The sequence below is a fragment of the Paenibacillus provencensis genome (genome assembly GCF_042678545.1).
GTDB classification, from domain to species: Bacteria; Bacillota; Bacilli; order Paenibacillales; family Paenibacillaceae; genus Paenibacillus; species Paenibacillus provencensis.
Map to the genome: position 1 here is coordinate 922,344 of NZ_JBHTKX010000001.1, position 115,343 is coordinate 1,037,686.

The 115,343-nt window shown below is 43.9% G+C and carries 115 protein-coding genes and 1 pseudogene (2 of these 116 cut by a window edge); 91 read left to right on the forward strand and 25 right to left on the reverse strand.

Annotated elements, in window-relative coordinates:
• The 4 genes from ACFQ3J_RS04325 to ACFQ3J_RS04340 form a co-directional block, all read left to right on the forward strand.
• Positions 1 to 277, forward strand: partial view of a DUF1648 domain-containing protein gene (locus ACFQ3J_RS04325; protein ID WP_251581349.1) — the 3' end only. It extends 824 nt beyond the left edge of the window; the window shows 277 of its 1,101 coding nt (coding positions 825-1,101); the start codon falls outside the window, past its left edge; the stop codon is at positions 275 to 277.
• A 200-nt stretch (positions 278 to 477) separates the two neighbouring features.
• Complete coding sequence (locus ACFQ3J_RS04330) at positions 478 to 858, forward strand: GntR family transcriptional regulator (protein ID WP_091157226.1); 381 nt, start codon at positions 478 to 480, stop codon at positions 856 to 858.
• On the forward strand, positions 855 to 1,724 hold the full coding sequence (locus ACFQ3J_RS04335; protein ID WP_251581351.1) for an ATP-binding cassette domain-containing protein: 870 nt from the start codon (positions 855 to 857) through the stop codon (positions 1,722 to 1,724). Before ACFQ3J_RS04330 ends, ACFQ3J_RS04335 begins: the two co-directional genes overlap by 4 nt.
• Positions 1,721 to 2,470: a hypothetical protein gene (locus tag ACFQ3J_RS04340; RefSeq protein ID WP_091157221.1), complete on the forward strand. Its 750-nt coding sequence runs from the start codon at positions 1,721 to 1,723 to the stop codon at positions 2,468 to 2,470. The genes ACFQ3J_RS04335 and ACFQ3J_RS04340 overlap by 4 nt, the downstream gene beginning before the upstream one ends.
• A gap of 94 nt (positions 2,471 to 2,564) precedes the next feature.
• Here ACFQ3J_RS04340 and ACFQ3J_RS04345 read toward each other — a convergent pair whose 3' ends face one another.
• Positions 2,565 to 3,341, reverse strand: a complete 777-nt coding sequence (locus tag ACFQ3J_RS04345; RefSeq protein ID WP_251581352.1) for a sporulation protein — start codon at positions 3,339 to 3,341, stop codon at positions 2,565 to 2,567.
• A 233-nt stretch (positions 3,342 to 3,574) separates the two neighbouring features.
• Here ACFQ3J_RS04345 and ACFQ3J_RS04350 point away from each other — a divergent pair, with 233 nt between their 5' ends.
• The 3 genes from ACFQ3J_RS04350 (at position 3,575) to ACFQ3J_RS04360 (ending at position 5,940) form a co-directional block, all read left to right on the forward strand.
• Positions 3,575 to 3,919, forward strand: a complete 345-nt coding sequence (locus ACFQ3J_RS04350) for a YojF family protein (RefSeq protein WP_091157216.1) — start codon at positions 3,575 to 3,577, stop codon at positions 3,917 to 3,919.
• A gap of 15 nt (positions 3,920 to 3,934) precedes the next feature.
• Positions 3,935 to 4,585: a bacillithiol biosynthesis deacetylase BshB2 gene (gene bshB2, locus ACFQ3J_RS04355; RefSeq protein WP_091157214.1), complete on the forward strand. Its 651-nt coding sequence runs from the start codon at positions 3,935 to 3,937 to the stop codon at positions 4,583 to 4,585.
• 185 nt (positions 4,586 to 4,770) lie between these two features.
• Positions 4,771 to 5,940, forward strand: a complete 1,170-nt coding sequence (locus tag ACFQ3J_RS04360; RefSeq protein ID WP_251581353.1) for an oxalate decarboxylase family bicupin — start codon at positions 4,771 to 4,773, stop codon at positions 5,938 to 5,940.
• An 80-nt stretch (positions 5,941 to 6,020) separates the two neighbouring features.
• On the opposite strand, the gene hflX is transcribed toward ACFQ3J_RS04360, so the two are convergent.
• Complete coding sequence (hflX, locus tag ACFQ3J_RS04365) at positions 6,021 to 7,292, reverse strand: GTPase HflX (RefSeq protein ID WP_091157210.1); 1,272 nt, start codon at positions 7,290 to 7,292, stop codon at positions 6,021 to 6,023.
• Positions 7,293 to 7,904: 612 nt separating this feature from the next.
• Here hflX and ACFQ3J_RS04370 point away from each other — a divergent pair.
• The 5 genes from ACFQ3J_RS04370 (at position 7,905) to ACFQ3J_RS04390 (ending at position 11,153) form a co-directional block, all read left to right on the forward strand.
• Positions 7,905 to 8,252, forward strand: coding sequence for a hypothetical protein (locus ACFQ3J_RS04370; RefSeq protein WP_251581354.1), 348 nt, complete (start codon positions 7,905 to 7,907; stop codon positions 8,250 to 8,252).
• Between the two features lie 146 nt (positions 8,253 to 8,398).
• Complete coding sequence (locus tag ACFQ3J_RS04375) at positions 8,399 to 8,989, forward strand: DUF1273 domain-containing protein (RefSeq protein ID WP_251581686.1); 591 nt, start codon at positions 8,399 to 8,401, stop codon at positions 8,987 to 8,989.
• A 98-nt stretch (positions 8,990 to 9,087) separates the two neighbouring features.
• A complete protein-coding gene (locus tag ACFQ3J_RS04380; RefSeq protein ID WP_091157205.1) occupies positions 9,088 to 9,414 on the forward strand; it encodes an antibiotic biosynthesis monooxygenase family protein in 327 nt (108 codons plus the stop codon).
• 153 nt (positions 9,415 to 9,567) lie between these two features.
• On the forward strand, positions 9,568 to 10,587 hold the full coding sequence (locus ACFQ3J_RS04385) for a pectinesterase family protein (RefSeq protein WP_251581355.1): 1,020 nt from the start codon (positions 9,568 to 9,570) through the stop codon (positions 10,585 to 10,587).
• A gap of 110 nt (positions 10,588 to 10,697) precedes the next feature.
• Positions 10,698 to 11,153, forward strand: coding sequence for a GNAT family N-acetyltransferase (locus tag ACFQ3J_RS04390; protein WP_251581356.1), 456 nt, complete (start codon positions 10,698 to 10,700; stop codon positions 11,151 to 11,153).
• A gap of 107 nt (positions 11,154 to 11,260) precedes the next feature.
• Here the strand turns inward: ACFQ3J_RS04390 and psiE are convergent, their stop codons facing one another.
• A complete protein-coding gene (psiE, locus tag ACFQ3J_RS04395) occupies positions 11,261 to 11,668 on the reverse strand; it encodes a phosphate-starvation-inducible protein PsiE (protein ID WP_280142854.1) in 408 nt (135 codons plus the stop codon).
• A 174-nt stretch (positions 11,669 to 11,842) separates the two neighbouring features.
• On the opposite strand from psiE, the gene ACFQ3J_RS04400 reads away from it, so the two are divergent.
• The 7 genes from ACFQ3J_RS04400 to ACFQ3J_RS04430 all read left to right on the forward strand — a co-directional run bounded on the left by ACFQ3J_RS04400 (position 11,843) and on the right by ACFQ3J_RS04430 (position 23,257).
• Positions 11,843 to 12,532 (forward strand): N-acetylmuramoyl-L-alanine amidase, encoded by a 690-nt coding sequence (locus ACFQ3J_RS04400; RefSeq protein WP_251581687.1) that lies wholly within the window; start codon positions 11,843 to 11,845, stop codon positions 12,530 to 12,532.
• 439 nt (positions 12,533 to 12,971) lie between these two features.
• Positions 12,972 to 15,842 carry a family 10 glycosylhydrolase gene (locus ACFQ3J_RS04405; RefSeq protein ID WP_251581688.1) on the forward strand — a complete coding sequence of 957 codons (2,871 nt, stop codon included), beginning with the start codon at positions 12,972 to 12,974 and terminating at the stop codon, positions 15,840 to 15,842.
• 374 nt (positions 15,843 to 16,216) lie between these two features.
• Positions 16,217 to 18,016: a sensor histidine kinase gene (locus ACFQ3J_RS04410; protein ID WP_251581357.1), complete on the forward strand. Its 1,800-nt coding sequence runs from the start codon at positions 16,217 to 16,219 to the stop codon at positions 18,014 to 18,016.
• Positions 17,991 to 19,589, forward strand: a complete 1,599-nt coding sequence (locus ACFQ3J_RS04415) for a response regulator transcription factor (protein ID WP_251581359.1) — start codon at positions 17,991 to 17,993, stop codon at positions 19,587 to 19,589. Before ACFQ3J_RS04410 ends, ACFQ3J_RS04415 begins: the two co-directional genes overlap by 26 nt.
• 199 nt (positions 19,590 to 19,788) lie before the next feature.
• Positions 19,789 to 20,727: an ABC transporter permease gene (locus tag ACFQ3J_RS04420; RefSeq protein ID WP_251581361.1), complete on the forward strand. Its 939-nt coding sequence runs from the start codon at positions 19,789 to 19,791 to the stop codon at positions 20,725 to 20,727.
• 21 nt (positions 20,728 to 20,748) lie between these two features.
• Positions 20,749 to 21,657 carry a carbohydrate ABC transporter permease gene (locus ACFQ3J_RS04425; RefSeq protein WP_251581363.1) on the forward strand — a complete coding sequence of 303 codons (909 nt, stop codon included), beginning with the start codon at positions 20,749 to 20,751 and terminating at the stop codon, positions 21,655 to 21,657.
• Positions 21,658 to 21,697: 40 nt separating this feature from the next.
• Positions 21,698 to 23,257: an ABC transporter substrate-binding protein gene (locus ACFQ3J_RS04430; RefSeq protein WP_251581365.1), complete on the forward strand. Its 1,560-nt coding sequence runs from the start codon at positions 21,698 to 21,700 to the stop codon at positions 23,255 to 23,257.
• Between the two features lie 13 nt (positions 23,258 to 23,270).
• Here the strand turns inward: ACFQ3J_RS04430 and ACFQ3J_RS04435 are convergent, their stop codons facing one another.
• The gene (locus tag ACFQ3J_RS04435; RefSeq protein WP_251581366.1) at positions 23,271 to 23,624 is read right to left on the reverse strand and encodes a hypothetical protein; all 354 of its coding nucleotides are present in this window, start codon (positions 23,622 to 23,624) and stop codon (positions 23,271 to 23,273) included.
• A 107-nt stretch (positions 23,625 to 23,731) separates the two neighbouring features.
• Between ACFQ3J_RS04435 and ACFQ3J_RS04440 the strand changes: the two genes are divergently transcribed.
• Positions 23,732 to 26,248 carry a beta-mannosidase gene (locus ACFQ3J_RS04440; RefSeq protein ID WP_251581367.1) on the forward strand — a complete coding sequence of 839 codons (2,517 nt, stop codon included), beginning with the start codon at positions 23,732 to 23,734 and terminating at the stop codon, positions 26,246 to 26,248.
• Positions 26,249 to 26,442: 194 nt separating this feature from the next.
• Here the strand turns inward: ACFQ3J_RS04440 and ACFQ3J_RS04445 are convergent, their stop codons facing one another.
• Both ACFQ3J_RS04445 and ACFQ3J_RS04450 read right to left on the reverse strand, forming a co-directional pair.
• On the reverse strand, positions 26,443 to 27,504 hold the full coding sequence (locus ACFQ3J_RS04445; protein ID WP_251581368.1) for an anthranilate phosphoribosyltransferase: 1,062 nt from the start codon (positions 27,502 to 27,504) through the stop codon (positions 26,443 to 26,445).
• 21 nt (positions 27,505 to 27,525) lie between these two features.
• On the reverse strand, positions 27,526 to 28,113 hold the full coding sequence (locus ACFQ3J_RS04450; protein ID WP_091157179.1) for an ANTAR domain-containing response regulator: 588 nt from the start codon (positions 28,111 to 28,113) through the stop codon (positions 27,526 to 27,528).
• A gap of 424 nt (positions 28,114 to 28,537) precedes the next feature.
• Here ACFQ3J_RS04450 and nirB (ACFQ3J_RS04455) point away from each other — a divergent pair, with 424 nt between their 5' ends.
• The 6 genes from nirB (ACFQ3J_RS04455) (at position 28,538) to ACFQ3J_RS04480 (ending at position 35,192) form a co-directional block, all read left to right on the forward strand.
• Entirely contained in the window at positions 28,538 to 30,964 is a 2,427-nt protein-coding gene (nirB, locus tag ACFQ3J_RS04455; RefSeq protein ID WP_379292283.1) for a nitrite reductase large subunit NirB, read from the forward strand.
• A 24-nt stretch (positions 30,965 to 30,988) separates the two neighbouring features.
• Positions 30,989 to 31,303: a Rieske 2Fe-2S domain-containing protein gene (locus ACFQ3J_RS04460; protein WP_251581370.1), complete on the forward strand. Its 315-nt coding sequence runs from the start codon at positions 30,989 to 30,991 to the stop codon at positions 31,301 to 31,303.
• On the forward strand, positions 31,300 to 32,082 hold the full coding sequence (gene cobA, locus ACFQ3J_RS04465; protein WP_251581371.1) for a uroporphyrinogen-III C-methyltransferase: 783 nt from the start codon (positions 31,300 to 31,302) through the stop codon (positions 32,080 to 32,082). The genes ACFQ3J_RS04460 and cobA overlap by 4 nt, the downstream gene beginning before the upstream one ends.
• A 519-nt stretch (positions 32,083 to 32,601) precedes the next feature.
• Positions 32,602 to 33,180 (forward strand): serine hydrolase domain-containing protein, encoded by a 579-nt coding sequence (locus ACFQ3J_RS04470; RefSeq protein WP_251581689.1) that lies wholly within the window; start codon positions 32,602 to 32,604, stop codon positions 33,178 to 33,180.
• A 39-nt stretch (positions 33,181 to 33,219) separates the two neighbouring features.
• The gene (locus ACFQ3J_RS04475) at positions 33,220 to 33,678 is read left to right on the forward strand and encodes an NUDIX domain-containing protein (protein WP_091157171.1); all 459 of its coding nucleotides are present in this window, start codon (positions 33,220 to 33,222) and stop codon (positions 33,676 to 33,678) included.
• 644 nt (positions 33,679 to 34,322) lie between these two features.
• Positions 34,323 to 35,192: a serine/threonine protein kinase gene (locus tag ACFQ3J_RS04480; RefSeq protein WP_251581372.1), complete on the forward strand. Its 870-nt coding sequence runs from the start codon at positions 34,323 to 34,325 to the stop codon at positions 35,190 to 35,192.
• 89 nt (positions 35,193 to 35,281) lie between these two features.
• On the opposite strand, the gene ACFQ3J_RS04485 is transcribed toward ACFQ3J_RS04480, so the two are convergent.
• Positions 35,282 to 35,794, reverse strand: a complete 513-nt coding sequence (locus ACFQ3J_RS04485; RefSeq protein WP_251581374.1) for a hypothetical protein — start codon at positions 35,792 to 35,794, stop codon at positions 35,282 to 35,284.
• Positions 35,795 to 36,055: 261 nt separating this feature from the next.
• Here ACFQ3J_RS04485 and ACFQ3J_RS04490 point away from each other — a divergent pair, with 261 nt between their 5' ends.
• The 20 genes from ACFQ3J_RS04490 (at position 36,056) to ACFQ3J_RS04585 (ending at position 49,341) form a co-directional block, all read left to right on the forward strand.
• Positions 36,056 to 36,157 (forward strand): DUF3977 family protein, encoded by a 102-nt coding sequence (locus ACFQ3J_RS04490; protein ID WP_211753665.1) that lies wholly within the window; start codon positions 36,056 to 36,058, stop codon positions 36,155 to 36,157.
• 286 nt (positions 36,158 to 36,443) lie between these two features.
• Positions 36,444 to 37,262 (forward strand): phosphotransferase, encoded by an 819-nt coding sequence (locus ACFQ3J_RS04495; RefSeq protein ID WP_251581376.1) that lies wholly within the window; start codon positions 36,444 to 36,446, stop codon positions 37,260 to 37,262.
• Positions 37,263 to 37,432: 170 nt separating this feature from the next.
• Complete coding sequence (locus ACFQ3J_RS04500; protein WP_251581378.1) at positions 37,433 to 38,281, forward strand: MBL fold metallo-hydrolase; 849 nt, start codon at positions 37,433 to 37,435, stop codon at positions 38,279 to 38,281.
• 294 nt (positions 38,282 to 38,575) lie between these two features.
• Positions 38,576 to 39,061, forward strand: coding sequence for a hypothetical protein (locus ACFQ3J_RS04505; RefSeq protein ID WP_251581380.1), 486 nt, complete (start codon positions 38,576 to 38,578; stop codon positions 39,059 to 39,061).
• A gap of 131 nt (positions 39,062 to 39,192) precedes the next feature.
• Positions 39,193 to 39,399 (forward strand): DUF6508 domain-containing protein, encoded by a 207-nt coding sequence (locus ACFQ3J_RS04510; RefSeq protein ID WP_379293248.1) that lies wholly within the window; start codon positions 39,193 to 39,195, stop codon positions 39,397 to 39,399.
• 101 nt (positions 39,400 to 39,500) lie between these two features.
• A complete protein-coding gene (locus ACFQ3J_RS04515) occupies positions 39,501 to 39,938 on the forward strand; it encodes a hypothetical protein (RefSeq protein ID WP_379292284.1) in 438 nt (145 codons plus the stop codon).
• Positions 39,939 to 40,112: 174 nt separating this feature from the next.
• Positions 40,113 to 40,850, forward strand: coding sequence for a response regulator transcription factor (locus tag ACFQ3J_RS04520; RefSeq protein ID WP_251581381.1), 738 nt, complete (start codon positions 40,113 to 40,115; stop codon positions 40,848 to 40,850).
• Positions 40,847 to 41,524, forward strand: a complete 678-nt coding sequence (locus ACFQ3J_RS04525; RefSeq protein ID WP_251581382.1) for a hypothetical protein — start codon at positions 40,847 to 40,849, stop codon at positions 41,522 to 41,524. The genes ACFQ3J_RS04520 and ACFQ3J_RS04525 overlap by 4 nt, the downstream gene beginning before the upstream one ends.
• Positions 41,525 to 41,581: 57 nt before the next feature.
• The gene (locus ACFQ3J_RS04530; RefSeq protein WP_251581383.1) at positions 41,582 to 42,331 is read left to right on the forward strand and encodes a sensor histidine kinase; all 750 of its coding nucleotides are present in this window, start codon (positions 41,582 to 41,584) and stop codon (positions 42,329 to 42,331) included.
• Positions 42,331 to 42,999, forward strand: a complete 669-nt coding sequence (locus ACFQ3J_RS04535) for a LolA family protein (RefSeq protein ID WP_251581384.1) — start codon at positions 42,331 to 42,333, stop codon at positions 42,997 to 42,999. Before ACFQ3J_RS04530 ends, ACFQ3J_RS04535 begins: the two co-directional genes overlap by 1 nt.
• The gene (locus ACFQ3J_RS04540; protein ID WP_251581385.1) at positions 42,960 to 43,310 is read left to right on the forward strand and encodes a hypothetical protein; all 351 of its coding nucleotides are present in this window, start codon (positions 42,960 to 42,962) and stop codon (positions 43,308 to 43,310) included. Before ACFQ3J_RS04535 ends, ACFQ3J_RS04540 begins: the two co-directional genes overlap by 40 nt.
• Before the next feature lie 208 nt (positions 43,311 to 43,518).
• Entirely contained in the window at positions 43,519 to 43,770 is a 252-nt protein-coding gene (locus ACFQ3J_RS04545; RefSeq protein ID WP_251581386.1) for a hypothetical protein, read from the forward strand.
• 86 nt (positions 43,771 to 43,856) lie between these two features.
• On the forward strand, positions 43,857 to 44,438 hold the full coding sequence (locus tag ACFQ3J_RS04550) for an AAA family ATPase (protein WP_251581387.1): 582 nt from the start codon (positions 43,857 to 43,859) through the stop codon (positions 44,436 to 44,438).
• 91 nt (positions 44,439 to 44,529) lie between these two features.
• Complete coding sequence (locus ACFQ3J_RS04555) at positions 44,530 to 45,396, forward strand: arylamine N-acetyltransferase (RefSeq protein WP_251581389.1); 867 nt, start codon at positions 44,530 to 44,532, stop codon at positions 45,394 to 45,396.
• Positions 45,393 to 45,977 (forward strand): GNAT family N-acetyltransferase, encoded by a 585-nt coding sequence (locus tag ACFQ3J_RS04560; RefSeq protein ID WP_251581391.1) that lies wholly within the window; start codon positions 45,393 to 45,395, stop codon positions 45,975 to 45,977. The genes ACFQ3J_RS04555 and ACFQ3J_RS04560 overlap by 4 nt, the downstream gene beginning before the upstream one ends.
• A gap of 39 nt (positions 45,978 to 46,016) precedes the next feature.
• Complete coding sequence (locus ACFQ3J_RS04565; RefSeq protein WP_091157147.1) at positions 46,017 to 46,550, forward strand: AAA family ATPase; 534 nt, start codon at positions 46,017 to 46,019, stop codon at positions 46,548 to 46,550.
• Positions 46,551 to 46,562: 12 nt separating this feature from the next.
• Positions 46,563 to 47,021, forward strand: a complete 459-nt coding sequence (locus ACFQ3J_RS04570; RefSeq protein ID WP_091157144.1) for a DUF402 domain-containing protein — start codon at positions 46,563 to 46,565, stop codon at positions 47,019 to 47,021.
• Between the two features lie 2 nt (positions 47,022 to 47,023).
• Positions 47,024 to 48,049, forward strand: coding sequence for a phosphotransferase (locus tag ACFQ3J_RS04575; RefSeq protein WP_251581393.1), 1,026 nt, complete (start codon positions 47,024 to 47,026; stop codon positions 48,047 to 48,049).
• Between the two features lie 21 nt (positions 48,050 to 48,070).
• A complete protein-coding gene (locus ACFQ3J_RS04580) occupies positions 48,071 to 48,739 on the forward strand; it encodes an HAD family hydrolase (RefSeq protein WP_251581395.1) in 669 nt (222 codons plus the stop codon).
• 74 nt (positions 48,740 to 48,813) lie between these two features.
• Positions 48,814 to 49,341 carry a GNAT family N-acetyltransferase gene (locus ACFQ3J_RS04585; protein ID WP_251581396.1) on the forward strand — a complete coding sequence of 176 codons (528 nt, stop codon included), beginning with the start codon at positions 48,814 to 48,816 and terminating at the stop codon, positions 49,339 to 49,341.
• A 193-nt stretch (positions 49,342 to 49,534) separates the two neighbouring features.
• On the opposite strand, the gene ACFQ3J_RS04590 is transcribed toward ACFQ3J_RS04585, so the two are convergent.
• Complete coding sequence (locus ACFQ3J_RS04590; protein WP_091157137.1) at positions 49,535 to 49,930, reverse strand: hypothetical protein; 396 nt, start codon at positions 49,928 to 49,930, stop codon at positions 49,535 to 49,537.
• A 261-nt stretch (positions 49,931 to 50,191) separates the two neighbouring features.
• On the opposite strand from ACFQ3J_RS04590, the gene ACFQ3J_RS04595 reads away from it, so the two are divergent.
• The 4 genes from ACFQ3J_RS04595 to ACFQ3J_RS04610 all read left to right on the forward strand — a co-directional run bounded on the left by ACFQ3J_RS04595 (position 50,192) and on the right by ACFQ3J_RS04610 (position 52,424).
• Positions 50,192 to 50,545 carry a Type 1 glutamine amidotransferase-like domain-containing protein gene (locus ACFQ3J_RS04595; protein ID WP_311286010.1) on the forward strand — a complete coding sequence of 118 codons (354 nt, stop codon included), beginning with the start codon at positions 50,192 to 50,194 and terminating at the stop codon, positions 50,543 to 50,545.
• A 138-nt stretch (positions 50,546 to 50,683) separates the two neighbouring features.
• Positions 50,684 to 51,538, forward strand: a complete 855-nt coding sequence (locus tag ACFQ3J_RS04600) for an SPFH domain-containing protein (RefSeq protein ID WP_251581398.1) — start codon at positions 50,684 to 50,686, stop codon at positions 51,536 to 51,538.
• Between the two features lie 18 nt (positions 51,539 to 51,556).
• Positions 51,557 to 51,742, forward strand: a complete 186-nt coding sequence (locus tag ACFQ3J_RS04605; protein ID WP_091157130.1) for a toxin-antitoxin system HicB family antitoxin — start codon at positions 51,557 to 51,559, stop codon at positions 51,740 to 51,742.
• 259 nt (positions 51,743 to 52,001) lie between these two features.
• Positions 52,002 to 52,424 carry a cupredoxin domain-containing protein gene (locus ACFQ3J_RS04610; protein ID WP_091157127.1) on the forward strand — a complete coding sequence of 141 codons (423 nt, stop codon included), beginning with the start codon at positions 52,002 to 52,004 and terminating at the stop codon, positions 52,422 to 52,424.
• A 138-nt stretch (positions 52,425 to 52,562) separates the two neighbouring features.
• On the opposite strand, the gene ACFQ3J_RS04615 is transcribed toward ACFQ3J_RS04610, so the two are convergent.
• A complete protein-coding gene (locus ACFQ3J_RS04615) occupies positions 52,563 to 53,795 on the reverse strand; it encodes a nitrate/nitrite transporter (RefSeq protein ID WP_251581399.1) in 1,233 nt (410 codons plus the stop codon).
• A 670-nt stretch (positions 53,796 to 54,465) separates the two neighbouring features.
• Here ACFQ3J_RS04615 and nirB (ACFQ3J_RS04620) point away from each other — a divergent pair.
• Together nirB (ACFQ3J_RS04620) and nasC are read left to right on the forward strand one after the other, a co-directional pair.
• Complete coding sequence (gene nirB, locus ACFQ3J_RS04620; protein WP_251581400.1) at positions 54,466 to 56,487, forward strand: nitrite reductase large subunit NirB; 2,022 nt, start codon at positions 54,466 to 54,468, stop codon at positions 56,485 to 56,487.
• 44 nt (positions 56,488 to 56,531) lie between these two features.
• Positions 56,532 to 58,691 carry an assimilatory nitrate reductase catalytic subunit NasC gene (gene nasC, locus ACFQ3J_RS04625; RefSeq protein ID WP_251581401.1) on the forward strand — a complete coding sequence of 720 codons (2,160 nt, stop codon included), beginning with the start codon at positions 56,532 to 56,534 and terminating at the stop codon, positions 58,689 to 58,691.
• Between the two features lie 83 nt (positions 58,692 to 58,774).
• On the opposite strand, the gene ACFQ3J_RS04630 is transcribed toward nasC, so the two are convergent.
• The gene (locus ACFQ3J_RS04630) at positions 58,775 to 59,041 is read right to left on the reverse strand and encodes a hypothetical protein (RefSeq protein WP_251581402.1); all 267 of its coding nucleotides are present in this window, start codon (positions 59,039 to 59,041) and stop codon (positions 58,775 to 58,777) included.
• A gap of 84 nt (positions 59,042 to 59,125) precedes the next feature.
• Entirely contained in the window at positions 59,126 to 60,154 is a 1,029-nt protein-coding gene (locus ACFQ3J_RS04635) for a hypothetical protein (protein WP_251581404.1), read from the reverse strand.
• A 155-nt stretch (positions 60,155 to 60,309) separates the two neighbouring features.
• On the opposite strand from ACFQ3J_RS04635, the gene ACFQ3J_RS04640 reads away from it, so the two are divergent.
• Genes ACFQ3J_RS04640 through rbsB form a run of 6 tightly spaced genes read left to right on the forward strand, consistent with a single transcriptional unit; the run spans position 60,310 to position 65,996 of the window.
• Positions 60,310 to 61,296: a LacI family DNA-binding transcriptional regulator gene (locus tag ACFQ3J_RS04640; protein ID WP_251581406.1), complete on the forward strand. Its 987-nt coding sequence runs from the start codon at positions 60,310 to 60,312 to the stop codon at positions 61,294 to 61,296.
• Positions 61,296 to 62,183, forward strand: coding sequence for a ribokinase (gene rbsK / locus ACFQ3J_RS04645; RefSeq protein WP_251581409.1), 888 nt, complete (start codon positions 61,296 to 61,298; stop codon positions 62,181 to 62,183). The genes ACFQ3J_RS04640 and rbsK overlap by 1 nt, the downstream gene beginning before the upstream one ends.
• The gene (gene rbsD / locus ACFQ3J_RS04650; RefSeq protein WP_091157109.1) at positions 62,184 to 62,579 is read left to right on the forward strand and encodes a D-ribose pyranase; all 396 of its coding nucleotides are present in this window, start codon (positions 62,184 to 62,186) and stop codon (positions 62,577 to 62,579) included.
• Positions 62,580 to 62,607: 28 nt separating this feature from the next.
• Positions 62,608 to 64,092 carry a sugar ABC transporter ATP-binding protein gene (locus tag ACFQ3J_RS04655; RefSeq protein WP_251581411.1) on the forward strand — a complete coding sequence of 495 codons (1,485 nt, stop codon included), beginning with the start codon at positions 62,608 to 62,610 and terminating at the stop codon, positions 64,090 to 64,092.
• A 1-nt stretch (position 64,093) separates the two neighbouring features.
• Complete coding sequence (locus tag ACFQ3J_RS04660; protein WP_091157105.1) at positions 64,094 to 65,062, forward strand: ABC transporter permease subunit; 969 nt, start codon at positions 64,094 to 64,096, stop codon at positions 65,060 to 65,062.
• A gap of 16 nt (positions 65,063 to 65,078) precedes the next feature.
• A complete protein-coding gene (rbsB, locus tag ACFQ3J_RS04665; RefSeq protein WP_251581693.1) occupies positions 65,079 to 65,996 on the forward strand; it encodes a ribose ABC transporter substrate-binding protein RbsB in 918 nt (305 codons plus the stop codon).
• A gap of 500 nt (positions 65,997 to 66,496) precedes the next feature.
• Here rbsB and ACFQ3J_RS04670 read toward each other — a convergent pair whose 3' ends face one another.
• Entirely contained in the window at positions 66,497 to 66,775 is a 279-nt protein-coding gene (locus tag ACFQ3J_RS04670) for a hypothetical protein (protein ID WP_251581413.1), read from the reverse strand.
• Between the two features lie 170 nt (positions 66,776 to 66,945).
• On the reverse strand, positions 66,946 to 67,233 hold the full coding sequence (locus ACFQ3J_RS04675) for a hypothetical protein (RefSeq protein WP_251581415.1): 288 nt from the start codon (positions 67,231 to 67,233) through the stop codon (positions 66,946 to 66,948).
• A 95-nt stretch (positions 67,234 to 67,328) separates the two neighbouring features.
• Here ACFQ3J_RS04675 and ACFQ3J_RS04680 point away from each other — a divergent pair, with 95 nt between their 5' ends.
• Together ACFQ3J_RS04680 and ACFQ3J_RS04685 are read left to right on the forward strand one after the other, a co-directional pair.
• Positions 67,329 to 67,859, forward strand: coding sequence for a DinB family protein (locus ACFQ3J_RS04680; protein ID WP_251581417.1), 531 nt, complete (start codon positions 67,329 to 67,331; stop codon positions 67,857 to 67,859).
• A gap of 47 nt (positions 67,860 to 67,906) precedes the next feature.
• Entirely contained in the window at positions 67,907 to 68,455 is a 549-nt protein-coding gene (locus tag ACFQ3J_RS04685) for a hypothetical protein (RefSeq protein WP_251581419.1), read from the forward strand.
• Positions 68,456 to 68,557: 102 nt separating this feature from the next.
• Here the strand turns inward: ACFQ3J_RS04685 and ACFQ3J_RS04690 are convergent, their stop codons facing one another.
• On the reverse strand, positions 68,558 to 69,409 hold the full coding sequence (locus tag ACFQ3J_RS04690; protein WP_251581422.1) for an AraC family transcriptional regulator: 852 nt from the start codon (positions 69,407 to 69,409) through the stop codon (positions 68,558 to 68,560).
• A gap of 260 nt (positions 69,410 to 69,669) precedes the next feature.
• On the opposite strand from ACFQ3J_RS04690, the gene ACFQ3J_RS04695 reads away from it, so the two are divergent.
• The 4 genes from ACFQ3J_RS04695 (at position 69,670) to ACFQ3J_RS04710 (ending at position 74,313) form a co-directional block, all read left to right on the forward strand.
• A complete protein-coding gene (locus ACFQ3J_RS04695) occupies positions 69,670 to 71,961 on the forward strand; it encodes a beta-L-arabinofuranosidase domain-containing protein (protein WP_251581423.1) in 2,292 nt (763 codons plus the stop codon).
• A 69-nt stretch (positions 71,962 to 72,030) separates the two neighbouring features.
• The gene (locus ACFQ3J_RS04700; protein WP_251581424.1) at positions 72,031 to 73,002 is read left to right on the forward strand and encodes a glycoside hydrolase family 43 protein; all 972 of its coding nucleotides are present in this window, start codon (positions 72,031 to 72,033) and stop codon (positions 73,000 to 73,002) included.
• A gap of 225 nt (positions 73,003 to 73,227) precedes the next feature.
• Positions 73,228 to 73,413 carry a hypothetical protein gene (locus ACFQ3J_RS04705; RefSeq protein ID WP_251581425.1) on the forward strand — a complete coding sequence of 62 codons (186 nt, stop codon included), beginning with the start codon at positions 73,228 to 73,230 and terminating at the stop codon, positions 73,411 to 73,413.
• A 150-nt stretch (positions 73,414 to 73,563) separates the two neighbouring features.
• On the forward strand, positions 73,564 to 74,313 hold the full coding sequence (locus ACFQ3J_RS04710) for a glycerophosphodiester phosphodiesterase (protein WP_251581426.1): 750 nt from the start codon (positions 73,564 to 73,566) through the stop codon (positions 74,311 to 74,313).
• Between the two features lie 151 nt (positions 74,314 to 74,464).
• Here the strand turns inward: ACFQ3J_RS04710 and ACFQ3J_RS04715 are convergent, their stop codons facing one another.
• On the reverse strand, positions 74,465 to 75,319 hold the full coding sequence (locus tag ACFQ3J_RS04715) for an AraC family transcriptional regulator (RefSeq protein WP_251581427.1): 855 nt from the start codon (positions 75,317 to 75,319) through the stop codon (positions 74,465 to 74,467).
• 156 nt (positions 75,320 to 75,475) lie between these two features.
• Here ACFQ3J_RS04715 and ACFQ3J_RS04720 point away from each other — a divergent pair, with 156 nt between their 5' ends.
• Positions 75,476 to 78,184 carry an alpha-L-rhamnosidase gene (locus tag ACFQ3J_RS04720; protein WP_251581429.1) on the forward strand — a complete coding sequence of 903 codons (2,709 nt, stop codon included), beginning with the start codon at positions 75,476 to 75,478 and terminating at the stop codon, positions 78,182 to 78,184.
• 120 nt (positions 78,185 to 78,304) lie between these two features.
• Here the strand turns inward: ACFQ3J_RS04720 and ACFQ3J_RS04725 are convergent, their stop codons facing one another.
• Positions 78,305 to 78,475 (reverse strand): hypothetical protein, encoded by a 171-nt coding sequence (locus tag ACFQ3J_RS04725; RefSeq protein WP_170862413.1) that lies wholly within the window; start codon positions 78,473 to 78,475, stop codon positions 78,305 to 78,307.
• A 165-nt stretch (positions 78,476 to 78,640) separates the two neighbouring features.
• Positions 78,641 to 79,213, reverse strand: coding sequence for a TetR/AcrR family transcriptional regulator (locus ACFQ3J_RS04730; RefSeq protein ID WP_091157081.1), 573 nt, complete (start codon positions 79,211 to 79,213; stop codon positions 78,641 to 78,643).
• Positions 79,214 to 79,412: 199 nt separating this feature from the next.
• Here ACFQ3J_RS04730 and ACFQ3J_RS04735 point away from each other — a divergent pair, with 199 nt between their 5' ends.
• The 6 genes from ACFQ3J_RS04735 to ACFQ3J_RS04760 all read left to right on the forward strand — a co-directional run bounded on the left by ACFQ3J_RS04735 (position 79,413) and on the right by ACFQ3J_RS04760 (position 84,346).
• Positions 79,413 to 80,171 carry an SDR family oxidoreductase gene (locus ACFQ3J_RS04735; protein ID WP_251581430.1) on the forward strand — a complete coding sequence of 253 codons (759 nt, stop codon included), beginning with the start codon at positions 79,413 to 79,415 and terminating at the stop codon, positions 80,169 to 80,171.
• Positions 80,172 to 80,608: 437 nt separating this feature from the next.
• Entirely contained in the window at positions 80,609 to 81,145 is a 537-nt protein-coding gene (locus ACFQ3J_RS04740; protein ID WP_251581431.1) for a hypothetical protein, read from the forward strand.
• A 335-nt stretch (positions 81,146 to 81,480) separates the two neighbouring features.
• On the forward strand, positions 81,481 to 81,957 hold the full coding sequence (locus ACFQ3J_RS04745) for a DUF2975 domain-containing protein (RefSeq protein ID WP_091157073.1): 477 nt from the start codon (positions 81,481 to 81,483) through the stop codon (positions 81,955 to 81,957).
• 11 nt (positions 81,958 to 81,968) lie between these two features.
• The gene (locus tag ACFQ3J_RS04750; protein WP_091157070.1) at positions 81,969 to 82,199 is read left to right on the forward strand and encodes a helix-turn-helix domain-containing protein; all 231 of its coding nucleotides are present in this window, start codon (positions 81,969 to 81,971) and stop codon (positions 82,197 to 82,199) included.
• Positions 82,200 to 82,567: 368 nt separating this feature from the next.
• Positions 82,568 to 83,632 (forward strand): stalk domain-containing protein, encoded by a 1,065-nt coding sequence (locus ACFQ3J_RS04755; protein WP_251581432.1) that lies wholly within the window; start codon positions 82,568 to 82,570, stop codon positions 83,630 to 83,632.
• A gap of 204 nt (positions 83,633 to 83,836) precedes the next feature.
• Positions 83,837 to 84,346, forward strand: coding sequence for a PTS sugar transporter subunit IIA (locus tag ACFQ3J_RS04760; RefSeq protein ID WP_091157066.1), 510 nt, complete (start codon positions 83,837 to 83,839; stop codon positions 84,344 to 84,346).
• Positions 84,347 to 84,440: 94 nt separating this feature from the next.
• Here ACFQ3J_RS04760 and ACFQ3J_RS04765 read toward each other — a convergent pair whose 3' ends face one another.
• A complete protein-coding gene (locus tag ACFQ3J_RS04765) occupies positions 84,441 to 85,178 on the reverse strand; it encodes a class I SAM-dependent methyltransferase (protein ID WP_251581433.1) in 738 nt (245 codons plus the stop codon).
• Positions 85,179 to 85,383: 205 nt separating this feature from the next.
• The gene (locus ACFQ3J_RS04770) at positions 85,384 to 86,127 is read right to left on the reverse strand and encodes a cupin domain-containing protein (RefSeq protein WP_251581434.1); all 744 of its coding nucleotides are present in this window, start codon (positions 86,125 to 86,127) and stop codon (positions 85,384 to 85,386) included.
• Between the two features lie 186 nt (positions 86,128 to 86,313).
• Between ACFQ3J_RS04770 and ACFQ3J_RS04775 the strand changes: the two genes are divergently transcribed.
• Positions 86,314 to 88,554, forward strand: a complete 2,241-nt coding sequence (locus ACFQ3J_RS04775) for an AraC family transcriptional regulator (protein ID WP_251581435.1) — start codon at positions 86,314 to 86,316, stop codon at positions 88,552 to 88,554.
• Positions 88,555 to 88,644: 90 nt separating this feature from the next.
• Here the strand turns inward: ACFQ3J_RS04775 and ACFQ3J_RS04780 are convergent, their stop codons facing one another.
• The gene (locus ACFQ3J_RS04780) at positions 88,645 to 89,541 is read right to left on the reverse strand and encodes a carbohydrate ABC transporter permease (RefSeq protein ID WP_091157050.1); all 897 of its coding nucleotides are present in this window, start codon (positions 89,539 to 89,541) and stop codon (positions 88,645 to 88,647) included.
• A gap of 373 nt (positions 89,542 to 89,914) precedes the next feature.
• Between ACFQ3J_RS04780 and ACFQ3J_RS04785 the strand changes: the two genes are divergently transcribed.
• From ACFQ3J_RS04785 to ACFQ3J_RS04810, 6 genes are all read left to right on the forward strand, one after another.
• Positions 89,915 to 90,820 (forward strand): ABC transporter permease, encoded by a 906-nt coding sequence (locus tag ACFQ3J_RS04785; protein WP_251581695.1) that lies wholly within the window; start codon positions 89,915 to 89,917, stop codon positions 90,818 to 90,820.
• Positions 90,821 to 90,855: 35 nt separating this feature from the next.
• Complete coding sequence (locus ACFQ3J_RS04790) at positions 90,856 to 92,370, forward strand: extracellular solute-binding protein (RefSeq protein WP_091157048.1); 1,515 nt, start codon at positions 90,856 to 90,858, stop codon at positions 92,368 to 92,370.
• Positions 92,371 to 92,556: 186 nt separating this feature from the next.
• Positions 92,557 to 93,714: a glycoside hydrolase family 88/105 protein gene (locus ACFQ3J_RS04795; RefSeq protein ID WP_251581436.1), complete on the forward strand. Its 1,158-nt coding sequence runs from the start codon at positions 92,557 to 92,559 to the stop codon at positions 93,712 to 93,714.
• Positions 93,711 to 95,069 carry a glycoside hydrolase family 28 protein gene (locus ACFQ3J_RS04800; RefSeq protein ID WP_251581438.1) on the forward strand — a complete coding sequence of 453 codons (1,359 nt, stop codon included), beginning with the start codon at positions 93,711 to 93,713 and terminating at the stop codon, positions 95,067 to 95,069. The genes ACFQ3J_RS04795 and ACFQ3J_RS04800 overlap by 4 nt, the downstream gene beginning before the upstream one ends.
• Positions 95,070 to 95,080: 11 nt before the next feature.
• The gene (locus ACFQ3J_RS04805; RefSeq protein ID WP_251581696.1) at positions 95,081 to 95,965 is read left to right on the forward strand and encodes an alpha/beta hydrolase family protein; all 885 of its coding nucleotides are present in this window, start codon (positions 95,081 to 95,083) and stop codon (positions 95,963 to 95,965) included.
• Between the two features lie 57 nt (positions 95,966 to 96,022).
• Positions 96,023 to 97,588 (forward strand): glycoside hydrolase family 43 protein, encoded by a 1,566-nt coding sequence (locus ACFQ3J_RS04810; RefSeq protein ID WP_251581697.1) that lies wholly within the window; start codon positions 96,023 to 96,025, stop codon positions 97,586 to 97,588.
• A 119-nt stretch (positions 97,589 to 97,707) separates the two neighbouring features.
• Here ACFQ3J_RS04810 and ACFQ3J_RS04815 read toward each other — a convergent pair whose 3' ends face one another.
• Positions 97,708 to 99,228: a phytoene desaturase family protein gene (locus ACFQ3J_RS04815; protein WP_251581440.1), complete on the reverse strand. Its 1,521-nt coding sequence runs from the start codon at positions 99,226 to 99,228 to the stop codon at positions 97,708 to 97,710.
• Positions 99,229 to 99,396: 168 nt separating this feature from the next.
• Between ACFQ3J_RS04815 and ACFQ3J_RS04820 the strand changes: the two genes are divergently transcribed.
• A complete protein-coding gene (locus tag ACFQ3J_RS04820; protein WP_251581441.1) occupies positions 99,397 to 99,564 on the forward strand; it encodes a hypothetical protein in 168 nt (55 codons plus the stop codon).
• Positions 99,564 to 99,917: a glycosyltransferase gene (locus ACFQ3J_RS04825; protein ID WP_251581442.1), complete on the forward strand. Its 354-nt coding sequence runs from the start codon at positions 99,564 to 99,566 to the stop codon at positions 99,915 to 99,917. Before ACFQ3J_RS04820 ends, ACFQ3J_RS04825 begins: the two co-directional genes overlap by 1 nt.
• Positions 99,918 to 99,936: 19 nt before the next feature.
• Here the strand turns inward: ACFQ3J_RS04825 and ACFQ3J_RS04830 are convergent.
• From ACFQ3J_RS04830 to ACFQ3J_RS04840, 3 genes and pseudogenes are all read right to left on the reverse strand, one after another.
• A pseudogene (locus ACFQ3J_RS04830) lies at positions 99,937 to 100,357 on the reverse strand (DapH/DapD/GlmU-related protein); the annotation flags it as partial.
• 21 nt (positions 100,358 to 100,378) lie between these two features.
• Positions 100,379 to 101,323, reverse strand: a complete 945-nt coding sequence (locus ACFQ3J_RS04835) for an aldo/keto reductase (RefSeq protein ID WP_091157038.1) — start codon at positions 101,321 to 101,323, stop codon at positions 100,379 to 100,381.
• A gap of 65 nt (positions 101,324 to 101,388) precedes the next feature.
• Complete coding sequence (locus ACFQ3J_RS04840; RefSeq protein ID WP_251581443.1) at positions 101,389 to 102,387, reverse strand: Gfo/Idh/MocA family protein; 999 nt, start codon at positions 102,385 to 102,387, stop codon at positions 101,389 to 101,391.
• A 127-nt stretch (positions 102,388 to 102,514) separates the two neighbouring features.
• On the opposite strand from ACFQ3J_RS04840, the gene ACFQ3J_RS04845 reads away from it, so the two are divergent.
• Positions 102,515 to 103,363: an AraC family transcriptional regulator gene (locus ACFQ3J_RS04845; RefSeq protein ID WP_251581444.1), complete on the forward strand. Its 849-nt coding sequence runs from the start codon at positions 102,515 to 102,517 to the stop codon at positions 103,361 to 103,363.
• 37 nt (positions 103,364 to 103,400) lie between these two features.
• Complete coding sequence (locus ACFQ3J_RS04850) at positions 103,401 to 103,814, forward strand: EamA family transporter (protein WP_251581445.1); 414 nt, start codon at positions 103,401 to 103,403, stop codon at positions 103,812 to 103,814.
• Positions 103,815 to 103,816: 2 nt separating this feature from the next.
• Here the strand turns inward: ACFQ3J_RS04850 and ACFQ3J_RS04855 are convergent, their stop codons facing one another.
• Positions 103,817 to 105,529 carry an ABC transporter substrate-binding protein gene (locus ACFQ3J_RS04855; RefSeq protein WP_251581446.1) on the reverse strand — a complete coding sequence of 571 codons (1,713 nt, stop codon included), beginning with the start codon at positions 105,527 to 105,529 and terminating at the stop codon, positions 103,817 to 103,819.
• A 116-nt stretch (positions 105,530 to 105,645) separates the two neighbouring features.
• Here ACFQ3J_RS04855 and ACFQ3J_RS04860 point away from each other — a divergent pair, with 116 nt between their 5' ends.
• The 9 genes from ACFQ3J_RS04860 to ACFQ3J_RS04900 all read left to right on the forward strand — a co-directional run.
• On the forward strand, positions 105,646 to 107,253 hold the full coding sequence (locus ACFQ3J_RS04860) for a DUF4153 domain-containing protein (protein ID WP_251581447.1): 1,608 nt from the start codon (positions 105,646 to 105,648) through the stop codon (positions 107,251 to 107,253).
• Between the two features lie 47 nt (positions 107,254 to 107,300).
• Positions 107,301 to 107,963: an HD domain-containing protein gene (locus ACFQ3J_RS04865; protein ID WP_311285844.1), complete on the forward strand. Its 663-nt coding sequence runs from the start codon at positions 107,301 to 107,303 to the stop codon at positions 107,961 to 107,963.
• A gap of 67 nt (positions 107,964 to 108,030) precedes the next feature.
• Positions 108,031 to 108,531 carry a CYTH domain-containing protein gene (locus tag ACFQ3J_RS04870; RefSeq protein WP_251581449.1) on the forward strand — a complete coding sequence of 167 codons (501 nt, stop codon included), beginning with the start codon at positions 108,031 to 108,033 and terminating at the stop codon, positions 108,529 to 108,531.
• A gap of 196 nt (positions 108,532 to 108,727) precedes the next feature.
• Positions 108,728 to 108,916, forward strand: coding sequence for a hypothetical protein (locus ACFQ3J_RS04875; RefSeq protein ID WP_251581451.1), 189 nt, complete (start codon positions 108,728 to 108,730; stop codon positions 108,914 to 108,916).
• 473 nt (positions 108,917 to 109,389) lie between these two features.
• On the forward strand, positions 109,390 to 110,235 hold the full coding sequence (gene yidC, locus ACFQ3J_RS04880; protein ID WP_251581453.1) for a membrane protein insertase YidC: 846 nt from the start codon (positions 109,390 to 109,392) through the stop codon (positions 110,233 to 110,235).
• A 187-nt stretch (positions 110,236 to 110,422) separates the two neighbouring features.
• The gene (locus ACFQ3J_RS04885; protein ID WP_251581454.1) at positions 110,423 to 112,468 is read left to right on the forward strand and encodes a bifunctional diguanylate cyclase/phosphodiesterase; all 2,046 of its coding nucleotides are present in this window, start codon (positions 110,423 to 110,425) and stop codon (positions 112,466 to 112,468) included.
• 879 nt (positions 112,469 to 113,347) lie between these two features.
• The gene (locus tag ACFQ3J_RS04890; RefSeq protein ID WP_251581455.1) at positions 113,348 to 113,893 is read left to right on the forward strand and encodes a 2'-5' RNA ligase family protein; all 546 of its coding nucleotides are present in this window, start codon (positions 113,348 to 113,350) and stop codon (positions 113,891 to 113,893) included.
• Between the two features lie 215 nt (positions 113,894 to 114,108).
• Positions 114,109 to 114,423 carry a hypothetical protein gene (locus tag ACFQ3J_RS04895; RefSeq protein ID WP_379292285.1) on the forward strand — a complete coding sequence of 105 codons (315 nt, stop codon included), beginning with the start codon at positions 114,109 to 114,111 and terminating at the stop codon, positions 114,421 to 114,423.
• 213 nt (positions 114,424 to 114,636) lie between these two features.
• Positions 114,637 to 115,343 carry the 5' portion of a class I SAM-dependent methyltransferase gene (locus tag ACFQ3J_RS04900; protein WP_251581457.1) on the forward strand. Its footprint extends 25 nt past the window's final position, so only the first 707 of its 732 coding nucleotides appear in the window; its start codon is at positions 114,637 to 114,639; its stop codon lies off the right edge, out of view.

Genomic DNA, 115,343 nt, shown 5'->3' on the forward strand with positions numbered 1-115,343 from the left:
ATTCCTAGTACTTCTCGGTGTGGCGATTCTTTACTTCACAACAGGCCAAGGCGGAAGCCGAGTGAAACTTCAAGCAGAGCCTTCCTCCGTAGAGCCCTATGGAAACGATGAGAGCTGGAAGCTGGGTATGTTTTATTTTGACCCGAAGGACCCTGCAATTTTCGTGGAAAAAAGAATGGGGTATGGCTGGACGATCAATCATGCTAGACCGATGGCATGGTTCTTACTGATCAGCATCATCGGAACCATTGTAGCGGTAAGCTTTCTTATTAGCTGATGATCGGAGAAGCCCCTCACAAAAAATAAAATATATGTAGGCTGGATGAAGAGTCATGGGCTCTTTTCCAGTCTTTTTTACATACAGGCAGATGAATGGTACATTCCAGCTTGACTTGACATAAAAATGTGATATGGTTATATACATGACTATATAACCATATATCGAAGGAGAGATGGTTAACAGGTGGTGAGAGTAAATTGAGCAGAGGCTTAGCGGATAATAAACCAATTTTTCAGCAAATCAAGGAAAAGATTGAGGACCAGATCGTGAACGGCGAGATTAAAGAACACGAGCAAATTCCATCAACCAACCAACTCGTGCAGTTCTATAAGATTAACCATCTTACGGTATCAAAAGGGATCAATCTTATGGTGGACGATGGGATCATTTATAAAAAGAGAGGTGTAGGCATGTTTGTTGCGGAAGGAGCAAGAGCCAAGCTGCTTGAAGGACGAAAGGGTGCCTTTGCAGATCAATACATTTTGCCGATGCTGCAGGAAGCAGAGAAGCTCGGGATGTCAGATGAGGAACTAATCAATCTAATTGAACAGCGAAGAGGAAGGGGGATGAACTCATGAATATTGAGATGAATCAGCTCGGTTTGAAATACCGTAAGCATATGGCGCTTGAGAACTTAACCATGAGTTTGGACAGCGACAAAATATATGGACTGCTAGGAAGAAATGGTGCGGGCAAGACAACCTTATTAACGATACTCGCATCGTTTAGACGCCAGACACAAGGCACTCTTCGTATTCATGGAGAGAACCCCTATGAGAACGCCAAAATTATGCGTCATGTGGCTTTTGTGTATGAGGTGGATTACTCCTCTGAAACGGAGAAGGTAAAAGGAATGCTGGAAGCAGCTAAACGCTATAGGCCATTCTTCGATATGGACTATGCCTTGTATTTGGCAGAACGTTTCAAGCTTCCACTGGGTAAGGCGATGAGCAGCCTGTCCAAGGGTATGCAGTCCGCAGTTAACGTAACCATTGGACTCGCGGCTAGAGCTCCAGTTACTCTGTTTGATGAAGCCTATTTAGGAATGGACGCACCGACTAGAGAGCTGTTCTATAAAGAGCTGTTGGAAGATCATGCGAAGCATCCCCGGACCATTATTATGTCTACCCATCTTGTATCTGAAATGGATTATTTGTTTGAAGAAGTTATTATCATCAACAAAGGACAGCTTGTTCTCAAGGAGACTTCAGAGGATCTTTTGTCTAGAGGGGCTACCGTTACAGGGGCAGCTTCCACTGTTGATGCATTTACGAATGAGATGAAAGTGCTGAATGTACAGCAATTAGGCGGTACGAAATCAGCAGTCATCTATGGCGAGTTGTCTCGGGAGCAGCGGTTGGCTGCTCAGCAATTGGGGCTTGAACTTGGTAATGTGCCGCTTCAGGATCTATTCATTCAATTAACGGAGGAGGAGCAATCATGAAAATGAAGCCTTTTGAGAACAGCAAGAAGATCACATTTGATATGTTTTATGTCCAGCTGGTTTGGACCCTGTGGTTTGTTTCATTCTTGTTTCTGGCCCAGTTTATGCTGCTGCTGCTTCCAGATTTCATTAAGCTGAACGTATCTGAGTCGGAATCCCCAGCTTCCATGTATTTTATGAATTTTGGATTCACCCCATCCAAGACCTATATGCTGGTAATCGGGATTATCTCTTCCTATGTATTCTTGAAGCATTATATTCATCAAGGGGTAACAAGGAAGGATTATTTTGTAGGCTCTACAATGGCTGTGATTCTTCTATCCATCGTTCTCCCTATCCTCATGTGGATACTTTCAGGTGTTCAGTACTTGATATTGGGATGGGCTGGAATCCCACATCAAGAATCTGTTGTTATTGGATATGAGATGTTCAGCTTGATGCCGTTTATTATGTTTACAATGCAGTTACTAGTCTACTATTCAGTAGGAAGGATGGTCTCCATGAGCTTTTACCGCCTCGGCTTCTTCGGCGGGATGCTATCGATCCCCGTAGGACTCAGTGGTCTAATACTGCTTGATATGGTGTGGGGCGGCGGTGATGCTGAGGAGCTGCTGTCTGACTGGCTTCCAATCTATCCTGTAGAGCTGACGACGACAACGGCGATGCTCACCTCCGTGGTCCTTGCTGCTCTGTTCATCATCCTCCATCGAATAATTTCCCGAAACATCGTTATCAAAATAAAGTGATTCTTGTAACAAGAGTACTTCAATCATCATAGAGATAAAAAGAACGCTGGTTATCTCACTCGAAGTGAGAATAAACCAGCGTTCTTGGTTTATATTATCTGGATTGATCATGAATAACGCGTTCCAGCTGACGTGCAATATGCTCTGTGCCTTGGGCAATGTCTGCTCGGTCAAAGTACAGTCTCACATGACGCTCATCCATATCAAATGCCTGTTCAAAAAATCCGCCAAGCCCACGTGCTCTGCGGTCAACCTCTACTAGTACATATATACCATCCTGATCGAGATTCATCATGAGCTCGAGCTCTTTCACTCGTCCGGAGAAGGAGCTGCTTGGATAGTATTCAAACTCTTGTACAAAAGGAACACCGCGTCCGAGTTTGGAAGCATGCTCACAGGAGGAAGTTTTGTAACGGAATCCGAGATATTCTACTGCTTCGAAGATAGCAGACATATAATGATGCGGCTCGACTTGAATGGAATCGTGGTCTTTCGGATCAATGGCCATCTCAATATCAAGACCAGTGCTCAGCCATACCGGCTGACGATTGTAAGTAACAGGTGTCTCGAGTGGAAGCGGGAAGGAAAATGGAATTTCCAGTTGCTCGTTACTATCAATTCGAAGATTCTTGGATACGTTGAATTTGGCGAGTGTATAGTTATAATCCACTTTGCGATCGTCCTGCTCACGAATGTAGCGGGTCATCAGCTGAATATAAATTTTCTCAATTTCCTGCTCTACGCTGCCACCTTTTATGCGAACAACACCTTTGACCGTCTCACCCGGCACGTAAGATGTTTTTTCCAATAGCGTATCAATTTCTGCAGCCCCAATTCCCACTTTGGCCAGCATTTTATTAAAGAACGACATAGAATAAGCAGCCTCCTCATAAATTCATACATTCCTCTTCCATATACGCAGCATAAGTCAGACTAGTTTCGTTTAGATGGAATAAATTTATAATCAATAATTTATTTTCGCTTTTTTTTGAGCTATACTGCTATAAGAGCCTATTACGAACCTGAAGAATCGTGAAGGCCAGGAGAAGTCATATTTGTGATCTGTAGATGTTCATAGATGGCAGGAGTAACGGAGGAATTGTTATGCAGCTAATAAATATAGCAATGGTGCAGGAGCAGCTTGACCGGTACGCGAATGAAGATTTGTATCTTCATATGGAAATGACGATGGGTGCCTATGCAGCCCATAATGATAGCTCGAAGCATCCAGCCGCGAATTTTATCAAGAATGTGCCGGTAAGATACAGCAAAGGAACCATTGTTGGCGATACCTACTATAGAGTTGGCTTGAAGATGAAGGATGGTTGGGTTTATACGGAAGGCTTGACTCATTGGGAAGAAAATGAAGAAGGACGCATACTGCTGGCAGGTCATGACAAAGAAGGCCGCTTGATCGTATCTTTGTTACTCAGCAGAACGTTGTTTTAAGGAAGTGGGGTTCTTATGACGCAAAATATATTAGTTGTACTTCCGCATCCGGATGATGAATCATTTGGTTTGTCGGGAACGTTAGCCAAATTTGCAAATGAAGGTGCACATGTTACATATGCTTGTCTCACACTGGGAGAAATGGCACGTAATATGGGTAATCCTCCAATTGCTAACCGGGTCACGCTGCCGGAGATCCGTAAGGAAGAGCTGAAGCAGTCCTGTAGAGTCATCGGGATTCAAGATTTACGTATGCTGGGCTTTCATGACAAAACGATTGAGTTCGAAGACCGTAATCTATTGGACGGAGCGATCTCTGCACTGATTGAAGAATTAAATCCTTCTATTGTATTTACATTTTATCCAGGTTATAGTGTACATCCAGACCATGATGCAACGGGCGAAGCGGTTGTCAGAGTGGTTGAAGCGATGGATCAGGATCGAAGACCCGTCGTACAATGTCTTGCGTTCTCCAATGGTCATAAGAAAGCGATCGGTGAACCGGATGTGTTCTACGACATTCAGGATTACAAGCTGAACAAGGTACAGTCCATTGCAGCGCACAGTTCACAGTTCCGCATTCTATCAGGCGAGTCGCTTCTTAAGGACAAGCAATTTGCAGATCGACTGAAGACTGAATATTTCTGGACTTACCCATTAAAATAGGGCTGAAAATATAACGAATACGTATGCCTAATCGATAAAAAGATCAATAGCCAATCCCTTAATGAACAAGGGGTTGGCTATTTTTAATTATGGACATTTGATGTCTGAAATAAGCTGATGAATATAATCGATTTGGTAATTCATATAATCTTCTTATTAAAATCCCTTATAAGAGGAGCTTAGTGATGGACAAACGCACTAATAAAGGAGAAAATGTACCACAGCCCATCCGCAGTGATGGGGCCGGAGCGATTGACAAGGGACCGCGAAATATAATGCGAGATCTTCAAAATCCCGATATGCTCGTCCCACCGATTACAGATGCAGGACTGGTTCCTAATCTGAAATTCTCCTTCTCAGATACTTCAATGAAGCTAAATCATGGGGGATGGTCTCGCGAGATCACTGTGCGGGAGCTTCCGATCGCGACCACCCTTGCTGGAGTAAATATGAGCTTAACGGCTGGGGGAGTACGTGAGCTTCACTGGCATAAACAAGCAGAGTGGTCTTATATGCTGTTAGGAAGAGCACGTATAACGGCTGTTGATCAGCAAGGAAGGAATTTTATTGCTGACGTTGGTCCAGGTGATCTGTGGTACTTTCCTCCAGGTATCCCGCATTCGATTCAGGGGTTGGAGCATTGTGAATTTCTGCTCGTCTTCGATGACGGAAATTTCTCTGATCTATCCACCTTGTCGATCTCCGATTGGTTTGCCCATACTCCAAAAGAGGTGCTCTCCGCTAATTTCGGAGTGCCAGAGAGTGCCTTCGACTCGGTACCTGCTGAACAGGTGTATATCTATCAGGGAGAAGTACCGGGTTCTATAACAAGTCAAGAAGTCCAGTCCCCCTACGGAGAAGTTCCCTTAACCTTCAAGCACGGGCTGATGGAACAAGAACCCATTAAAACCCCTGGTGGTAGTGTACGAATTGTAGATTCCTCTAACTTTCCAATATCAAGAACAATCGCAGCAGCACTCGTTGAGATTGAACCGGGTGCAATGAGAGAGCTTCACTGGCATCCGAATAACGATGAGTGGCAGTATTACCTTACCGGACAGGGAAGAATGACCGTATTTACTGGAGACGGTGCAGCTCGTACATTTGATTATAGAGCAGGCGATGTTGGATATGTCCCCTTCGTGACGGGACATTATATTCAGAATACGGGTACTGACACATTGTGGTTCTTAGAGATGTTCAAAAGTGACCGCTTTGAAGACGTTTCTCTAAATCAGTGGATGGCACTAACGCCTAAAGAACTTGTTCACAGCAACTTGAATGTGGGTCCTGAATTACTGGGTGCGCTGCGCAAAGAGAAGTGGCCCGTAGTGAAGTATCCCGGATTTTTTTAGACAATCGGACTCAAGCAAAAGAGGGTGTCCACAATCATCTTCGATGACGGGCGGACACCCTCTATTAATTATTTAATCCTCTATTCTGCTTGCAGATGGCTCCATTTCTTCACTTCAACCGGGGAGGCCTCAATAGTCAGCTTGGTTCCATCCTCTTCATATTGAATGGTTTCAACATTCGCATGCTCATGGAAATAGGAGAGAAGATGTCCTTGATCATATGGAATGTTAAGCGCAACTCGTTCATAATGTCCGAACAGCTGTGCCTTGATGGCAGTTTCCAACGAGTCTAATCCTTGCCCCGTCTTGGCTGATACGAATATGGCCGGTTTACGAACCTGCATCTCATTCAATAATGCACTGCGCAGATCGATTTTGTTATAAACATAGATGACTGGAATTTTATCGGCACCCAGGTCCTTTAACGTTTGATTCGTCACTTCAATGAGCTGCTCAGCATCAGGGTTACTTGCATCTACAACGTGCAGAAGCAGATCGGATTCAAGCACCTCTTCCAGCGTAGAACGAAAAGCCTTCACGAGATGATGCGGAAGCTTGCTTACAAATCCGACGGTATCGGTTAGAAGAAATTTCTTACGATCTGGGAGTGAGATTTGTCTTACCGAGGTCTGCAGGGTGGCAAAGAGCATATCCTTGGCCAGTACAGCTTTCTCGCTTGCCGCATCGTATTTATCAAGCATAGCATTCATGAGACTGGATTTGCCTGTATTCGTATAGCCGACGAGACTCACTACCGGCATCTCAGTCTTCTGGCGACGTCTGCGCTGCGTTTGGCGCTGGGATACGAGCAGCTCCAGTTCTCGGTTCAGTTCTGTAATTTTCTCTTCAATCCGTCTTTGGCTTAATTCCAGCTTGGTTTCTCCTGAGCCCCTGTTCTTGGTACCGACCCCGCCGCGCTGTCTGCCCGAGGAAGAGCTGATCCCGGACAATCTTGGGAGCACATATTGAAGCCTTGCCAGCTCTACCTGGAGCTGAGATTCTCTAGATCTCGCACGCTCGGCAAATATATTCAGGATCAGTGTTGTCCGGTCCAGGACAGCGGCATCCAGTCTTTTCTCAAGATTACGAACCTGAGAAGGGGAGAGCTCATCATTGAAGATCACAATGGTGGTCTCCAGCATCTTCAGTAAATCGGTGAGCTCCTCAATCTTACCAGTGCCTATATAGTGCGCGGGATGTACACGTTCTGCCTTCTGCGTCAGCACTGCGGCAACCTCGATGTCGCAAGCATTGGCCAGATTGCCAAGCTCCTCCATAGAGTGTTCGAAATCCTCTTGGTTGTTCAGCTGTAGTCCTACAATAACTGCTTTATCTATAAATGGTTGTGTCATACCATTGTCCTCCTTCTGTTTACACCTGAAAATTAAAAAAACACAGGCTAAACCTTCTGCCTGTGTACAGGTTCAAGAGAACTCGGAGTAACTACGGGGTACAGCCAGGTAGGGGACTTAGATCTGTGAACATGCAGCGGTACAACTGAAATAACCAGTGTTCAGCTGCATATTCTACAGGCATCTTATACCGTAAGGGTCCTATACTCACACTGCACAATAGGCATGATTTAATACATAATTTATGCGGCAGGTTAAGGACACACCCGTTTAAGTGTATAAGAAAAGAGGCCAGGGATCTCACTCCTGTCCTCTTCGTCTATCTTCTGTGAAATACCAGCATATGGATAGATCGAATCCGAGTTCTCTGCCTTACACATAAGAGCAGAGTCTTTGCCTATTTAGTTAAGGGCAAAAGAAAATCTAACTCGAATCCAATTAATCATAGCGGTATCCCTCCGTTCCTAAAGTTAACGCTATCTTAGCATAGCTCTATACATAATTCAATGGGCATGCGTTGACTATAACTGTTTTCTACCAGCTGAGCTGTTGATCTGTCCTTGAACCTGGCCTTACTGCATACACTTAAATGGAGAGGAGCGTGACGATGAGATGATAGGTCAAATGGAGCGTTATTATGAGCTTAAGAAGTTGAAGAAAGAAATAGAAGACGAGCTGTCAAGTCTGCGTCAAGAGATGATTGAGCATCTTATTGCACAGAATACGGACAGCATGGTGCATGGAGAATATGAAGCCAAAATTGTAGTTCAAAGCAGGAAAGAATATGATGATGAGCTGCTATATCAAGCATTACCAGATCCAGAGGTGTGGAAACTCATGTCTAAGGCGGATACTGGGAAAATAGCCAGCTTGATTAAACTCGGAATCCTGTCAGAAGAAGGTATATCTCATACCTATGAGACACGAAGAACAGAACTGCTTATTGTGAACAAAAAATAAAAATGTGAATCAATTTCATAAATCATGAATAAGGTGAATTCGAAATTATATACCTTTGATTTAAGCAGCGAAAGGCATTATGAAATTGATTCATATATGTTACGATATAAAGATGAACTAGAAGGGCGGTATTACAAAGATAGATGATGAAAAACCTGTTAGTTACTGGATACCGGGCCAATGAGCTCGGCATCTTCAATCAGAAGCACCCCGGTATTCCTTATATTAAGCAAGCGATCCGATCCAAGCTGTTGACTCTCATAGAGGAGGGAACAGAGTGGGTCATCACCCCGGGTCAATATGGTGTAGATCTGTGGGCATGTGAAGTTGTCATTGAATTGAAGCAGCAATATCCGGAGCTGAAGCTGTCCATTATTTCTGCATTTATGAATCCGGAAGAGAAATGGTCGGACGATAAGAAGGAATATTTCGAAGAAATCATGCGGAATGTGGATTACTACGGAGTGGTCAGCAAGCAGCCATATGCCGGTCCGTGGCAGTTTCAGGCAAGAGACGAGCTTCTCTTTCGCAAGACAGAGCATATATTACTAGTCTACGATGAAGAAAATGGCCCCGGAAGTCCGCGTTATATAAAAGAAAAAGCGCTTAAAAAGCACCAAGAGGATGGATATGGTATAACACTTATCTATTCGGAGGATATTCAAAATATTGCTGACGAGATAAGCGCTTCAATCATCCCTGAAGATGGGAATGGCGAGGAGATCGACTGGATTTGAATATCTTGAATAATGTGTAGAACACTCCTTTATTGACACTGATAATCATTATCGTTTAGTATATTTTTATACTTTTCTATGATATGGAGGATGTTCACATGTTGATTCAAATGAGAGTAATTACAGTTAAAGAAGGCTTCAGCGATGCTGTTGTTGAGCGTTTCGGTCAGCCTGGCGGTCCTATGACGGAAATTCCAGGATTTATTGATCGTACTGTGATGGTGAAGAAGAATCGCAAGAAGGATGAAGAAGTAGAAGAGGTTGTCGTCATGATCCGCTGGGAATCGGAAGATGCCTGGAAGGCTTGGGAGAAGAGCCCTGCTCATATTGCCGGACATCGGAACAGCCGGAATCAAGAGAAGCCTGATTACTTGCTGGAGACTAAAGTTTCCATGTATGACGTGAAGGCTGCTGTTACTGAATAATACATATCGGCAATCAGCTCTGTTAGCACTATTGATAGGAATTGTATTATATTTAGTTCGTTCGCGTAAACGCAAATCGTAATCAGTTAATAACAGTTTGTTAGAAGAACTCTTTCAGTCTTAGGATTGTTTGCTAATAGGAGGGGGATTAATGTGATTGAAATTACCGTAGCTCAAGACGGGACGGCTGACTTTAATTCAATTCAAGAAGCGATTGATCAGATCCTGAGTCTTAGAGCCGGAAGCTCTGAGTCCTGCACAATTTTCATCAAATCAGGCATATATCAAGAAAAAATTCATCTGAACCAGCCGGGTGTCCGGTTGATCGGCGAGAACGCAGAAGACACGATCATTACATATGGAGACTATGCTCATAAGTTATTTCCGGACGGCAGTCCTTATCACACTTTTAATACCTATACAGTGCTTATTTCCAGTGATGACGTATCGGTCAGTCATTTGACGATAGAGAACAGCGCAGGCTATGGAAAGGAGATCGGACAAGCCATTGCGGCCTATGTAGACGGAGATCGGGTATCCTTCTACCATTGTCGATTGCTCGGACATCAGGATACCTTGTTCACGGGGCCGCTTCCAGAGGCGCCGATCAACCGTGGGAGATTCGGTGGTCCGCGTGACATGTTCCCTAGGCGCCCTGTGCGTCAATATTATGAATGCTGTTACATCGAGGGAGATGTTGATTTTATTTTTGGTTCGGCGACGGCAGTATTTGTAGATTGTGAGCTGTTCTCCAAGCGCAGACATGTCAATGAAAACGGAAGCGCAGACGGTACAGCCTCCCCTGGGTATATAACTGCTGCATCTACCGCCGAAGAGGTGACTTTCGGATATGTATTCTGGGACTGCTCCTTAACGGGGAATGCGGATTCGGGGAGCGTATACTTGGGCAGACCTTGGCGAGAATATGCCAAAACCGTATTTGTCAATTGTGATCTCGGGAAGCATATTCACCCTGCGGGCTGGCATAATTGGGGGAAGCGGGAACGAGAGCAGACGGTCGAATATGCTGAGTATGGCAGCCACGGTCCAGGTGCAGAGGGAGAGAGAGTAGAGTGGACGAAGAGAATTGAGCCAGAGATGCTTCATACCTATTCACCGGCTGAGGTTCTAAAGGGGAATGACAGCTGGAATCCTATCCGGGATAAGAGCTAAAACTATCTATGTACTAGCAAAAGTCCACCTTTTTTACACCGTCAAATCCTGTTAAGATGTATACAGATCATGAGAAAAATGCGAGCTAAACGGGAGAGTGACGGTTACGGATGGAGATTAGAATTGATGATTTAAGCGGTGTGGAGATTCAACATTTAATTAGACAGCATATTGCAAGCATGCTGGATCAATCTCCTCCTGAAAGCGTTCATGCACTGGATGTGAATGGGTTGAAGCAGCCGGGGGTCACATTCTGGAGTGTCTGGGAAGACGGGGAGCTGCTTGGGTGCGGGGCTCTTAAGGAACTGGATACTGAGCATGGTGAAGTGAAGTCGATGCGTACCGCGAGTGGTCACCTGAGAAAAGGTGTGGCAAGGCTGATGCTGAATCACATTATGACAGAAGCTAGGAACCGTGGATACCGCAGACTGTCCCTGGAAACAGGATCGACGGACGATTTCATTCCGGCAAGGATCTTGTATGAAAAATGTGGCTTCGAGCATTGTTCTCCTTTTGCGGATTACATAGAAGATCCATATAGCGTCTTCATGACGAAACTGCTGTAAAGTATCGGGTTGGGAGTTCTAAGGAAGAATATGGAATCCTTGCTTTTTTGACTATATAAATTCCTGCCAAGAGATTAGGATCCCCTTTGGCATGGATTCCATATTTATTAATTCGCATCTAAATTCCTCGTATTCGTAATAAAGAGGGCAATCACAAGAACGAGAATGGCTAGACAATACGTAAATGTATCGATAGGATCTTCATGATTTATTATGATGAGCCGAATGATGGCGGTGATTCCGATATAGATGAAGTAACGCAGCGGGAAGTGATAATTATGCGTAAAGTATTTAACAATAAGAGATAGAAACTCGAAATATAGAAAATAAACCAATATTCCTTCGGTAAGATAGTAGTAGGAGGTTGGCTCGCTTTGAATCAATAAGCTGTCAAGGATGACCATCGTTTTACGGACAAGAAACATAGACAGGATGATAGCAAGCAGTAAGAGCATGACGTTTAACAGCTGTTGTAAATACTTGGCGATGAAGGATTCCTTTTTGGCTTCTTTCACATGAGTCACTCCTAACCTCAGACAAGGCATATAGCTTGTATAGCTTCATATGAATCAATAAATAGCATATGCGAATCAGTCCAATTACAGAAGTAACTTTTCTCTATGAATCGATTCGAAATGTCCAAGCATATCGGAGCACAAATTCATAGAATGCGAGTGGAGGTGATCAATATGGTCAAAATATTTATTGATCCAGGCCATGGAGGAACAGATAGCGGAGCTGTGGGAAACGGACTTCAAGAAAAAGCACTGACCCTTACGATCGCAACCAAGGTACGCTCTATTCTGCTGGCTGAATATCAGAACGTCTCTGTGCTGATGAGCCGAACAGGCGATGAGACAGTAACATTGACTCAAAGAACAGATGCTGCGAACGCTTGGGGAGCGGATTACTTCTTGTCTATTCACATTAATGCTGGCGGGGGCACAGGCTACGAGGATTTCATCTATCCCGGCTCGGCAGCTCCGACGACAACCTATCAGACAAACATTCATACAGAGGTTATGAAGATGAACTCGATGATCGATCGAGGGCGGAAGCAAGCCAATTTCCACGTCTTGAGAGAATCTGATATGCCTGCGATCTTAACGGAGAATGGTTTCATAGATACAGCTGCAGATGCAGCACTGCTCGCATCAAGTGTCCACCTAGATGCGGTTGCTCGTGGTCACGTCAATGGACTTGTCAAAAATTTTAGCTTGGTCAAGAAAACGAATGTTATCTATCATACTGTCGTGAGCGGAGATACGGTGTATGCGTTGAGCCGTCGATATGGCAGTACTATAGCAGATATTAAGACATGGAATGATCTCGATGCGAATTACACCATTTATGTAGGGCAAGTTCTGAGAGTGAAGTAAGTCAGCAATGTCTTCATTTACCATATTGTGGTATAGTAATTAGAATTGTACCCAATAAGGGAGGCACAACCATGGCATCGTTCCCTTTATTCGATTCTGTTCCTGGTTTATGTATGAGCGACATCTGAACTAGGATTATATATATTAATTATTGTTGACGAGTCGGCCCGAGTATGGCCGATTTTTTTGTGCTGAGGAGTTTGCCCGAATTATGCAACATCCTGATGCAGCATATGCCGTTCTTCGCTATTAAAATTAAAAATGGTACTTAGGCTAGGGGAGAACATACTCTTTATCGAATATAATATATTAATAGATTGAAGAACATATGAATAGTATTGAAGAGAGGAGCGTACAAGATTCACCCTCTACAAGAGCCCCGATCGTGACGTAGGTACAATAATCAACCTTTACGAAGGAGTGATCAGTAATCGTGTCAATGTACAACAAGGGTTCCTTGAAGCAGCTGCTGTCATGCATACTCATTATCTCTTTATTTCTAATGCTGGGAAGTTCCAGCCTAAGGGCAACAACGATGACAGCTTACGCTGAGGAAATTCATACAGAGCCACGTATGCAAACGATTGAAGAATTCGAATCACTCAGCCTGCTATCCAGCTTCTATGCTGGAGCCAATTCCGCCTCCTTATCCCTCGTAGACAGACCTCAAACGATATATTATGGACATCACGCCGTTAATCTTACCTATGATTTCACAGGGAAAACAGGAACCTCTGCTGCTTATTTGCAGTTTAAGAATGATCAGGGAGGTATCGGAAGACCTCTGCCAGGAACGCCATCCAAACTCGGTGTATGGGTATATGGAGATGGTGGAAATCACTGGCTCAGAGCACAAATAGAAGACTCACTCGGAATCAAGACCGCTGCAGATTTCACTTCAGCTTCAGGATTAAGCTGGACAGGCTGGAAATACATTACCCTCCAGATCCCGGCTGCTCTTACTCCCCCGCTCAAACTTAATCATATTTATGTGGCAGAAACAAAAGACACCAACAAGAACAGAGGCGCTCTTTATTTCGATCGACTGAGTGCTTTTTATACAGAGGACGACATCTATGGGCTTGATATTACCGGAGGTCAGCCGATCAAAGCAGGAAATTCAGCTAAACTGACTACGTATGCTACCTACGAAGGAGGGACTCACCCGATTCTGCTCGAAGAGGGGGTCACTTACACAAGCAGTGACTCATCTATTGCTATAGTTACTGGTGATACCTATGGAACGATGACCGCAATATCACCAGGCAGAGTACTGATTACGGCTGAACATAGCGGCGTGTCAGAAGAGATTGAGGTCGAAGTAACGGAAGGAGAAGTTCTTCCTATATCTATTGAAATGTCAGGACCTTCTCAACTGGAAATAGGCGCTTCCGAAGCCGTTCGGTTGTATGCCGACTATCCGAATTATGCTTCACCCTATCTGATCGCAGAAGGGGCTGACCTTATTAGTGATCATCCGGAAGTGCTCACGGTAGACGAACAAGGAAGGGTACAAGCCCATGCAGCTGGGACTGCGACGATTAGGGCCGAGTATGGCGGATTAAGTGCTGAGCTTGCCGTTACCGTATCCGAACCTGTACCTGTGCTGCAAAGCTTGGAACTTATCGGACCCACGGCTCTTACCATCGGTAATTCAGATGAATTCCAGGTGAATGGGATTTATTCTATGCTTCCAGAGGCGGTGCCAATTACAGAAGGGCTTAGCTATACCAGCAGCCGGCCGGAGATTGTCTCGGTGTCCGAGGATGGTGAATTAACAGCTCATGCTGTTGGTGGTTCTCGAATCATGGTAACTTACAATGGAATGAGTGCTTCAACCTATATCGTTGCAAATCTTCCGCAGGAGGCGCCAAAGCGCGAAGTTCGTGCGGCATGGATTGCAACCGTGGAGAATATTGATTGGCCGGTGAAAGGGACAACCGATCCGGTAGAGCAGCAGAAACAGTTCCGTGAGCTTCTCAATCGTCTTGAAGACACAGGTATAAATACATTGATTGTCCAAGTGAAGCCGACAGCGGATGCATTCTATCCGTCCGAATATGCACCATGGTCTGAATGGCTGACAGGAGTGCAAGGTCAGGACCCTGGATATGATCCTTTGGAATTTATGCTGGAGGAGGCACATCAGCGGGGAATGGAATTTCACGCCTGGTTTAATCCTTACCGAGTGAGCATGCACAACGATGTAACGAAGCTGACAGAGGATCATCCGGCCAGACTGCATCCTGAATGGGTGGAGTCCTACGGCGGCAAGCTGTATTTCAATCCGGGTGTTCCCGAAGCGAAGGATTACATCATCAACAGTATTATGGAGGTTGTAAGAAATTACGATATTGATGGTGTCCATTTCGACGACTACTTTTATCCATATCCTGCGGCAAGCGGGGAATTTCCAGATCGTGATACGTATATGGAATACAGTGGCGAGTTCACGAACATCGCAGATTGGCGCAGAGATAATGTCAACCGTTTTGTTCAGGAAGTTGGTGCAGCGATCAAGGAAGAGAAGGGTGAACTGAAGTATGGCATAAGTCCGTTTGGTATTTGGAAAAATAAGTCCACTGATCCTTCTGGCTCGGATACGAATGGACTCAGTAGTTATGATGCGATCTATGCGGATTCCAAGCGATGGGTCGAAGAAGAATGGATCGATTATATAATGCCGCAAATCTACTGGTACATGGGTTACAGTCCAGCAGCATACGACAAACTGATTGATTGGTGGCAAGGTATCGTCACAGATAAGAATGTACACCTGTATATCGGGCAGGCGCTATATCGTAATGGTACCGTAGATGGATGGCTGAATCCTGAGGAAATTCCGAATCAGATTGCATATAACCGGAACTACGAGCAGGTGAAGGGGGGAGCCTTCTTTAGTGCAAAGTGGTTTGAGAATAACGCACTGGGAATTACAGACCGACTCCAAAATGACATCTATCGTACTCCGGCACTGATCCCAGAGATGCCATGGCTTGATAATCAGGCACCGATGGCTCCGGTAAAAGTAAAAGCCAATTCCACCAATAAAGCAGTAAAGCTGGAGTGGAATTCGGGAGGCGGTGATGAAGCCTATTACGTCATCTATCGTTTCGAGGGAAGTATAGCAGGTGACTTGGAACAAGCGGGAAATATACGAATAATGGTACAGCGCACGGATCAGAAGAAGCAGATATTTGAGGATAAGGACGTAACGCCGGGAACTTACACCTATGTAATTACGGCTGCAGATCGGCTTCATAATGAGAGCACGGGGAGCAGAGCGGTGACGCTTACCCAGAAAAAGTAAAAATAGTAATGGCTCTGTGGAAGATCCGCAGAGCCATTTTTTTCGCACGCTAAATCAATTGTTGCAGGATGCATCTGCGTCTATTGATACATGCCTATGAACGGCATCTGCATTTTCCTTAGCCGTATCCGTAATTTATGTCATTATCATAATAAAATAGAAGAGGATATATTGTGGTTCATTTCACATTAATTGTAATTCTATAACTTGTTATGTAACCTTCATGACAATTTGCTTGGGATGAATGACAAATGAAGTGAACTAAAAAATAATCCTCTATTCAGGAATGAAAGGAAAAGGATTCTCCAAGATTCCAGCGAATTACAGTAAATGTCATTTCTGATAACGTTTTCAAGAATTTAAGGAAGTGGTGAATGCAGCAGATGAAACTCCGTTCAAGATCATCATTGCGTTTTAAATTCATTACCGGCTTCTGTATGATCATGGCTCCGCTCGTGCTGTTTCTATACTTTAACAATGTGTATGCAATGAGTGTGGTTCGCGACCAGGTATCACTGACGAATCGTAATTATGTCCTTAAAAATGTCGAGGAGAACGAGCGCATCCTTCAGGAAACGAATCGCTATTTATATAGCTTAGGGGAACAGGATCCGGATATTATCTCGTTGTTTTTTCTGCCATATGGCAGTGGTGACTACACGATTGCCAAGCAGCGGATCGTAAATAAATTCAGAACTGATCTCGGATTCTATGATCTCTTGGACGGCTTATTTTTGTATGATACCGTTCATGAGGATACGCTGCTTGCGACACAGCGGGGATACGACGAGAAAATTACTGCGATCACATCCATTATGCCCGCAGCTGCTTCGATGAGCGTAGATGTCCCGACACACAAATGGGAAATTGTACAGACCAAGGGAACCTATCATTTAGTAAAAACCGTTCGTATTAACGAGCAATTCATTGCCGGGGCATGGGTGCCGATCAACAGCTTGAATGAACGTGTACACAGTGCAGATTGGGGCGAAGGCGGAGGAGCGGTTATTTTGTCAGGAGAAGGAGAGGCACTCTCTGGTACTGTAGTGCCTGAGGAGGTGGTTAGTCTTGCATCGGCCTATCAATTGGGGAAGTCTGAAAGGGATTCATTCTACGAAATCGTGGGTGATTCAGCACGCGAAGGACGATATTTGCTAATTGACATCCCCGCACATGATGAAGCGATTCATTATGTCGTCATGCTGCCAGAAGCGAGCATTGTTCGGAACCTGCCTGTATTTCAGCAGATTATCCGGTTTATTCCGGTCGTAGCTGTTATACTGCTCGTCTCGGTTCTCTTCTTCTTGAGACAGGTTCTATTTAAACCGATGAATACGCTCATATCCGGAATGAGAAAGGTCAGCAGGGGGGATTTGAACGTAAAGCTTGGTCCCTCCTCTTCTCCTGAATTTACTTTTGTTACAAATACCTTCAACCAAATGACTGCAGAAGTCCAGCAGCTGAAGATAGGCATGTACGAGGAGCAGCTTCGTGTACAGGAGGCAGAACTCAAGCAGCTTCAAATGCAGATCAATCCGCATTTCTATCTCAATTCACTTCATATTATTCATAGCCTGGCAGCGCTTCACAAGCATGAGCTCGTTCAGAAGATGGCGGAGCATCTAGCCGGCTATTTTCGATTCAGCATGCAGGCGGATCGGAGCCTCATTACGATTAGAGATGAACTCCTGCATATTAAAAATTATCTCGAAATTCAAAAGCTGCGTTTCCCTGAGCGTCTGCAATACGAGCTGACGGTGGATTCAGATATAGAAGAAATGCAGATCCCTCCGCTCACGATACAGCCTTTTGTAGAGAATTCAATCGTGCACGGCTTCCGAAAAGGAAGGAGCACACTCCATCTGAATATTACCTTGTATCTGGTCCCTGATGAACAGAAGCTTAGAATACAAATCCAGGATAATGGTACAGGCTTCGCAGAGGACGTGTTAATAAGACTTCAGCAGGGGGAGCTGCCTCCCGAAGAAGCAACGGGACGCAGTATCGGGATATGGAATGTCAAGCACCGGCTTGAGAAAGTGAAGGGATTAGAGCCTCAGATACAGTTTGAGAACAGCCCTGATGGCGGAGCTCTTGTGTACTTGACGATTAACTATGTGGAGAGCAGGGTCAGGGAGGTGAATAAGAATGTACAGCTTGCTCATCGTGGATGATGAATATTACGCGCTGGAAGCCATGAAGCATGCCGTGAATTGGAGTGATATCGGATTCGACCGGTTTTATACAGCGATGTCAGCTGACGAAGCAAGAGAAGTCCTCATACAAGAGAAGATCGATATCATGATCTGTGACATCGAGATGCCGGAGGAGGATGGTTTATCCCTGCAATGGTGGGTCAGGGAGCATGTCCCGCAGCTGGAGACCATCTTTCTAACAGGACATGCCGAGTTTTCTTACGCTCAAAAAGCCATCCAGATGCATAGCTTCGATTATCTGCTGAAGCCGATTCAATCTGCTGATCTTGTTCAAACCGTAAAGCGTGCCATAGAGAAAAAGAGTCTTGACGATGAGTTTGCCCGATTAAAAGAACAGTATATGGACTATTTAAATGAAGACAGATTCTGGAGTACGAAGCGAATCACTAAATTCTGGAGGGATTTGTACTCAGGCCGATCGCCCCTCACGGAATCTCAGTTTAATGAGCTGAAGCTGATCTATCACGCAGATGTCGATGGCAGTGCGAGCATATTGCCGATTCTATTTAAGGTCGAGGAATGGCTCAGGACATTCCCGGCCAAAGACCTGGACATTCTTGAGTTCGGGCTTTGTAATGCGGCCGAGGAGATCGTGCTGAGTGGTGCAGCAGGACATGTAATTTTAGATCAGAGAGGATATGTCCTTATCCTGCTCCAGGAGCCGCTCGCAGCCCATCGAATACTGGATCACTGCAAAGACTATATTGCCAGATGCAGTACATATCTCTCAGCCCGGATCTCGTGCTGTATCGGCAATTATACAAGCATATGGAAGCTGCCTGAGGCTTACAAGATGCTGATGCAGGAACATCGGCACCATATCGCCGGGAGTGAGGATGTTTATTATCTCCACTCAGATCGCACTGGACAAACAGGCCTGAAGGAGCTGGTGCCGCTGCCTTGGATTGAAGATATTGCGGTGCTGCTGGCAACAGGAAAAATCAAGGAAGTACTGCAGAAGGCAGATGAGCTCATGGATTGGATGCAGCACCAAAGTCCGTTGTCCGCTGAGCTGCTGGAGTCTTTCTATCACGGGCTTCTCCACACCATCATCCCGCTTCTGCACAAGAACGGTATTGCTCTTCACAGCTTATACTCAGGAGATGAGCCCTTGGAGAGGGAAGTAACAGGCTCAATCCAAACGCATAGAGATTGGGCACATCAGTTAATTACACGCACAGCTTCTCTTCTCCACCCGGAAGGGGAGCATACCTATTCTGCAATTGAGAAGGTCTGTCTCTATATTGATGGAAGGCTAGAGCAGGATCTGGGCAGAGAGGAGCTTGCTGAGTTTGCGGAGCTGCATCCGGCTTATTTATCACGATTGTTTAAAAAAGAAAAGGGCATGTCCATTTCGGACTATATTGCTCAGGCGAGGATTGCAAAAGCGAAGGAGCTGCTCTGTACATCAGTCTCGACTGTAACCGATATTGCAAGTAAAGTCGGGTATTACAATTATCAGCATTTTACGAAAATGTTCAAGAAGCACACAGGAGTGACTCCTCAGCAGTATCGAAGACAGAACAGTTAGCGTACAGAACTGCAATAAGGATGAAGGACGGTCGTTTACGAACGGTCGTCTTTTTATATCAATCGCTGATGTCATTAAAACACATACCAAGGGTTACAAGACCTGATATTCGGCAGATCCCTCTCCTTCTTATAATAAAGCTACCGCTGCAGTAGGAGGGACTGTGAAGCATATGAGAAGGGGGAGTCGAATGTAAGCTATGCCGAACACAGTAAAGAAAAAAAGAACCATACTGTACAACCTTAAGAAATACAAGGTGCTGTACCTTATGTTTTTGCCGGGTGTCATATTTTTGTTCATCAACAATTACTTGCCGATGTTTGGGGTTATTATTGCATTCAAGAACGTCAACTACGCGGATGGAATTTTGGGGAGTCCGTGGGCGGGACTGGACAATTTCAAGTATTTGTTCGGAACCTCGGACGCATGGGAGATTACACGTAATACGCTGGCCTACAACGTGGTATTCATACTTCTTAATCTGGTGCTCGGTGCAGGTCTAGCAATACTGCTCAGTGAAGTGAAGGGAAGATTCTCATCCAAATTTTATCAATCCGTCATGCTGCTTCCCTACTTCCTGTCCATGATCGTTGTAAGTTATCTGGTGCTTGCCTTCTTGGGGAAAGATTCGGGCTTTATGAACACCAGCTTCCTGCCGCTATTCGGGAAGGAGCCGATTGATTGGTATACGGAGACGGAATATTGGCCGTACATTCTGCCGTTCGTCAATACCTGGAAGAACATTGGTTATTATGTGGTCATTTATCTGGCAGCGGTAATTGGTATTGATGAAGAGTATTATGAGGCTGCGGTGCTGGATGGCGCGGGTAAATGGAGTCAGGTGTGGTATATAACTGTCCCTTTCCTCTATCCGCTGATGATTGTAATGACACTGCTTCAGATCGGACGAATATTCTATGCAGATTTCGGGCTGTTCTATCAGGTCCCGCTTGAATCCGGTGCGCTGTTCCCGGTAACTAACGTGCTTGATACGTATGTATACCGTACGTTCCTGATTGGTGGAGACATCGGCATGTCCTCAGCTGCAGGGCTATACCAGGCTGTGGTTGGATTTGTGCTTGTATTGGTGTCCAATTCCATCGTCCGCAGGATCGATAAAGATAACGCACTATTTTAATCAAGGAGGAGAGTTCCTGATATGAGTTCCAGTAAAGCGCTGCATATATCGGGTAGATCAAAGATGGTTATTCATGCTTTTTTTATCTTCTATGCCGTTATATGCATTCTGCCGCTTGTGCTTGTACTGTCCATTTCCCTCTCAGATGAAACGACGGTCATCGCAAACGGATATAAGTTCATTCCCGAGCAGTTTAGTATCAGCGCCTATGATTTCTTGTTCAAGGATATGGAGCAAATTGTTCGCTCTTACGGCGTATCCATCTTCGTTACCGTTGTTGGAACCGTAATCAGTGTGGCACTGACCGCATTTTACGCGTATCCGCTGTCCAGACGGGATTTGCCATACAAAGGTTTTTTCGCCTTCTTCATATTTTTCACCATGCTGTTTAATGGCGGTCTTGTCCCTTGGTATCTCGTCTATGTCAATCTGCTTGATTTGAAAAATACGTTATGGGTTCTGATCATGCCGATGCTGATGTCACCTTTCTTCGTACTTGTTATGCGGACCTTCTTCGCCAATTCCATCCCTGTCTCCATTCTCGAATCAGCAAGAGTGGATGGAGCCGGAGAGCTGAGGACATTTATCAGAATTGTACTGCCGTTATCATTACCCGTCCTTGCAACGGTAGCGCTGTTCAGCACACTGAATTATTGGAATGACTGGTATTTGAGCATGATCTTTATTTCGGATAACAAAACGATCAGTCTGCAATATTTGATGTACCGGACCCTGCTCGATATTCAGTATTTAACGAGCAACTCCAACGTCGCTTCGCAGATCTCTTCACAAGGCGGGATGCTGGATCTGCCGAACAAAACGCTGCAGATGGCTATGGCGGTCGTGGGGATTGGGCCGATTGTGCTCGCCTATCCCTTCTTCCAGCGTTATTTCATCAAGGGGCTGACCGTAGGAGCTGTGAAAGGCTAGTTTCATATGTTCATATTCCATTATTGGGAGGTCTATGCAAATGAATCAACAGAGAAGGATTCGGGGGACACGCGTTAGAAGAAAGCCTTTATTTCTTGCTGCAATCCTAACCTTCGTCATGGTGCTCAGTGCTTGTGGAGGAGGAAAAGCCGAGCCTACGAGCAGCAGCACGGAAACCAGTGGAGCTACTGATTCGGGAGGAAAAACAGAGAAACCTTATGAAGTCTCTCTATTCTACCCAGGAACACCTCAGAAGGATGTTGCACTGGTGGAAGCAGAGATCAATAAGTATATGGAGCCGAAGATTGGAGCAACATTGAAGATTAATGCAATCGACTGGGGACAGTGGGATAACAAGCTGAACCTCATGATCTCGTCAGGTGAGAAATCGGATATTATCTTTACGGCAGCATGGCAAAATTACACCGTAAACGTGGCGAAGAGTGCATTCCTGCCGCTGAACGATCTTCTGGAATCTCATGGGCAGGACATTGTCAAAAATCTGGATCCTGCCTTCCTCGAAGGCTCTCAAGTCGATGGGAAGAATTACGGTGTTCCGAGTAACAAAGAGCTGGCGGCTACCCGTGGTGTTCTTGTTAGAAAGGACCTGCTGGAGAAATATAAACTGGACATAAGTAATGTGAAGACCTGGGCAGATCTGGAGCCGCTGCTTAAGACGATTAAAGAGAATGAACCGGGTGTGACCCCATTCTATATGTCCAACTCTACAGGAAATGGTCTGCTCGATAATCTGGATTGGGACTATCTTGGCGATGCTTCCGTACCGGGTGTTGTACGCAAGATGGGTTCCGAAACAACGGTGCTGAATGAAGTAGAAACACCGGAATTCAAAGAGGCGGCAGCTCTTGCACGCAAATGGTATGAGGCCGGCTACATTAATAGTGATGCAGCGACTTCAACCGTCTTCCCTAAGGATCAGGCCAAGGCAGGGAAAGTGTTTATGTGGACAGACGGAATGAAGCCGGGCAAGGACAAGGAAGAAGAAAGCTATGTCGGATTTCCGCTGACTCAGATTGAGATGACACAGCCGACTATAACGACAGGTGACACGTCAGGAGCTATGCTTGCCATATCCCGTACTTCTGAGAATCCGGAGAAAGCCATGCAGGTCATTAATTTGCTCCACTCGGACCCGGTTGTAAACAATCTGCTTAATTTCGGAATAGAAGGCAAACATTATGTGAAAAAAGAAGGCAGTGATAACATTATCAGTCTTCCTGACGGAACCGATCCGAATAACCGGACCTATAATCCTGGTGCCCAGTGGCAGCTTGGTAATCAGTTTCTAAACTACTTATGGGATAATGAAGATCCAGAAAAATGGGATAAATTTAAAGATTTTAATGCCAGAGGTGTGAAATCGCCTGCGCTTGGATTCACGTTCAACAGCCAGCCGGTCAAGAACGAGATTGCAGCTGTCAACAATGTTAACAAGCAGTTTAAGCCTGCCTTAACCTCCGGTGCCGTGGATCCGAATGAAATGATTCCAAAGTACGCGGAGAAGCTGAAGGCTGCGGGTATTGATAAGATTATAGCTGAGAAGCAGAAGCAGCTTGATGCATTTTTGGCGAAGAAGTAAGAGGATAATGTAATTAGAGCATATTGTAGTAGAGAACAGTATCGATCTGATATGCTCCCATCATAGTAGACAGTAGAAAAAACAAAACTCTACTTCTACCATGATAGGAGTGTTTGTAATGTCCAAAAGAAACCCGATTCCATATGAAATCAAAATTCAGGTTGTAAGGCGCTGCCTGCAGCATGAATCCAATCCTTTCGTATAAGCCGGTGTTTGGACAACCAACCATCGTTTCGACAAAAACGTAGTTCATAATAGTAAAATTAATAATGTTCATAATTTTTAGTGTGTCTATTGACATGGGCACTTCAATCAAGGGGTGCTTTTTTTTGAGTGTATGGTTGTAGTCGTTCACGACCATTTTCACTGATAACGCTTCCATTATATAGGATGCCATTGTACACTAACAGATAGAGATGAATGAAACAACAGATTTAGCAGACTGATGGAGTTAGAAGGAGTGGCATACTGGGGATGGAACTGTCAGGTATATGGAAGCTGATGCATTTTGACGTAGGGGAGAAGAATCCGCTTGAGCTTGCTGCCCCGGGATTTGATGATCGATTCTGGATCGGAGCCAGCGTACCGGGAGATGTTCATACGGCTCTAGTGGAACGGGGAATCATCGATCCGCCGTATTACGGTCATAATGACATCAAGAGCCGGTGGATTGAGCAAAAAGAATGGTGGTACCGAACAACGTTCACAATGGATCAAGTCAGTGAGGCAGGAGAGAAAACCGAGCTGCATTTTGAAGGGTTAGACACTTTCGCGACCATCTATGTGAATGGACATGAGATCGGCAAGACGGACAATATGCTGATGTCACATCATTTTGACATTACTCGAATTGCTCGTAAAGGATGGAATTCAATAGCTATTAAGTTTGATCCGCTGTCCCTGCATAACAAGGACAAGGAATTGTTTGATTGGTCTTCCTATACCAAAGAACGTCCATGGATTCGGAAGGCAGCAATGAATTTTGGCTGGGACTGGGGTCCCCGAATGGTTACTGTCGGTGTATGGGGTAAAGTCCATGTGAAGCAATACCGTCACGCCAAAATTGAACATATCGCGTCTGTGACCGCAGCTCTATCGGAAACAAAGGCAGTAGTTCATGTGACAGCAGCAATTAAAAGATATGTCAAACCGGCGAATTATCGCCTTTCTATAAATATAGTAGAGCATGATGGCAGAATTGCTGCTGCAGCTGAGCAGCCAGTCGAACAAGCGGGTGTAGACTTCAAGCTTGATATTTCTTCACCGAAGCTGTGGTGGACTCATGATTTGGGAGAGCCGTATTTGTACAGGCTTGAGGTCAAGCTGTTTGAGGGAGATGACTTGCTTGATGCTTACGAAGAATCCTTGGGTATTCGAACACTTGAGCTTGCCCTGAAGGACTCGAAGGGGAGAAATTCGTTTGCATTTATATTAAATGGAGTCAAAGTCTACGCCAAGGGGGCCAACTGGATTCCAGCCGATCATCTGATCGGATCGATTCCGGATCAGAAGTACCGTGATCTGATTGATCTCGCGGCAGAGGGGCAGATGAATATGCTGCGTGTATGGGCAGGCGGCATTTACGAGAAGGACGTTTTCTATGAGGCGTGTGACCGCAGGGGAATACTGGTATGGCAGGATTTCGCTTTTGCCAATACGCTGTTCCCTGATTTTAACCGGGATTTTATGGATAATGTGAGATGTGAAGTGGTTGATAATGTTCTGCGGCTGCGTAATCATCCATCTCTAGCATTGTGGTGTGGGAATAATGAGATTGATTGGCTGTATGACATGAAGACGTCAAGTGGTGATATCAGGAGTACTTTCTACGGGGAGAGCATCTATCATGAGCTCATTCCTGAAGTGCTGGAGGAGCTTGACCCGGCACGCCCCTATTGGCCTTCGTCACCTTATGGTGCTGAGGAAGAGCAGGATGCGAATGATCCCGCCACAGGAGATCGGCATAACTGGCAGGTATGGCACGGCTCAGTCTATCCAAGAAAGCAAGGGGAAGAGCCGGTGCTGGATTACAGCATTCAAGGTGTAACCTTCAAAAATTATAAGCATGATGATGCGCTGTTCAGCAGTGAATTTGGTATGCATGCCTCAGCCAATCGGTATACACTTGAGAAAAATATACCTGCAGGCCAGTTCTATTGGGGGAGCCAGGAAATGGCTTACCGGAACAAGGACACCAATCATCAGAAGGGGATATTGCTGATGGAAGGCTATACAGGCATTCCGTCCAATATTGAAGAGTATATGAATTTCTCTATGCTCACACAGGCCGAAGGGCTGAAATATGGGATCGAACACTTTAGACGAAATAATGACCGCAACAGTGGTGCGCTTGTCTGGCAGTTAAATGATAGCTGGCCGGGTACGAGCTGGGCGATGATTGATTATGAGCTGCTTCCCAAAGCCTCGTACTACTACGGTAAACGATTCTTTCACCCTCTGCTATTGTCTGTAGAATATGAACCCGGTGAACCGCTTCGTTTATGGCTTGTTAATGATACACCTCATTCGGTGAATGGTGTTATCGACCTGAAGGTGTATACTTTTGATGGAGAGGTTGTATACTCAGGTACTTATGAGGCGCAGGCCGATCCGATCTCGTCGACAATGTATGCTGAGCTTGATGAAGCGGAAATCCTGCAGGGATTCGGTCCGGAAGAGGTAATGGTAGAGCTGTCATCCAGAGAGATACAAGCTCCTGCTAACCGTTACTATTTAAGAGATCCGAAAGATCTTCGTTTGGAAGAGGCGCAGCTTCACGTTCAGGTGGATGAGATTATTAGCACGGTAACAATTACTGCTGTGGATCATTTGGCTCGATTCGTAAAGCTAGATCTGCCTCTGGGGAATGTCAAATTCAGTGACAACTACTTTGATCTGCTTCCTGGTGAGCACAAAGTGGTCTCCATAGCTCATCGCCATGGAGAAGCCTTGCCTTGGTCAAAGCTTAGTGTAAGTGCTCTTAACGAATGATCTCATTATTTGCTATGTACTTTATAGAAGCATTAATCTGAGTCATTATGATGATAAATAGAAAACTGCATGGAATAAAACAAGCCCTTTCTCCAGTGCGTCTGGAGAGAGGGCTGGTTCCTTGTTCGTCTTGATCCTCTATCATTGAGTTAGGATTATTCTAAACATAGATAAGTAGTGTTAACACGCCGATGTTAATTCAACTCCGTCACGACACTCGCAGGCTCCGGGTTCGGGATGATATGCTCACGGAACAATTGATACGTATTCCAGGCTGCCCCATTCTCGAGCAGTGATTTACTGATATATATACCTTCCTCGATCGAAGGTGCATGCTCTGCGACATATAACCGGACAGCTGCATTGAAGATGACTTGATTCATAAACGGCATCATCCCTTTGCCCTGCAGAACTTCAAGGGTGACTTCAGCCTGCTTGGCTGCCGTCCATTGGATATCAGGAACATAAGAATCAATATCGTACATTTCGGGATCCAGTACTTGCAATGTGGTCTGACCATTTTCAACCAGGTAAGTCCTTGTGGGTCTTTGGATATGCAGGTCTTCGGAGCCTTCCGAGCCCTGAATGATCATTGCACGACGGTAGTTCAGATCTGTCAGCACTTTGGCAGTTTTCTCAAAGACGGTATTATGGAAGATGCCAAACACGAGATAAGGGGAGTGGCTGTAATCGATCAGTTTCTCCGCGGTATTGAATATCGTGCGCAGTCCCATCTCCTCACGGAGCTGACGGAGCCCACTCAGCTTACCGCTATACCGTTCTGCCTGTATGAAGCGTACGCCGCTGGCTTCTGCTGCAAGGTGGCAGTTATCGTCATCAGCAGCTTCCGTGTTGATACCGAGAGCTCTGAACAATACCGGATAGGTTACTCCCCATTTGGGAGGAAGCGGCTCAGAGCCATGCAGCGTTACTTTTACACCGGCAGCTGCAACGACAAACGCCGCGGCTAGTGAAGCGTAATAAGAATTGCTACGTCCATCATAAGGTCCGGCAAAATCAATGCCTTCATGGGAGTAGGAGCGGTTTGCATATTTACGACAGATGTCAACGAATGCTTTTATTTCATCCGTACTTTCCATTTTGAGTCTTGCGGACGCAAGAAATGCACCGATCTGAACCGGAGTTGCTATTTGTGACAAGATTAACTCTGCACATTCCGCAGCTTCCTCATAAGTTAGATCACGAGAGCCTCTTTTACCTCTACCCACTTCTTTAAGAAAATGGTTCATATTCATAGGGTTACCTCCTTACGAAGCTTAAGCTTTAAGCATTTGATGAGCTTTTACGATGGAGATAGCGACGTCAACGATCCGTTTACGTTCATTCATCGCCTTTTTGCGGAGCAGGTCATAAGCTTCAGATTCACTTATCCGATTAATATCACTGAGGATTCCTTTTGCCATGTCAATCCATTTACGATCTTCGATCCTAGCGAGCAGTTGTTTGCGTTCACTTGCCCATTCTTGTCTTTCGAAGAAGCGCTTCTCGCTAAAATGCAGCGTCCAATCGAGCTCATGCTCCTTCATGGTAGGAGTCAATATTCCATCGATCGGCGCCTCGACTTCACAGGAAGTAATGGAAGCACTAGCGGCATCGGAGCTACACCACCACAAGAGAGGCAGTGGTTTAATTTGAATGAGCTTCTCACTCCACGACTCAATCTCGTATACAGGCAGGTGCAATACGGCTGCTTCTGCTCTGGATATATGAGTATGGATGTCGGCTTCATTACCCGCAGCGAGAACAAGATAGCCACTTGACTCCAGCAGGGATTCGGGACGAGTATGCTCTTCTGACAGGCGGGCATCTTGGACATGGGTTTCTACAAGTAATAAAGAACGCATGGAAGCCTAGGCACCTCCTTATATGTTGAAAAATCGTAATACCATGAACTGGTTCCGTTTCATCATTTTGTTTATTTTCTCTTGTTTGTTTCCAAAAAGCAATTCTTATTTTGTGAAAAATCGCACTGTATCATGAAAATTGTGAGATAACCTTACGTCGATTCGGTTTGATATTCGTATATATTAATGTAATATGGATCATTGCGTAAAGTATATTGACATAAAATAAAAAACAAATTATAGTAATAACATCAAATTTATAAACGTCTTCGAATACAATGGCGTATTCGTCTAGGAATGGCAACGAAGCCTGACCTCGCTTAAATTCAGGGAACAACTGTGTTCACTGATACAGCGCGGCAGGCTTTTTTTGTTCATTTTTTTTGTTCATAAAGAGAGGGATTTCGGAAGGGAGAGGTACAATATGTCTGAACGCAGCAAATTAGTACTTATCGGAAACGGGATGGCAGGTATTCGAACCATTGAGCATCTGCTCAAGCTTGCGCCGGAGAAATATGAGATTACAGTCTTCGGGGAGGAACCTTATCCGAATTACAATAGAATCATGTTATCTTCAGTACTTGCAGGTGGAACCTCTGTAGATGACATTATTATCAATGAATGGACTTGGTATGAGGAACATCATATCCGCCTATATACAGGCGATCCTGTAATTGAAGTGAATACGATGAAAAAGACAGTAACTTCCGCATCAGGAGCAGAGGCATCATATGATCAGCTTATTTTTGCTACAGGATCTAAAGCCTTCATTCTTCCACTGCCTGGGGCAGATAAGGAAGGAGTTATCGGCTTCCGGGATGTGAAGGACTGCGAAACGATGTTTGAAGCTTCGGCTAATTATAAGAAGGCCGCAGTCATTGGGGGAGGGCTGCTTGGTCTTGAAGCTGCACGTGGTCTCCTGAATCTGGGTATGGACGTTACGGTGATTCATAATAGTGAGTATCTAATGAACCGACAGCTCGATATTCCAGCTTCAACGATGCTGCGCATGGAGCTCGAAGATCAAGGCATGAAGTTCTTGCTGAATAAGCAAACGGCAGAGCTAATCGGACGGAGGCGCGTAAGTGGGCTTAAATTCCGGGATGGAGAGAAGCTTGCGGCTGACCTGGTTGTAATGGCTGTCGGCATTCTTCCTAATGTGACACTAGCCAAAAGTGCGGGACTTGCTGTAAAACGCGGGATCATCGTTAACGATAGTATGGAAACGAGTATCCCGAATGTATATGCTGTGGGCGAATGTGCGGAGCACAATGGAATAACGTACGGTTTAGTTGCGCCGCTCTATGAGCAAGGAAGTGTCCTGGCTAAGCATTTGGCAAATGTGGAGCATCAAGGGTATCACGGTTCAGTGACTTCAACGAAGCTGAAGGTATCCGGTGTAGATGTATTCTCAGCAGGTGATTATCTCGATGCAGACGACACCCGCTCCTTACGTTATCAAGACGATATTGATGGTGTCTACAAAAAAATTGTGCTGCGCGGTGATCGGCTGGTGGGAGCGGTATTGTTCGGGGATACGAATGACGGAGCTTCCTTGTTCTCGCTGATCCGAAGCGGAGAGTCGATTGCGGGACGTGAGAAAGAGCTGCTCCTGGGTATGAAGCTGGACAGCGCATCTTCAGGGGCCAGGATACTCGATGTGCCTATGGACGAAATCGTCTGCGGATGTAACGGCGTAACGAAGCAGACAATTGTAGATGCCGTTGGTCAGGGGTGTCATAGTGTTGCTGAAGTCAAAGGCTGTACCAAAGCATCCGCTTCTTGCGGCGGCTGTAAACCGATTGTCGAACAACTGATTACCGCTTATGCCGGGGATGCAGCGAAGACAGGAATGAAGGAAGGGATTTGTTCCTGCACAACACTTGATCGTGAGGAGATCATTGCAGGCATTAAGGAAATGGGCCTGAAAAATGTGAAGGAAGTCATGAACGTCATGGGCTGGAATGAACCGGAAGGCTGTACGAAATGCAGACCCGCACTGAACTATTATCTTGGCATGCTATGGCCATCCGAATATGTAGATCAGAAGGAGTCCCGTTTCACGAACGAGCGTTATCATGCGAATATTCAGAAGGATGGCACGTTCTCAGTGGTACCACGGATATACGGCGGTGTTACTTCTCCAGGAGAGCTGAAACGAATTGCTGAGGTTGCGGAGAAATATGATGTGCCTATGGTGAAATTCACAGGCGGACAGCGACTGGATCTGCTTGGTGTGAAGAAGGAAGATCTGCCTAGTATGTGGGAGGATCTCGATATGCCCTCAGGTCATGCTTATGGTAAAACACTTCGGACGGTCAAGACCTGCGTGGGTTCAACCTTCTGTCGATTTGGAACCAAGGACTCTATAGGAATGGGAATCCGGCTTGAAAAGACATTTGAACGATTAAATGCTCCACACAAAGTGAAGATGGCGGTATCGGGTTGCCCCCGTAACTGTGCTGAATCTGTAATTAAAGACGTTGGTGTTGTTGCGTTGGATGGAGCATGGGAGATTTACGTCGGGGGTAACGGCGGGATTAAGGTTAGAGCCGGGGAGCTGTTATGTACAGTGAAGACAGAGGATGAGGTCGTGGAATGGTCTGGCGCATTCCTTCAATATTATAGAGAACAAGCGAGCTGGGGAGTAAGGACTTCGGATTGGGTCGAAAAAGTTGGCCTCGATTCAATCAAGGAAGCATTGGCTGATGCACAGTTTAGAGCCGAGCTCGTATCCCGGATTAATGAAACATTAGCCAACACGGTCGATCCGTGGAAAGAGATTGCAGAGAACAAAGAGCTTCGGAAAAATTTTGAGCCGCTGAATCGTTATCAGCTGTCACACGATTAGGGGTAATAGGGGGAGACATTAGCCATGAGCCAGAAATTTTTGGTAGCATACGAATCCGATATTGATGTCCTCGGTACAAGAGTCGTGATGATTGAGAATACGGAGGTTGCCCTATTCAAGCTGAGTGACGGTACCATCAAGGCGCTTGAAAACCGATGCCCTCATAAGGGAGGGAAGCTCTCGGAAGGTATGGTATGCGGCAGTAATGTGCACTGCCCGCTTCATGACTGGAAGGTACATCTCTGCAGTGGAGAGGTTCAAGCACCGGATGAGGGCAAGGTCAATGCCTATGTACTTGAGGTCGATCCGGCGAGCGGCGCCGTTTATGTAACGCTATGAAGAAGAGCAGCGGATATGTAAGCATTGTTGGCGCAGGACCCGGAGATCCCGAGCTGCTCACGTTAAAGGCGCTTCGGTGCATTGAGAAGGCGGATATTATCCTGTATGATCGTCTGGTTAACGAAGAGATTCTTAGATATGCAAGGCCAGAGGCAAGAAGAATCTATTGCGGGAAGGCACCGGGCGTTCATGCGATGACACAGCAGAAAATACAGCAGAAGCTTATTGATTATGCATCGGCAGGGAGCTATGTTGTTCGATTAAAAGGTGGAGACCCCTTTGTCTTCGGACGTGGCGGGGAAGAAGCTCTCGCACTGGCCAAACGTGGAATTGCTTATGAAGTCATTCCTGGCATCACTTCTGCGATCGGAGCCGGCAGCTCAGCATTGATCCCTCTGACGCACCGAGGGCTAGCGACTTCGTTCGCTTGCATAACGGCAAGCCGGAAGGAAGTGGATCTTGGTCAGCAGAGAATAGGTCAGCTAGCCAAGCAAGTAGACACACTTGTTATATATATGGGTGTAAGCCATATTTCTGCGATTCGCTCGGAGCTGATTATTTGTGGAAAAAAAACAGATACACCGGTTGCCATCATTGAGAGAGGTAACACGTCGCAGGAGCGCGTAATGGTAACAACCTTGGAGCAGCTTGAGGAGCTTGCCAAGGTAGAGCGTATTGAGAATCCAGCTCTCATCGTTATTGGAGAGGTTGTGAAGGTAAGGGAAGAACTGCTGCAATTACGGCAGGAGCTTCCAGCTCGAATGGAGCAGATCGGATAAAAAAGAAGAGTGGTTGATTGAGAAACGATAAATTCATAAAGCATGCCGAAAGATAGATTACAACGTCTATCCTAGGTGTGCTTTTTTACTTGCTAGAGGTGTGATTTATGATGGTGCCCAGTTCTTGACTTACAATATTTATGTTTTATTGGTATAATTTAGTGATTTGCTAAGTTGATAGACTGAACTAAAAGGAGTTGTTCTATTGAGAAATTTGGTGGAACTTGAAAGAGCAGTTCAGAAAGATAAGATTGTTAGCTGTGTTGTATATGAAGGAGAGTCTGTAATATTTGAATATTACAGAAACCGGAAAGCAAAAGAGAAACCCTTCAAAATAAATTCGGTTACCAAAAGTATAACGTCCGCATTGTGTGGTATTGCGATGGAGCAGGGCTATATTTAGAACGAGGATGTTTCAATTGCTCATTATTTTGAAGACATAGATGACTCTAAGAAGAACATAACCATTAACACCTACTAACGATGTCCTCTGGCTTGAAATGGCCAGGTAATGAAGCGATGATCCCATCAAAGAATTGGGTCAAATTTGTACTTGAACAGCCTGTCGAATCGGAGCCTGGAAAGCACATGAAATATAGCTGTGGTAATTCACATCTGTTAAGCAATATATTACAGAAGGCCACACAAATGAATACCGTCGATTATGCGAAAAAGAACTTGTTTGTACCTTTAGGTATTGAAGATTTTAATTGGTATCAGGATGCGCAAGGGATTGCGATCGGTGGATTCAGCATGACCATGAAGACGGAAGATATGCTGAAATTTGGGCTGCTATATTTACATAACGGGGAATGGAAATCGAAACAGCTGATTCCTGCCGAATGGATTGATAAATCAACAAGAAATCAGGAGGCACAAGAAACGTCATATGGCTATCATTGGTGGATATTAAAAGACATGAATACCTTAAATGACGAGGATCGGACATTCTATGCTATGGGCATGGGAGGGCAATACATATTCGTTAATCAGCAGAGGCAGTTGGTTGCCGTGTTTACAAGTAATCTAACCGGTGATGTCTCAAGCCCGATACATTATTATAATAACTATATTCTGAATAATAAAATCATGGTTTAGCATAAGGGCAAAATTGAAATGCGAGAGGGATTAGCGAAGATGGAAATTATCGTAACAGGTGGAGCCATTATAAGAGACAAGCTCGGCCGGATATTGATGCAGAAAAGATCGGATTATGGAAATTGGGGCCTCCCTGGCGGCGGAATGGAGGCTGGTGAGTCTATTGAAGAGACGATGATCAGAGAGGTTTTTGAAGAGACTGGCCTTCTGGTGAAACAGCATGAGCTTTATTCCGTTTATAGCGGCGCACGCATGAAGTATAGGTATCCGGATGGAAATGAAGTCGTTTTTGTGATGTTTATTTTTAATGCGGAAGCGGACTTGGAAGGCAGGATTGCCGAGGACAATAATACGCTTATTTATAACGATGTCCACCAAGAATCGATAACTCTTGAATTTAAGTTCATAGATGAAATTTTGATAGAGGATATAAGCTCAGTGCAAAGGCCTGTATTTGAAGATTTGAAGAGAGATCTCCGGTGCTTAATACGCACCTAAAATTAATAGAGTAGAAGAATTGTATGTGTGAGAAGAGGTGCTATTAGACACGTGCCAAAGCATGAGTTCGTTATAGAGAGTATTAATACAGATGCTTTAATTCCTTTCTATTTAAACTTTAGCTGGGATTCCTAAGGAAACCTACATAGGGAGGGGTTGTCTGATGATGATCATGTTTCTTTTGATGATGAGTTCATCTTATATCTGAATGATTCGCTGAATTGGGTGTCTTGCTGGAATCCAAGCACGAATCGGAGTAACAATTATTGATAAACAGGATCTAATAACGTTCAGAGGAATAATTCAGGCTTGGGTTGACTTGTTTGTATTTGCTCCTGAGATGATCGAGCTCAAAGGAAGCTATACGTTGGATAGCAATGATGAATATGGAGAATATGACAGATTAAGGTTTGTAAAAGAGGACTTGATCACGGACCTGAATAAGCTGATAAGAATGATAAATCAAGCGTATGATGAAGAGAAATGTATCCTCCAATTAGGGATTTGACAAATTTAGCTTAATAGAAAGAAGTTGTTAGTTAAGGTTAGAAAGCACTCCTTCGGACAGTGAAGAAATGCTGCGTCATTGATCCATTTGGAAACAAGCTTGAAGATAAATAGTAATCACGAGCAGGAGGAGTAGAATGAACAGTCCTATTGCCTATCAAATAGATCAGGTTTCCTTTTACCTCAAGGAACAAGTTGATTTCAGTTGGTTGACTCAGCTAGGAACGGTGTTTGCGGTGTTTGATCAGCAGGATTCAGGTAATATTAGCTTCGGCATCGAGCAGGCGGGACAGAAGAAGTTTGTGAAGTTTGCCGGAGTCAGAACAATGGAATATGAAGGAGATCCTCAAGATGCAGTCGCGGCATTGGCGGATGCCATTTCGTTGTATAAAGAGCTAAGCCATCCGGTACTGGTGGAGCTTATTGATCACTTTGAAGTAGATTCAGGCTATGCTGCCATATTCAATTGGTTTGATGGTGAATGTCTTCACTCTCATTGGTCATATCCTCCTCCAGCCAAATATATAGATCCTGGCTCTCCATTCTATAAGTTTAAGCATTTATCCATCGAGAAAAGACTGCTGTCCTTAGATCGAATATTTGACTTTCATGTTCTTGTAGAGGAAAAGGGCTATACAGCCATTGATTTTTATGATGGAAGTCTGCTATATAATTTCGCGAACGATGAGATTAAAATTTGTGATATTGATTATTATCAAAGAAAACCATTCTACAATCGGATGGGAAGGCTATGGGGATCATCTAGATTTATGTCTCCTGAAGAATTTGAATTAGGTGCAGAGATTGATAGTCGAACCAATGTGTATACCATGGGAGCAACGGCATTTGTGTTATTAGGCGGTGAAACCGATCGATCCCTGGAGAAATGGGATGCAAGTGAAGCACTGTATAATGTTGCGCGGACAGCAACTAGCAAGGACAGACAAGACAGATATAGCTCTCTAAAGGAATTTTATGAGGCATGGAAGGAAGCGATGAATTCGTAATTATTAATGGTTAAGTAGAAGGACTCTCATAAAATACCCTCCAATCGTTTGAATTCTAATTTCAATTGGAGGGTAGTCATATTTATCTCTTAATAAATGAAAGGTCTGAACTTTTTGGCCACTCTATTAAATTCCTGAGCAAAATCTCTAGTATTGTTGAGCTCATCTGGTAATTCATCCATCAATAACCGGACTTGTTTTCTTAACTTAATATTCGTTTGGACGTTTGATTCGTTTGGCTTTGAAACTTGATTTCGTACCATACCTATATATTCATGTTTTAGTATATGAAATTCATTATCTAGCTCAGCTAGTTCAAGAGAGTTATTCGTGTTTTTTTGTACAAAAAGATCTAATCGATCGTTTACCAAATTAATATAAGCAATAACATCAACCATCAGTACAGGAGTTTCATCCAGTTCTTTACTATCCTCAATAAGAGCTAAGGACTGATTTAGAGATTGGAGACTTGATATAAAACTAGTATAGTATGCGTTAGCCTCACTTTTAGCCTTATTATATCCGTTCAAAAGTATAATCGATAGTAGAACAAGAATTATGAGGACAACAATAATGATTGTATAATTTTTTTTCTTACTCATGTCAGTTTAAACTCCTTATCTCCACGGACCCGTTCATAAATATCCTCCTTCATTAACAACTAAAGGATCGTATCATATATTAATAATTGATAAAAGACAATTTTTACTAGTATAGATACTAAAGTTAATATAATATATCCCTTCTTAGAAGTACTATAAGGCACCTGTAATAAAACTATAAGAGATAATCGTATTTTTTGAATTTGGAGGCTTGTTACTTTGAAGAAATATACGGAAATTGGGTTCGGGAATCGATGATTCATTAGAACAGAATTTGAACACGAGGATGCATCGGAAAGTGAAATTAAAGGCTTTGTACGACCATTCAAGCTAAAATCGGTGTATATTCGAATTTGGGTATAGAAGAACGTTCTGGTTATTGATTCAAAGGAAGGAATAAAGTTTGTGGGGAAGGATAAAAAGAAAATCAAAATATTAATTGGATTTTATGGGATATGAAATTGATTAGCTAGGAACAAAAGTTTGGTTATAATCAAACATTACCAGTAAATGTATGATATGATTCTTTCGAATCAGAGAGTAATACATAATGTATCGATGAGACGGAGGAACATAAGAGATATGATGAAAGTAACTTATAACCACTCAGTTATATCCTCAAGTTCGTTACTTAGAGCTGGTGAGTGAGTTGTATTCGATTGGAGAAGTGAAGGAGTGCCGTTTTCTTGTAAATGGATTAAATGATACATATGTCGTGAAAACTTCCTCAATACAATATGTTCTACGGATTTATAAAGCGCATTGGCGTACCAAAGCAGATATTTTGTTTGAGCTGGAGCTTCTGAATGATTTGAAATTTAAGGGGATTTCTGTTTCTTCCCCGGTACCAACAAAAGATAGTGATTATCTTTATGACCTGCAGGCGCCCGAAGGCTTACGTCACATGGTGTTATTTACATACGCTGACGGTGAGTATTCTGAAGATGAGGATAAAAGTGAAATATTCGGTGAAGAGGTTGCTCGAATGCATCTCGTGATGGATCATTTTAGAAGTGAACATGCCAGATTTGAGATCGATCTGAATCATCTATTGAATGAACCGTTGCAGAATATTCGTCCGTTTCTATCGCATAGACCTGAGGACTTCAATTATTTGGAAGCGTTAACAGTAGAACTTCGAAGTCGTATTGAAGAAATATCAAATGATATTGAATGGGGGATATGTCATGGCGATCTCCACGGAGGAAATGTACATTTTCATGAGAATACGCTAACACAGTTCGACTTCGATTGCTGCGGATATGGATACAGATCGTATGACGTTTCGGTTTATCTTTGGAATAAAGTGATGTTTAAAGACAAGGATGCTTTCGAGAACAAGAATTGGACATTATTTATACATTCCTACCAAAAGATCAAGCCCCCGTCGAGTACTGAGATCAGAGCCGTACCTATATTTGTAGCCACCAGAGATATTTGGTTGATGGGTCTTACGGAATTGGTGTGAAGTCCAAGGGATTGTAATACAAAATCAAGCGACAAACTAGCGGAATTTGAATATGAAAAGTGAGGTGTTTCCATTGGTAAACAAATAAGATGAGAAAATCTAGATGTGAGTATTTAGCATGCAGATTTTCTCTTATTTAATCTGAAATCAATCCGAAGAGGAGAATTGACATGCTAAATAAATTGAACGAATCGATCTATTACCTATCTAATCAAAATGATAAAGAAAGACCAACATTGGGGTTAGTTTGTGGAGAAAAATACAGCCTAGTTATCGATGGTGGGAATTCTGCTTTACATGCTAGAGAATTTTTGAAGGAAATCGAACGTTTAAATGTACCGCCTATTAAATACTTGGTGATCACTCATGCCCATTGGGATCATTTCTTAGGCATGAATGAATTTAATGCGTCGATTATTGTGAATAGCTTAACCCATCAAAAAATGGAGGTTTGGCGAAGGTACTCATACGATGATCGCTCTCTTCGAGAGTATGTAGAATCTAATAATATGACATCGCATTGTATGGAGATTATTCAATTAGAAATACCGGAAAGTGAACAATTTAAATTAGGCACTCCAGATTTGGTGTTTGAACAGTCTCTCCATATTGATTTGGGAAATAAGGTTTGTGTATTGGAACGAATCAGGAGTACTCACACGGATGATTCCACAATCGTTTATATCCCAGATGAAAAAGTAATTTTTCTCGGTGATTGTGTATATGGGACGACTACGGATTCTATATTTCATTACAAAGCATCACATTTGCTACCCATGATGGAGGATATTCAAAAATACGACGCGAATCATTTTCTACTTGGTCATGAATCCATTTGTGATCTTGAAGAGATGAATAGTTTTTGGAATGAACTAGTTTCGTACAATAAAGCTGTGAAATCCACATCATTGGATAAAGCTATAGAGTGTTTTGAGCAAAATAATCATAGGAGCCCTCAGGGTGACGAGCTGTTCTTCTTAAAGGCCTTTGTTAATGATCAAATATTAAAGTCAAAATAAATGAAGATCATGACACCAGCTTTAGATAAGAAATATCTAAGGTTGGTCGTCATGATTTTTAACAACTTCAAATTTAACTTTAGGGTTGCTGGTATCGCTATTCATCACGGATATAATAGGATACGATAAAGCATATCACAGCACCAACTCGAGAGGGTTAGCCTTTTATACCAAGCAAGGGTTTGAACCGTTCGATATTAAATTGATGAATTCTAGAAAAGAGAATTTGATAACGATACATTTGCATAAAGAGCTCATTTGAAATTTAGTAATACGGAAAAAGAAAGGATAAACATGAAAATCAAAAACCTTGTTATCGTCATTTCTGTTTTACTAAATCTAGGTTTAATTGCCTATGTTTATTCAAGGGCTGATCATTTGGAGGATGTCTATTCCGGCATGTCTTTCAATCTTCAGTACGAATTGATTCAGTTAGAGGGTACCATCGGTTATCAAATAGAGAATGATTGGACAGAAGCCGACACCGTGATTGAAAAGATAGAGGATATAAATGAGGAAATTAATACGTTGATGGACACGGGTAAGGAAATGGCCTTGATCTCCAAAGAGCAAGAAGAAGATTTATGGAACTTGTCTGGTTATTTTTCACGGTTTCCGACTTATTCCGGATATCCGAATACAGAATTAACGAACAGTGAAATGAATGAACTTGTAGAACTCAGAAACAATCTTAGGTCAGTCGGATGGGGTATGCATATAGGGTACTCTGGGGATTGGGGCAGCTTCTCAACGAAAATAAATGAATTGATCGAGCTATAATGATAGTGTTAAGTAATAGATTTGGATTGTAAAACCATTGTACTGGAGTAATGTGAGGGACTACATCCCAACAAAGCGAGTTGAATATGATCTATGCCTTATGATGCCGTAATAACGAGCAAAGAACGTGGATTAGTGCACATGAGATCTATAGAAATGTGGAACACGATATTCAAGACCATATCATGAAATTAGACTTGGAAGCCCTTGGAAAATTAATGACCAGCTACATCCGTGGTGATCAATTTAATGAAGGGTTGTTTATACATGCCATTTTAAAGGGACATATAACACAGTTAGCATCGAGAGATGGAAAGAATTACTTTTTTGATATATGATGAAACAGTCATATGGATATGGAAAAAGAGTGAATTGCTTATGACACTCCTCATCCAACAAGACCATTGCATCCAGATTATACTTAGGGGGAAGCAGAGCTTTGAAGAAGTTTGTTCAATCAGCGATTTCAGTCATCATCGGGCTGGTTATTTTAGCAGGCGCATTACAGTACCTTGGAGAAGATTCATTACCACATTCAGCTTCAAATGAAGAAGATATTGTTCAGTTAGTCTTTCCTGTTAACAAATATCCCGAGACAGCAGAGCATATCCAAGCCGCAATAAAAGAAGGGTTGTCTAATACATGTACAATCGATCGCGGCGGGGCAGATGAGAACAGACAAGAGTCATTAAAAGGGATCCCGACGCGGAGTGGCTATGATCGTGATGAGTGGCCCATGGCCATGTGTGTGGAAGGCGGGGATGGAGCCAGCATTGAATACATAGATCCGTCTGACAATCGGGGAGCGGGCAGCTGGGTTGGTAACCAGTTAGAAGAATACCCGGACGGTACAAGAGTTGAATTCATTTTTAATTGAAGCAAACCCGATATGCTATTAGGTAAACAAAATATATGAATAAAGAAAGGAGGGATAGCATCTATCTCTCCTTTTACTTTTTTACACGAATTGATTCAATTTATAAAGAATTTATTAACTTTTCAAAGTCTGAAGGTAGACAACTTAGAATGAATGTCAAGGGGAGGATACAGCATGGAGAAGACAAACAACGATGGATATCTTGAAACTAAAGGCAATCTGCTGCTGGTAGAGGATGATCCCGGGATTGGAAGGATTGTGAGAGATCATTTGCGGCGGGAGAATTATGCAGTAACCTGGGCAACCACAGGTCTGGAATGCTGGGAGGACTTTTGCAGCGGGGAATATGATCTGGTCCTGGTGGATCTGATGCTGCCTGAAATGGACGGATTTACCCTATGCAAAAATATACGGCTCAAGAGCGAGGTTCCTCTTCTGATTATGAGCGCGAGGAGTGAAGATGAGAGCAAGGTCCGGGCTTTTGGACTCGGTGCAGACGATTATATTACGAAGCCCTTCAGCTTAACTGAACTCTCTTTGCGAGTGGATGTTCACTTGCGAAAATTCCGTAAATATCAAAAGGGTGCCGAGGAGAAATCACATATTCTAACCTATTATGGCGGTCTTACCATTGATCCCGTGCTGAAACAGGCTATGTATGAAAATGAACCTCTAGCTCTCACGAGCAAGGAATGGTTGCTGCTCATGCTGCTCGCTTCGCATCCTGGACGGCAATTCAGCAAAAGTGGGCTGTATGAACATGTATGGCAGCAGGAGGCGATAGACGGCGGAAATACGGTAACCGTGCATATTAAAGGCCTGAGAATGAAGCTGAAGGATAATATCCGAAATCCCAAGTATATTCAGACCGTATGGGGCAGCGGATATCGCTTTATCGGTGAGCCCCAATGAAGCTGAGAACATGGCTACTGATTGCCTTTCTAATTCTTATGCTGCTTCCCCTCGCAGCTGGAATCGCCCTGTTTCAGCTGATTGGTAAATTGGATGAGCAGCGTTCTTTTACTGATTATATGGCTGCTTCATCGGAGATATCCACAGCGGAGTCCTATTTGCAGAACCCGGCGCTTTTTCGCTTGAGAACGGTATGGGATGAACAAGAGCTTGACTTGCTCACAAATGACGCATTAAAGATTGAACTGTTTAACCCCTATGGTGTGCCGATCTATTCTTCAATGGAAGACAGTGAATATACAGGGTTTGTGCAAGCAAGTGAAAGATTGTATAGCAATTTGTATGAAATGCAGATCAACCCCCGCAGCTATGTATTGAAAAAACCGGTGTTTGAGAACGGCAGCCTGGCTGGAATCTACCAGATTACACTAGCTCGCCATGAGTGGAGAGAGGATATACGAAGCCGTACGGTATGGGTCGCAGGAATCCTTGGCATATTTATAGCCGTTTTATTTATTATTGTTCTGCTCCTCACCCATCGCAAGCTGATTCTTCCCATGCGTATACTCACGAAGCAGATGAGCTCCTTTGCTGCTAATGAACCTGTGCCTCCAACTATGTACCGAGGCGGCGGGGAGATGAGAGAGCTTATGACCCACTTTGAGGACATGTGACTAACTATCGAAGCCTCTCGTAAGAAGCTTTCACAGCAGCAAGAAGAGAAAGCGTTCATGACTGCCGCTCTATCCCATGATCTAAAGACACCGCTCACCTCCATTCGCGCATATGCCGAGGAGCTCGATACAAATGGACTAACAAGAGAAGAACGACAGGAGTATCTTGCGTTCATGATGGGTCAGGTGGATCGCATGAGACATATGCTGGATGATCTGAACCTGTATGCATCGCTTGAATCCAAAATACTGAATAAAGACCGTGCTCTCGTCGATAGTGAGGAGTTCATGGAAATGCTGTTTGCCGGTTATGAACCATTGGCATCGACAAAAAACATCGATTTGGAAACATCCATTTCAGTGAGTGGAAATGTTGAACTCGATCCTCAGCTGATCCTGCGGATGATGGATAACCTGATCGCGAATGCGATCAAGTATTCACCGCCAGGAAGCAAGCTATATCTTGCAGCGTTATCGTCTGATTCCAGCGTACCGGAATGGATAAATCCGCCATTTAGAACTAGAGTTGAACAACTATTAGATGATCGAGTTAAGAACATATGGCTGCTTATTCAGAACGAAGGTGAGTCGATCCCCTTTGAAATTCAGGACAGGCTGTTTGAGCCGTTCTATCAAAGAGAGAGCTCCAGAAATCAAGCGGGTTCAGGCAGTTTTGGTCTCGGTTTAACAATTGCGAAGAAAGTTATTGAACAGCACCAAGGAACGATCAAACTTTTGTCAGAGGAGCCGTATGGAACACTAGTTGTATGCGGGTTGCCTCTTAACAATAAGGAGATGAGAGATTGATGAGATATATCAAGAATTCGACGGTGAACACACGTAAAGGGAAACAGACGATGGGAACGATGGGGATACTCGGAACCGTATTACTTACAGGGATGCTTTTAACAGGCTGTCAGTCTGGAGAAGCACTAGCATATACGGGTGAAGAAATGGTGGAAAAAGCGATCCAAGAAAGCAATAAGCCCGTGTCTTATTATGCCGAAGGAGAGATGAGTCTTTTTGATGGAGAACAGGAAACAGAGAGCATGTCCATCAAAGAGTGGTATAACGCAGAGAATGGCAACAACCGCAATGAGATCGTTACACCGGATACGGGCAAGAGCATCTCGGTCAATGATGGACAGCAAGTTATCGTGTACGAGGAAGCCCAAAATACAGCCTACACCATGAAATCTATTGAGAACGAAGCGATGCAGAGCTCTCCAAAGGATAAAATGCTTGGCCAGCTCGAACGTATGCGGAGCACACATGCCATTGAAACCGTAGGCAAAGAGAAGTGGCTCGAAAATGATGTGTATCATATTAAGGCGATGCCATTAGAAAAGGATGAAAACACCTTGATCGGTTCACAGGAATACTGGGTGAATGCAAAAGATTGGATGGTTGTGAAATCCAAGGAGGTCAATCTTTCTTGCAATTGCCATCAGAAGGCTTTGACCAAGTATCCGTAGAAATGTATGAAGCAAGCGGAGAGCTGAATCGAAATGAAGTCACAATCAATTACTTGGTACAAGGCAAGACGCCGCTTAGTCTGTCTATATTCAAATCTCCTGGGGATGATGTTCAGGATGGCGGATTTGGAGAGAAGGTCACGGTAAGAGGTCAAAAAGGGGATTATATGAAAGAGATCAATATCATCAGCTGGGATGAGGAAGGTCTCAGATACAGTCTAATGGCCGATCAGCAGGGCGCTCAAACCGAACTTGATCAGCTGCTGGAATGGGCGGAATTACTGTCTGATGATCAGGACGGATCAGAATAACAACACCATAGCTACTACAAGAGCGATTTAGCGATGCTAAGTCGTTCTTTTGATTGTTTGTAATCTATCACTCATGCGCTAATTATGAGATAGAATACGAAACCATATTAGAGCTTTCAATGTAAAGCCGTTCTGTAATAAAATGGATATGATACTGCTGGCCGTGATAAGCAGAATCACATATAACAATACGAAGGGTTGATTCAGTATGATACGTGAAGCTAGACGAGAGGATAGGGATCAACTGTATGAGCTATATAGAATGCTTGTTCCAAACAGCAGGAAAATGAATGTTGTTGAAGATCAAATTGATAGAATTAGACAAGATCCTATGAACTTTTTACTTGTTTATGAGGAAAAAGGGGCTATAGTAGGGACTTTAACTTTAAATATTTGCTTGCAAGCATTACACGGTTCAAGACCCTACGGATTGAGCGTTGCGGCTATAGTGGGTCAGTGAGTAGAGGATTTAAGAAATATTTGTAGCTGACAAATGCGGGAATTCGGGCCGAAAGATGTTCGGAAAATAAGGAAGGAGGCATGCAAGTGAACAGGTTAGTCATTATCACCGTTGGTAAGACGCATAGTGGAAAAACGACGTTTGCCTCAGCTTTGGAGCAGCAGCTCCATCCATCCCTCGTTATCGACCAAGATAATCATGCAGCATTTATCAATACATATTATAGAAGCTTATTGCCTAAGCAAGGCCCTAACCATATCAAATTCGCAGTCACTCAAACCATTGTAGATTATGCGGTTCAACGGACAGACGATCATCTCATTCTATGTAATTCGAATCGAAGCTATAAGAGTCGATTAAGTTTGCTGACAAGGTTTCATCAAGAGGGATTTATCAGTGTTATTGTTCATTTAGATCTCCCAGCTCATGTTCTTGAGGAGAGAGTTGCTCATAGTCAGCGGAATACAGCCATATTCAGAAGTGCAGCATCTTTTACAGAGGTGCTAAATAGACAGCAAGCAGAGGAAGGGAATCCCGATGTGGCAGCACCTTTGGAAGGTGAAGCTAATTATTTGTATCATATAACTCGTTCTGATCAAATTGCTGAAACCATTCGTGGCATTATACATATTGCTGAAAGTACTTGTTATGACTCTGAAAGCCAGTAGCAACTTCCCTAGAATCTTTATGTGATCAGTAAGCAGCTGACAGCTTAATAGATTTCAGCGGATCGATAGCTCATCTACAGGGGGCAGGCTTATGGAAAAATTAAAATTAAGTGATCAGGTGAACAATTATTTATCCATACTTAATGTTCCGTTACAGAAACCGTCCTACAAGTTTTTAGAACTGATTTGTCAGGCGCATTTGAACACGTTTCCTTTTGAAAATATAAGCAAATTGCTCGCCCTGCATCAAAATAAGAGTATGAATAGCGAAATTCCAAACATAAAGCAGTTTACTACTAATCATACGGACTATAACTTCGGAGGTACATGCTATACATTAAATAGCAGCTTGTTAACCTTATTAAGAGAGTTAGGATTCAGCTGTTACCATATCATGCTTGGAAAAGAGCACATCGGCATTATCGTGGATCTTGATGAACATCGCTATTATGTGGATGTCGGGGCTGCTGCTCCCTTTTTCAAACCGGTGCGTTTTGAGTCTAAACACGATAATGGAGCACATTTTGGTAAGGATGAAGTATGCTTATTACCGGTGGACCTGAATAATAATGAATTCAAATATATTCGTTATACGAACGGGAAGCAAAATGGGAAGACATGGCATTTTAATGCAAACCAAGCAGTAACGATTAATGATTTTCGTGAAGTCATAAAAAAATCGTACATGTCTGCTGCCCCATTCATATCCATATTCAGGTGTCAATTGTATCAAACGGATCAGAAGAGATGCGTCTCTATAGTGAACAATAAATTTAGTATTCAATATAGCAGTGGAGAAATCGAAGTTCATTTCTTAAGTTCCTTGCAACAGATAAGGCAAGTAATCGAAGAGGAATTTCGATTACCCAAGCTGCCTGTAGAAGAGGCGATCGAAGTATTAAATGATATGAAGGTTAATATCTTTGCAGATCGGGGAAGCGGAGGGAACCAAACTTGAACATAGATCAGCTATTTATGACTGAACCGGAGTTTGAAACGAGCACATTGTTATTAAGAAAAATAACACTGGCGGATGTGGATACATACTATGAGCTGGCTTCTGATCCAGCTGTGACTATTTTTACCTTGTGGGATACGCATCGATCCATTACAGACTCCAAGATATTTATAGAGAGATTAATACACAAATATGATGTTCAAGAAGCGTATCACTGGGGCGTTATCGATAAGAACGCGAATAAACTGATCGGCAGAACAGGATTTATACAGTGGGACCTGACTCACGAGAGAACCGAAATTGGGTTTGCCCTTTCGCGTCCATATTGGAATCAAGGCATAATTACAGGAGCAACGCGTCTGATTATCGAATATGGTTTTTCGCATCTCGGTTTTAATCGTATTGAGGGCAGGTGCAGCGATAATAATGCTGGATCAGCACGGGCGATGGAAAAGCTGGGTATGAAAATGGAAGGGATATTACGAGGTCAGCTGAAAATAAAGGGGGAGTTCGTGGATCAAAAAATGTATGCCATTTTAAGGGATGATATTAATAGCGTTAACAATAGAGCTAAATCATAAGCTCTTAAATTTTGAAATAATCAACAGGAGGAAAAAGCAATGATCGTCATGATCAATGGGGCATTCGGGGCAGGAAAGACGACACAAGCAGAGAATTTAGCAAGGCTTATTCCTAACAGCATGATTGTCGATCCGGAGTTGTCTGGATATCTGCTGAGGGAGTTAATACCCGATTCTATGAGACAGGAGCATGAGCGAAGCGGAGATTTTCAAGATTTGGACTTGTGGAGAGTGCTCGTGGTGGAGGTCACGAAGCAGGTCAAGTTAAAGTATGATAGAAACCTCATTGTTCCTATGACGTTATACAAGCCGCAAAATTACAATTACATTAGACAAGAGTTTGAAAAGCTGGATAAAGTATATCATTTCACGCTAATGGCCTCTAAAGCATCGATACATGAGAGGCTAACGATTCGAGGAGATACTGTAGGCGGATGGCAGTTTCAGCAGACAGATAAATGCTTGAGTGCCCTTAAAGCCAGTGAGTTCGCAGAACATATTGATTCAGAAACACTCAATGCAGAAGAAATAACACAGTACATAATGAGCAAGTTGGATTACACTAAATTATAAGGAGGGGCAATATTGAAACCACTCACTGTCACTTCACGATTAGGTGAGTTTCAAGGATACGGAACAAGCGAGGTTGCATTCTTTGATCGCTTTGATGAACTATCCAATAAAGTCATTCGCCATTATATTCTTATCCATGAAGGTGTCAAAATAATTCACGAACCTTGGGGATGGACAAACGAATGGTATGTTGATTTAGTTGATATCAAAATGAATAATGACGCTGAGATCGTGTTAACTGATTTATACATAGATATAGTTATTGAAGGCAATGGACCGACTTACAGATTGATTGACCTGGAAGAATATGCAGATGCGGTTAGCCAAGGTCTAATCTGTACAAAGGATATGAACAAACACTTGACTCAAGTTCAATTGTTTCTTGAAAAATATCTACATAGAGGCAAAGTGTTTCCTCCAAAGCAGATCGAAGTATTGCAAAACTTTAATATAACTCAGGAGAATTTTTGACGATGATTGATGCACAAATATTTTCTCAAATCCAGGAGCTATGCAATAGTCTACGACTAGGTAAAGTTGAGGGGAAACCACGACAGGTTACAGGCGGTTTGCTGCATCAGATGTATTCTGTCGCGGCTGACCGTGGAACGTATGCTATAAAAATGTTAAATCCTGAAATTATGCGGAGGCCTACAGCACTTCAGAATTACAAAAACTCTGAACGTATTGCTATGATGGTTGCCGCTAAGGAAATACCTGCATTGCCAGTGATATCAGTCGATGACGAGACTGTACATCAAATTGGATCCAACTTTTGGCTCGTATTTAATTGGATTGAAGGTAAAAGTTTGAGCCTGGCTCAAATTCGTCCGAGTCATTGTGAGATAGTAGGGGATCTTCTGGCAAGGATTCATGCTGTTGATTTTACGGTTATAGGTATTGTTGATCCTGCTTCTGCCGATGTTTCCATTATTAACTGGAGCTACTATTCAGATAAAGGAAAGGCCACTGGCGCAGTTTGGGCCAACATGTTAGAAGAGAATTTGGATCTACTTCTTGAGTGGAACGCTCTAGCAACGGCTGCATTTAAGATGTTAAGTGCAAAGGATCGGGTTATAAGTCATCGAGATTTGGATCCAAAAAATATAATGTGGAATCATAATATACCTGTAATAATTGATTGGGAAGCGGCAGGTTACATAAATCAATGGCAGGATATGACGGAGACGTTACTCTATTGGTCTGTAGATGCAAATGGTAGAATGATACCCGAGAAATTCACAGCATTCATGAGAGGATACAAAAAGCACCCAGTTTCAACTGAGATAGACTGGCGTGCTGTGCTGTATAATGGATTGATAGGGAAGCTAGATTGGCTGGAGTATAACTTGAAAAGATCTTTGTATATGGAATGTAAGGATGCTCATGGACAACAGCGAGGAGAAGAGCAGGTTCTTATAACGCTTAAAGAAATCCAGAACTTTATTGAATTAATTCCTACCTTAGAGAAATGGTTGCAACGCGAGTTTAACACTTGAGTGTGAAAAAGGAGATTAGAGATGTCATACACCAATCTATTGTTTGACTTGGATGGAACATTAACCGATCCAAAGCTTGGCATTACAAAGTCGGTTCAATACGCGCTTGCCAAAATGAACATTGTCGTGGATAGCTTAGATGATCTCGACATATTTATTGGACCGCCGCTGCGTGTTTCCTTCAAAGATTATTATCAATTTGATGAGGCGAAGATCGAAGCTGCTGTAGATTATTATCGAGAATATTTTAGTGTTACCGGACTCTTCGAGAACGCTGTGTTTCCTGGAGTTAGAGAGATACTCGATCGTTTAAGCCATGATCCTCGGATGCGGTTGTTTATTGCCACATCCAAGCCGGAAATTTATGCGAAGCAAATATTAGATCATTACGAGCTTAGCTCATATTTCGAATACATATGTGGAAGCGAACTGGACGGAGCCCGATCTGCCAAAGCTGAAATTATCGGATATCTCATGGAGACTTACGATCTGCAACCTGAACAAACGGTAATGATCGGGGATCGTAAACATGACATCATCGGTGCTCAGCAACAGAAGATCGACTCCATTGCTGTGGGATTTGGATATGGAAGTGAAGAGGAGTTGAGGCTAGCGGAGCCAACTCATATCGTGAACAGCGTTGAAGAACTGAACCACTTTTTAACCTTAGATCATATACAACCAGTCTAAAAGGCTGGAATCATATAATCAGTATGGTCAATTTACTGTTACTATTAATCCTGGAAATGCGGAGGCTATTAATCATGATCTCTTATCGTGCTCTTACATGCCAAGATGTGCATCAATTGAAGGAAATTGATCGATCTGAACATATTGAACTCATCTATGAAATGGACGATGATAATATGATTGAGATCAAGACGGATCATGAGTGTCCTGATTGGGACGATATATTACTGCGAGAAATGGAGGAGAGATTCCTCTACGAGCTTGAACAAGGCGGGATGGCGGTTGGTGCATTTGTTGACGATATATTGGTCGGGTTCGGAGTGCTTGCTCATAAACCTAGAGGAGAACAGCTGGATCAGCTGCAAGTAGATCTGATGTATGTGACCAGAGAATATAGAAGACAAGGGATTGCAACCGAGCTGTTAAACAGACTGGGGGAAGAGGCTAAGCGTAGAGGTGCCAAAGCTCTGTACATCTCGTCGACAGAGACAAGATCTGCCGTTTCATTCTATCGAAGCAATGGGAGTGAATTAACGAAGAATGTTGATGCCGAGCTGTTCAGCAAGGAACCCAAAGATATTCATATGATTATTCAGTTATAATACGACCAGAAGAGTGAGCTTATCATTCACTCTTTTTACTTTATTTTTCCACGAAAATGGTTCATATATATTCCATATTTGTTTTATTATATGTTATAGGTGCGGATCCTATATCTGGAAATGGATATGTTGAGTAACAATAGTCTAAAAAAGAAGGAGCAGTTGTCGAGGACAACTGCTCCTTCTTTAATCTTTATTTAGATCGGTATTCTGATTCTTCTTCTCGTAAAAAGATTCCGTAATCAAGAATGATTTGCATTGTCTTTGGACCAATTTCCTTCATCTCTCGTGCAATTTGAGACTCATCGAAGATAGTTTGCTCTACTACTCGGGTAAACCTACCATGGTGCGTAGTAATTTTACCTACGTCACTAAGATCTAAGGGATAAAAATCTTTAGTCTCTTCTGGAGTTTTTAGTTCTGTACCCGAGGAAACAGTAGTAGTTATCGTCTCATTTGTAGCAGTTGGTTTTGAACTGGAGGAACTATCCGCATTGATTGCAGAATTTGAATTTTTTGAATTTATAGTTATGAACGCTCCAGAAATCATCGTTATTACAAAGGTTGTCAAAACTATTTTTTTTATCATTAAAATACCACCTTTCAATAATTAGTATTCCCACTCATAGCTTCTTCATGCCAAATTTTTGAAGAATAAAAAGACCTAAAATTCTATTTAATGTATTTTATACTATTTATTGTAACATATTTACATTACTAAATGAATTTCTTGAATTCAGTTTTGATAGAAAATTAACATGTCCTCAGACAATCAAAAACGCCTCTAGAAGCTTTTCTAAGGGCGTTTCCTTATTTTAGTGCGGCACTTCTTGGGAGCTGAAATCGATTAATTCTCGCTGGGCTCAGTGCAGGATCCATGTGCTGGTTTGAAGAGGGTCTGACAGATCCGTTACATGCTTCGGTATATAAGCTGAATGGCTTGGGCTTCATAGAAGGAAGCCACTGTCCGCACTACGATGGGGAGGTCCACAGAAGACCAGGCTACCACAAGCTCATATCTGAAGGGGTGATGAAGCCGGGGTATGGTGTGGATGACGGAGCTGCGCTGCATTTTGCAGACGGCGTGTTATTAAGGACAGTCAGTTCAAGGCCTGGAGCAAAGTCCCACTATGTGTCCATAAACGACCAGCAAGAAGTGGATGAGCAAGTCTTGGATGTTTTATTTCTGGGGGAACGAGTATAACATATTGAGTCCATCAATGAGATGGGCTTTTTTGTTTTTACGAAAGTATTAATTTATAAAGTTTTGTTTACAATTAAAGTAAAAAGTGATATCATAAATATATCAAAATAATATTGCGGAAAGATGTGGTGATGTTTATTGTTCCAGGAGAGAAAAGCATTTCGTATAAATGGATTTGTAGGCCTACTTGTTGTTCTTGTGTTAATTGCTGCAGGAGTTTATGCGTTTGCTACTGGTGAAACCGCCGGATATATTAACGGCTCCATTCTTGCTGCAGTTGCTGTCTTGCTGGCTACGGGAATGACGGTTGTCCAGCCGAATCAAGCGATGGTGCTTACATTTTTCGGTAAGTATATGGGAGTTATCCGCGATAGTGGGTTTTATATGACAATTCCGCTCTCGGTACAGAAGAAGGTTTCGCTTCGTGTCCGTAACTTCAACAGCTCGATGCTGAAGGTGAACGACGTGGAAGGGAACCCAATCGAGATCGAAGCCGTTGTTGTCTTCTCCGTAGTGGACTCAGCGAAGGCGTTGTTTGAAGTGGATGATTATGAATCCTTTGTAGAAATTCAGAGCGAGACCGCTCTGCGCCATGTGGCAAGTAAATATGCTTATGATAATCTCGATGGAGCTGGCTTCTCTCTAAGAAGCAATGCGGAAGAGATCGCCATGGAGTTAACGAATGAGCTGCAGGCTCGGCTGGAGATTGCAGGAGTTAATGTACGTGAATCCCGCTTGACACATTTGGCATACTCTACAGAGATTGCAAGCGCGATGCTGCAAAGACAGCAGGCATCTGCCATTATTTCTGCTCGGGAGAAAATTGTGGAAGGTGCAGTAACGATGGTTCAGCTTGCGATTCAACGGCTTGAGAAAGAAGGAGCTGTTGAACTTGACGAGGAACGCAAAGCTGCGATGATTAATAATCTGCTTGTTGCTGTCGTTTCTGATCGTTCTGCCCAGCCGGTCATTAACACTAGCACACTCTATTAATGAGAGAGAGCCGCATTAATGGCAGGTAAGAAGAAGAGCTTCCCTCTCCGCCTCGACCAGGCTACGTATGAGGCTTTGGAGCGCTGGGCAGCTGATGAATTCCGAAGCGTAAATGGTCATATTGAGTTTCTGTTAAGAGAAGCTCTAAGAGATGCGGGGAGACTACCTGGCCCTAAGCGGATTACTGACAATAACGAACAGTGACAAGAAGCGCAGATTGGCATCAGTTAGGTTAAGCCTTAATACTTACGTGTATAATATGGAATAGGAAGAAGAGGAGCTGTCCTTAGATGACGCTTCTCTTTTCCTCATGTTAAGGCTTCATTCACATAATGTTTTTATTTTAGACAAAAGAATGTAATGAAATAGCTACAAAGGGTTATTTAGATCATTGAAAATATGGTTTATCCTTAAGATATAGGACATATTACATCTGATGTTTTTCGAGAGGATTTGTTTACGTATGAACAAAAAGCTAGTGAAATGGTGGCCGTTTTTGGCAATTGGGCTTGCAGCCGTTCTTGTTATAGGTGGTTTGATCATATTCTTCCAAGGTAACAGCATGGTGCCGTCTGCATTAGACAGAGGACAGACTGTACAAGAAGAAGAGGATCTAAGCAATTATGAGGTCGTAACTGTTGAAATCAATGATCAGGGGTTCTCTCCAAGTCACATTGAAGTGAAGCAGGGGGTACCAACGAAGATTAATTTTAAGAAGGTAACGAACCTTACTCATATTACCAGCCTTGTCTCTGAGGATTTTGATATGCTGCAATATTTGGAAAAAGGCGATAATTATTATACCGTTGATACAACACTTGAGCCGGGGACTTACAATTTCAATTGCGGAATGTATATGACCTTTGGAACGCTGACTGTTAAATGACAAAAGCAAGAAGCAGTATCTTATTGTTTAGGATAAGATTACTGCTTCTTTTTTCTGCAGCTGATTATGTTTATGATGATTTACTTGTTGAGTACAAAATATTTGATAAGTTATGAAATTAATTCGTAACTTTGAAATCTATGCGTTTACTTCTGCAGCTATGGCAGCAGACTTATTGCCTTGTTTTTGCAGCCATGTTTTTCTCCATTGCAGGCTCATGGCAACGACGAGAATACAAGCAGCTGCAGCGACGATGCTTAGAATCAAGAATCCAGGAGTGTAGCTTCCGACAGATTTGTATAGGTTTCCGAGAAGAAGCGGTAGAGCATAACCTCCTAGTCCTCCGGCTGCACCGACAATGCCTGTCATGAGACCAATCTCGGAGCCGAACCTTAGCGGAACAAGCTGGAACACCGAACCGTTACCGGCTCCAAGGCACATCATGCCGATAAACATGAGTACGACAACGACCGGAAGCGGGGGCAGGAATGAAACGCCTACCAGCATTAGAGCAGCACCTGCATAGAGGAATGTCAGAATTCGAGTACCTCCGAAGCGGTCAGAGAGCATGCCTCCAACAGGCCGGAAGAAGCTGCCTGCAATAATACAGAATGTTGCAATATCGGCTGCCTGTACAGCAGATAGACCATATTGAGTATTGAAGAAGATCGTTAAGTAATTGGATAGACCAACAAAACCACCAAAGGTAACACAATAAAATAAACAGAGAATGACTGCATCTTTTTGTTTTAAGACATTAGCATATTGAGCAAAGGTTTTTGGTGCAGGACGATTCGGGCTGTTCTTGGCGAAGATGGTGAAGATGATAAATACGATGACGATGGGAATTATGGCGAGTCCGAATACGACTTCCCAGCTTCCAAAATGTGTAGCAAGCCGATTCGCAAATAGTGTTGCGAGTACAGTTCCGCTGTTACCTGCTCCGGCAATTCCCATTGCTAGGCCTTGATGCTCTTTTGGATACCACTGACTTGCAAGCGGGAGCGCTGCAGCGAAGGAAGCGCCAGCCACACCAAGGAGCAGGGCAACAACATACAGCTGATCCAGTGAGCTGACCCATTGCCAGCCGAGAACCAAGGGGATTAAGGTAACGATCATTCCAATCTGCGCCGTAAGTTTAGGACCAATGTGGTCGGTCAGATACCCGAAGAGCAGTCTGAGTATGGAGCCGCTTAATACCGGAAGTGCAACCAGATTCGCTTTTTGAGCCGCATCCATGGGGTAATCTCCTGCAATGACAACACTAAGCGGGCCGATCAAACCCCAGATCATGAAGCTGATGTCAAAATAAAAAAATGCGCCGAAGAGTGTGGGGTTATGCCCGCTTTTCCAGAAACTTTTTTTCTCCATCCTAATCTCTCCTTTTTTTCTTTTAGATCAAATCGGGGATAAACAGTATAATTATCCGGATCGATCTATTATGGTAGCTGTTAAGATCCATTAAAGTGTTGGATCTTAACAGCAGGCTGTTAAGATCCATTAAAGTGTTGGATCCTAACAGCAGGCTGTTAAGATCCATTAAAGTTTGGAGCTTAACAGCAGGCTGTTAAGATCCATTAAAGTGTTGGAGCTTAACAGCAGGCTGTTAAGACCCGCTCTGAATCTCGAAACTCAACCGCATCAAAAAAAGCCGCAATTCGCCCCTAATCAAGGGTTCGAGTTGCGGCCTCATTGCCGTGACACATGATTCACTTCATTGTGAATCACATATGTACTCTGTTTGAATGACTGTACACTGAATTATAGAAATTGCTTTTGATTATGTCAAGATACTTAACGCAATTTCCTGAAAAAGATGAATGTAATCATTTGAAAGTATTTTGTGTTAAATATATTGACACGAGATCGGGTGTCCTATATTCTCTTATATATAAGTTCAGCACAACGGAGTGCTGTTTCGTGAGGCAGCGCAGCCCCTTTTTCTTACCATGGAAAAGGGGCTTTTTTGTTCATTTTCGTGAAACAGAATTCAATATCGTGGTTTCTTTACAGAGATAGGCAAGGGATGGAGGCTTACTAGATGAAGAAACAGTTGGTTGTCGTTGGAAACGGAATGGCAGGCATGAAATGCATAGAGGAGATCATTCAACTAAATCATGAGCTTTATGAAATTACGGTGATTGGTGCAGAGCCGAGACCGAACTATAATCGGATCGAATTGTCCAAAGTGCTGCAAGGTGGAACTTCATTTGAAGATATAATTATTCATGACTGGACTTGGTACGAACAGAACGGAATCAAACTTTACACGGGAGAGAAGGTCACACGGATTCATCGGAAGAAAAAAAAGATAGAAACCTCTTCTGGAATGAAGTTGACTTATGATGATCTGCTGATTGCAACGGGGTCATCAGCCTTCATACCGCCTATACCGGGAAGTGATCAGGAGGGCGTTATTGCTTTTCGAAGTATGGATGATTGTCTCCTGATGATGGATTACGCAAGGGAATTCAAGAAAGCCATTGTGATTGGCGGGGGGTTACTTGGGCTGGAAGCTGCAAGAGGGCTGCTGAACCTTGGTATGGAAACGGAAGTTATTCACAATGCTGCGTATCTGATGAATAGACAGCTGGATCCGATGTCCGCAGGACTGCTGCAGACAGAGCTGGAAGCACAAGGAATGAAATTCCGCCTTGGACAACAAACCGTTCAAATTATCGGAGACGGCAGGGCCAAGGGAATTCGGCTTGCCAGCGGAAGTAAGCTGACGGGGGATCTCATTGTTTTTGCTGTAGGAATCAGTCCTAATGTGGACATCGGGAGAGATAGCGGACTTGCAGTGAGCCGGGGGATTATCGTCGATGACTTCATGCAGACAAGTGATAAGCATATCTATGCCGTCGGAGAATGTGCCGAGCATCAGGGGATCTGTTATGGACTGGTAGCGCCTCTATACGATCAGGCAAGAGTCCTTGCACGTAAGCTATGTCATATAACAACCGAAGCTTATCAGGGCTCGATTCCTTACTCCAAGCTGAAGGTTTCCGGTGTTGATCTATTCTCTGTTGGTGAGATTGGACCAGACATCAGCGTAGCAGTTCAGGAATATGATCGTCTGCAATTTAAATATAAAAAAGTGACGATGCGTAACGGTAAACTTATTGGAGCTATTTTATATGGAGATACGACCGAATCCCAGACCTTGCTCGGATACATTAAACATCAAGCGGATGTCCATGAGCTGACGGCAATGCAATCTGCACCTGCAGGCGAAAACCGGATGGAGGCTCTTGTTGCTTCGATGCCGGGAGGAGAGACGGTATGTGCCTGCAACCAAGTATCCAAATCAGCGATCGTGAAGGTGATGGGAAAAGAAGGTCTAACGACTGCGGATGAAATCAAGCAGAAGACGAAGGCATCTGGATCATGCGGTGGGTGCAGGCCCATGCTTGAGGCGATTGTGAAGGTTACGCTGTCAGGTGCTTCGATGCCAATCAGCGGTGCAGAACACGAATCAGTCACAGATCATAGCATCTGCTCCTGCATGTCAGCCGGACACGAGGAGTTGATACAACTCATTAGTACTATAGGAGCTATATCATCTACAGAAGTGCGTGAGTCACTTGATTTAACTGCAGATCATATAGATGGATGCCGCACCTGTGAAGATACGATTTCATACTACATAGAGCGAAACCGATCTCAAGAAGCTCAGCATTGCTCCTTACCGTTAGATACATTTGAGGAATTTCTAAGCTGGTGTTCTAAGCAGCGGGTTCCTGCTTCAATATATGCTGCTGCCTCAGAGGAAGCGGAGTCCGTATTCGGGATAAAGCTTCATGATATTGCCATTCAAGCGTGTCCCGCTGGATACGAGATTTACGTGGGAGGTCATGCACGGCATCCGGTAGCGGAGGGACAGCTGTTATGCCTGACGGACACCAGAGAAGGGGCCATACGTGCTGCTCAATTCACAGTGGAGCTCTATAGCACAGAGGGCTGGTTTAACGAGAAAATGTGGGAATGGGTTGAGCGGACAGGGATCGGGAGCATTCGAGAACGGGTCATGGAGATGGAACATAAGCAGCTGGAATATGCATAAACGACGAATCTGGATGTTCAGATAAAAAAGGAGTGGGAGTCAGCATGACAATGGCTAGCTCATCAGGAGTATCGAATTCTAAGCAAGAAACAGCTTCGGTGCTGCAAGGTGCAGTTCATCATGCAACGACGCAGTGTCCATTCTGCAGCGTACAGTGTAAAGCGGAGGTGACGATTGAATCTCGCGAGCTTGTCTCTAAGTCGACAACACGTGTACTGCAGTATGTGACGGAATCCAAAGGGACCCTGAACAAAGCTTCCGAAGGAAGAATTTGTGTCAAAGGCATGAATGCTCACCAGCATACGACAAGCGCAAGACGAATTACGGCTCCGCTAATCAAAAAGGACGGTAAACTTACGGAAGCTTCCTGGGATGAAGCGATTCAGTGTATTGCGGACAAGATAAGGTCTATTCCTAAGAATGCGGTCGGCGTATACGGTGGTGGATCACTGACAAATGAAACGGCATATATGCTCGGCAAATTTGCGCGTATTGGCATCGGCACCAAGTATATTGATTACAATGGACGATTTTGTATGTCTGCTGCTGCATCGGCAGGTGCTAAGGTGTTTGGAATGGATCGGGGTCTAACCTTCCCTTTGGCCGATATTGAGCATGCAAAATGTATCATACTCGCGGGAACCAACATTGCGGAATGCCAGCCTACACTTATGCCGTATTTTACTAGAGCTCAAGAAAAGGGTGCGGTGATTATTGTCATTGATCCGCGCAGAACATCGACAGCAGCTATGGCAAACCTCCATCTTGCCGTTCGTCCGGGCATGGATATGCTGCTTGCAGACGGAATGCTGAAATGGCTGAGGGAGCAGCGGCTGTTGGATGAAGCATTTATTGCAAATAGAACGAACGGCTATGAACAATTGACGGCTTATCTTGATAAACTCGATTGGGAGTATATCACGGAAAACACCGGAGTATCCGTAGAAAATCTGAAGCTTGCCGCTGACATGTTTGGCAAGGCGAAGACAGGTATGGTGCTGACGGCCAGAGGAGTGGAACAGCAGACAGATGGGCACCTCGCGGTCAGACATTTTATTAATTTGCTGCTCGTTACAGGGAAGATCGGCCGACAAGGCTGCGGATACGGAGCGATTACAGGTCAAGGGAACGGACAGGGTGGCCGGGAGCATGGTCAGAAGGCGGATCAGCTTCCTGGATACCGCTCCATTGAGGATGAGCAGGATCGGAATTACATTGCTTCCGTATGGGGTGTTGAAGAAGGTGAAATTCCTAGAAAAGGCGTATCCGCCTATGAAATGATGGAGCTCGTTCATTCGGGAGACATTGAAGCGCTGTTCGTGATGGGTTCAAATCCTATTGTTTCGAACCCTAACGCAACACTCGTTGAGGAAGCACTGGAGAAGGTACCATTCTTGGCCGTAGCGGATATGTTTCTATCTGAAACGGCGCGCTTGGCCGATGTCGTTCTTCCGGTTAGCTCCTATATAGAGAACACAGGTACCCTCACGAATCTGGAAGGACGGGTACTCCTGCGTGAAGCAGTCACGAAGCCCCCAGGAGATTGCAGACATGATTGGGAGATTCTTCGGGAGCTCGCAAAGGCTCTGGGTAAAGGCAAATACTTCGACTATACTTCGGCAGAAGAAATTTTCAATGAACTTAGAGTCGCCAGCCGGGGTGGTATCGCCGATTACTACGGCATCACTTATGATCGACTGCGGAAGGAGGAAGGAGTGTACTGGCCTTGTCCTGAGGTAGACGAAGAGGGAATAGGTAGAATTTTCGAAGATCGATTTGCACATGCCGATGGCAGAGCGGTGTTTACAGCGGAAGAAAGTAAAATGATCAAAGAAAGTTTGTCAAAGGAATACCCTCTTATGCTGACCAATGGCCGGGTGCTGTCTCATTATCTGACAGGAGTACAAACAAGGCTGAGTCCGGGACTTGCATCGCGACAGGTAGAAAATTTCGTAGAAATTCATCCAGATACGGCACGTCATTATATGATTAAAGAACAGAACTGGGTAAGAATCACTTCTCGATATGGTGAATTCCAGGTACGGTGCCGTTTCAATGAACAGATCCGAAAGGACACCCTGTTTGTGCCTATGCACTGGGGAGGCGTTCAAAATGTGAACCGTGCCACACGCGGGGAACTGGACCCTTTTTGTAAAATGCCGGGATTCAAAACGACAGCGGTGCGAATAGAAATGAGTTATTAATGTTAAATAAAAATACAAAAGGCTCCTTTCAGCACTTAGCTGAGAGGAGCCTTTGATTCGAGAGAAAAGCTTTGATGCGGAAGTTATATTTTATTATTAATCACTTTTTCAGCTAAATGCTTGTCGCTACTCTTAATGAAAATTTCATACTGTGCGGATAATCCGCCCAAACTGACTCCAGAGGAACCGGTATCCGTTATTTGTGTTCTAAAATCAACATGATGGCTGTTTAGCTTGTGAATGATTGAATAGAAATGTTCTTGTTTATGTGACATGTAGATACTAACCTTGTATCGAGAAAAAATTCTTCGTAAAAGAACAAAGATGAATTGATCTTTGTTTCCAATCATCTCATCACTCCTTTATACAGGCACATAACTGTTTAGACACAGAACTCTATATTACATCTAATACAGAAGAGTGTTTCTACGCACTCAGCTGCTGCATCCCCCTCCGCAGGATGAACCTCCACAAGACGAATCGCCTCCCGAGGTATCGCTTGGTGATGTGTCATTCGAGTGACCGGAGTCAGAGCGTTCATGTTCATTCGAATGGGAGCCGTAATATCCTCCGCCACCGCTGGTATCCTGCGCTTTGCGAAGCTCTTCCTCAGAAGGTGGAGCTTCCTCGAACAAATGAGAAGCAGCAGCAGATACGAGCAAGATCGAGAGGATAGGGTCCATCGCCGCATTGTTTCTTAACAAATTCGGTGAGGTATTCTGTTTGTTTTTTGCGGACAACGAATCTTGTCTTAACAAGTCATCCATGTGCAAATGGGCTTCTCTGATCTGGTGGCTGAGCGTAAGCAGCAGCTCCTCCTGAAGCTGCTTCACATCCGGGTCATTCGTTGCTCGCAGTCTGGAAGTGATCACTTCGTCGTTCGCATCATATTCTAGTCTCTTAAGGACCTCATCCTCCATAGGATGCTTGAAGAAAGGGCTGGATAACTGCTCATTCTCCGGATGAATTATGAAAAGACGACTGTATATGAGATCATACCAAGCTCTTTCACTCTCACACTCGGCTTCGCTTGGCTGTACAGTATGCGGCTGATGATGGATGAAATCACCGGTGAATTTCCGGCAGAAATCCTCATAGTCTCGTGTAAACATCAGCATTTCATGCCATATGACGTCTGTATCATTACTGTACATAGGCACATTTTTGAGTACAGAGCAGAGAATAAAGTAACGCTTTAATTCAAGAAGCATCCAGTTATATTTCTCAGCGGTATAGCGATGCTTGGACATGACTCTATCTTTCACCTGATTCATATATGTATCATCTAATGCTTCTTCGAGACGAGCAGCTAATCTGTTCAACGAATGAACAGACATGACGATTCCTAATTGCTCGGGTAAGTTGGGGGAGTATACAAATTCAGGTGCTTCAATCCTCTTATTCCGATTAGGCTTGTGTTCATTCGTACCAAATAGGGAAGTGATCTTTCTAAATAATCCCATGGCGTAGTACCTCCTATCCATAAACTTAAAGCTTACCTCCATCTTAACATGAAATAATATGACAGAATATAGATGGAGATTTTTGAGCTTGCAACAAGAGATAATCTATGTTATCTTAGACCTGTAACCGGTTACACATAGTCGAGGTGACAGAAATGGCAACAATTAAAGATGTAGCACGTCAAGCAGGTGTATCAGTGGCCACCGTGTCCCGGGTACTTAATAGCGCAGGCTATGTTCATGAGGATACACGCAAGAAAGTGGAGGATGCCATTCTGGCATTGAATTATTCTCCCAATGAAGTAGCGCGATCTTTATATAAACGAAAGTCTAAGCTTATCGGACTGCTGATTCCGGACATTACGAATCCTTACTTCCCACAGGTAGCCAGAGGTGTTGAAGATGAAATGCGGGAGAATGATTACCGTATCATTATCGGAAACAGTGATGAGAATGAGCAGAAGGAACTGGATTATTTGCAAACGTTTACGCAAAATAATGTGGTCGGTGTGATTACCCTGACGAATAATCCGGATACAAATACGTACACATCCTTCAGCCTGCCTGTCGTATTTCTTGACCGGACATCGCATGATAAACCTTCGGTATATGCAGATGGAAGACAGGGAGGCAGACTTGCAGCAGAAGCGATTATTGCCGGAGGCAGCAAAGAAGTTACGATCATGCAAGGTCCTGCTCATGTCAAACCGGCTCAAGATCGATATCAGGGAGCAGTAGAAGCTCTCGAAGAAGCAGGAATGGATTATCATGTCATCCAGACTTCCACCTTTTCTTTTCACAATGTAGATGTGCTGGCGAAGAACCTATTTGATACTTATCCTTCTACGGACGGGGTTATTGCGAGTAATGACCTGGCAGCGATAGCAGTGATTCATGAAGCCGTAAAGCGAGGCAGGAGAGTACCAGATGATGTGCAGATCGTCGGGTTTGATGATATTCCAATCAGCGGATTGTTATCACCGGCACTGTCAACCATTAGACAGCCTGCATATGAGATGGGAAGAGCAGCTGCCCGGCTGTTAATCCATTTAATTGATAACAAACATAATATGGAGAACTATATTCAGTTTCCCGTTGAGTATATAGAACGGAATACAACCCGAAAGGTGGCACGAAACTAATGAGTAAACAAGCAAAAGTAACGGTCATTGGCAGCTCCTCGATGGATCTCGTCGTGACGTCTAATAAACGCCCTGGTGCAGGAGAAACGGTGCTTGGAGAATCTTTCAAGACCGTGCCGGGAGGCAAAGGGGCTAACCAGGCTGTCGCTGCAGCCAGACTCGGTGCTGAGGTTACGATGATCGGGCGTGTGGGTGATGACCATTACGGCGAAATCATCCTGAACAATTTTAAACAAAATGGTGTTATCGTCGACTATGTGGAACCGGTTACAGATATGGAAAGTGGAACGGCTCATATTATTTTGGCAGAAGGTGACAACAGTATCGTCTTTGTAAAAGCAGCGAACGATGAGGTGACACCCGCTTATGTGGATCAGACGGTTGAAGTAATCAGGAACTCGGACATCGTGCTCATTCAACAGGAAATTCCCGAAGAAACGGTGGAGCATGTTGCAGCGCTGTGCATTAAGCTTGGCGTGCCACTCTTATTAAATCCGGCACCTGCCCGGCCTGTGAGCGATGAACTGATAGAGAAGGCAGCATATATTACACCTAATGAGCATGAAGCCAAAATCATTTTTGATGGAGCCAGCGTGCATGATTCGCTTCGCAAGTATCCGAACAAGCTGTTTGTCACCGAAGGGAAGAACGGAGTTCGTTTCTATGACGGAACAGAGGAGATTGTGGTTCCGAGTTATATTGTGGAAGCTGTCGATACAACCGGTGCAGGAGATACCTTCAATGCGGCCTTTGCTGTTGCTCTGGCAGAAGGGCAATCCCTGCAAGATAGCATCAAATTCGCTAATCGTGCGGCATCCCTGTCTGTCATGAAGTTTGGTGCTCAAGGCGGAATGCCGACACGTGAGGAAGTGGAGGCGAGCTTGTAAATGAAGAAGCAAGGAATAATAAATAGCCATATTACTAAAGTGCTTGCAGATCTCGGACACACCGATCAAATCGTCATTGCCGATATAGGACTTCCTGTTCCAGAGGGTGTTCACAAGATTGACCTTTCCATAAAGCTGGGTACGCCTAGTTTTATGGAAGTGGTTGAAGCCATTGCGGAAGATATGGAGATTGAGAAGGTAATTCTGGCTGAAGAGATTAAATCTGAAAATAAGGAAGCGCTGCAATATATAGAAGAGAAATTCACCAATCAGCTGGTGGAATATCATTCGCATGAGTTGTTCAAGCAGCTGACACAGGATGCTAAGGTTATTATTCGGACAGGTGAGGCAAAGCCTTATGCAAATTGCATTTTACAGTCCGGTGTTTACTTCTGACAGATCCACATCGAGGAGGGAATCATACATGCATATTCAAATGAAAGGAATTCATAAGTCATTCGGCACGAATAATGTGCTGACTGGTGTGGATTTTGATCTGGTTGAAGGTGAGGTTCATGCGCTCATGGGGGAGAATGGGGCAGGTAAATCTACACTGATGAATATCCTGATCGGTTTACATGAGCGGAACGAAGGAACGATTCTGATTGATGGGAAGGAAACTTATTTTTCTAATCCTAGAGAAGCAGAGCAGTTCGGTATCGCCTTTATCCATCAGGAGCTGAACATTTGGCCAGATATGACAGTTCTTGAGAATTTGTTTATCGGCAAGGAGCTGACCAGTAAAGTAGGATTTTTAAATACGAAACAAATGAAAACGCTGGCAAAATCACAGTTTGAAAAGCTTGCTGTCAGCATACCACTGGATCAGGAAGCGGGAGAGTGCTCGGTAGGACAGCAGCAAATGATTGAGATCGCCAAAGCGCTTATGACCAATGCCAAGGTTATTGTAATGGACGAGCCGACAGCCGCACTGACAGAACGTGAGATTGAGAAGCTGTTTGCTGTCATTAACTCCCTTCGCAAACAAGGTGTTTCCATTGTTTATATCTCTCACCGGATGGAGGAGATCTTTGCGATCTGCGATCGAATTACGGTGATGCGTGACGGGAAGACCGTGGACACCAAGCCAATACCGGAAACAAGCTTTGAAGAAGTCGTCCGGAAGATGGTTGGCCGTGAACTCACCGAACGTTATCCTGCTAGAAGCCCGAAGCCGGGTGAGGTCGTGCTGGAAGTGAAAAACATTGGTCGCAAAGATGCTTTCGATAATGTAAGCTTTAGCGTCAGATCTGGTGAAATTGTGGGCTTCTCAGGGCTGATGGGGGCAGGAAGAACTGAAATCATGCGTGCCCTGTTTGGACTTGATTCCCTTCATAGTGGCGAGATGTTGGTCCGGGGCAAGAAGGTGAATATCCGTAAGCCTGATGATGCAGTGAAGCACGGTATTGGCTTTATAACGGAGGATCGTAAGGATGAAGGTCTGGTGCTTGATTTTTCTATTCGTGAAAATATGGTGCTCCCTAATCTATTCAGCTTCAGTGGCAAAGCAGGTCTAATCTCCAGCAAGAAAGAGAAGGAATTTGTGGATACACTCATCAAACGGCTTCTGATCAAGACAGAATCATCAGAAACGGCGGCCAGAAATCTGTCGGGTGGTAACCAGCAGAAGGTTGTTATTGCTAAATGGGTAGGTATCGGACCGAGTGTACTGATCCTTGACGAGCCGACACGCGGCGTCGATGTAGGCGCGAAGCGGGAAATCTACCAGCTGATGAATGAGCTGACTGACCGCGGGGTTGCCATTATCATGGTATCTTCTGAATTGCCGGAAGTACTCGGTATGAGTGATCGGATTATCGTAGTCCACGAGGGACATATCAGTGGAGAGCTCAGCCGCAATGAAGCTACACAAGAGAAAATTATGACGTTAGCAACAGGAGGGCAATAACATGACAAGTGCAAACGAAACGAGTAATAAAAAAGGATTACAGTTGTCTCAGCTTGCTGGTAAGCTAGGGCCTCTGCTCGGTCTAATCTTACTCATCGTCATCGTGACGATCATGAATCCGGGATTTTTGGAACCGCTTAACATATTGAATTTGCTCAGACAGGTATCGATTAATGCACTGCTTGCATTTGGTATGACCTTTGTTATTCTCACTGGTGGTATCGATCTGTCTGTTGGCTCGATCCTTGCGTTGTCCAGTGCAATAGTCGCTAATCTAATGTTGTCGGGTCTGGATCCGATCCTTGCCATCATTGTCGGGGTGCTGCTGGGCGGAATCATGGGAATGATGAACGGTCTCATGATTACGAAGGGTAAGATGGCACCCTTCATTGCAACACTTGCCAGCATGACGATCTTCCGGGGCTTAACGCTTGTATACACGAACGGGAATCCAATTACTGGACTGGGTGACAGCATGGCTTTCCAATTGTTTGGACGTGGATATTTCCTTGGTATTCCAGTTCCGGCAATCACCATGATGATTACATTTGCTATTCTGTGGGTCATTCTCCATAAAACATCATTTGGACGCAAAACGTATGCCATCGGTGGTAATGAGAAGGCTGCACTTGTCTCAGGTATTAAAGTCGACCGTGTCAAAATAATGATCTATTCTCTTGCAGGTATGATGGCTGCACTAGCTGGTGCCATTCTGACTTCCCGTCTTAACTCAGCACAGCCTACAGCAGGTGAATCTTATGAGCTCGATGCGATCGCAGCTGTTGTCTTAGGTGGTACAAGTCTGACTGGCGGACGCGGTCTCATTGTAGGAACACTCATTGGGGCATTGATTATTGGTGTTCTTAACAACGGTCTGAACCTGCTTGGCGTATCCTCATTCTATCAAATGGTTGTCAAAGGTGTCGTGATCGTCATTGCGGTACTGATTGACCGTAAGAAATCTGCATAAGAGGAGTAGAGACATGATGAAAAAACTAACCTTATTGTTCACCGCCGTGCTCATGATCATAATGACAGGCTGTTCCATGCAGCCGCCGGAGTGGGCTAAACCGAATAACAACGGCAATACAGATGAAATAAAAATCGGATTATCCATTTCTACTTTAAATAATCCATTCTTCGTTGCCTTAAAAGACGGTGTCGTAGCTGAAGCAGAGAAGCAAGGCATTGAGGTTGTAATTGTAGATGCCCAGGATGATTCTGCGAAGCAATCCAATGACGTAGATGATCTGATTCAGCAAGGTGTGAATGCACTGCTCATTAACCCGACCGATTCAGCGGCGATTTCAAATGTAGTGCAAACAGCGAATTCGCTTGGCATTCCGGTCATTACTCTGGATCGTTCTGCAGACCAAGGGGATGTTGAAGCACTCGTAGCATCGGATAACGTGAAGGGCGGAGAAATGGCAGCTCAATATATTATTGAGCAGCTGGGCGAAGGCGCGAAAGTCATTGAGCTGGAAGGCGTGGCAGGTGCATCGGCGACGCGTGAGCGTGGACAGGGCTTCCACAATATTGCCGATGAGCAGCTCGATGTGGTGGCTAAGCAGCCCGCCGATTTTGATCGGACCAAAGGCCTCAACGTTATGGAGAATCTAATTCAGGGGAACCCGGATGTGGAGGCTGTATTCGCCCATAATGACGAGATGGCGCTCGGAGCACTAGAAGCGATTCAAAGCTCAGGCCGAGATGTAATCATTGTTGGTTTTGATGGTAATGAGGACGCGATCAAGTCCATTAATGCTGGGGGGCTGACCGCTACGGTGGCACAACAGCCGGCACTTATAGGTGAACTCGCTGTTCAAGCCGCAGCGGATGTGCTTCAAGGCAATGAAGTGGAAGAAATGATTGCGGCACCACTGAAATTGACAACGAAAGAATAAGAAGATTAGCACAAATGAAAACACCTTCAAGAACATTCGACGATTTTCAAAGGTCGTAGATGAACTTGGAGGTGTTTTATTTGATGGGTAAGTTATAGGAAAAGGGATGATTTCATCCTCACAAATGTGATATTATGTAAAAATGATTGTTGAAGAATTCGTCCTGTTAATAGACGAAAACATGACTATAGTGGGGGTGTAGATTATGAGTGTCTCAATGATAACTTTGATGATCACGGGAATAATAATCTTTTATGCCATTGCAATAATACTTTTAGTCAATTTTATTGGTAAGAAATTGTTCAAAGACAAAACCAATATGATCTTCGTATATGCCTCCATTATTCTGGTAATTCAAACGTATGATATATTTAAAGGTTTATTGAATAATCAGGGTATAGATTCTTTTAACATTTTATTTCTCTGTATAGGTTTAGCGTGGATTTTCCAAGGGATCAGAAAAAAAAGATTAAATCATTAATAAAAAATTGCATTCTTCGTTAAATGTGAATCTCAGCTTCTGCTATTAAATCACCCGTATTTTTTAGTATTACAGCGACTCTGTCATTATATTTCTCCACATTAATCCAGGCGATCAACTGGTCTGGTCCGTATGTATTTACATAATCAGCAAATGAGACTTCTCCATTACTTTCAACAATCTCAGTATACGATCGGAATGGATGATTCCCCTTAAGACTACTTAGAAAACGATCAAATTCATATTGTAATGCTTGTAGATTATGCCCGACTTGCTCATCGAGAATTGCAATAATCATATAAGAAACTCCTTCGCTCAGCTTAAATTCAAAATCTTCATCCCTTAATTAAATCCTGAGACATGTCAACACGAGATAATAATTGATCCAACAGTTCTTGTCTCGTGAGGAAAGTGATATATTTACTATGCTTCTTCAATAGTTGTTCTTCACTTTCAGAGATTTCCATCTCAATAATTTTCATTACTGTTGTCTAAATAACGGTGGCGTACGCCCCTTTCATGATATCCTATCGATTGAATGGCATGAATGGCATGAATGGCCTGTAAGTCCTCTAATGAGCAATGGCTTAAGATCTGTTCAAGCGAGGTATGCTGGTTATCCCATTGAATTCTCATTTCTGATTCTGAAACTTCCCGTGATGTTACATCTTGTCCATATAGATTGTGGTGCGTGTATGTATCAATTAATTGTTTGATTACCGCAGCATTATTCTGTGCTGTTCTGTAATTCATCATTTCATCTCATCTCCTTAGCTATAGAACGCAGCAAACTTTATAATTTGGTTCAACGTTATCATTATAAAGATCACTAGAAATGGAGGAACAGTGCAATGATATATGATTTAAAAAGTAACCCTGATATGTCTCCAATCGTTGGTATGTTATATTCGGCGGTGGAGCAAAATTGTGTGCGCCTTCAGATGATTACACAGGGGATGCTGCAGAATGAGCTGGATTACAAGGGTCCAGGCGATCGTTATAATAGTGCAGCACAGCTGATTAAACATCTCATGTATGTGGATTTGAACTGGGTGTATAGATTTAAAGGACAAGCGTTACCTTCTAATTATGCAGATAAATACGGTCCGATGATTGTTGAAGATGGCAGACTTCCCATGATAGCTGGAGTTTCGATTGATACATTCATGTCAAATTATACAGAGGTATTATCTATGCTGAGAGATACATGCAGGCAGCTATCAGATAGAGATCTGGATCAAGTCGTTCGGTTCGGTCACATGAATGAGAAAGAAGCAACGATTCGCTGGGGGATATGGCATATGGCAGATCATAACCGTTATCATCAGGCTCATATTAATCAGCTTCGAAAATGGTATCGGGAACAGGTAGTGATAGAGTGAATAAGTACCCCCGTTTCGTTGAAATTAAAAGAATGGAGTTATTGAATATGGGTTCAACTAAACGGAAATTACGAAAAGTATATATTATATTACTAATAACTATTGATTTGCTATGGTTTATCACATCAATGATAGAGTATGAAATTACTTTCTTTAAAAAAAGTAATTATCTCATCCCAATCATACTGCATGTCATTTTATTTTACCTGCTGGCAAGAAAAAGTGAAGGTAACAGACTAATTGTTTTAGTTATAATAATTACACTTTCTTTTTTTCTTCTAATTAAGCATTCTTTTACTCCAATATTTAATCCGTTTAGTTATGAATACGTAACCGTTCCTGCAAATAAAGGAGGTGTAATAGTTGAACACCGACCAAACCTAATTGATCAAGGTATTAAATATTTTCGTGTTTATCAAACTAAATTTGCAGGACTTTTTTTAACAGAACTAACCACCAAGGAAGTAGTAGTAGAGGAGCCATACAACTTAATTTTTTCTGAAGAAGATTTTTTCGATTATAATTCTCCAAAATGGACAAAAGATACTGTCACATTCGACACGTATAATGGGGAACTAACACTTAACCTTAAATAAAAACCCCAAGTGTTGTGATTAAGTATATATTTGGGGCTATTCCAATAATGAGAACGATACTCTTGATTTATTATTGAAAATTACTACCGTTTCTCTTCTTATTCATCTGTAATACAACAGCCGGTTGGCAGCGGCGTTTCGGAAGTCCGTTGGTGTTAGATGCGTCATCTGTTTGAAGGACTTCATAAAATGCTGGCTGTCATGGTACCCCAGCTGCATTGCAATTTCTTGTACCGTTTGATTCGTATCGGTCAGGAGAAAGGCAGCTGCTTCCATCTTCTGCTGCACGATATACTGCTTGAGCGTAACTCCGGCAATAGAAGCGAACAGATGAGACAGATATTTGGAGTTATATCCAAAATGATCGGCAATTTCAGATACCTTGAGCGGCTCAAACCGATTCCAGCTAATATAATCCACAACATCATTATAGAGCTGCAACTGCTTGAGCTTCTTGCCGAGCACATTCTCTGCAGCATAGGATTGATGGTATAGTTCACACAGTATAGTAGTTGCCATGTAATTGCCAAGTGTCGGATTCTGATAACTACGCATAGAATCCTGCAGCTGTTTCATCATAATGACGATCTTGTCCATGCCTCGCAAATGCCCTTTAGACGGGATAAATATATGGTTCTGGGCAGGCTGATAATCACGAACAGGTATCGCATTGAAAGAGGGATGGTCTGCAGTAAAATGAAGCCAGTAGAAGCTGCAGTCGGACTTCTTATAGCCGAATTGCTTCATTCTTGGTGGCATGAGCAGAAAATCTCCCTCTTGCAGTACATGCTTCTCCTGATCACCTGCGATATACAGCTCGCCCTTGGTCTGAACGAACAGCTCGTAATCCATTAGTATCCTGCTCATATGAATCCAGTCTGGAGAAGGAGAGACGAATTTTCCTGTCATTTGTAAAATTAAGGGTTTCTCTATATTAAAAGCGTATCCAACCATCGATGTATATCCTCCGACTATATCTAACCTTTTAACACCTTAAATCTGACATTCCTATTATAGATTATTTTCAAGAGTAGTTACTACTCGTTGATTGATACTATTTTTTATCACTTACGTTTCATCTGCGTCAATACGCAATCACCTGACTTTTGTACACGAATTCGAACGTTTCTCCACTTCACTCCTGCAGCTTAACAGGCTATTCTGAAATAGCAAGCTTGAACCATTTAAGTAGAGTGTGGAAGGTGGATAAGAGAATGTCTACGAGGGAAGAAGCAGTGAAGAGTCATGTATTGCAGGATTTTCGCTTAGATCAGGTTTGCTTGACGAGGGAGTATTATGCCAATGCATTTGCGAAGGAGCTCCACTATTTACATAGCTATGACTTGGACCGACTGCTTGCTGGATTTCGCGAAACCTGCGGCCTTACTCCCAAAGCTGCCAAATATCCGGGCTGGGAGAATACCGAGATTCGGGGACATACCCTCGGGCATTACATGAGTGCATGTGCTCAGGCCTATGAGCAAACAAGCGATCCGGCGATGCTTGAGAAATTGACTTACATCATATCAGAACTTAAGGTGTGTCAATTTGAAAGCGGTTATTTGTCTGCATTTCCGGAGAGCTTGATCGATAACGTAGAGAAGAGACAGCCCGCCTGGGTTCCATGGTACACTATACATAAGCTGATTGCCGGGCTCATAGCCGTTTACCACGCAACAGAGTCGGCAGATGCCAAAGAGGTTGTCTGTAAATTAGGTGACTGGGTTGCAGCACGTACTTCCCGCTGGTCTCAGGAGCTGCAAACGACAGTGCTTGCGGTTGAATACGGTGGAATGAATGACTGCTTGTATGATCTCTATAAAATATCAGCAGATCCACAGCACCTGGAGGCAGCACATAAATTTGATGAAATTCCATTGTTCGAAGCCATCGCTCAGGGTGTAGATATATTAAAAGGCAAGCATGCAAATACAACGATCCCTAAATTCCTGGGAGCGCTTAACCGTTATCGTACGCTGGGTGAAAGTGAGAAATTTTATCTTGAGGCAGCCAAGAAATTCTGGGATATCGTAGTATATCATCACACGTATATGACGGGCGGCAACAGTGAATCGGAGCATTTTGGAGAGCCAGATATCCTGGATGCAAGACGGACGGATATCACTTGCGAGACGTGTAATAGCTACAACATGCTGAAGCTGACTCGTGAGCTGTTCAAACTTACCCGGGAAAAGAAGTATGCCGATTATTATGAAACGAGCTACATCAATGCGATTCTATCCTCACAAAATCCCGAGACGGGAATGACAATGTATTTTCAGCCGATGGCTACCGGTTATTTCAAAATATACAGCTCTCCGTTTGAGCACTTCTGGTGCTGCACAGGTACGGGGATGGAGAGCTTTACGAAGCTGAATGACAGCATCTATTTTTACAATGACAATGAGCTGTACGTGAATCAATTTATTAGTTCCAGGCTGGATTATGTACAGAAGAATATTCGAATTACGCAAACCGCCAGTATTCCTGAACGTGATGATGTACAGTTTATCATTGAAACGACAGATGGACGAGACCAGGCGATGAAGCTTTATATTCGAGTGCCTCACTGGATTCAGGGTGAAATATCTGTTCTATTAAATGGCAAGCGGCTTGAACCTCAGATTTGTAATGATTATCTTGAGGTAGAACGGGTCTGGCACAGTGGAGATGTCCTGGATTTAGTTCTACCCATGAAGGTGCTTGCCTGCAGACTCCCTGACAATCCGGCAGCGGTGGGCTTCCAGTATGGTCCGTTTGTGCTTAGCGCAGCTCTAGGCATTGAAGATATGACGCTGTCAAGCACGGGCATCATGGTGCAAGTGCCGACGAAGCGAATGCGGGTTAAGGACTTTATCATTCCTAACGGGATTACTCCTAAAGAATGGATACAATCCATCGAAGAGCATGTTGTTAAAGATGAGAATCGAATGGAATTTCGTTTAAAGAACACTGATGAGGATGAACGGTTAATTTTTACACCTCATTATAAGCAGCATAAGGAACGATACGGCATCTACTGGAACATTGTTGAAAATGACTCGGAGGAGCTGAGACGCCATTTGGAGCTTGGCAGGCTTGAGGTCCTGACGAAGGAGGCAACCATTGATAGCGTTCAGGTAGGTAATGATCAGTATGAACTCCAGCATGAGATCAAGGGCGTGAATACATTCAGCGGAGCTTGGGATGGTCAGAATGGCAGACTTGCAAACGAGGAGGGCTGGTTCAGTTATACGCTGGCTGTCGATCCAGATGATGTGAATGTGCTTCAGGTGACGTACTTCCTCATCAACCATAATCGTGCCATGAATATTTATGTGAACGATCAGCTTCTCGCGCGAGAAGAAACCGGCTATGAACGTAGAAGAGAGTTTGTGACCAAGGAATATCAGATTACGCAAGGCATGATCAATAAGAGCAGTCAAGTTGTCGTTAAGTTTAAGCCAGAAGCAGATTTGAATGGTATTTATGGTGTACTTCGAACGATGAGGCCGATTAGAAATTAAGCATGGAATAATTATTCTAAGAATAACGATTTGGGTCATTCTATTAAATCACTAGAGGAGGAAATTATAATGGATGCTTATCTATTCGTACATTTCAAAGAGAAGAAAACACCGGACGGTGAACAGATTTATTTTGGCCTGAGTACGGATGGCCTGAACTGGGAGCAAGTCAACGATGGTAACCCTGTGCTGTGGAGCGAACTGGGAGATAAAGGGGTTAGAGATCATACCATTGTACGGACAAGAGAAGGGAAGTTCTTCATTATTGCAACGGATTTAAGTCTTGCTAATGGCTTTAATACGAAGTACAAGAGCAGCTGGGCCAGCATTTCAAGAGAAGGGAGCAAGTGCTTGTCTCTATGGGAATCGGTGGATTTGGTGAACTGGTCCGAACAGAGAATGATTGAGCTTGGAGATGAGGACTTTGGTTGTCTGTGGGCACCCGATGTCATTTATGACCACAAGAACGATGACTATGTTCTGCATTGGTCTTCTGCACATGCCTCTAATAATTTCGGGCATAAGGCGATTTATTACTCCCGAACGAAAGATTTCGTAAACTTCTCGAAGCCGGAGATGCTGTGCCGCAAAGACGGCAGCGGGATTATTGATTCTGCAATTTATGAGGAGAACGGGACCTTTTATCGCTTTCTAAAAAGCGAGAATGATCCCGAGGGGATCATTCTGCAGAAGGGCAATACGCTTACTGGTGAACATACCCGTATTGAAGCGTTTGATGAAGAAATGGCGAAGCTGGGGCATCATGCCTATGAAGCGCCAACGGCATTTAAGGTAAAGGACGGCAGATGGTGCCTGCTGCTAGACTTTTTCGGTGTAGAAGGCGAAGGACAAGGTTATGTTCCTTTTCTAGCGGATGATATCGACAGCGGGAGGTTTATTCGCTCCGATGAAAGCTTCAGCTTCCCATATGGCTTCAAGCACGGGACCGTGCTGCCAATCACCATGGAGGAGTATGAACGCATTAAGAATTGGAATTTTGCACAGGATCGGCTCACGAAGCAAGAAGCAGGAATAGGGTAATTAAATTTAATAGCCTAAAGGTATATTGGAATAAATTCAAGTTTGAAAAAATACAGCTGGTTTAAAAAATAGATAACGTAAGACGGACTGCAGGAGTACATGAGTCTGTCTTACGTTTATTTTTTCTGAATGTCATTTACTGAGTAAAGAAATTTACAGATTAATAATATTTGTTTGTGTTGTTTTAACGGATATTAGTCAGGTATCACTCAGAAGATGTGGGAAATGGGCTGGGATGAACGGAATGGAGGAAATATAAGCTCCATGCTCGAGGAACATGAGATTAAAGACTTTATGGACATCCATCAGCCTTTACGGATATGGAAGCCGGATTTTGGGCAGCTTGACTCATGGAGGAGCGGCATTCTGGGAGGGAATTGTGCCCGGTTCTATAACATCGATGAAATGTAAAGTTTGCTCCGAAGATACCAATGTCTTTTAACACAAAAAGGTAGAACTCATCTCCTGAACTCCATATACTTAACATGAACTACATGTCCGCATAGGTCTGTAATTAAGCAATAAACCAATTTATCCAATGACAATCAGGGAGTGTGACCAATGAATTCTACGATGCCAATCATTATCGCACACAGGGGAGCGGCGGGAGTTGCACCGGAAAATACACTGGCTTCTTTCGAGCTTGCTCTTACGCAAGGCTGCAATGCATTTGAACTGGACATTCATCTCTCCAAGGATGGAGAAATCATGGTGATTCATGATTACACGATTGACCGCACGACAGATGGTACGGGAGCGGTTCAGGATATGACCCTGGATGAACTGAGAAGCTTCGATGCTGGGAGCTGGTACGATGCAAAGTTTCAAGGGCAGAAGATCCTTACGCTCAGAGAAGTTTTTGAACTAGCACCTAAGGATCTGATGATTAATGTGGAAATTAAAGGGGGACTGGAACAGGGGATCGAGCAGAAGCTCGTAACCCTCCTGCGGGAATATGACCGGACAGAGCAGGTCGTTGTTTCTTCCTTCCACTTTGGCGCTTTGCAGAAACTTCAAGCTCTTGATTCTTCAATTAAGCTTGGACTTCTATATCATCAGGATTTTCAGCATCCTGAATATTTGCCGAATGCCGTTGGAGTGAATACGTATTCCCTTCATCCTTACTACAAGCAGCTCACAGACAACCAACTGGCAGTGACTCTGGAAAAAGGACTTGCGGTGTATCCTTGGACAGTAAATGAGACAGAGGATATGAAACGTATGGTAGAGCTTGGAGTAAGCGGTATTATTACGGATTACCCTGAGCGATTAAAGCAAGTCCTCGGTGAACTTCAAGCAAGTATGAACTAGTCAGCCTTGAGACAGAATGAATTAGACCTATCGCGAACTGCTTCGCAAACGAAGATCCTTAAAACAGTGCTTGGATGAAGATACCTTTGTCCGTACAAGCACTGTTTTTTTTGCGGGGCCAGATTGTATTTGTATTTCGCTTAAGATGGATTCAGATCATTCGACGGTACTCAAGTGGAGTGCAGCCTGTCTTTTGCTTAAATAGAGCATTGAAATAAGACACATCCTGATAACTTACAGCAGCTGCGATGTTGCTGACTTTTTGCGAGGTTGTACGAAGTAAGCGTCTTGCCGCATGGATTCTTACATTTTGTAAATAATCGGTCATGTTCATCCCCATATGGCGTTTAAACACCCGGTGAAATTGCCGCTCGCTGAGCCCCATTTTATGAGCCATCTCCTGCACGGTTATTCGGCAGCTATATCTCTCATGCAGCTCACTCAGCACGGCTTCCAGATGTATGGAATTCTCACCTTCTCTAAGATTCTCTGCCGTTTCCATTCGATGGATCAGTAGGAGCAGCTGTAAAATGCCGCTGTACAGGGCAAGTTCTCTTCCAAGTCGGTTTACTTGATACTCTCGGTGTAATTGCTGGAAAAGAATTAGAGCTTCCCCATATTTATCAGAATATTGACGATACTCATCCATCGTTAACAGGGAGTCCAGCACATCACTTCCAGGAATGGGAGCCACCGTGTGTCTAAATTCATCAATTGCCAATATACAGTTGTAGACAATGAGCGGATGTCTGCCTGTTATGCCCTGAGGTCTGAAGACATGCGACGTACCTTGAGGCAGGAGAAAGAGATCACCTTGCTTAACCGGAAGGCTGATGCCGCTCAGCATATGCGTGCCGCTGCCTTCAGCAACATAGCTGATTTCAAAAAAATCATGCTGATGCTCGGATAACTCATAAGATTCTACACTGCGATTAAGATATAACGGTAAACCCTGTGAAAAAAAAGATTCGCCTCTCATCAAATCAATTCTCCGTTTGGCACTCATCTTATCGACTCTCCTCCAATAATGTCCGATCAGCCAGGATGATTTGTCTGATTACACTATATAAAGCGCTATCATTCATCGTAAAATGAAAGAGGGAAAAACACAAGGGAAGGGATTAGAAGTAGCTACGATTAAATAGAAGAAAGGCAGGAGAGCATGATGAATCAACAAGCAGCACTCTCAGTGAGCCAAGTGACCTGTGAGTATCGTGAGCATTTGCTCGGAGCCGATCAGTTCGTTCCCCGTTTTGGCTGGAAGCTGATTTCAAAGAGAAGAGGGATCAAGCAGCAGGCATATCAGCTTGTCGTTTCAGATGCGGCTGATTTCAGCTTATCTTTATGGGACACGGGGAGAGTCGAATCGGATCAATCCCTTCACATTGAATATGCCGGTCCCACTCTCCAGTCCAGAACACGCTACTATTACCGAGTTCAGGTATGGGATCAGGAAGACAATTGTTCCGATTGGAGCAGTATAGGATGGTGGGAGACGGCATTTCTTCACTCTGATGAATGGCAGGCAGATTGGATTATGCCGATGCAGCGGTCAACTGTCAAGCAGAGTGGGGAGTGGCCTGATTCGCCACCTGTTACGCTGCTTCGGAAAACAGTCCAGCTGAAGGGAAATATCGTATCAGCCCGAGTATATGCTACGGCAGCAGGGTTATACGACTTGCATTTGAATGGTGAAAGAGTGGGGGAGGAGCTGCTCGCGCCGGGCTGGACCAGCTATCATCATCGGCATCAGTACCAAACATACGATGTGACCCGTTATCTGCATGCAGGTGGGAATGGGATCGGTATTCGCGTAGCCGATGGCTGGTATTCGGGACGTATCTCCTGGGAGAAGGGATTTCGGAGCGCTTATGGAGCGTATCGCGCAGCACTTCTTGAGCTGCATGTTCAATATGCCGATGGCAGCGAGGAGGTTGTTCTGACTGATGAGACATGGAAGACATCGGAAGGACCTATTCGCTACACGAGCATATATGATGGGGAAATCTATGATGCAAGACTCGAAGACGCGGGGTGGAGCAAATATGAATATGACGATAGCGCTTGGGAGAATGCTTTTCCAATAGATTTGCCTTATAATCCGCTGATAGCACAAGAAAATTGGCCGGTGAAGGTAACGGAAACGATTCGTCCTGTGTCGGTTCTGCATACTCCCCGTGGTGAAACGGTGCTTGATATGGGGCAGAACATGGTTGGACGGATCCGGATTAATATGAACCTGGATGCAGGAACAAAGATTACCCTGTATCATGCGGAGGTGCTGGATCGGGAAGGGAATTTCTACACCGGCAATTTGCGTAGTGCCAAGCAATTAGTAGAATATACTGCACGGGGGAAGGGCGAAGACAACTACGCACCGGCCTTTACTTTCATGGGATTCAGATATGTCCGAATTCTAGGACTGGAGGAGCTTGCTGATTCGGTGCTTATAAAGGGCTTCACTGGGGAAGTTATGCATTCTGATATGGTTCAGACGGGACAATTCGCCTGTTCTGACGAACGGGTGAATCGGCTTCAGCAAAATATCGTTTGGGGACAACGGGGCAACTTTGTCGATATTCCAACCGATTGTCCACAGCGGGATGAGCGTCTCGGCTGGACGGGTGATGCGCAGGTATTTATACGTACAGCAGCATTTAATTATCAGGTGGCCCCCTTCTTCGCGAAATGGCTGCGAGATCTGGCGGCGGATCAGCGGGAAGACGGAAGTGTACCCTTCACGATTCCGAGTATTCTGAAATGGAATCAAGACACTTCGGCAGCTTGGGGAGATGCGGCTGTCATCTGTCCTTGGACCCAATATCAATGCTATGGGGACATCAGGCTCCTGTCAGAGCAGTATGACAGTATGAAAGCCTGGGTGAATTATATTCGAGGTGAAGGTGAATACGAATATTTGTGGAATACAGGTCATCATTTCGGCGACTGGCTTGCTCTTGATGCGAAGGAGAACAGCTATGTGGGTGCAACGCCGCTCGATCTGATTGCAACATCCTTCTACGCGTATTCTGTTGATCTTGTTAGGAACGCGGCTGTTGTTCTGGGCAGAACAGAAGACGTGAAGGAATTCAGTGATTTGCTGTATCAGGTGCGAAGAGCTTATCAGAATGAATTTGTCACTCCTGCAGGCCGGCTGGCTGCTCCAATGCAGACTGCCCATGTACTTGCTCTGATGTTTGGCCTCGTTGAGGGAGACACGAAGAGAAGAACGGCAAGTGAACTCAACCGAATGGTTGTACAGAACGATTATCATTTAACGACAGGATTTGTAGGGACTCCTTATCTGTGCTTTGTGTTGTCTGAAAATGGTTATCATGAGACAGCGGTCAAATTACTGTTGCAGGACAGTTATCCATCTTGGCTGTATTCCATTGCGCAAGGGGCCACAACGATATGGGAGCATTGGGATGGGATTAAGTCCGACGGCACGTTCTGGAGTGATGACATGAACTCCTATAATCATTATGCTTATGGTGCGATCGGCGATTGGATGTATCGGTATCTTGCGGGTCTGGATATGGAGGATACGGATATCGCTTACAAGAAGATACGGATCAACCCTCGATTTGCAGCAGGACAGCTGAATTATGCTTCAGCTAAGCTGGATTCTTCTTATGGAATTATTGAATCCTCATGGCAAGAGGATCAGGGCCATAGAACAGTCCGAATTCAGATCCCTGTGAATACAGAAGCTAAGATTATTCTTGAAGGAGCAAATCTCGCTCAGCTTATGGAGAGCGGTCTTTCCGTAGAGGAAGTGGAAGGGATATTTGAGATCATAAGTACATCTGAAGGGGTAGAGCTTAGAGCGGGTTCAGGGGAGTATGAGTTCAGCTATAAATATTCATAATATTAAAAAAACACACAAGCCTGCTATTCGTCAGCAGGCTTGTGTGTCTTATGAGAATGATGAAGCGCGGAATAGCTGCGTCGATAAGCGGATGAAAGCCATATATCCCGCGCTTCCTGCTTATCGCTTTTTTGTTTCTTGTTCCTCATCCGGCGCCTCCAGTATATCTTCGGTCAAGTTGGCCTTGGTAATGGAACCGGATTGATCAAGCACGTCAAAAGGCTTATGGTTCTCGTCAGAATCCGGGATCGGTTCCACGCCAGCTCCGCGATCGGTTTTATCGTGAGTCACAATAATCACCCTTTCCATTCTTGACATAGTATGCACGCTGGTCAGCGTAAATATGTACGTCATTACCTCTGATATAGCATGTTGAAACAGAAGCCCCGTCCAAGAAATGTGGAACGTGTGAGCTTCTATTTGAGCTCCATTACTGTCATTAACCCCAGTCATTGCTTATCTCAAGCTTACAATCTCAAGCAGCTGCTCGGACATATATTCGGGGCTGAATGAAAGTCCTCCATTAATCCATTCAATGATGATCCCGAAGATGGAATAAGCAATATAGCTGGCATGGATATCGGGATTAATCTTCGCATGAGGCCTTTGCTCTGCTATGCTTTCCAGAGCTAAATTCTTCAGCACATTGCATATGCGATTTTGAAATCCCGATAATTTATCTGACTTAACGATTAAAACGTAGAAATCAGCGAATTTATAAACATGATCAAATACTTTTACGGCAGCAGATGTCATATTTCTCACTTCCAGTACTTCAACATGCAAGTAGGGATCGCGATAAGATTCAATCAAGTCTTGAATGACGTCATCTAATATTTCGTCTAATATATCCTCCTTATACTGAAAATGCTTATAGAAAGTGCCCCGGTTAAGATTAGCAACCTGTACCAAGTCTGTGATCGAAATCTCTTTAAACTCTTTTCTCTTCATCAATTGAATGAGTGCATCCTTCAGTGCTTGCTTGGATTTAATAATTCTACGATCAATAGAATCATGCTTATCGTTCATCTTGCTGTCCTCCTTGCGAGATATAGATTGTGTAAATAGACATCTAGCTATGTAATTGTATGTTAGTATACAAATCAATGATTTTTTGATGATTGAATAATCGTTTACACATTTATTATACTATAATTGTAATAAGTTAATGAACAATTGTTCGTTATATTCATGTAAACGCATTCTAAAATACAGGAGGTAATTCAATATGAAACTTCAAAACAAAGTAGCTATTATTACGGGAGCAGCTTCCGGTATGGGGAAAGAAACGGCGATCCTGTATGCTCAAGAAGGGGCAAAAGTAGTCGTGTCCGACTTGAATCTGGAAGGTGCGAATGCAACGGTTGAAGCGATTAAAGCTGCAGGTGGAGAGGCTTTCGCGGTCAAGACGAACGTCGCTTCTCTAGAAAATATTAATACACTGATTGATACAACGGTTGAGAAATACGGTACTGTAGATATTCTGGTGAACAATGCCGGAATTATGGACAACTTTGAACCAGCTGGTGAGGTTGAAGATGAGAGATGGGAGCGTATCTTCGCTATTAACACAACGAGCGTAATGCGTGCGACACGCAAAGTGTTACCAATCTTCATGGAGAAGCAAAGTGGTGTTATCATCAACATCGCATCAGCTGGCGGACTTCAAGGTGCTCGTGCAGGTGCTGCATATACGGCTTCCAAGCATGCCGTTGTTGGCATCACGAAGAATACAGGCTTCATGTATGCCAAAGAAGGAATCAGATGTGTGGCTATTGCTCCAGGTGGAGTAGAAACGAATATCAGCGCTTCCATGACGGGCGTTAGTCAGTATGGCATGGGTCGCTCCCAAGCGGGGCTGGCAATCAATCCACGTATCGGTAAACCAGCAGAGATTGCACAAGTCGCGTTGTTCCTCGCATCTGATGATGCCAGCTTCGTGAACGGAACTGTAATTAGTGCAGATGCTGGATGGATGGCATACTAAAATCATATCGATCTGGTAGAATAGATAAGGCCCGCTGACTGTCAGCGGGCCTTTTTTCAATATGGGGAAAGGTCTTATATCAAATGCACCATGCCACACAATATTAACAACTCGTTCCCTCGTTAAACAGCACGATCTTATTGCTCTTCATGCTGTTCCTTACATCAATGACTCTGATTGCTCGGCCTTCAAGCCCTTCTCATGATTATGTATCCCTTGGCATTTAATATGAATGACACGATGTTAACGGTTATATTCATATTTACTTTAATCCAGCTTGTATTCTATCTTTTGTTCATAACACTGCTGTTTCGGATGGCCAAGCTGATCGAGAAATGGAGAGGAACGATCCATGTATAGACTATTCTTCACTACATGACTGAGCTGCTCGATATTGGTTTAAAATAACGATATAACTGTAGAAGGGAGGGGAAGCAATGGCAAGGGAAGTCTATTCCGTTCCATACGGATATGAACCCAAGGAGGACGAGACCAAAGGAACCCTGATCTATTATGATGACTTTGACGGAATAGAGGACAGGGATCTGGTAAACGCGTTAGATATAACAGAAGCCAAAAAGTTCAAGAAGCTGGTTCTCTATCCCCTTCACGATGCCACCATTAAGCGCATGCTGAAGCACAGTACACAGCCCTTCTATAAGAGAGAGGATCGGCTGCATGATTGGAAGCGTGAGCAGTCAAATCACAGACTCATAATGGTTGAAGGCTGGGAGGGCAAGCGTAAAAAGTATACACCGATGGAGGCAGCACTGCGGCATTTAACGGAGCATTATCCTGCACCATATTTTCTGTACATCTCGCCACTCTATGCCAACCTGTTTGCTTCTTATTCCTTCTTTGAAGAATGGATAAAGAAGGTTCGATTAATCTTGAATGATACGCCAAGAGAGCTGCATCCAAATTTGGAGAAGTACGAGAATCGTTGGGAGATCATTACAAATCAAAATAAATGATATTTAACTAAACCGTTTCCTTGCATAGAGGAGCGGTTTTTTTGTGTGAAAAGGTTCAATAACAGAATGACTTCCCAATAGAACAACCTCTGAATTTCATAATCTATTTATTTCAACATATGAAAAATTCATAACAATAAAAAATTCGTATCTAGCACATTCCAACCAAATCAACATGTACATGTATCTATAATTAAAATACGGAATAAGGACGGGGTTAAAAGTAAGAATAATTCATTTACGATAATTATATAATAAATTAGGATAAAAATTTATTGTAAAACGATAAATGCTATGTTAGATTCAATAAGATAAAAATTTGGTGAGGTGTTTGTATGAAACGAGGTTCAACATTATTTTTAAAAGCAGCTGTTTTTCTTATCGGAATCCCAGTGCTTGCATTATGTATTGTTGGTCTGCCTTGGTTGGTAAGTAATCCAGTGAATCCAGAATTTGCACATATTCTATATCCGATCGTGATTATTATGTATGTGTCAGTGATCCCTTTCTGTATTGGGCTCTATCAAGCGATGCGGCTGCTTAGCTACATTGACAAGAACAAGGCATTCTCGATAATAGCAGTTAATGCATTAAAGTTGATAAAAATCTGTGCTTTCTCAATAAGCATTCTATATGTGATCAATTTGCCATTCATCTATCTGTTGGCTGAGAAAGACGACGCGCCAGGTGTGATCATCATTGGTTTGGTATTAATTTTTGCTTCCCTGGTGGTTGCCGTATTCGCCGCAGTTCTTCAGAAGCTTATGCAAGAGGCGATCGAGATCAAATCTGAAAATGACCTAATCATCTGAGGTGGAATATCATGGCCATAATAATAAATATTGATGTAATGCTGGCGAAGAGAAAAATGAGTGTTACCGAGCTCTCCGAGCGAATCGGGATAACGATGGCCAATCTTTCCATATTAAAAAATGGAAAGGCCAAGGCGATTCGACTAACGACGCTGGAGGCGATATGTAAGGCGTTAGAGTGTCAGCCAGGAGATATTTTGGAGTATCGAAGTGATGAGGAGCCTGCAGAAGCAGATCAGTGAGGGACAACACAGCAGTCGAAACATAATTTCAGTCGAACCGTTGACGGCTTACTCCTGGATAAAGAAGACTAAGGAGGAGTGCAGCCTTGACCAGGTCGGCTGATTTTTTTATGGATATGAAACTATATATACTCTTGATTTAAGCAACTAAAGGTAGTATGAAATTGATTCAGTTAACATAACACTTAATATGTTTAAATCCATAATTATCATGCTCTCAAGCTTATGCGAGCCTTGAATCGGTGGTAATTCTACAATGAGCATTGACCAACAGAATAGCTTTTCCTAAAATGGTTTAATTAGAGGGAAGAGAATATGATCCATATATGTCGAAGCCCCGTACCTCTATAATGAAAGAAGGCGGACTGATGAACTGGAAACGGATCACCCTAACGGGAATGATCACTGCATTACTGTCTACTGTTCACGTATTTCCCCATCATGAGGCATTAGCAGAGGCTAACAATTCGATACAAGTGTTTATTGATGACGAACCAGTAAGCTTGGCAACTTCTTCTTATGTTGAGCAGGGTACGATTATGGTTCCAATCACCATGCTTCATAAGCTGTCGGAAGTTCAAATCAAGTGGAATAATACAAACAAGACAGCTACAGTGCAGATGAACGGACAATTCCTTTCCCTCGAGCCGGGTGTAACGAAGATTTCATATGCAGGGGATGTGTACCATCTAAAAGAAGAGGTTCAATTAATCAATCATCGCGTAATGGTGCCTGCTGCATTCCTGAGCGAGATCTCAGACACAGAAATGCGGTTTGATAAGATGGACCGAATCTTATATCTCACCACGAACCAATACTACACAATGACTGCTCCCCGGCATGAAGAAATTCAATTACAAGCGGCACAGGTGAATAAGTATGATCACGTTGAAGGAATGAACCTTATAGTTAATGGAAAGTCTCATCCTTTTACGGAATGGGAAGGAATGTGGGACTGGAGCTACAAGCCTGTTATTCATGTAGAAGATCTCACGAATGACGAGCGGGAAGAATTTGCAGTCATCAATACATTGGGATACGGGACAGGACTCATGCAGCAGGAAGTCCATACTGTAGATCTGGAAACACTGAAGGAAATTTCTATTCAGTCCTACGAGGAAATTACTAACGAATGGATTGATTCCTCTATTACAACGCAGGATGGACAGGTCACTGTGTCTGTGAAAATAAACGGACAAGAGGAAATAAAGCACACACTTGAGGAATATACAGGACATCCTCCGGATTATTTCTATTCTAAGCTTGGCTTCGGTGCAGTCGTCTATTATTTCATCGAAAATGGAAAGCTTACCGCTCGTCTTGGGGCTTCAGCGAGTACCGTTGTTTTTTCGGGGGATGTAACGATCGAGTACAAATATAAGGACGGTCGCTTCCTAGCAGACAAGGTGAACTATGCTCCTTATCACAAATAACAAGCACAGCTTGAGTATGATATAGCCGATATGGAATCAGTCCTCTTGATCTGGTAGTAAATTTAATTACTATGAGAAAAATTCATGATAAAGACAGGATTTGTTTTCGAACGTTTTTCGGAATTATGTTATGATGAATGACGGAGAGATTTTTACCTAAATATAATATATACAAATGAATGTTTTGTTATTGGAGGAGATTCGATGTTTAAATGGTTAAAAGGCAAGGCCGCAGAAAAAATGGATGTTCTTGATATTGCAGCCCCGCTGACAGGAACGGTAGTTCCACTTGCGAATGTTCCAGACGAAGCATTTGCTTCGAAGGCCATGGGTGAAGGTGTAGCCATTGAGCCGACAGAAGGTAAGGTTGTAGCACCGTTTGACGGCAAAGTAGCTCATTTGATTGAGAAGAGCAAGCATGCCGTTATTCTGGAGCACACAACGGGAGTACAAGTGCTTATCCACATCGGTGTAAACACCGTTTCAATGAAGGGTGAAGGCTTCAAAGCCCATGTCAGCACAGGGGATGAAGTAAAAGCAGGTCAGCTTCTGATCGAGTTTGACATGGCCGCAATTCAGGCTGCAGGATACCCGGTGATTACTCCTGTATTGATTCCGGCTGGTATCGATGCAGTGAAGAGTGTAGAACCAAACGAAGCCGCTGGCAGCGTAACTGCACAATCCGGAAGTGTTATTAAAGTTCATTTAAATTAATTTGTACGGGAATACTTAAAGTATAATTCAATTTACACATCAGGACCTCATTTCTTACTTTAATTGAAGATATGAGGTCCTTTCCTATGTATTTTCACCATTCCTTAACTGCAGAGATCAACATAAACATAGGTCTTCGTAGCTCTTCTTCATATGCTGGATTGGAGCTTAGCATCTCTGCTGTCGGCTTCAGCTCAGATATTTGAGTCAGCCGAAAGCCTGCAGACAAGAGTCCATTTACGTAGGTGGAAACGGTGCGGTGATATTTCATAACGGCATGACCTAGAAAATCAGCTTCACGTACACCCTCCAGGTGGTAGTTGTCTACAGGCCAGTGTAATTTAGTGCCTGTGGTATCGTAATAGAAATCTTGTGCTTCCAGTGCTGTAAACATCGGATGCTCCACGGAGAAAACAAAATGGCCACCGGGAGTCAGGATTCTATGTACTTTATGGCCTAGGGATTCAAAGTCTCCAATATAGTGTATGGCCAGCGAGCTGATCACCACTTCAAAAGATTCGTCATCCACATTCAGATCTTCGATCGCAACTCTTCTATATTCAATATGCTGATGATCTGTCAGACCTCTTGCACGTTCCAGCATCTTCTCCGAGATATCAATGCCAAGCACAGATTTAGCTCCTTGCTCCACTGCATAGCGACAGTGCCAGCCATAACCACAACCGAGATCAAGCACTGATTTATCCTTAAGGTTCGGCAGCATTCTTCTGAGTTCAGGCCATTCTCCAGCTGCCTCCAATCCGCATGTAGAGCGGGGCATACGGCTGTATTCGTTGAAAAAAGGCGATTCATCATACTTATTTTGCTTCATAATGGGATGCTCCTTCTCCAGTAGTATCAACATCAATACTCTACTGAATTTAGATGAAAGAATCTAGACTATAAGCTCATTATAATTATTTATTACCTTGGACTCAGTGCAAATGGAATTATAAAAACCGCAGCTTCACACCGTATTACGGGTAATGAAAGAGCGGTTGATGTCGGTTGTGAAGGTTCTGGATGATTACGAATGATTACGGCTGATAGTGCGAAGAACCATGTGGATAATAATAATGATATGGACTGGCCTTTACCCATTCGTAATCATCGTCCGAATACCCCTGAGGACCATAACTTGTTTGATGAAAAACACCTTGGGCAGGAATGTTATTCCCCTGTGCAAGCATTTCTTGTGTTTGATTCACAGTACGATGGGTGATGTTCTTTCCTTGTGTGCTGCTCTTTGTTTTTTTACAGCCAGGTGGTGGACCGAGAATAACCGATTCTTGAATAGGTGCGACAGCTTCCGCATATTCTTCTTCATTCACACAGTAAGCGAGCTTCATAATCTCTTTGGGTGTGAACCGTAGGAAATCAGAACCGTATACGATGTCAGGTGTAGGTTCATCAAAGATTGTAAGGATATGCGTATTATCCTTCATGGACACGATCCAGTGGAACCATCCTTTAGGAAACATGGAGACTTGACCGGGCTTTAGCCGATAAGACATAAGTTTTTGGGTGAAAGGGTCGAACACGGAGGTTACGACTTCTCCGCTAATGACATACACCAGTTCATTTACGTTCGTGTGCCAGTGCGGCTGAATTATAATATTCTTACTCATATGTGCACTGAAAAAACCGGTTTCGATGGCAGGCATTTGCTCTGCAAACATCTGTGTAATGTAATTATGCGCATCTCTCTTGTAAGTAGTGACGGCATTGGAATCCCCGCTTAAATTGAGGGATGGAGATTGCAAGACTGGATTGGTCTTCATAAGCTGCTGTTCCTCCCATTCATTACGCTAACATATTTTTTTCAGCATATGCCTAGATCATAGATTTTGCTCCTGGAAGTCTTAATTTTCAGCAGTTCGAGGAAAAAGGTTTGTCGAAATTGATATGAAAGCGCTATAATTGAAATTAATGTAAAAAGAATCTCTGGGGTTAAGGGAGAGGAAATAATGGGAAAGAGCAAGACATTCTATAATATATTCATTCCTATTCTCATCCTGAGCTTGGGACTCGTTATATCCTTTGGCAGTTATATTTATGTGTCGACTACAAATTCAGTCGTTGATCGGATCGGAGACAGTCAGCAGAGCCTGATATCACAAATTCGTAATACACTTGAACAGAAGATCCAGACGATTGAATATGCTTTTAACACGTACAGTACAACCAAATCCTTCACAGATGTAATCAACAACCCGCTCACAGAGCAGGAATTCCAAACCTATCAGGAGGTAAACTCCCAGCTTAATTACATCGCCTCACTTGGGCTGGATGGGGTTCAGTACTCTCTAATCAGCCTTAAGCAAGACTGGAGCATTACGAATGGTTCCTTATCTCGATTAACAGAAGAAGAAAAAAATGAACTGTACAATAAATATATAAACGAACAAAGCGAGGATCTGTTCTGGGTAAAAACTGAGGACGGAATGCAATTTGTACATACCCTGCCTGTATTCTCGAACAACAAGCAAGCGATCGCACTCTCATCGATATCGTTAAAGACGCTCAATAACACGCTCCAGTCACAACCCAACACACCTGTTTATATCCTGAACAAGCAAGGCGAGCTTCTGTATTCTGCGGACACGGAACACCCTCAGCTGAGTGATTCCCAAATCAGACAGATCATGGATTCAACCGCCAATCGGCCGCAAACAGGGAAGTTAGCGATCACGGGGAACGAGGCAGAAGTGAATGTGATTTATGCGAAATCCTCGTATAATAACTGGACTTTTGTTACGCTGCTGGATGATAAGGCGGTTAGTGAAGCGATGTCTGCTACACGAATCGGTATCGTTGTCATGGGTTTAATCATTATGATACTAATTTTTATCATCGCTTACTTCTTGTCCGTATATTTGTCTAAGCCGATTCGCAAGATTCAGCGCAGCTTAGCTAATAGCTCTGAACCAATGATGAAGGATGAGGTAGACTGGATCATCAGATCAATTGATTCGATCGTGTCAGAGAAGGAAAGTCTGGAGCATTTAATGGAGGCTGAGAAACCGAAGCTGCAAACACAGTTTGTTCTTAATTTGCTGCATAACCGTCTAACATCTGAAGAGGCATGGCACAGTCTGTCACGTTTCGGGTATCGAATCCAAGAAAACACCGTATTTGTGACCATGCTTGTTCAAATGGACCGTTACCATGACAAACAGCTCTCTGATAAAGACGTGTTGCTGCTCGCGGTAAACAATCTGGTGCAGGATATTGTCCCTCAGGAAGGGAGACTGCTTCCTGTTGTTAAGAATGAGCGAACCCAAGCAACGATTCTAATGTTCGAGGGTGATAGCGATCAGGAGATCCGTAAAAAAATCATGACATATGCCAAGCAGATTATACGATCCTCAAGGGAATATTTGAGACTGCCTGTCAGTATCGGTGTAAGTCAGTGTTATAACGACCTCCTAAAGAGCTGTGAAGCTTGTGAGATGAGCATAGAGGCCCTTCATCAGAGACTTAATTTAGGAAAAGAGTCCATTATCTTCTTTGATGATATTTCGACGGTCATCTCAGGCCCTATGGTTCTTCATTATCCAGCAGTGCATGAGACGCAGCTATTTGATGCAATTCGGCTGGGTGATGAAGGAGCCGTTCTTCGTGCGCTGTATCCACTGCTCGCTGATATGATGAAGCACAGCAAGAACCCGATGAATCTGGAAGTAACATTGATGCGTTTCGTAAATAACTTGATTCAACTTGAACAGCACATAGGCGCTGAAGTATTGCTAACGCCGGATAACGCTGATTTGTACCACCGCTTATTGAATATACGCAATCCGGAGGAGATTGAACGCATTCTGGTGGATGAAGTAATACTGCCCATGGCTAAATGCATGAAGGAGAAGACAAACCACCAATTCAGGTCGATCGCCGATCGTATAGCATCCATCATCCGGGCTGAATACGACCAGGAACTGTCGCTGGAATCCATCAGTGAAAGACTGCACTACAGTCCTAACTATCTAAGCAGCATCTTCAAGAAGGAATACGGCATGACATTTACGGAATACCTGATGAACTATCGATTGGATATCGCAAGAAAATGGCTGGTGGATACGGACATGACCATTAAGGATATTGCCGAGCGGTTACAGTATCAGAACCCTCAAAATTTTATTAGATCCTTTCGCAAGAAAGAGCATGTGACACCCGGGGCTTATCGAAAAATGAAGCTACAGGCATGACTATTTAGGCTTGTGTCAAACAAAAGAAGTTCGGAGAGTGCGAGCATGAAAATGATGCGCGTAAGCCGAACTTCTTTGCTTTTACTTTATCTATCCTTTTACCGCCCCAAGCAATGCCCCTTTTGTAAAATGCTTCTGTACGAACGGATAGGCAATCAGCATAGGAAGTGTAGCAACTACAATGACGGCCATCTTGATGGTCTGTGCAGGCGGGATAATATCCACTGCAGAGCTGTCGCCTTCCATGCCGCTGGAGACGATAACGATTTGTCTCAGAAGGACCTGCAAAGGCCATTTGTCCGAATCTGTCAGGTATAAAATAGCATTCGTATAAGTATTCCAGTACGTAACCCCATAGAACAAGGACAGTGTAGCAATCGACGGAAGGGCGAGCGGCAGCATAATGCTCCCAAGAATTCGGAAATCATTCGCTCCGTCAATCTTGGCAGACTCTTCAAGACTATCCGGCAGTGCTTGGAAGAAGTTTCTCATAATGATCAGGTTGAAAGCATTGATAGCGACTGGCAGGATCAACGACCAATACGAATCAATCAGGCCGACCGCTTTGACGACCAAAAAGGTAGGGATCATCCCGCCGCTAAACAGCATGGAGAACACAACAATAAAGTTGATGAAGCTTCTTCCATATAAATATTTTCGGGACAAGCCATAAGCCATCAGTGCAGTCAGGAGCATACTCACAGCCGTTCCCACGATCGTTGTACCGATCGATACCGCAAGACCTTGGAAGATCGTCGAGGTCGAGAAGATGTACTTGTATGCATCCAAGGAAAACGTCGTCGGGAATAATACGATCTTCTTCTCAACCAACTCCTGCGTAGATGCAAATGAGCTTGCGAGTACATTAATGAAGGGAAGCAGACAAGCCAGAGCGATCAGTGCAAGCAGCGTGTAATTGACTACATTGAATATTCGGTTTCCAAGCGACTCTTTTTTATAGGCGGGTTTCTTGGCAGTTGCAGCCATAGGATGAGGACCTCCTTCTATTTCGGGTGTAAGTAATATTGAGATATATACACCTTATCAAGGAGATAAAATTCCGTATATAATCATGTCCTACGGCTTTAATTTCACGGTAAAAAGACATTCCGCACACCGATAATCCTGATATTAAATAATGATCATGAGCTACATTGATCCCTGATAAACCTGCATTCCAGCGGCGAATATAGCTGATGATTATATACGTAACGGAGCATAAGAGGGTATGCTTGGCTTCGAACAACCGATTCAGCATCATGAATGTTGAAGAAGTACTTTTCAAGGAGGTCGACAGCGATTGAAGGAAGCAGATACCCCGGCCGTTTCATATCAGGTGGGCACACGTAAGAAAAAAGAGATGTTTCAACCCTTTCATTTTTTGAAGAAATACAAACTGCTGTATTTAATGATTTTACCCGGATTTTTGTTCTTTGTTGTATTCAAGTACTTGCCAATGGGCGGGCTCATTATTTCCTTCCAGGATTATCAGCCCTATCTTGGCATTCAAGGGAGTCCATGGGTCGGATTCAAGCATTTCATCAGGTTGTTCACTGAACCGACATTCGCCATGCTCCTCAGCAACACATTAATTCTATTTGCACTTGAGCTTGTCGTCTTCTTTCCATTACCTATTATACTTGCACTTATGCTGAACGAAGTCAGACACAAGCTGTTTAAGAGCTCCATCCAAACGATTATTTACATTCCGCATTTCATGTCATGGGTGATCATCGTCTCCATTACATATGTATTTCTTAATGTGGACGGCGGAGTTGTGAATGAGATCATTGCTGCACTAGGCGGTCAGAAGATTAGTTTCTTGACTTCACCGGAATGGCTGCGACCCATGTACATCGGTCAAATCATCTGGAAAGAGATCGGTTGGTCTACAATTATCTATCTGGCAGCCATTACAGTGGTGGATACTCAGCTCTATGAAGCGGCTGAGATTGACGGCGCGAGCAGGCTTCGCAAAATTTGGCACGTTACATTGCCGGCAATTCGCCCCGTCATTATTACACTGCTCATTCTTAAGATCGGCAACACGCTTGAGCTGGGATTTGAGCATATGTTTCTGCTCCTGAACTCCCTTAATCGGGAAGTCGGAGAAATCTTTGATACCTATGTTTATACTGCCGGTCTAAAGAATGGACAACTCAGCTTTAGTACCACAGTAGGTTTGTTTAAAGGGCTGGTAGGACTCATTCTCGTCATCATTGCCAACAAGCTGGCCAAAAAGTTTGGAGAAGACGGTGTGTATTAATCTTTTTTTATCATATATAAAAAGGGGATATGTACATGAAACAAAAACAATTATCTAAATTGTTAGCGCTTACTCTTGCGGGTGGACTTGTGCTTAGTGCTTGCGGAGGAGACACGTCCGGTTCTTCAGAGCCGTCCGTTGATGCAGATGGCAAAACAAATATTACATGGCTGAATATTCTGCATACGGCTTCTCCACCAACCGATACCGTACTGAACAAAATTGAAGAGGCAACGAATGCCAACATTGAATTCTCCTGGATTCCGGATGCATCGAAGGAAGAGCGTCTTAATACATCGCTTGCTTCCGATTCCCTGGCTGATATTGTAACGATTACACTCATGGAGAACTCGGCTGTTCGCAACGCGCTCAAAGCGAATGTGTTCTGGGAAGTCGGTCCTTACCTGGATGAATATCCGAATTTAGCCACCATTTCAGAAGATATGCGCAATTCTGCATCCATTGAAGGCAAGCTCTACGGAATTCCAATGCAGAAGCAAGTAGCTAGAAATGGTGTCGTTATTCGGAAGGATTGGCTGGATAAATTAGGACTAGAGGTTCCTAAGACGACGGATGAATTAATGGAGGTGGCAAAAGCCTTCACAGAGCAGGATCCCGACGGGAATGGAGTGAAGGATACTACTGGCTTTATGGACCGCAGTGATCTTATCTATGGCGCATTCAAGACCTTGAGCTCCTATTTTGGCACACCAAGTGTATGGAGTGTAGGGGAGGATGGCAAGGTAACTCCTGAGTTCGAAACTGAGGGCTATGTGAAAACGATGGATTACATGAAAGAGCTTTATGAGAACGGTTACATCAATCAAGACTTCGCTGTAACAGCGAAGACAGATCAGCAGCAAAATTTTGCTCAAGGTAAAGCCGGTATTTATGTAGGTGCTCTATTTGACAGTAAGAACCTGCTCAATATGGCCAAGGGCGTTCAGGACGATATGGAGCTTACGCTTGTAAATGACATAACATCGACAGGCAATGAAGCCGATCGGGCAATCTGGTCTATATCCAATGGGGTTGGAGGATTGCTGGCATTTCCTAAATCGGAAGTCAAGGACGAAGCTGAGCTCAAACGTCTCCTGCAGTTTATGGATGATCTCATGTCCGAGGAAGTATACACGCTGATGACCTACGGTATTGAAGGAACGCATTACACGGTGAACGAAGAAAAAGCGGTAACGATTACCAACACCGAATTGTGGCAGCAAGAGGTTCAGCCATTCGCATCCTCCCGTCCTAACGAAACAGGCTATGAAATCCATGACAACGATCCACTGAAGAAGGAATCGGACCGTTTGATCGAGGAGAATTCAACGTTTGCGGTGCTGAACCCTCTGTATTCGCTCGAATCAGCTACCTTCTCATCACAAGGATCTGAGCTGCAAAAAACGATTACGGATGCGACTTACAAATATATTCTAGGCAAAATTAACCTTGATCAGTTTAATGAAGCTGTCAGCAGCTGGAGAAAAGCAGGCGGTGATCAAATTATTACTGAATACGAAGCTGCTTACCAGGCAGTTCACGGTCAATAATAGCTCGCTAAAATCTCAGAGGGATTATACGACCATCAATCAAGATGCTCATTAAGGGGCTAATCTTACTAGATTTATGACTCACTAACTAATTAAGGCCGCTCCGTTCTTCAACAGGGTCGATTTGATTCTCGGAGCGGCTTATCTATCATGAAGGAATCTACTTTTATAGGAGGATGACAGCGCATGAGCGAGATCAGCTGGGCAGTGAGAATGGCACAGTCCATTATGGAACGGACACCAAGGCTGTATGAAGATAAAGGATACAACGAGAAGTGGTCCTATGATTACGGAGTTATTCTCAAAGGCTTTGAACATTTGTGGCGAACTACAGGTGATCAGCAGTATTTCAACTACATTAAGAGCAATATGGATCACTTCATTCAGGAGGATGGATCGATTCGGGGCTATCGACAAGACGAGCATAACATTGATCACTTGAATAACGGCAAGCTTCTTTATGTCCTATATAAGGAGACGGGTGATGATAAATACAAACATGCCGCCTCAACATTACGGAACCAGCTGCTGACGCATCCCCGGACTTCCGAGGGGGCTTTTTGGCATAAAGAAATATATCCTTATCAAATCTGGCTGGATGGTTTATATATGGGTTCCCCGTTCTACCTAGAGTATATGCTCACGTTCGAGTCTGAGGGGGATCTTAGTGATGTAACGAAGCAGTTCATTCTATGCGAGAAGCACACGAGAGACGAAAGAACCGGGTTATTATTTCACGCTTGGGATGAGAAACGTGTACAGCCATGGTGCGATCCTGATACCGGATTGTCACCGAATTTCTGGGGCAGATCACTAGGCTGGTTCCTCATGGCTATAGCAGATGTTCTTGAAATTTTGCCTAAGGATCATGCTGATTATAACGAGCTTGAACGGATATTCAAGGATACGCTTACGGCAGTTGCAGACTTTCAGGACGATGCATCCGGAGTATGGTACCAGGTTCTTAATGAGTCTGATCGTAAAGGCAATTATTTGGAAGCCTCGGCTTCCAGCATGTTCACCTACGCGATGGCAAAGGGAATACGATTGGAGATTCTCGGTTCCGAATGGAACAACCCGCTGCACCGGGCTCTTAAGGGACTCATTACTGAATTTATATTAGAAACCAAGGAAGGCTGGCTGAACCTCAACAAGACTTGTCAAGTGGCAGGCCTCGGAGGCGCAGACCGTCGTGACGGCACCTATGCTTATTACATTAGCGAACCCATTATTACGAATGATCAGAAGGGACTTGGTGCATTCCTCTTAGCTTGTGCTGAATATGAAGAGCTGGCACAGACAGGAGAGTCAAGTATGTCTGTAACGAGAGGAGCCCAGCAATGACCATCTATAACATTGATGATTACGGAGCAAGAAAAAACAGCAGTGAGCTGTCAACGAAGGCCATTGCTGCTGCTATAGCTGCTGCAGAAGCAGCAGGTGGGGGAACGGTAGTAATTCCTGCGGGTACCTATGCTACTGGAGCAGTCATTCTAAGAAGCAATATCCATTTGTATTTAAGTCCAGGTGCTGAACTATCCTTCAGCGATAAACCGGAGGATTATCCGGTGGTTACCTCCCGCTGGGAAGGTGTTAAACGGAAGGTCCACGCTTCCTGTATTTATGGTGAGCAGCTGGAGAATGTAATGATCTCGGGCACAGGCCGGATCGAAGGAAATGGTGCGGAATGGTGGGATAAGCAAAGGAATCGTCCGGAAGAGCTGACGTATCCAAGACCGAAGCTGATCAGCTTTGACAGCTGCCACCGAGTAACGATCAAGGATGTGCAGCTAATCAACTCGCCAAGCTGGACCGTGAATCCGATCCTATGTCATGACGTAACCATCGATAATCTCTCCATTCTTAATCCAGCCGATTCACCGAATACGGACGGCATTAATCCTGAATCGTGTTCCAATGTCAGAATCAGCAATTGCCACATCGATGTAGGCGATGATTGTATTGCCATCAAAGCAGGCACGGAGGATACCGCAGACAGAGCTCCATGCGAGAACATCACAATCACGAACTGTATCATGGTGCACGGACATGGAGCTGTCGTTATTGGCAGCGAGATGAGCGGTGATGTGCGTAATGTGGTGATTACAAACTGTGTATTCAAGCATACGGATCGGGGAATTCGTCTCAAGTCAAGACGGGGGCGGGGCGGTACAGTTGAAGATATTCGCGTAAGCAATATCGTTATGGAGGATGTGATCTGTCCATTCATATTAAATCTGTATTACTTCTGCGGTCCTCGCGGCACAGACAAATATGTTTGGGACAAAAATCCCTATCCTGTAACGATGGAAACTCCACGATTTCGACGGATTCATTTCTCAGGGATTACCGCCCGTAACGTTCACGCAGCAGCCGGATTTATCTATGGTCTGGCAGAGCAGTATGTCTCTGAAATTACATTTGATCAGATTGATATTTCCATGGCTGAAAATGCAGCACCGGCTGTCCCTGCCATGATGGCAGGTGTTGAGGAAATGAATAATCGCGGGTTCTTCCTCGGGAACGTAAGGGATGTTCGGTTCCGGCATGTGACCATCGAGAATCATCAAGGACCGGCTTTTTACGTTGAGAATGGAGAAGCCGTTAAACTTGAGGGCTGTGAGTCCAGGAATGTGGGCAGAACCGAAGAACTCATTCAGGAAGTAACAGTATTACCTTCACAGGAGAATCCGGTATGAAGTCATCACCAGTGGATCCACTGTGGCAGCTGTTAGGCGACTTGCCTGAAGGGGGAGTAACGAATTCGCGCCTGCTGGCAGAAGAGGAGAAGGAAGGCTATCTACTGCAGACGATAGGATTAGAGCTGTATGGAATGGAGCAGGTCGCTGTATCCTTCGCCTTGCCGCTACTACAGGAAGGCCCGTTTCCTATGGTTATATTCAACCATTCCCATGGCGGCAACTATGCTGGAGGGCGCAAGGAATTTGTAACGAGCAGCCATTATCTGCAGCAGCCTTCCTTTGCCAAGACACTGACCTCTATGGGATATGCCGCCTGCTGTATGGATATGCGCGGATTCAATGAGCGCTCAGGCAGAACAGAAAGCGAGCTTGTCAAAGAAATGCTGTGGCGGGGAGAAGTGCTGTGGGGCAGAATGCTTCGTGATAATCAATGCTTGATTGACTATATTTGCACACGAGTGGATGTAGACGCAAGCCGCATCGGTACCATCGGCATGTCTATGGGAGCGCTCATGTCGTGGTGGCTTGCGGCACTGGATGATCGAATCAAGGTGATCGTCGATATTTGTGGTCAGGTGGATGCCCATACCTTGATTCAGAAGAGGGGCCTTGATCATCACGGTTTCTATTCGTATGTTCCCGGGCTGCTTAAGCATTTCACAACACTTTCCATTCAGGAAAGGATCGTCCCGCGCCCCAGACTGAGCTTGAATGGAAGGGACGATCGTCTATGCCCGTACGAAGGAGTCATGCTGCTGGCTGAAGGCCTGCATGAAGCATATGAGAAGGCAGGGTATCCTGAGCATTGGCAGCATATGGAGACGGGATCGGGACATATGGAAACGGCAGAGATGCGCTATTACTGGAAGGAATTTTTACTCAAGCACTTGTAGTCTACAAACATTGTTGTATAGGGAGGCGGCAGCTTGATTACAAACAATATGAAAGAAATGAATACCAAGACCATTCAGAACCCGATACTTCCCGGATTTAATCCGGACCCGTGTATGATCCGTGTCGACGATATTTACTACATTGCGGTATCTTCCTTCGAATGGCTTCCGGGTGTTCGGATCTATCAATCCGATAATTTGGCGGAATGGGAATTCTGCACAGATGTCTTAACAAATCAGGTGAATCTCAAGGGTAATCCCAAGAACTGCAGTATCTGGGCTCCACAGCTCAGCTACCATGACGGCCTATTTTATCTGATGTATACCGATGTGAAGAGCACGAAACGTCCCTTTAAAGACAGCCATAATTACCTCATTACATCCAAGTCTATCAGCGGACCTTGGTCGGAGCCCATCTATTTAAACAGCAGTGGTTTTGATCCGTCCCTATATCACGATGACGACGGGCGAAAATGGCTGTTAAACTGCTTGTGGGATTATCGAATAACCGAGGGGAACAAATCAAGCGGGATTGTCATTCAAGAATATGATCCGAAGCAGGAGAAACTGATTGGTGATCCTGTTAAGCTCTTTGACTGTACTCCGCTTAAGAAAACGGAAGCACCTCATATCTATAAACGAAACGGATATTATTACTTAATCACAGCAGAAGGTGGGACGGGCAGCGGACATGCAGTTACTGTAGCCCGGTCTACGGAGCTGCTTGGTTCTTACGAAGTTGATCCTCACTATCCAATGCTGACTTCAAGTGATAACCCAGAGCTTGAGCTGCAATGTGCAGGGCACGGGAGCCTGGTTGAGACACCCGAAGGCGAGTGGTATATGGCTCATCTATGCACTCGGCCGATTGAAGGAAAGTTCCCCATTCTGGGCAGAGAAACGGCATTACAGCAGGTGTATTGGGACTCGGAGGGTTGGCTTCGATTAACTACTGGCGGTCATTCTCCCCAGACAGAGGTTCCTGTTCCGAAAGGTGCTGCTGTTAGAGGGAAGCGAAGCACGGAGTTCCAGGATGATTTTACAGGAGCTCAGTTGAGACCCGAGTGGAATACACTGCGTATAGTGGCGGACGATCGCTGGTGCAATTTATCAGAGAGACCGGGTTATTTAAGAATTCATGCAGGAGAATCGGCTCAAAGTCTGTTCGAGCATCACATCCTGGCTGTTCGGCAGGCAGATACTCATTTTCGTGCCGAAACGGAAGTAGAGTATGAGCCAGCGATGTATCTTCAAATGGCGGGGCTCATGCTGTATTTGAACGAAGACAACTATTGGTTTGCGTATGTGACGAAAGAGTTGGAGCATGGCAAGGTGCTTCGGCTCATGCGCTGTGAAAAAGATGAATTTACACTGGAGCCAGTCATTGTAAAGCTGGAAGAAGATGAGGCTGTACAGCTCGCGGTCAATGTGTCTGGTGTAAATGGACAGTTCTATTACCGAACGTGTGAGGGCAAATGGAATGAGCTCGGTGAGGCGCATCATATCGGATTTTTATCAGGAGGGTTCACTGGGAACTTCGTCGGTATTGCAGCTCATGATATGAATCAGTTCATGGGAAGCTATGCAGACTTTTCTTATTTCCGTTATACAGGCAAGGAATAGTTAAATCGCCAAAAATCAAGGCATGAGTGATCTTCCTTCAGGGAAGAGTCTCATGCCTTATTTGTTATAGCATACATACGATCTTGCACAGGATCAGATCATATGTTCATAATACAGGGTTAGTTCGCTTTTTTGGCTTTCCCTGACTTCGTTGTTTTCGTGTATTGTTCTTTGATGAGGTCTGCTGTTAGCTGACCTGATAAAGTAACCATTGGAACGCCTCCGCCAGGATGTGTAGAATCGCCGACAAAATACAGATTCTCAATCAAATCACTGCGACTTGGAACCTTGAATCCTCCGTTCATCTTCCGGTCGGTGACTACTCCGTATATGGATCCTCCATTTGCACCATATAACCGCTGAAGATCATCGGGAACGAAAGTGTACTCGAATTCGATATGCTGACGTATATCCTTAAGTCCCATTCGTTCAAGCTTATTCAGTATCAGCTCCCGGTACCTTTCTGTATTGGATTCGAAGCTCTTACCCGGCTTAAGCGGCGGAACTTGGGTGAGGACGAATAAATTTTCTTTTCCCTCCGGAGCTTGAGTGGCATCCGATTTGCTGGAAACCCCGATATATACGGTTGGATCGTCGGAAGGAATGCCCTTGTTAAAGATGTCGTCAAATTCCTTCGCCGGATCCTGGGAGAAGAAAAAGTTATGATGGAGCAGCTGCTCATACTTCTTGTTAATCCCTAAGAGCAGAACAAGCCCAGATACCGTTGGCGCGAATTTACTCAGCTTTTTAGCTGAATTCAGAGCTCCGTTCTGATCCTTCAGTAACGAATGATAGGTTGGAATGGCATCCAAATTAGAGACCACAAGGTCTGCATCCAGCACGGTTCCGTCTTGCAGTGTTACGCCTGTTGCTACCTTTTCCTTCGTGTTAATCTTCGTTACTTTGGCATTGGTGTGTATAGTTACACCTTGCTCATCGAGGACCTTCAGCATTCCCTTAGCTATGTTGAACATCCCGCCATCCACATAATAGATCCCGAGTCCGAGCTGTACATATACAAGCTGTGACAGGACAGCAGGAGCACGATAAGGGGAAGAGCCGGTATACATAATGAAGAAATTAAACAGCTGTTTTAAATGCTTGTCCTTCAGGAATTTGTCGGTGCTTTGCGCCATCGTGCGAAGCGGGTCCATCGCGAGCAGCTCTTTGATCGAATGCATGCCGCGAAGCTCTTCAAGACCCGAGAGACTTCTCGTATAGCTGCTGCGTCTATTCATATCGTACAGCTTCTGACAGTACTGCAGATATTTCAGGAAATCTGCCGCATCTTCTGTTGAAATCTCCTTGATCGTAGACAGCATTTCCGGCAAATCACTGGTCACATCAATGGATACCCCATCTTCAAAAAAAGTTCTCAACTGTGGCTCAATCCGTACGAGCTTCATATAGTCCGACAGCTTGCGTCCTGTACTTTCAAACAGCTGTTCCAGTACCCAAGGCATTGTCAAAATAGACGGTCCTGTATCGAAGGAGTAGCCTGCACCTGATCGGATGTTCAGCTTGCCCCCGGCACGTTCGTTTTTTTCAAGAACGGTAACTTCATGACCATCGGCTGCAAGTCTCATTGCTGCTGACAGGCCGCCCAATCCCCCGCCGATGACAATTACTTTTTTGCGCATAAACGTTCTCCTCTTCTCCTTATCTGATCTCGTCACACTGTATACATAGGGTGATATACGGATCATAATTGAAGTAAAAATGCTTAATTACCATACTTACCGGAAGTGCGATGAAATAAACAGCAGGTGAGGTTTGATTTCCTGCGCACAGCTTGGAGGAGGCACAATATGATGTCACTAATTTGGATACTGGCTGGCCTGATTTCCGGCATCTTGCTATGGTTAGAGCTTAGACTGTTGCCAAGAAACAGAGGGCTGCATCAGGAGCTGAGTGATCAAGAGCAATCCCTGGGGCATTCCACAAAAGCTGCGAACCCAATGACCAGAAGCGTGTGATGATTCCCGCTCGGAATGAAGAGAGGAATATTGGAAGGCTGTTGAAGTCCTTGCAAGAGCAGGTGAATCCAACCGATGAAATCATTGTTGTAGATGACGAATCGACAGATCGTACAGCTGAAATTGCAGCTAAACGCGGAGCGAGGATTGTAAATGCCGGTCCGCTGCCGGCTCCATTGTTCTTCCTATGGAATACACCTATTGTTGGGATGATGATCCTGTATGCACTGGCAGCCAACCTTCCCTGTATATTTTCGCTTCGATATAACCGGGCTCGAATACTATGTCTTCTAGATCGAAGATCAGAACCATTACCCAGTGATTCTGTTATACAAATAGACCCAGGTGCTTGATAAAGCACCTGGGTCTAATCTATGAGTCGCTATTAAACTTATACTCAAGCTGCTTAATGATGCAGGCAGGGTTGCCTCCAACCACGACATTATCGGGCCCATCCTTGGTGACAACGGCTCCACTGGCAACGACGACATTATCTCCAATCGTTATCCCCGGATTAATAATGGCACGTCCGCCGATCCAGACATTGTCTCCAATCGTAACCCGAAATCCTCATCAATTCGTCCCGATTCTGACCTTCGCACACATCAAGAATCACGCAGTCAAAGTTGGCATAGAAGCCGTCTCCGACAGGAATATTGTATCCATAATCGCAGCGGAAAGTGGATTCCACATAAATGTTGTCACCAACGCTGCCAAACAATTTACGAAGCAGGTCTTTTCGGTGCTCCCGATCGCTCTCAATTGACTGATTATAGAGCCTGGTCAGCCTTCTGATTGCGATTCCAATTTCTTGTTAATACTGGACCCCTTCACTCGTCAAGTCCAGCCACTCTATTTCCTGTTGTGTCAGCTGAATATTAGCCCCTTCGTCGCAGGATGCCAATTCCTCTGGATTGCGGGCTCCGATCAAGGCACAGGTCGGATAATTCTGGTTTAGCACATAAGCCAGTGCGATCTGAATAACGGTTACCCCTTTATCTACTGCAAGCTGCTTCGCTCTGTTCAGTCGCTCCCAGTTCTGATCATTATAGAACACACGTACAAGATCAGCATCATCCTTGATATCAGGCGTGAATTTGCCTGTGAAGAAACCGCGTGCCTGTGACGACCAGGATAGCAGCGGGAGCTGGGTTTGTTCATGCCACTTGCTGGTTTCTTGATCCACGGATACACATCCCGGCCAGAAGGGTTCATTCGCCTTGGCAAGACTTAAATTCGGACTGCTGAATGTAAAGCCGGCGAGTCCATTGCTCTCGGCATATGCATTCGCTTCTGTCAGGCGCTGCCAGGTCCAGTTGGATGCACCTGCTGCTCCAATCCGGCCGGCAGCAATATGCTCATTCAGCGCATCGATGATATGCTCGACTGGGATCGACGGATCATCCCGATGAAGACCATACAGCTCGATATGATCGGTCTGCAGCCGTTCCAAGCTGACAGCCAGATCATGGTCAATAGCCTGTTTGTTCACGCGTGGGCCTTGTCTGTCATGATGAGCCCCTTTGGTAAAGATGGCGATCTTGTCCCGATTGCCTGACTCCTGTAAGTAGCGTCCGATAACCTCTTCACTTTGGCCCCCGGTATAAATATGTGCAGTATCGATCGTGTTGCCGCCGATTGCCAAGAATGCTTCGATATTGGTCACGACCTGATCATAATTTTCGTGCGTGAAATAATCGGAACCTTTAATCAAACGAGAAATTGATTTTTTTGATCCTTGAATCGATATATATTCCATAACCGTTTCCTCCTTGAGAGTAAAGTGCAGAATTATTCTGTTTCATGTGTCTGAGCTTGACTAAATTAAAGCGTGATTCTTTCTCGCTTCGTTGCAGAGACAAGAGCGGACTCAACGACTCTCATATTGCGGACGGCATCCGATGGTGTGAATACAGGTGTGCTGCGTTCAAACACGACATCCGCAAAATGATCGACCATAGCCGAGTATTGATTAATGACCGGCACCTCGATTTCACGTTTACCGAGCTTGCCATTAACGATAAATCCAGCTTCACTGTCATGACCGCATACGAAGGCAGAAGGGACTTCAATGGTTCCATCGGTTCCAAGCACTTCAAGCCGATTACGGAAGGTAGCCCACATGCCGCAATCGAAGATCAGTGAGACGTCATTCGGAAATTCAAGGAATCCAGAGGTCATCATATCGACATCCCCATGCTTCGGGGAGAAGAACGACTGTGCTGTTACCGCCTCCGGCTCCAGCTCTGTCAAGAAGCGGGCAACACTGATTGGATAGCAGCCGACATCATATATGGACCCGCCGCCCATCTCCTTGTTAAAGCGGATGTTGTTCGTGCTGTCCCCGCTATTGAATGTGAAATTTGCATGAATACCACGTACCGTTCCAATTTCGCCGGAAGCGATTACATCTTTGATCATTTGATATCTGGGATGATGGCGGTACATGAATGCCTCAGCCAAATGAACGCCTGCTTGCTCACAAGCAATAACCATTCGCTCAGCTTCCTCAGCCGTCAGAGCGATAGGTTTCTCACACAGCACGTGCTTACCTGCTTCGGCAGCTTTGATGGTCCATTCCATATGCAGATGGTTCGGCAATGGAATATAGACAGCATCGATGTCGTCTGAAGCAAGCAGCTCTTCATAACTGCCATATGCATTCTTAATATTCAGTTCCTTGGCTGCTTCTTCTGCCTTCGCTTGATTCCGGCTGGCAATTGCGGTTACTTCATTAAACTGCGAGTATTGTAGTCCGGGAATGACGGATTTTCTTCCTATATTGGCAGTGCTGAGAATGCCCCATCGAAGTTTTTTACTCATGTGCTTTTATTCCTCCTGACGAAATATTATGATGATATTGTCATTGTATTGAATTTGGAATGAAATTAAAATAACACGATTTTGTGTTGGAATAACACAATATTGTTCTACAATGGAGGAGAAGGCCATGCAGCGGCAAAGTCACCTGGTGACAACTCAGAATCCCCGTTTTTTTTGTTACCCAGAATCGGTAGGGATGTACAGCGATATGCCCAAACATACGGTGACGAGACAGAAGGGAGCATTAAACAATTTTAATATTCACTATATTGCTTCCGGTAAAGGCTACATTGAGATCGATGGCATTCTGCAGGAGCTCGGGGCGGGCGATGCCTTCTTGTACTTTCCGCTGCAGGAGCAAAGATATTTCAGTAATGAGCAGGAGCCTTGGGACATTCGGTGGGTTCACTTCTATGGAAGCAATATGACGGAATATATGCTGGATCGGGGATTTCAGCATCATCGAATATGGACCTTACGAAATGGGGCGGAATGGGAAAAAGTGCATCTCGAGCTATTGACCGAAGCGGAGAATAACAAGATGCTGAATCCTACGGTGCTGTCTACGCTTACCTATGCTGTCGTTACGGAGTTTGTACATCAGGCTGTACCGCGTACAGGCAATGGCAGCAGATCCGGAGGGTCCATCCAGCGCATTATGGATTTACTCCCTGAGCTTCAGCAGGAGGCGGTTAAGCCATTTGAGTTAGAATTGTGGGCAGGCAAAGCCGGGGTGAGTGTCCATTATTTCTGCAAATTGTTTCGCAAAGCGATTAATATGACGCCGATGGATTTCGTGACCCAATGCAGACTCCAGTATGCGAAGCAGGCACTATTGGTGCAGGAAGAGCGTACCATTGGTGACATTGCAGAGGAAGCGGGTTACCCGAGCAGCAGCTATTTCAACCGCAAGTTTCTGGAGCATGAAGGTGTCACACCAACGGAGTATCGGAGATTGTTTGGCAGAAGGAATTGATCTCTTAAGCAGAGTCTAATCGCATTTAAGCTATATTTTGTTCAAGGAACGTGTTCGTCTACTAACGGTTTGTTGCCTGATCATTGCTCTCTTTGGTTCCGTCTTTATCGCATGGCGAGACATCAGCGTTTCATCAGAAGCCTTATTTGGAGATGTATTATCGTTAATCGGCACCATTTTCGTGTCTGCATACTTACTCACAGGCCAAAAAGTGAGCAACAAAGTAGATGCAAATGCTTACAGTATTATTGTCTTTTTTATTGGTGGTACGGTAATGCTCATCTATATCATGATTAATCGTTATTCTTTGATTGAATATAACCTTTCGGATTGGACCTATTTTTTACTGCTTGCCATTATTCCGTCTATTTTTGTAACGAAGATAAAACAGCAGCATTTCAAGCAGGGGAAGTATCCATTATCACTTGAAATGCTGCTGAATTTAATTTAAGCCTATTCATTCTGCTGCGCTGCAGGTGGAAACCAGAGGTATCTCAAATCCACCCATCCCTGAGAACCGGGCTTAATCCCTCGGACGGAGGGCAGGAATGAGGTCTGAAAGGGACGATCGTACATGACGTACAGATGATCCTGTTCGATCAATTGTTGCTCCATCTGCTGCAGCATCCGTAATCTCTTATCGGCGTCCTGTATTAATAATATCTGGTCAAGGCCATGTAATATGCTTTTTTCAACAGAAGACTCTACATGGGATGACAAGGTTAAGTACAAGTCATGACGACGGAGAGGCTCGTCTCTGTCCATAAGGAGTGAGAACAGAATCAGATCCGACTCCATCCGAATAGAGCCTTTGAAATCCTCGGGCATAAACACCTTTACTCTTACGCTGTAACCAAACTGCTCCAGCCGCTCGGCAATATCCATGGCGTCCGGCCGATATTGGGGAATGGTGATAAGTACAAGATAGGTTCCATCAACGGCAGCTGGCTTCGAAGTGCCTGGATTTTGGGCGGATAACATCTGATCTTCATACGCTATACACTGAAAAACATGTTTACGTACATCTGGATCTCTTAGCGGTCCGTCTTTTCTCGTATTGCAGGTAAGCAGCTTGCGTACCAAGGTATGTGAATTAAACTTGCCCGGGTTCTGTTGAACATGGTTGTTGCCAAGCAGCACGTGAAAGAGCGGGTCAGCTCCGTCCTGTGCCTCCGTATTCTGTTCAGGCAGTGACCAGGGAATCTGGATAATCTCCACAATATCCAAATGCGGACGAGAGATAAAATAGGAAGAGAACGCGACAAGGATACACATACTTGAATTGAGCTCGGTAACCTTGAAGGGGCCTGTTCCGCTAAATCTAACTTCGTCATGTTCTGCTGCTTCGTCCAGGCCGGAGGGAACGATCACGGCTCTGCTTGTACATAAGAAAGGCACAAAATGCTCGTTCGGAGATGTCAGCGTAAACCGAACACAGGTGCTGCTGAGTGCTGTAACCGATGCGATGGACTTAACGATAAAATTATATAAGAGAGGCTCTCTATGCTGATTTAATCGTTCAAAGGTGTACACGATATCGTCAGCAGTCAGTGTTTTTCCATGATGAAAGTATACATCCTTACGCAAATAGAATACCCACGTCATTCGATCCTTACTGACATCATAATCATGAGCAAGATGAGGGATGACCTCACCCGTCTCGTTCCGTGTCAGAAGCCCATCATAGACGTGACTTGCGACAAAAGACTCTGCCAGCAGATTCATCGCTAGCGGGTCAATCGTATGAATTTGCTGACGCAAAGGCAGACGGAGAATATCAATTTCTTCTTTATCCTCATTCATTTGGGTGTGGTGTCCAAAATACTGCATCATCCAGCCCTGCAGCCGTCCAGGTAATTTCGCAGAATCCGTATACGCCTTAATATCATCCATGACTTTCTTAATCTCGTGGCGGTCAATCGCCTTGATCATGGAGATGGCTGCAATTTCCTCTGGATCCACCAGGAAAATAAGCTTAGAGCGCTTACCGCGTCCCCGCTGTGAATGCCACTCAATCCAGCCTTCTGCCTCCATTTTGCGAATAATATTCAGGGCATTGCGGTGTGTGCACTCCAGCGTGTCTGCCATCTCATCGAGTGTAATCTGTACGCTTGCCTCGCTTCCATAGTAACCATGCAGCCGTAAAAATTGGGAATGAAGCTTCACTCATCATTCAACCCCTTATTAAAATACGAAATATATACATTTATATTTTCTATTTATTTTCATATTTTATCACCTAAAATTAGGATTATAAACCTAAAGTTTTGGGGGACGTTCAAATGAAGTTAATTTTACCTGTCATAACATCACCAGCTCGCAGCTTATACACACTCCTCGGTGCTGTGATGCTGGCAATCATCCACCAGTATTTGTTCTACGCCCATGCGCCAGGACTATCCATTCCTATATTTATCCTCCTGTTCTATGGATTTATATTGGGATTTGCAGGGGATCGGCTGCACGGACTATCACCATTTGCTATTTTTATGTTTGCTGTTATTTTCATGCTGTCGATAACCTACTTATTGTTTGACAATCCGATATTTTATGTGCTTAATATCCTCATCATACCAACCCTGGTTGCCTATCATGTGACGCTGCTGCTGGGTTACAAGCCACGGCCCTGGTGGAAGGCGGGGATTATGAAAGATATGCTGTTGCATTTGATCCCAAGGAACCTTCGACATTTCCCAACCGCTTTTACCAGCATTACATCATCTTACTCGAAGCGGGTTAATGAAGGATCAAGAGCTGTTAGTCGTAAAATATTGTTCGGTCTAGCCATTTCCGCACCGCTCGTCATTATTGTCATCTCGTTGCTATCTTCTGCTGACGGTATGTTTGAGCGGCTAATGTTCGGTATTCCGAGGTGGCTGGATGAGGTTACATATAGTGAAGGCTTTTTTCGATTCATGTGGATCTTCCTGTTCACTTTGTTCTTCTTTGGTTATGTGTATGGCTTTGTTCAGCCTGTGTCCGCAAGAAAGATGGATTCGGAGATCGCTTATTGGAAAGAGACGAACACAAGTACTGCTCATGAGGGCGATATCTCGAAAGGTGAATTCGAATGGGATACCGGAACAACGGTTATTAAGGATAAAATCCATGAGAGCAATTCAGATACCCTGCGCCTGCGAATCGATCCGATTATTGCATCAACAGTTCTGACCATGGTGAATGTCGTTTATCTGGTATTCGTTATCCTGCAGTTCACTTATTTGTTTGGGGCCTTTGAAGGTGCGCTGCCAGAAGGGATGACTTACGCCGATTATGCAAGAAGGGGCTTTGCTGAGCTGATGCTGGTCGCGCTGCTCAATTTCGGAATTCTCATGACGATCCTTCTGTACACCGAGAATAGGGGGTCATCCAGGCTACGCTTGTTCCAAAAAGGGATGCTCTACATTCTCGTGATTTGTTCAATCATTATTTTGTATTCGGCCTTCTCCAGACTGACAATGTATGAAGAAGCTTATGGTTTCACTTATCTCAGGTTCTTGGTGCATGCATTCATGCTGCTTCTTGCTGTACTGATGGTCATCGCTGGACTTCGAATACATTTTGAGCGGATTCCCTTGGCCAAGTGCTATATTGTCTTCGGACTAGCGGCATATGTTGCGATTAACTATGCAGGGATGGACACTTATATCGCCGAGAAAAATATCGAGCGGTACCACATCCATCAGAAGATGGATACTTATTTTCTTAGTTCACTCTCTATGGATGCTGTTCCTGTGCTTATTGAATTCAGCCGTGAAAATCCCGAGATTCAAATTGATCTTCGAGCAGACTATAATAGACTGAATGAGAGGGAACAAGCTTGGTGGTCCTTTAATCTAGCCGAATATCGTGCCCACCAAGCACTTAAAGAATATTTTGAGCAGGAGTAAGGCCGGTTCTTTCTCTTACACCATATAGATCGCGGGGATATCATCCGATGATGAATTTGTCAGAAATTGAACAGAACATATTAAAAGCTGCTGAGACATATGTGAAGCATGAATTGGGGCAGGAGACCACAGGTCACGACTGGTGGCATATCCATCGGGTCGTAAGGTCAGCAGAAAAAATAGCTGCCGCGGAGCAGGCAGACATGTTCGTCTGTATGCTCGCTGCGTATCTGCATGACATCGCCGATGAGAAGCTGAATCCATCCAAAGAAGCGGGAATGGTCAAGGTCGAGAAATGGCTGCAGGATCATACGGTAGGGACTGCGGATCAGGAGCATATCCTGGAGATTATCTCCAGCATGTCCTATAACGGTGGTCATAACCCGCCGATGCGCACCATCGAAGGAAAGGTTGTGCAGGATGCGGACAGGCTGGACGCGGTCGGGGCTATATCGATTGCCAGGGCGTTTGTGTATGCTGGCGCAAAAGGCCATCTTATCTATGATCCAGAAGTGAAGCCAAGAGAGGTCATGTCGAAGGACCAATATCGGAATGAAGAGAGCACCGCGATTAATCATTTTTATGAGAAGCTTCTGAAATTGAAGGATTTAATGAATACCAAGGAGGGACGGAAGCTGGCAGAACAAAGACATGCCTTCATGGAGCAGTACTTGGAGCAATTTTTTGACGAATGGGAAGGTAGTGTATAATAGTTGAATTAATTTATGAAATTGTTTCAGTTGCAAATAGATTAGAAGACAGAGGAGCTATATCACAATGGGAGTAGAGATCGAACGCAAATTTATGCTCACAGCCTATCCAATTGCCTTAATACAAGCTGGAGATATCGTGATTATGAAGGAGCAGTTTATAGAACAAACGTATTTGGCCTTAGACGGGGATCAGGAGCTGAGAGCGCGGAAAATAACCGACCTGAGCACGAATGAAGTCGAGTATACGCATACCTTCAAGAAAGGGTGGGGCTTGGCGAGAGAGGAAGTCGAATATAACATCTCGGAAGGGCTGTACAAGCAGATCATGGACGCACACGGGACGATTCCTCTGACTAAGAAGAGAACGACAGCGACATGGAATAACAAAGTCATTGAAATCGATGAATATGATCAGATCCATCTGGCAGTGCTGGAGGTTGAGTTCCTAACCCTGGAGGAAGCAGAGAACTTCATTGCACCGGAATGGTTTGGCCGAGATATTAGTACGAGCAAGGAGTATAGTAATAAGAAGGTATGGAGTGACCTGCAGAACCAAGCGAAGTAATGGAGCAAGTGTAGGCCAGTATAGGTCATTATAAGTGAAATTAAAGGAGATGGAAGCTGGCGCGAGCCGGCTTTTTCTCTGTTTACGGGGAGAAAGAAAATAAATGCTGCTGATAAAATATATGTGAAAATAATCACAATATAACGGAAGCATTCATGTTACATTGTACTCAAGAGATCCGAAGGAGATGAGACAAATGAAAGACATCATGCCCGATCAATTGACACGTTTGTATTTACAACACTGTTATACCTGTGAGGATGCTGCATTATGTGCTACAGAAGAAGATTGTCTGAATTGTTGGACAGAGCAGGGTTTGCTTGACAATAGGGAGGATGAAGCAGCGGAGGATACACCGCATTATTTGCGGATGATGCATGTGTGATTGAATGGAAAAAAATGAGCGACGTAACTATACAGAAGCTGAACAGCAGCTAATCAAAAGCATGGAGGCGTATGCTTGCGACTTTATGCTTTTTTTGCTGCCGAAATCTAACCCTTATATCCTGCGTACAAAAAGCGTATAATGGTAGATATTCAAAGGAGGTGAATCCTTTTGCTATGGTTTGAGCTTCAAGATCTGCAACATTTGATTCCATATTTGGCATCAGCCGGCTTGGTATTTGCCGTAACATGCGCCTCACTGCTTCATCTGATGGGAAGACTCGAGGAATTTGGTATACGGCGAACAGCCGAATGGCCGGAATTCGTTCCACAACAGAGCCTGACCTTTAAAAAGCGGGCAGTACGCTCGATACTCAGATTAATTCGTAGAATAAAAATTTCACCTGAAGATGATTCGGATGAATGCCTGTCCTCGTTGATTACACGTAAGATCGATCAACGAGGAGGATATAGATGGACATATCAAAAGGATTCCCTAGACGGAAGGTACGGTTATACGGCATCATCGCAAGTGTGCTCATCGCATTATTGTTATCAGGGTGCAGCACGAATGTAACGGAGATTACGAGCACAACGCCTGGTTTCTTTAATCATTACATTGTGTTTCCCATTTCTTATGTGATATCACATATGGCGGGATGGTTTCAGGGAAGCTACGGACTTGCGATCATCATATTGACTATCGTTGTCCGCTTGCTGCTGTTCCCGCTCATGCTCAGACAGACGAAATCTCAGCAGAACATGAAGCGTGTGATGAAGGGAATGCAGCCCGAGCTGGATGCGCTCAAGAAAAAGTACGAGAACAAGAAGGATCCGGAAAGTGCACAGAAGATGCAGCAGGAGATGCTTGAGCTCTACAAAAAGCATAAATTCAACCCGCTCAATATCGGCTGTCTGCCAATTCTCATTCAGCTGCCTATACTGACAGGTGTATATACAGCCATAAGGCTTATGCCGGAAATGAGCAGCCATACATTCTTGTGGTTTACACTCGGAGAGCCAGATGTGATTCTGGCGATTATTGTAGCTGCGATCTACTTGCTGCAGACTCGAATTTCGATGAAGAACATGCCCGCTGAGCAGCGGAAGCAGTTTGCCATAATGGGCTATATATCCCCAATTATGATGGCATTCTTCTCGATCAGCGCACCTGCAGCGATTCCGCTATATTGGATGGCAGGAGGAACCTTCCTTATTTTTCAAACCATGCTGTTCCAAAAGATGTATCCGATGGACCTTGTTCAAGAGGAGAGCACTCCTTCCTCAGCAGCCAAGACCAAAGGTACGAACCCTGCTTAACTAGAATAGAGCCCTTTTACTTCTTTTGAGAAGTAGGAGGGCTATTTGTTTGGTCTGGATGCTGCTCATCTTGTCACCGATCAAAATAATGAATTGCTTAAAGGGAATCTCTCATTCTGTCGATATAATATAGAGTCTGCTCAACAGCTCAGAGTGAAACATTTCAGAGAACATTAGGAGTGAAAAAATGATCATTCATGGGGATTACAACTACTATATAGTAGTGCTCTCCGTTATTATTGCAATTCTTGCGTCTTATTCTGCACTTAGTATTACGTCTAAAATATCGAATTCTAAAGGTAAAATGCAGCTCTTCTGGTTATTTGCCGGAGCCCTTGTGATGGGAGCTGGAATATGGTCTATGCATTTTGTTGGCATGCTGGCTTTTCATGTACATACGATAGTGGAATATGATGTATGGCTTACGGGGCTCTCCATGGTGGCGAGTGTCCTTTCATCCTTTGTTGCGTTTTACATCACTAAGCCCAAGAATGTCAGCCGGTTGAAAATCGCATTTGGCGGATTCTTCATGGGCAGCGGCATAATTACGATGCATTATGTAGGGATGGAAGCGATGATCATGCCGATGGACATCAGCTATGATTCCTTGCTCTGGATCCTGTCTGCGATTATTGCATATGCAGCTTCCTATGCAGCACTGTTCTTGTTCTTGAAGTTTCGAAATCAAGCTTCTGTCAGCTGGCTGAAATGGATATCCTCCATCGTGATGGGCTTTGCTGTCTGCGGAATGCATTACACAGGAATGAAGGCTGCTACATTTACTGGCGATGAGGACTATCTAAGCCATGGAGGACATGTTCATATGACTATGGATGATCATGCTGCTTCCGTGGATTTATTTTTGCTATACGGAGTGACCGTGGCTACATTCGTTATTTTACTTGTGTCATGGGGGGCCTTATTTCTTGATCGTCATGTGCTTGAGAGAATGGCTTATGAGGATAGCCTTACTGGGCTGCCTAATCGTAATGAGATGAATCGATTCTTTGATACTTATGCAGGAGATGAAGAGCTGGCGGTGCTATTCCTGGATTTGGATCAGTTCAAAGCGATCAATGACACACTCGGCCATGATATTGGGGATTTGCTCATTCAGGAGGTAGGCTCCCGCTTACAACAATTTGTTGATGTTGATCTGCAGGCTTATCGAATTGGTGGAGACGAGTTCTTGTTTATTATTAAGAATTGCAGCTTACAACAAGCTAAAGCCTATGCGGAGAGGGTCATCAAAGAAATTAAGAAGGTCCATCGTATTGAAGGAAATGAGCTGTATGTGACAGGCAGTATTGGAATCAGCATTGGATCCATTCAGCATACAGAGCGGTCTAGTCTGCTCAAAACGGCGGATACTGCCATGTACAAGGCCAAAGGGCTGGGTAAGAACCAGTATTGTATCTACACCGAGGATTTGGGTGTCAATGAAGTAAGGAAGATGGAGCTGGAGAAAGATTTGCAGCTTGCGATTGAGCAGCAGCAGTTCTATATGGTGTACCAGCCGAAGTGTAATGTGAGAACGAATAGTCTGGTCGGATTTGAGGCTCTGATTAGGTGGCAGCATCCACGATTAGGTCAGATATCTCCAGCTGAATTTATACCGATTGCGGAAGAGACAGGGCTAGTGATTCCGATGACCAAATGGGTCCTGTTAGAAGCGTGCCGCCAGTGTAAGGAATGGCAGACACAAGGGATTCATCAGCCAATCTCCGTAAACTTATCGGTTCGATTATTTCAGACCGATAATCTAACCGAGTTAATCCCATGGGTATTGGAGGAGACAGGACTTGAGCCTGAAATGCTGGAGCTTGAAATTACCGAATCTATGGTTTTTCACAATATCAATGACATCATTCAGCAGCTGCATAAGATTCGCAATTCAGGCGTTCGTGTTTCCATGGACGACTTTGGAACAGGATACTCCTCGATAGGTTTACTGGATCGACTTCCGCTCGACTCCCTGAAGCTGGATCGGTTGTTTACATATGATCTGGACACGCCTAGTAAGCGCGCTATCGTTCATGCCATTATATTGATGGCTGAGAAGCTCCAGCTAGAAGTGATCGCGGAGGGCGTAGAGAATGAGGAGCATATTGAGTTCTTAACTGAGCTCGGCTGTTATGTGATGCAAGGATATTACTATGGAAAGCCGATGAAAAATGAGCGGATTGGGCAGTGGGTTAGAGATTTTAATGTACCAGAGACGATTAGCAGTTAAGCTAAGAGTATAGGATTTCATTCATTTGTGTGATAGACAGGCTGCCATCTAGTATGGTGGTCTTTTTTATATGAATGATGGGCATTTGGATGTTAGTAAAACAACTTTCAAGCTGGTTTATGCGTCATCTGATGGAGGAGGGGGCGTAATGAATAACAGAGAAACAGCTGAGGAATTCACAAAAAGTGATAAGTTCTGCAAAAGTGAAGCAACAGATAATTCAGCAAATTCATGCTATGGGTTCTGATAAGCTCAATTACTGTCATTATGGTTCTGTTCATTCTAAGCTCCATAGATCCGTATGATCTTTATTTTAGCGGGAATTCACTTCTTTCAGTGGGTTCTTAGATTTTATAATGGCTTTAATAATTCGACTATCCATATTTATGTTTTTGCTCTTATTTATCATGCTGAAGCTTCATGACCGACTGAGAAGGTTATTTTGGCTGTACAAAATAAATTACGTATTATCTGTTGTTGAGCGGAGCGTTGGCATTACTTCTGCACGATGTATGGAAGCCAGATTGGATTATGTTCTACTTCTGTGCTCTCATTCCCGTATGGCTGAAATAAGCTTAATTCTGGATCAGAAGTTAATGTTAAGCTGCATTTTGAGAAAGGGAAATGATAGGCTATTGGATTTAGGTAATCGTGGTATAATTAGGAAGTTAGACACCATGCATTCTTGTATCTGATGAGTAGACTCTGGGTGGTGTGTTGTTGAATAGCTAATCTGTCTGTTTGAGGTTCGCAGATATTGGTTGCGAGAGGATATTTACGAAGTTCAGAGATAAAGAAGTTAGATGAAATCATTGCAGAATGTAAAAAAATACTATTAGTGTTTGTTAGACATATATAGTAGAAAGTGGTGATTTAATTTTGTATGGGGTAGTACTTCATTTTGATTCAAAAACGGAAAAAATAATTAAAACGCTTTGGAAGGAATTGAGTGATAGTGGTATATCTAGTTATGCCTATGAGATTGAGAATAGAAAACCGCATATAACACTAGCAGATTATTCAGATCTAGAGGAATCTGAGTATAAGGAATTGTTTGATTGTTATTATGAGTCGGCTCCAAAGATGTGTCTCAGCTATAGCACGTTAGGAACATTTATAAACAGCGGAGCTTTGTTTTTATCTCCGAATCCAACAAAGGAACTTATAGATTTTCACTCCAATTATCATAACCACTTCAAGAAATACAGTGCTTTTTCCAATTTGATGTATCACCCTGAAAGATGGATACCCCATTGTACAATTGCAAATCGCTTAGACGATCAAAAACTATTAGAAGCTTTACAATTCAGTACAAAAAGATTAGAGAGTATACGAACTGAAGTTCAAGAAATATCACTTATCAAAATAATACATCAGAACTATAAAAGAATTATTGAAACAGTAATTAGTAAGGTACTTATATAAGATCTTTATAGGATAATCGGTGAAGGCAATGACTCCATCTAACACCATATTCACGCATCGGGCCATTCGGCCCTCGGTCCGGCAGAGGGATTTCGGGGAAGTTGGAGTAGCCGTACAACCCTGCACTGGCTAAGTCCGTCGGACCCGGGGCATGCGCCCCTTAAGCCAGTGAGGGTTCGTGAATACAGGAACGTTATAAGAAATGGGGGCAAGTGATGAATACAATCAATAACAAAGCAATAATAGGTTTGCTTGCTGTATTCTTGATATTTACTGCTGTTGTTCTTTACTCGTTTTTAACAGACGATTCAGAAGAGAAATTTATGGAACAACTATCTTTGCACCAGAAGATAGAAGAACAGGATATTGATAGTATTAGAATGAGTAAAGTTGTTCTTATTAACTCAACTTTTAAACATATTGATATAGATCTAAGTAAAGACCAGATTCACAGAATCATTACAACATTTAATTCTTTATCTCCAAAAAGGATATTTGATGATGAATTAATGAACAAGAAAAACATTTGAAAGTATATTCGAGATGGCCCCCACATCTTATAACACCATATTCACGCTTCGGTCCATTCGGCCCTCGGTCCGGCAAGAAGTTAGAAGTGAACTCTAAGAAGGATTTTCAGTAGCAGGAAGCGGAATCGGCCGGACACATCCCCCCACCTAACCGCATCGTCGTGAATACACGAACGTTAGATGAAATTACGAAGATAATTGTGGAGGTATAACATGAAGCAGAATCTTTATGACAACCCAGAGTTCTTTAAGATGTATAAGAACTTAAGAGAAACGAGAATCACATACAATGACTTTATTGAACAACCTGCAATAAGAAAATTATTACCAGTCCTTAAGGATTTACAAGTACTAGATTTGGGATGCGGCTTTGGTGAACAGGCAAATTATATTATCGATAACGGAGCAACTCATGTTACAGGTGTAGATATTTCAGAGAAGATGTTAGATATGGCAAGAAAACGATCTAAAATTCATTATCTTCATAGTTCCATGGAAGAAATTGATTTCAATAATAATGAATTTGATTTGGTAGTCAGTTCATTAGCCTTTCATTATATTGAAGATTATAATTTATTAATTAGTAGGATTGCAAAATGGATTAAACCAAATGGCTACTTGGTGTTTTCTACAGAGCATCCTATTGTATTGTCAAATAAGAGTAAAGAAGGATGGATTAAAGATTCCGATAACAATATACTTCATTGGCCTATTGATAATTATGGAGAAGAAGGACTCAGAACAGAGTTTTGGGGAATCGATGGAGTAATAAAATACCACAGAAAACTCTCAACTTTACTTAATGTATTGATACAAAATGGGCTAGTTGTTCAAGAAATTGTTGAACCTGAATCAATTCCAGAGGGTCTTGAGAAGATGCCCAAATTAATAAATGAAAGAAAGAGACCATCTTTTATATT

Bases quoted from the DNA above. Each gene is read 5' to 3' on its own strand.
- ACFQ3J_RS04470 (WP_251581689.1), top strand. From the start codon at position 32,602: ATGATCCCATCAAAGAATTGGGTCAAATTTGTACTTGAACAGCCTGTC.
- ACFQ3J_RS04835 (WP_091157038.1), bottom strand. From the start codon at position 101,323: ATGGAATATATATCGATTCAAGGATCAAAAAAATCAATTTCTCGTTTG.
- ACFQ3J_RS04505 (WP_251581380.1), top strand. From the start codon at position 38,576: ATGAAAATCAAAAACCTTGTTATCGTCATTTCTGTTTTACTAAATCTA.
- ACFQ3J_RS04545 (WP_251581386.1), top strand. From the start codon at position 43,519: ATGATACGTGAAGCTAGACGAGAGGATAGGGATCAACTGTATGAGCTA.
- ACFQ3J_RS04485 (WP_251581374.1), bottom strand. From the start codon at position 35,794: ATGAGTAAGAAAAAAAATTATACAATCATTATTGTTGTCCTCATAATT.
- ACFQ3J_RS04480 (WP_251581372.1), top strand. From the start codon at position 34,323: ATGAACAGTCCTATTGCCTATCAAATAGATCAGGTTTCCTTTTACCTC.
- ACFQ3J_RS04535 (WP_251581384.1), top strand. From the start codon at position 42,331: ATGAGATATATCAAGAATTCGACGGTGAACACACGTAAAGGGAAACAG.
- ACFQ3J_RS04845 (WP_251581444.1), top strand. From the start codon at position 102,515: ATGCAGCGGCAAAGTCACCTGGTGACAACTCAGAATCCCCGTTTTTTT.
- hflX (WP_091157210.1), bottom strand. From the start codon at position 7,292: ATGACACAACCATTTATAGATAAAGCAGTTATTGTAGGACTACAGCTG.
- ACFQ3J_RS04370 (WP_251581354.1), top strand. From the start codon at position 7,905: ATGATAGGTCAAATGGAGCGTTATTATGAGCTTAAGAAGTTGAAGAAA.
- ACFQ3J_RS04685 (WP_251581419.1), top strand. From the start codon at position 67,907: ATGGGTTCAACTAAACGGAAATTACGAAAAGTATATATTATATTACTA.
- ACFQ3J_RS04735 (WP_251581430.1), top strand. From the start codon at position 79,413: ATGAAACTTCAAAACAAAGTAGCTATTATTACGGGAGCAGCTTCCGGT.
- ACFQ3J_RS04340 (WP_091157221.1), top strand. From the start codon at position 1,721: ATGAAAATGAAGCCTTTTGAGAACAGCAAGAAGATCACATTTGATATG.
- ACFQ3J_RS04555 (WP_251581389.1), top strand. From the start codon at position 44,530: ATGGAAAAATTAAAATTAAGTGATCAGGTGAACAATTATTTATCCATA.
- ACFQ3J_RS04590 (WP_091157137.1), bottom strand. From the start codon at position 49,930: ATGATAAAAAAAATAGTTTTGACAACCTTTGTAATAACGATGATTTCT.
- ACFQ3J_RS04460 (WP_251581370.1), top strand. From the start codon at position 30,989: ATGAGCCAGAAATTTTTGGTAGCATACGAATCCGATATTGATGTCCTC.
- ACFQ3J_RS04380 (WP_091157205.1), top strand. From the start codon at position 9,088: ATGTTGATTCAAATGAGAGTAATTACAGTTAAAGAAGGCTTCAGCGAT.
- ACFQ3J_RS04565 (WP_091157147.1), top strand. From the start codon at position 46,017: ATGATCGTCATGATCAATGGGGCATTCGGGGCAGGAAAGACGACACAA.
- ACFQ3J_RS04670 (WP_251581413.1), bottom strand. From the start codon at position 66,775: ATGATTATTGCAATTCTCGATGAGCAAGTCGGGCATAATCTACAAGCA.
- ACFQ3J_RS04575 (WP_251581393.1), top strand. From the start codon at position 47,024: ATGATTGATGCACAAATATTTTCTCAAATCCAGGAGCTATGCAATAGT.
- ACFQ3J_RS04440 (WP_251581367.1), top strand. From the start codon at position 23,732: ATGGAACTGTCAGGTATATGGAAGCTGATGCATTTTGACGTAGGGGAG.
- ACFQ3J_RS04720 (WP_251581429.1), top strand. From the start codon at position 75,476: ATGATGAATCAACAAGCAGCACTCTCAGTGAGCCAAGTGACCTGTGAG.
- ACFQ3J_RS04690 (WP_251581422.1), bottom strand. From the start codon at position 69,409: ATGGTTGGATACGCTTTTAATATAGAGAAACCCTTAATTTTACAAATG.
- ACFQ3J_RS04870 (WP_251581449.1), top strand. From the start codon at position 108,031: ATGGGAGTAGAGATCGAACGCAAATTTATGCTCACAGCCTATCCAATT.
- nirB (WP_251581400.1), top strand. From the start codon at position 54,466: ATGAAGAAACAGTTGGTTGTCGTTGGAAACGGAATGGCAGGCATGAAA.
- ACFQ3J_RS04820 (WP_251581441.1), top strand. From the start codon at position 99,397: ATGATGTCACTAATTTGGATACTGGCTGGCCTGATTTCCGGCATCTTG.
- cobA (WP_251581371.1), top strand. From the start codon at position 31,300: ATGAAGAAGAGCAGCGGATATGTAAGCATTGTTGGCGCAGGACCCGGA.
- ACFQ3J_RS04705 (WP_251581425.1), top strand. From the start codon at position 73,228: ATGGGCTGGGATGAACGGAATGGAGGAAATATAAGCTCCATGCTCGAG.
- rbsD (WP_091157109.1), top strand. From the start codon at position 62,184: ATGAAGAAGCAAGGAATAATAAATAGCCATATTACTAAAGTGCTTGCA.
- ACFQ3J_RS04410 (WP_251581357.1), top strand. From the start codon at position 16,217: ATGCAGCAGATGAAACTCCGTTCAAGATCATCATTGCGTTTTAAATTC.
- ACFQ3J_RS04895 (WP_379292285.1), top strand. From the start codon at position 114,109: ATGAATACAATCAATAACAAAGCAATAATAGGTTTGCTTGCTGTATTC.
- ACFQ3J_RS04425 (WP_251581363.1), top strand. From the start codon at position 20,749: ATGAGTTCCAGTAAAGCGCTGCATATATCGGGTAGATCAAAGATGGTT.
- ACFQ3J_RS04875 (WP_251581451.1), top strand. From the start codon at position 108,728: ATGAAAGACATCATGCCCGATCAATTGACACGTTTGTATTTACAACAC.
- ACFQ3J_RS04755 (WP_251581432.1), top strand. From the start codon at position 82,568: ATGAACTGGAAACGGATCACCCTAACGGGAATGATCACTGCATTACTG.
- ACFQ3J_RS04760 (WP_091157066.1), top strand. From the start codon at position 83,837: ATGTTTAAATGGTTAAAAGGCAAGGCCGCAGAAAAAATGGATGTTCTT.
- ACFQ3J_RS04785 (WP_251581695.1), top strand. From the start codon at position 89,915: ATGTTTCAACCCTTTCATTTTTTGAAGAAATACAAACTGCTGTATTTA.
- ACFQ3J_RS04450 (WP_091157179.1), bottom strand. From the start codon at position 28,113: ATGCGTTCTTTATTACTTGTAGAAACCCATGTCCAAGATGCCCGCCTG.
- ACFQ3J_RS04810 (WP_251581697.1), top strand. From the start codon at position 96,023: ATGAATACCAAGACCATTCAGAACCCGATACTTCCCGGATTTAATCCG.
- ACFQ3J_RS04405 (WP_251581688.1), top strand. From the start codon at position 12,972: ATGTACAACAAGGGTTCCTTGAAGCAGCTGCTGTCATGCATACTCATT.
- ACFQ3J_RS04630 (WP_251581402.1), bottom strand. From the start codon at position 59,041: ATGATTGGAAACAAAGATCAATTCATCTTTGTTCTTTTACGAAGAATT.
- rbsK (WP_251581409.1), top strand. From the start codon at position 61,296: ATGAGTAAACAAGCAAAAGTAACGGTCATTGGCAGCTCCTCGATGGAT.
- ACFQ3J_RS04530 (WP_251581383.1), top strand. From the start codon at position 41,582: ATGACTGCCGCTCTATCCCATGATCTAAAGACACCGCTCACCTCCATT.
- ACFQ3J_RS04775 (WP_251581435.1), top strand. From the start codon at position 86,314: ATGGGAAAGAGCAAGACATTCTATAATATATTCATTCCTATTCTCATC.
- nirB (WP_379292283.1), top strand. From the start codon at position 28,538: ATGTCTGAACGCAGCAAATTAGTACTTATCGGAAACGGGATGGCAGGT.
- ACFQ3J_RS04520 (WP_251581381.1), top strand. From the start codon at position 40,113: ATGGAGAAGACAAACAACGATGGATATCTTGAAACTAAAGGCAATCTG.
- ACFQ3J_RS04360 (WP_251581353.1), top strand. From the start codon at position 4,771: ATGGACAAACGCACTAATAAAGGAGAAAATGTACCACAGCCCATCCGC.
- ACFQ3J_RS04730 (WP_091157081.1), bottom strand. From the start codon at position 79,213: ATGAACGATAAGCATGATTCTATTGATCGTAGAATTATTAAATCCAAG.
- ACFQ3J_RS04700 (WP_251581424.1), top strand. From the start codon at position 72,031: ATGGATGCTTATCTATTCGTACATTTCAAAGAGAAGAAAACACCGGAC.
- ACFQ3J_RS04765 (WP_251581433.1), bottom strand. From the start codon at position 85,178: ATGAAGCAAAATAAGTATGATGAATCGCCTTTTTTCAACGAATACAGC.
- ACFQ3J_RS04500 (WP_251581378.1), top strand. From the start codon at position 37,433: ATGCTAAATAAATTGAACGAATCGATCTATTACCTATCTAATCAAAAT.
- ACFQ3J_RS04865 (WP_311285844.1), top strand. From the start codon at position 107,301: ATGATGAATTTGTCAGAAATTGAACAGAACATATTAAAAGCTGCTGAG.
- yidC (WP_251581453.1), top strand. From the start codon at position 109,390: ATGGACATATCAAAAGGATTCCCTAGACGGAAGGTACGGTTATACGGC.
- ACFQ3J_RS04660 (WP_091157105.1), top strand. From the start codon at position 64,094: ATGACAAGTGCAAACGAAACGAGTAATAAAAAAGGATTACAGTTGTCT.
- ACFQ3J_RS04400 (WP_251581687.1), top strand. From the start codon at position 11,843: ATGGTCAAAATATTTATTGATCCAGGCCATGGAGGAACAGATAGCGGA.
- nasC (WP_251581401.1), top strand. From the start codon at position 56,532: ATGACAATGGCTAGCTCATCAGGAGTATCGAATTCTAAGCAAGAAACA.
- ACFQ3J_RS04770 (WP_251581434.1), bottom strand. From the start codon at position 86,127: ATGAAGACCAATCCAGTCTTGCAATCTCCATCCCTCAATTTAAGCGGG.
- ACFQ3J_RS04345 (WP_251581352.1), bottom strand. From the start codon at position 3,341: ATGTCGTTCTTTAATAAAATGCTGGCCAAAGTGGGAATTGGGGCTGCA.
- ACFQ3J_RS04860 (WP_251581447.1), top strand. From the start codon at position 105,646: ATGAAGTTAATTTTACCTGTCATAACATCACCAGCTCGCAGCTTATAC.
- ACFQ3J_RS04800 (WP_251581438.1), top strand. From the start codon at position 93,711: ATGACCATCTATAACATTGATGATTACGGAGCAAGAAAAAACAGCAGT.
- ACFQ3J_RS04390 (WP_251581356.1), top strand. From the start codon at position 10,698: ATGGAGATTAGAATTGATGATTTAAGCGGTGTGGAGATTCAACATTTA.
- ACFQ3J_RS04740 (WP_251581431.1), top strand. From the start codon at position 80,609: ATGGCAAGGGAAGTCTATTCCGTTCCATACGGATATGAACCCAAGGAG.
- ACFQ3J_RS04715 (WP_251581427.1), bottom strand. From the start codon at position 75,319: ATGAGTGCCAAACGGAGAATTGATTTGATGAGAGGCGAATCTTTTTTT.
- ACFQ3J_RS04825 (WP_251581442.1), top strand. From the start codon at position 99,564: ATGATTCCCGCTCGGAATGAAGAGAGGAATATTGGAAGGCTGTTGAAG.
- ACFQ3J_RS04635 (WP_251581404.1), bottom strand. From the start codon at position 60,154: ATGGGATTATTTAGAAAGATCACTTCCCTATTTGGTACGAATGAACAC.
- ACFQ3J_RS04745 (WP_091157073.1), top strand. From the start codon at position 81,481: ATGAAACGAGGTTCAACATTATTTTTAAAAGCAGCTGTTTTTCTTATC.
- ACFQ3J_RS04615 (WP_251581399.1), bottom strand. From the start codon at position 53,795: ATGGAGAAAAAAAGTTTCTGGAAAAGCGGGCATAACCCCACACTCTTC.
- ACFQ3J_RS04430 (WP_251581365.1), top strand. From the start codon at position 21,698: ATGAATCAACAGAGAAGGATTCGGGGGACACGCGTTAGAAGAAAGCCT.
- ACFQ3J_RS04445 (WP_251581368.1), bottom strand. From the start codon at position 27,504: ATGAATATGAACCATTTTCTTAAAGAAGTGGGTAGAGGTAAAAGAGGC.
- ACFQ3J_RS04815 (WP_251581440.1), bottom strand. From the start codon at position 99,228: ATGCGCAAAAAAGTAATTGTCATCGGCGGGGGATTGGGCGGCCTGTCA.
- ACFQ3J_RS04475 (WP_091157171.1), top strand. From the start codon at position 33,220: ATGGAAATTATCGTAACAGGTGGAGCCATTATAAGAGACAAGCTCGGC.
- ACFQ3J_RS04605 (WP_091157130.1), top strand. From the start codon at position 51,557: ATGGCAGGTAAGAAGAAGAGCTTCCCTCTCCGCCTCGACCAGGCTACG.
- ACFQ3J_RS04840 (WP_251581443.1), bottom strand. From the start codon at position 102,387: ATGAGTAAAAAACTTCGATGGGGCATTCTCAGCACTGCCAATATAGGA.
- ACFQ3J_RS04885 (WP_251581454.1), top strand. From the start codon at position 110,423: ATGATCATTCATGGGGATTACAACTACTATATAGTAGTGCTCTCCGTT.
- ACFQ3J_RS04655 (WP_251581411.1), top strand. From the start codon at position 62,608: ATGCATATTCAAATGAAAGGAATTCATAAGTCATTCGGCACGAATAAT.
- bshB2 (WP_091157214.1), top strand. From the start codon at position 3,935: ATGACGCAAAATATATTAGTTGTACTTCCGCATCCGGATGATGAATCA.
- ACFQ3J_RS04680 (WP_251581417.1), top strand. From the start codon at position 67,329: ATGATATATGATTTAAAAAGTAACCCTGATATGTCTCCAATCGTTGGT.
- ACFQ3J_RS04790 (WP_091157048.1), top strand. From the start codon at position 90,856: ATGAAACAAAAACAATTATCTAAATTGTTAGCGCTTACTCTTGCGGGT.
- ACFQ3J_RS04675 (WP_251581415.1), bottom strand. From the start codon at position 67,233: ATGATGAATTACAGAACAGCACAGAATAATGCTGCGGTAATCAAACAA.
- rbsB (WP_251581693.1), top strand. From the start codon at position 65,079: ATGAAAAAACTAACCTTATTGTTCACCGCCGTGCTCATGATCATAATG.
- ACFQ3J_RS04580 (WP_251581395.1), top strand. From the start codon at position 48,071: ATGTCATACACCAATCTATTGTTTGACTTGGATGGAACATTAACCGAT.
- ACFQ3J_RS04640 (WP_251581406.1), top strand. From the start codon at position 60,310: ATGGCAACAATTAAAGATGTAGCACGTCAAGCAGGTGTATCAGTGGCC.
- ACFQ3J_RS04695 (WP_251581423.1), top strand. From the start codon at position 69,670: ATGTCTACGAGGGAAGAAGCAGTGAAGAGTCATGTATTGCAGGATTTT.
- ACFQ3J_RS04335 (WP_251581351.1), top strand. From the start codon at position 855: ATGAATATTGAGATGAATCAGCTCGGTTTGAAATACCGTAAGCATATG.
- ACFQ3J_RS04585 (WP_251581396.1), top strand. From the start codon at position 48,814: ATGATCTCTTATCGTGCTCTTACATGCCAAGATGTGCATCAATTGAAG.
- ACFQ3J_RS04375 (WP_251581686.1), top strand. From the start codon at position 8,399: ATGAAAAACCTGTTAGTTACTGGATACCGGGCCAATGAGCTCGGCATC.
- ACFQ3J_RS04415 (WP_251581359.1), top strand. From the start codon at position 17,991: ATGTACAGCTTGCTCATCGTGGATGATGAATATTACGCGCTGGAAGCC.
- ACFQ3J_RS04420 (WP_251581361.1), top strand. From the start codon at position 19,789: ATGCCGAACACAGTAAAGAAAAAAAGAACCATACTGTACAACCTTAAG.
- ACFQ3J_RS04750 (WP_091157070.1), top strand. From the start codon at position 81,969: ATGGCCATAATAATAAATATTGATGTAATGCTGGCGAAGAGAAAAATG.
- ACFQ3J_RS04795 (WP_251581436.1), top strand. From the start codon at position 92,557: ATGAGCGAGATCAGCTGGGCAGTGAGAATGGCACAGTCCATTATGGAA.
- ACFQ3J_RS04780 (WP_091157050.1), bottom strand. From the start codon at position 89,541: ATGGCTGCAACTGCCAAGAAACCCGCCTATAAAAAAGAGTCGCTTGGA.
- ACFQ3J_RS04610 (WP_091157127.1), top strand. From the start codon at position 52,002: ATGAACAAAAAGCTAGTGAAATGGTGGCCGTTTTTGGCAATTGGGCTT.
- ACFQ3J_RS04710 (WP_251581426.1), top strand. From the start codon at position 73,564: ATGAATTCTACGATGCCAATCATTATCGCACACAGGGGAGCGGCGGGA.
- ACFQ3J_RS04525 (WP_251581382.1), top strand. From the start codon at position 40,847: ATGAAGCTGAGAACATGGCTACTGATTGCCTTTCTAATTCTTATGCTG.
- ACFQ3J_RS04350 (WP_091157216.1), top strand. From the start codon at position 3,575: ATGCAGCTAATAAATATAGCAATGGTGCAGGAGCAGCTTGACCGGTAC.